Origin of the sequence: Enterobacter sp. 940_PEND (assembly GCF_001059415.1) — a bacterium.
Taxonomy (GTDB): Bacteria; Pseudomonadota; Gammaproteobacteria; order Enterobacterales; family Enterobacteriaceae; genus Enterobacter; species Enterobacter cloacae_M.
Window position 1 is genome coordinate 1 of record NZ_JUMS01000093.1, and the last position, 113,254, is coordinate 113,254.

Below are 113,254 nucleotides of genomic sequence, written 5' to 3' on the forward strand. Positions count from 1 at the left end.
CTTACGGAAACGCTTCGGCGATTTACAGCCGGACCAGGGCATCGCTGTAAGCCATTCACTTTCCTGAAACCACATGCATCACTTCAGGTGAAAAAATTACTGGGTAACCCTCCGCCCACGGGGAGAGGGAAAAAACGAACCGCACAAAATTCGCTATCCTTTCCCGCTTTTTATCTAAAAACGAATCGTTATGAGCGATTCATTTTTATTCCTTTATCAAAATTCCCGCGCCGGAAATACTGCCCTCATAACAACAAGGGGAGCAGGCACTATGGCAATTTCATCGCGAATCACACTTCTCGGCGCACTGGCGCTGTGGGCATTTCAGGCGCAGGCGGTGGACGTCACCGTCGCGTATCAAACCTCTGCGGAACCGGCGAAAGTCGCGCAGGCGGACAACACCTTTGCGAAAGAGAGCGGCGCGAAAGTCGACTGGCGCAAGTTCGACAGCGGCGCATCCGTGGTGCGTGCGTTAGCCTCCGGCGACGTGCAGATCGGCAATATCGGATCCAGCCCGCTGGCGGTGGCGGCCAGCCAGCAGGTGCCGATCGAGGTTTTCCTGCTCGCCTCGCAGCTCGGTAACTCAGAAGCGCTGGTAGTGAAGAAAAACATCACTAAACCGGAAGATCTGATCGGCAAACGCATCGCCGTGCCGTTTATCTCCACAACCCACTACAGCCTGCTGGCGGCGCTCAAACACTGGGGCATCAAGCCGGGTCAGGTACAAATCATCAACCTGCAGCCGCCGGCGATTATCGCGGCCTGGCAGCGCGGGGATATTGACGGGGCTTACGTCTGGGCACCGGCAGTGAACGAACTGGAAAAAGACGGCACCGTGCTGACCGACTCAGAAAAAGTGGGCCAGTGGGGCGCGCCAACCCTCGACGTGTGGGTCGTGCGCAAAGACTTCGCCGAGAAACATCCTGAGGTGGTGAAAGCCTTCGCCAAAAGCGCGATTGATGCCCAGCAGCCGTACATCTCTAACCCGGATGAATGGCTGAAGCAGCCCGCCAACCTGGAAAAACTCTCCCGCCTGAGCGGCGTGCCGGAAGCGGACGTGCCGGGGCTGGTGAAAGGCAATACCTATCTGACCCCCGCGCAGCAGGTGCAGCAGCTTACCGGGCCGGTAAACAAAGCGATTGTTGATACCGCCACCTTCCTGAAAGAGCAGGGCAAAGTGCCAGCGGTGGCGACGGATTACAGCCAGTACGTGACCGATCGTTTTGTGAAATAAGGAGTCCGCCATGCTGAATATTACGAACCTGTACGCCGATTACGGCGGTAAGCCCGCGCTGGAGGACATCAACCTGACGCTGGACAGCGGTGAGCTGCTGGTGGTGCTGGGCCCGTCCGGGTGCGGAAAAACCACGCTGCTGAATCTGATCGCCGGGTTTGTCCCTTATCAGCATGGCACCATCCAACTGGAAGGCAAAAAGGTGGAAGGCCCGGGCGCCGAGCGCGGCGTGGTCTTCCAGAACGAAGGATTGCTTCCCTGGCGCAACGTGCAGGAAAACGTGGCGTTTGGGCTACAGCTTGCGGGCGTCAATCGCGAACAGCGGCTGGAAACGGCACGGACGATGCTGAAAAAAGTGGGGCTGGAAGGGGCGGAAAAACGCTTTATCTGGCAGCTTTCCGGCGGCCAGCGGCAGCGCGTGGGTATTGCCCGCGCGCTGGCCGCGAATCCGCAGCTGTTGCTGCTGGACGAGCCGTTCGGGGCGCTGGATGCCTTCACCCGCGAGCAGATGCAAACCCTGCTGCTGCGCCTGTGGCACGAGACGGGCAAGCAGGTGCTGTTGATTACCCACGATATCGAAGAGGCGGTGTTTATGGCGACGGAGCTGGTGCTGCTCTCGCCGGGGCCGGGCCGCGTGCTGGAGCGCTTGCCGCTGGATTTCGCCCGCCGCTTCGTCGCGGGAGAACCCGTGCGCAGCATCAAATCCGATCCGCTGTTTATCGAACAGCGTGAATACGTCTTAAGCCGCGTGTTTGAACAACGGGAGGCTTTCTCATGAGCATCGTCTTCAGTGAAAAAACGCGCCGCACGCGTCTGGCGCTGCGCTGGCCTTTCTCGCGCCAAATCACGTTGAGCGTCGGTACGCTGCTGGTGCTGCTGGCGGTGTGGTGGGCGGTTGCTGCCCAGCAGTGGGTCAGCCCGCTGTTTCTGCCGCCGCCGGGCCAGGTGCTGGTCAAACTCATTACCATCGCCGGGCCGCAGGGCTTTATGGATGCCACGCTCTGGCAGCACTTAGGTGCAAGTCTGGCGCGTATTCTGGTGGCGCTTCTGGCAGCGGTAATTATCGGGATACCGGTCGGGATCGCGATGGGCTTAAGCCCGACGGTGCGCGGCATACTCGACCCGCTGATTGAGCTTTACCGTCCGGTGCCGCCGCTGGCCTGGCTGCCGCTGGTGGTTATCTGGTTCGGCATAGGTGAAACGCCCAAAGTTTTACTCATCTATCTGGCGATCTTTGCGCCGGTTGCAATGTCAACGCTGGAAGGCGTGAAGAGCGCCCAGCAGGTGCGGATCCGCGCGGCGCAGTCGCTGGGAGCCAGCCGCACGCAGGTGCTGCTGTTCGTGATTTTACCGGGCGCGCTGCCGGAAATTTTAACCGGGCTGCGCATCGGCCTCGGCGTGGGCTGGTCCACGCTGGTGGCGGCAGAGCTGATTGCGGCCACGCGCGGCCTTGGGTTTATGGTGCAGTCGGCGGGAGAGTTCCTGGCGACTGACGTGGTGCTGGCAGGGATCGCGGTGATCGCCGCGATCGCCTTCGGATTAGAACTGGGGCTGCGCGCGTTACAGCGCCGCCTGACGCCCTGGCATGGAGAAATACAATGAGTGAACGTCTGACCATTACCCCGCTGGGGCCGTACATTGGCGCGCAGGTGTCGGGCCTGGATGTGACCCGTCCGCTGAGCGATAACCAGTTCGAGCAGCTGTACCACGCGGTGCTGCGCCATCAGGTCGTTTTCCTGCGGGAACAGGCGATCACCCCGCAGCAGCAGCGCGCGCTGGCCCTGCGCTTTGGCGATCTGCATATCCACCCCGTCTATCCGCATGCGGAAGGCGTGGAGGAGATTATCGTTCTGGACACCCACAACGATAACCCGCCGGATAACGACAACTGGCACACCGACGTAACCTTTATCGAGACGCCTCCCGCCGGGGCGATTCTGGCGGCGAAGCTGCTGCCGGAAACCGGCGGCGATACGCTGTGGACCAGCGGGATTGCGGCGTATGAGGCGCTCTCCGCGCCGTTCCGGACGCTGCTGAGCGGGCTGCGGGCGGAGCACGACTTCAAAAAATCGTTCCAGGAATACAAGTACCGTAAAACGGAAGAGGAACATCAGCGCTGGCAGGAGGCGGTTGCGAAGCATCCTCCGCTGCTGCACCCGGTGGTGCGGACCCATCCTGTCACGGGCAAGCAGGCGCTGTTCGTGAATGAAGGGTTCACGACGCGCATCGTGGACGTGTCCGAGAAAGAGAGTGAGGCGCTGCTGGGATTCCTGTTCGCGCATATCACCAGGCCGGAGTTTCAGGTCCGCTGGCGCTGGCAGGAGAACGACCTGGCGATCTGGGATAACCGCGTAACGCAGCACTATGCCAATGCGGACTATCTGCCGCAGCGCCGGATTATGCAGCGGGCGACGATTTTGGGGGATAAGCCGTTTTATCGTGCGCCTTGATCCCCTCACCCTAACCCTCTCCCCAAAGGCGCGAGGGGACTGCCCGGTGCGGTTTTCACCCTCTCCCTTTTAGGGAGAGGGCTGGGGTGAGGGTATTAAATGCGCCTCAATATACCGCTGATAGCGGTTCGCCTTCAGGTAACACAAATCCACCAGCACCAGTCCGTCGACGCAGTCGTTAAACGCCGGGTCGCTGCCAAAATCAATAAACTGCACGCCGCCGGGTTCACACAGCTCGGAATACTGCTTGTAGAGCGGCGGAATGCCGCAGCCCAGATTGCCGAGCAGGGATTTCAGCTTTGTCAGGTCATCCACGTAATCCACGCCGCCAAACTGCGCGAGCACGTCCGGCAGCGATGCGGGATACGGCTGACGTGACGCGGCCAGCGGATGCGTTGCCGGGAACCACAGGCGGTAAAAGGCCACCAGCAGATCCCGTGCGGCAGGCGGTAAGCCACCGGAAATCGAGACCGGGCCAAACAGGTAGCGGTAGTTCGGATAACGCGCCAGGTAGGCTCCAATGCCGGACCATAAATAGTCCAGGCCGCGGCGTCCCCAGTAGCGCGGCTGAATAAAGCTGCGCCCCAGCTCAATGCCGTGCTCCAGTACGTCCTGCATTTTGTCGTCGTAGTGGAACAGGCTATAGCTGTACAACCCCTCAACGCCGCGCTTTTCGATCTGCATGGCCGTCGGCATAAAGCGATACGCCCCGACGATCTCCAGATCGTCCTCATCCCACAGGATCAGGTGCAGATAATCATCGTCGTAGCTGTCGGTGTCCCGACGTTTGCCGCTCCCTTCCTCGACCGCGCGAAAGGCAATCTCGCGCAGGCGGCCCAGCTCGCGCAGCAGCGGGGCGTCTTCCTGCCCGTTGCGCTGCCAAAGATAGATGGTTTTACCGTCGCTGGTATTGCCCAGACATTCGGCCTGCGCCAGCGCGCGTTTCAGGGTGGCGCGGTCTTCCGGGCGGGCAATGGCGCACTGGGTTTTAAAGACGCCAGGCAATCCCTTGCCAAGACGCATCACGTGCTGACGGCACTGTTCGGCCATCTCACGCGACGAAAGGGTGGCGCTGTGCCAGTGATGCCAGGCAATCTGCTGGCCGATCTTAATCGGCAGCTGGCTGTGGCGGCGGCGGAACATCTGCTGCATGAGTAACAGCATTGACAGCGTCGGGGAGACCAGCGTGCTGGCATAGAAGAGCAGGCTGTTATGCGCCTGAATATGTACCGGCAGCAGCGGAGCGCGCAGCTTGCTGGCGAGTTTGATAAAGCCAGAGTGCCACTTTTTGTCGCGAATGCCTTTGCGCGTGGGACGAGAAACTTCACCGGCCGGGAAGAAAATCAGTACCCCCGCGTTTTGCAGATGCTGTTCCATCTGCACAAGAGACGTTTTCGCCGTCCTGCCGCCCATATTATCCACCGGAATAAACAGCGAGCTGAGGGGCTCAAGGTGGGTCAGCATCCTGTTGGTGACGACTTTAACATCGCGTCGCACGCGAGAAACGGCGTACATCAGCGCCAGACCGTCCAGCGTACCCGTCGGGTGGTTGGCAATAATGACCAGAGGGCCATGTTCGGGGATTTGTTCAAGATCGCGGGCGGAAACGGTGCAGAGAATATCAAGGTGTTCCAGAACTTGCTCCACCATATCCAGCCCTTTCAGGTGGCGGTGTGCTGCGGCAAATTGCTGAAATTCGTCTTCGTAGAACAGTCTTTTTAACAGACTTTTTTGCCAGGGGGCAGGCCTCGCCTGAGGCCAAAGATCGTCGAGAACGCTATCGAGGCTAAACATGGTTACTCCTCCTGCCGTCTTGCGAAGACAGTAGAAGGCGCAGATGTCGGTTGTATTGCAGTTTGGTGAAGATTAGCGCAGAGAGCAGGCCGGGTAAGGCGAAGCCGCCACCCGGCGCTAAAGCGGATTAACGCAGAATTTTCTTCTCGGCCAGATCCAGCGCGAAGTAGCTGAAGATCAGATCCGCGCCTGCGCGTTTGATGGCGCCGAGGCTTTCGAGGACCACTTTCTCTTCGTCAATCGCACCGGCCAGCGCGGCGAATTTGATCATCGCGTACTCGCCGCTGACCTGGTAAGCGCCCAGCGGCAACTCGGTGCGCTCGCGGATGTCGCGCAGGATATCAAGGTACGCGCCCGCAGGTTTCACCATCAGGCAGTCTGCGCCCTGGGCTTCGTCGAGCAGGGATTCGCGAATCGCTTCCCGACGGTTAAGCGGGTTCATCTGATAGGTTTTACGATCGCCCTTCAGCGCCGTGCCCGCAGCTTCACGGAACGGGCCGTAGAAGGAGGAGGCAAATTTGGTGGAGTAAGACATGATGGCGGTGTCGGTAAAGCCCGCCGCGTCCAGCGCCTGACGGATCGCCTGAACCTGTCCGTCCATTGCGGCAGAGGGCGCGATGAAGTCCGCACCCGCAGCGGCAGCCACGACCGCCTGTTTGCCGAGGTTCAGCAGGGTGGAATCGTTATCCACGCCGTGATCGCACAGCACGCCGCAGTGGCCGTGAGAGGTATATTCGCAGAAGCAGGTGTCTGACATAACCACCATTTCCGGCACGGTCTCTTTGCAGATGCGGGACATGCGGGCGACGAGGCCATCTTCTTTCCACGCGTCGCTGCCGGTGGCATCGGTATGGTGAGAGATGCCGAAGGTCATCACCGAGCGGATCCCCGCGTTGGCGATGCGTTCAATCTCACGCGCCAGATATTTCTCCGGAATGCGCATTACGCCCGGCATGGCTTCGATGGCTTTGTAGTCATCGATCTCTTCTTCGACAAAAATCGGCAACACCAGATCGTTTAAGGTCAGGGTTGTCTCTTCAAACATAGCGCGCAGTGCAGGTGACTTGCGCAGGCGGCGGGGACGTGCAATTAAATCGGTCATGGTATGCCTGATGTTTGTGGAACAAAGAAGGCTAGTGTACCTCAAAGTGAAGACAGGTGTTTTGGTAAAAGTGGGCATTTTATTTTGTAAAATGCGATGAGTCTGGTTTTTTGGCATCAATATATAATGCAGGACAGTATAACGCCGAAATGGAGATAAGTTATTCATATTGTTTTTATATTAAATAGAAAACATCATTGAAAATTATTCATTATTTATTTTTATATGTACATTATTGTTTCGTCTCTATTTTAATGCTTTGTTTTTATAATATTTATCTGTAGTGACAGATGATTTCTAGGTTTTGATGTGTTATTAGTCTGGATACGGACTTAATGGAAACATTCATTGAACCTTTTCGAAATGAAAATGCATAATTCCCTCCGCAATTAAACTAAACATTGCAAAATCATTGATGGACAAACTTGCTTACGTCCCTGAGGAGGGATGACCCAATGCAAACATGGAAAAAGAAACTCGTTGTATCTCAACTTGCATTAGCCTGCACCCTGGCTATCGCTTCTCAGGCCAATGCGAAGGATATTTCCGGTACGACATATAATACATTCGGATACGATAATACCGCTTCCGCTCCCTGGTATTATGGCTATGCCGACTGGGATTACTCAGACGCGACCCACGACGGCGATATTTATCCGGTGATTAATAAAAGCACCGTGAATGGTGTTATTTCAACATACTATCTGGATGATGGCATCAATGGGCGGGCGAATGCGTTAAGCATTTCCAACAGCACCATTAATGGTATGATTACCTCTAAGTGTATGACCTCCTCGTGTGCTGACGGCCTGGATACCGATGGCACCAACCATTCTCAATACGATCGTTTTAACCTGACCGTAGATAATTCCACCATTAACGATACCTATGAGCATTATGCGTATGATGTCGTGAACGGGGAAAATACGGAAAGACACAATCTGGACACGTATAATCTGGGTAATGCGATTACCCTGGATGTGGAGTCCGATATTGTTATCCAGAATAATTCCCACATTGCCGGTATTACCCTGACGCAGGGTTATCAGGAGCCGGATAATACCCCTTACGACGGTGTGGAAGGCGTAGCCAACAGCAGCAAAGTATTTACCGACACGCTGGTGGTGAAAGACTCTGTTCTGACCTCAGGCGCGTACCGCGATCTGGGGACCAACGGGTTCTACGGTCAAACCGCGAAGCCGAGCGACTACGGTGAAACGAATGCCACGGCGGCGGATGATGCGGCGCTGATCGTTGCCGCTAGCGCGTCTGATAACGCGATGCAGACCACTGCCACGTTCGATCACTCCACCGTTACTGGCGATATTCTGTTCTCCAGCACCTTCGACAACAACTTCTATCCGAACGGCGATCCGGCTACGGATACCACTGCAGACGGTGTCTATAACCCAACCACCAACGGCTGGGATGGCACCGATAAGCTGGATGTCACCCTGACCAACGGCAGCAAATGGGTCGGTGCAGCACAGTCCAGCGTCGAGGCTATCGGCCCAGCGCAGATGTATGGCCTGGGCTACAGCAACGTAGACTGGAGTAGCTTATCCCCTAACAGCATTTGGCCGGATTCCGTTTATGACAGCAACGGACACGTTGCGGGTGAAGCGGTGTATCAGAGCGGGCTGTTTAACATCGCGCTGGATAACGGCTCTGAGTGGGATACCCGCAAGCTTTCTAATATCGACACGCTGACGGTAAACAACCAGTCTCAGGTTAACGTCGAAGACTCTGGCCTGCTGGCGGACTCCATCACCCTGACCAATGCTTCATCAATGAATATTGGAGACAGCGGTGCCGTGGCGACCGACCGTCTGTATCTGGACAGCTATAGCCGTGCGGCACTGACGGAAGAAACGGCCCAACTGTATGCCAACACCATCACCGTGGATAACGGTGCTGAGCTGGCGCTGGGGCTGGGTCAGGTTGATACGCACAATATGGAACTGACCGATGGCGGGGTGCTTAACGTTGCCAGCCGAGATTACGTCCTGAACAGCGATTTGAACAACGCACGCTATATCACTAACGATAAGTACAATGCCGATTACGACTACGGTGTTGTGGCGATTAACTCTAATGGCCATCTGTCAGTAAACGGTGACGTTGCAGGTAACTACCAGGTGCGCATCGACGATGCGACCGGTGCCGGTTCCGTTGCTGATTACAAAAACAAAGAGATTATTCGCGTCTATGACAATAATGCGGATACCACAGTCAGCTTTACTGCCGCAAACAAAGCCGATTTAGGCGCTTACACCTATCAGGCGCAGCAGCAGGGTGACGCCGTTGTCCTTCAGCAGAAAGAGCTGACCGACTCTGCCAATATGGCGCTGAGCATCCCATCTGCCAATACCAATATCTGGAATCTGCAGCAGGATACCGTTGGCACGCGTCTGACCAACAGCCGTCACGGCCTGGCGGATAACGGCGGGGCGTGGGTGAGCTACTTCGGTGGCAACTTCGACGGTGACAATGGCGTTATCAGCTACGATCAGGACGTGAGCGGCATTATGGTGGGTGTGGACACCCAGATTGACGGTAATAACGCGAAGTGGATCGTCGGTGGTGCGGCAGGTTTCGCGAAGGGTGATACCAGCGATCGTACCGGTCAGGTCGATCAGGATAGCCAGACTGCGATGATCTATGCGTCAGCGAAGTTCATGAACGATCTGTTCCTCGACAGCTCCCTGAGCTACACCCGCTTCAACAGCGATCTCTCCGCCAACATGAGCAACGGTCAGTACGTTGACGGCAATACCACGAATGATGCTGTTGGTTTTGGGCTGAAGCTGGGCTATGACTGGAAGCCAAACCTCTCTGGCTACGTTACGCCATATGCCGCCGTTTCTGGCCTGTTCCAGTCTGGCGATGATTATCGTCTGAGTAATGACATGCGCGTTGATGGGCAATCTTACGATAGCCTGCGTTATGAACTCGGCGTTGATACGGGTTACACCTTCAACTACGGCGGCGAACAGGCTCTGACGCCTTACTTCAAACTGGCCTACGTCTATGACGACGCCGATAACAATGCCGATATTAACGGTGACAGCATTGATAGCGGCGTGAAAGGCTCCGCTGTGCGGGTAGGGCTGGGCACCCAGTTCAGCTTCACGAAGAACTTCAGTGCGTACACCGATGCCACTTATCTGGGCGGCGGCGACGTTGATCAGAACTGGGGCGCAAATCTGGGCGTGAAATATACCTGGAAATGAATAAAAGCGGGGGGAGTGGTTATCTCCCCCGCTTTTTATATAAGTAATAAAAATAATATTGGACCGACAAATACGGATGACTTGAGGTCTGCATGAACGTTAATGCGAAACCGCTTTCTGAATTACGCCGGCTCGAACAGTATTTAACAGCGGCCAGTACTCCTTTTACATGTGCGCCCCAGCAATTAATTACGTCAGACGAATGGAATGAGCCTTGTACGATCGTATTACAAACCGGCGTTATTGAGGTTTATCGAACTTCTGATGAACTGCTGGTGGGGATTGCGACTGCCCCTTTTATATTCGGGCTGTCTACGGTGGTGATTAATCACTCTCACGAATACAGGGTAATTGCTAAAACGGCCTGTACCGGTTTTTATTTGCCCACGGAAACCACCCGTCAACTTATCCAGCAGTATTCACTCTGGAAAGAGGCCTTCTGCTGGTTATCCTGGATAACTTACATTCTTGAGAAACGCGATAAGCAGCTGGTGGGAAATAACTCCTATCACCAGATCCGCTCGATGCTGCTGAATATGGCGGAATGGGATGAAACGCTGCGTTCAAAAATCGGTGTGATGAATCATATTCAACAGAGCACAAGAATTTCACGCTCCGTTGTTGCCGAGGTGCTTGCCGCCCTGAGGCAGGGAAATTATATCAACATGAGCCGGGGCAAGCTGGTCAGCATCAACCGCTTGCCCACGGAATATTAAGATCAGTTTGACGCGGTGAGCACCTGGGCTTTATTGGCGCTCAGTTCAGCCACTAAGTTATTAATCCCGTCACTCATATTGACGAAACGCGTATGCGGGGAGCGGGTGACCACCACAAATGCGCCCACGTTTGACTGCGGGATCATGGCCATATAGGTGATGAATCCGCCGCCGCCGCCGGTTTTCTGAATAATACCCGGACGGCCATTTTTCGGTGCCATATAGACCCACCCCATGCCGAGCGCATCGGCTTTACCCGGCACGTCCATCCCGATGACGCGTTGCAGCTGAGTGCGCTGATAAATCAGGGTCTGCATGCGATCGGCCTGGCTGCTGCGGGCGTAGAAATCTGAGGAAAGGAACTGCTGCATCCAGCGCATCATGTCGCCAGGCGTGGAATAGACCCCGCCGCTGCCCACGGCCGCGAGCGTGTTATTACAGGGGCTAGCGCCTTTCTCCGCCACCATCAGGCGACGACACTGATCCGGGGACGGGGTAAAGGTGGTGTCTTTCATACCCAGCGGACGGGTTATCTGCTCTTCAAACAGCTGCGTGTAGGGTTTGCCAGCCGCCGTTGAAAGGGCGTCCGCCAGCAGGTCAAAGGCCAGGTTTGAATAAGAGGCCTGCGAACCCGGCGCCGCCTTCAGCGTGGCGGTGCTCAGGTAGCTCCAGCGCTGGTCGCGCGTTGGCCAGACAAATACGTCACGGTGCGCCGCCCCGCCTGGCTGCTCGCGGGGCAGGGCGCTGGTGTGGGTGGCAAGGTTCACAAGCCGGATTGGCGTCCCCTGATACGTGGGTACCCGGGCGCCTGGCGGCGCGTATTTGCTGAGCGGGTCGTCGAGCTTCACCACGCCCTGGTCGAGCAGTTTCACCAGCATTTCGCTGGTCATCAGCTTGGTTAAGGACGCGATGCGGATAACGGAATCCAGCTGCGGGTGAACGTTATTTCCTGGGCGCGTTTCGCCAAAGCTGCGGAACACACGCTGGTTGCCGTCGATGACGACCATCGCCATCCCGGTCGCGCCGCTGCCGTAATAGATAAGGTTCGCGTAGCGATCGGCAATATCTGAAGCTAAAACGGGCGCCGTCAGCGGTTGGGCTGCCTGGGCGGTAGAAAAGCTCACCGCACACAGCGCGGCAAAAGAGAGCAGACAACGTTTCAACGAAAAGCATCCATGAAGTGAATGAGGAAAGTAATGGGTATTTATACTACTAAACGGTACCGCGCAATGCCCCGAATTGCATAACGATAGCGAGAAAAACGTAACCATGGGTAAATATGAACAATTTACTGACAAGCCATCTCCCATTTTGTGACATCGGGCTTATGATAGGCACCAGTGTCACTCAATCTTACGGAGAACGGTATGTCTGAGAAGCGTGTGGTTATGGTTGTCGATATGCAGAACGGGGTATTTGAAACCCCTCGTCATCAGCGCGAAAAGTGTGTCTCTCTGATCAACCAGCTTACGCAGGCAGCCGACAAGGTGATTTTTATTCAACATACCGAGGCCGGGGGCCTGGAAGAGGGAAGCGAAGGGTTTGCGCTACTGCCTGAACTCCATCAGCCTGCTGACGCGCTTTACGTCACTAAAACCGCCTGTGATGCCTTCTATAACACCGCGCTAGAGGCGCTGCTGCGTGAGCAGGGCATTCGCGAGTTTGTCATCTGCGGCTGCGCCACCGACTACTGCGTCGATGCGACGATTAAGAACGGCGTCAGCCGGGGTTATCACATTACCGTGGCGGAAGATGCCCACACTACCGCCAATCGCCCGGCGGCAGATGCGCAGATCCTGATTAACCACCACAACGACGTCTGGCGTAACTTCATCGCGCCGGCGAATCCTCTCGCGGTGAAACGCACCGAAACAATTCTTGAAAACTGGAAAGCGAACTAATAATTAACGCTCGGGTCTGACCTTTTTGCCGGAGCCGGGAGGCTGGCTCGGGCAGGTTTTTCGTGTGGTAACGTGTTGTGCGCAGCAACAGCCATAACAACAAGAAGGAAGCATTATGTTTAAGTCTTTTTTCCCAAAGCCGGGGCCTTTTTTCCTGTCGGCATTTATTTGGGCACTCATCGCTGTCATTTTCTGGCAGGCGGGCGGCGGCGCATGGCTGACGCGTATCACGGGAGCAACGGGCGAGGTGCCGATTAGCGCGGCGCGCTTCTGGTCGCTGAGCTATCTGCTGTTTTACGCCTACTATATGGTGTGCGTTGGGCTGTTTGCGCTGTTCTGGTTTATGTATTCTCCGCACCGCTGGCAGTACTGGTCGATCCTCGGCACATCGCTGATTATCTTTGTCACCTGGTTTCTTGTCGAAGTGGGCGTGGCGGTTAACGCCTGGTATGCGCCGTTCTACGATTTGATCCAGACCGCGCTGAGCTCGCCGCACAAGGTGACCATCAACCAGTTCTACCATGAAGTCGGGATCTTCCTCGGTATCGCCCTGATTGCGGTTATCATCGGCGTGATGAACAACTTCTTCGTCAGCCACTACGTTTTCCGCTGGCGTACCGCGATGAATGAACATTACATGGCGCACTGGCAGCACCTGCGCCATATCGAAGGCGCCGCGCAGCGCGTGCAGGAAGACACCATGCGTTTTGCCTCCACCCTTGAAGACATGGGCGTCAGCTTTATCAACGCCATCATGACGCTGATCGCCTTCCTGCCCGTGCTGGTAACGCTCTCTGCGCACGTGCCGGATCTGCCTATTGTCGGTCATATTCCGTATGGTCTGGTGATTGCCGCGATCGTCTGGTCGCTGATGGGGACGGGCCTGCTGGCGGTAGTGGGGATCAAGCTGCCGGGTCTGGAGTTTAAAAATCAACGCGTGGAAGCCGCTTACCGTAAAGAGCTGGTTTACGGTGAAGATGATGCCAACCGCGCCTCGCCGCCGACCGTCCGCGAGCTGTTTGGCGCCGTGCGTCGTAACTACTTCCGACTCTACTTCCACTATATGTATTTCAACATCGCGCGTATTTTGTATCTGCAGGTGGATAACGTTTTCGGTTTGTTCCTGCTGTTCCCGTCGATTGTTGCGGGTACGATTACGCTCGGTCTGATGACGCAGATTACCAACGTTTTCGGTCAGGTTCGAGGCTCGTTCCAGTACCTGATCAGCTCCTGGACCACCCTGGTAGAACTGATGTCCATCTACAAACGTCTGCGCAGTTTTGAACGTGAGCTGGACGATCGTGACCTGCAGGAAGTCACCAACACATTTAGCTAATACAGGAAGTTGCTATGTCTTTTGCCGTACCGCGCGCGTTACCGTTGTCCTTGCTGGCCGCTCTTGTGCTGGCAGGCTGTGCCGAAAAAGGTGCCGCTCCGCTCAAAAAGGGGGAGAAGCCCGTCGATGTGGCGAGCGTTGTGCGGCAGAAAATGCCCGCCAGCGTGAAGGATCGCAATGCGTGGGCAGATGCGCTGGCAAAAACCTTTGAAAGCCAAAAGATCGCGCCGACCGAGGAGAATATCTGCTCGGTGCTGGCGGTGGCGCAGCAGGAGTCGATGTACCAGTCAGACCCGGTCGTGCCGGGCCTGAACAAAATTGCCTGGAAAGAGATCGACCGCCGCGCGGAGTCCATGCATATCCCGGTTTTCCTGGTGCATACCGCGCTTAAAATCACCTCGCCGAACGGCAAAAGCTACAGCGAACGGCTGGATGCGGTGAAAACCGAAAAACAGCTTAGCGCCATCTTTGATGATTTCATCAGTATGGTCCCGATGGGGCAGAAGCTGTTTGGCTCGCTGAACCCGGTACATACCGGTGGCCCGATGCAGGTGAGCATTGCGTTCGCGGAGAAGCATACCGACGGCTACCCGTGGAAAATCGACGGTACGGTACGTCAGGAGGTCTTCTCCCTGCGCGGTGGGCTGTGGTTCGGCACGTATCATCTGCTGAACTATCCGGCGAACTACAATGAGCCGCTGTACCGCTTTGCCGACTTTAACGCGGGCTGGTATGCCAGCCGTAATGCGGCGTTCCAGAGTGCGGTCAGCCGCGCAAGCGGCGTCAAGCTGGCGCTGGACGGCGATCTCATCGCTTACGGCAGCAGCGAGGCGGGAAGCACCGAGCTGGCAGTACGGAAATTATCGACAACGCTTGGCTTAAGCAACAGCGACATTCGCCGTCAGCTTGAGAAAGGCGATAGCCTGGCCTTTGAGAAAACGGATCTGTACAAGAAGGTGTTTGCGCTTGCGGAGCAGAAAAGTGGGAAAACGTTACCGAGGGCGATCCTGCCGGGGATCCAGCTGGAAAGCCCGAAGATCACGCGTAACCTGACAACCGCATGGTTCGCAAAACGCGTGGACGATCGCCGGGCGCGCTGTATGGGGCTTTAACGGCGACGGCGAAAGCGCAGAACTAACGCTACAACGCCCAGAATCATACATCCCGCGAGGAAGGGGATCAGGCCGAACAGGGTGCTTACGCCAAACCCAATCTCAACTCGCGGGCGTCCGTTATCCTGCACCTGCATCAGGTGTTCATAAACGCCGGGGGCATGGACCAGCATGTTGAGCAGCTGGGAGCCGGCCCAGAAGCAGAACAGGACAAACAGGGCATAAGCAATATTACCCGCCGTGGAGGTTTTTGGTTTGCCGCCAAAAATCGGTTTCGACAATGTAAAGTCAGCCATGTTGACCTCCCGTGGTATCACTCTGTTTTAATACGCGTCTTACGGGGTGAGTTTGACAGGTCATCGCATTTGTCAATATCAGAATCGTGGTAATTTGCGCTCAGGAATTCTCCTGGATTGTCGATTTCTGCAGCACATCACAATTTCATCACTTAAGTGAAATTGCGTCGCGTTTCAGAATTTCCGTATCTGCCACAGACCTGGCCGAAAAACTGTGAGAGGATGTCTTTTTTTCCTGCCGGAGTTGTTATGAAGCTCACGTCCAAACTACGCCGTGACTGGCACTACTACGCCTTTGCCATCGGGCTGATCTTTATTCTTAACGGTGTCGTGGGCCTGTTGGGGTTTGAAGCAAAAGGGTGGCAAACCTATGCCGTCGGGCTGGTGACCTGGGTGATAAGTTTCTGGCTGGCGGGGCTGATTATCCGCCGTCGTCCTGAAGAGACGACAGCGGATGAGGCGAAGAGCGCCGATTAACCGTTTACGGAACTTTTAAGCGCGCTGTCGGCGGCGTGACGCTCCAGCGCCAGTTCTATCAGGCGGGTGATCAGTTCCGGGTAGCTCAGGCCGCTGGCCTGCCACAGTTTTGGATACATGCTGATGTTAGTGAACCCCGGCAGCGTGTTGATTTCATTGATCACCACTTCGTTTTCCTGCGTCAGGAACACATCCACGCGCGCCATGCCGCAGCAGCCGAGCGTCTGATAAGCGCGAATGGCGATCGCCCGGATCTTATCGTTAATCGCCGGATCGATATCCGCAGGAACGACAACCTGCGCGCCTTTGTCATCAATGTATTTGGTGTCGTACGAGTAGAAGTCGCTGTTTAACACCACTTCGCCGCAGGTGCTCGCCTGTGGAAAATCGTTGCCCAGCACGGCGCACTCAATTTCACGGCCTTTGATGCCCTGCTCAACCACCACTTTATGGTCGAACTCAAACGCCAGACGGACGGCCTGCGTGAACTCTGCTTCGCTGGTGACTTTGCTGACGCCCACGGAGGAGCCCTGGTTTGCCGGCTTCACAAACAGCGGCAGACCCAGCTCTCCGCTGATTTGCGCGAAGCTGTGTTTGTCGCGGTTTGCGCGGGTGAGGGTCACGAATGGCGCAATATTCAGCCCGGCATCGCGCAGCAGGCGTTTGGTGACGTCTTTGTCCATGCACGCGGCAGAGCCGAGTACGTCCGAGCCGACGAACGGCAGGTTGGCCATGCGCAGCATCCCCTGCAGGGAACCATCTTCGCCCAAGGTGCCGTGAACAATAGGGAAGACAACGTCGATCTGGGCGAGAGCCTGAGCGTTGCCGGCGTCGATGAGCTGCCCCTTCACGACGCCGGGTACGGTGGCGACGCTTACTTCCGAAGGATTAAGGGCGATATGGGCCGGATCGTGAGCGTTCAGCAGATACTGGCTGGCATCGTTAACGTGCCACTGACCCTGTTTATCAATGCCCAGCAGCACCACGTCGAAACGGCTTTTATCGATCGCATCAACGATATTTTTGGCCGATTGCAATGACACTTCGTGCTCCGCTGATTTTCCCCCAAAGACAATACCTACGCGCTGCTTAGCCATCTCACTCTCTTCCAGTCTGACGAAAAGCCAATAACATACCACGATGCCCGGCGTGTTTCGCGGCCTTCTGCCATAATGTTTTGGGGAATGTTGAGGGGGGAGAGTGAGAGGAAAAACGCTGCTGACCGGATTTATCATTTTGACCATCGCAACGCTGGGTTACCGCTGGTTGCCGCCTTACTACAACCCTTTCACGCCGCTGACGCTTGACGATCCGCCAGGCCGAATCACTCAGTATAAGCTTCGGCGTTTAACTCCCGAGGCGTGCGCGAGCCTGCTGTTACAGGTTAACCAACGCGATCTCATCCGCACCCAGCCGGTAGCGGACAGCGGCGGCGCGTGTCCCCTTAACAACGTCGTGCGCGTGCGTGACTTCGGCCCTGTCGGCCTGAACAGCAGCTTTCTTGCCAGCTGCCCGCTGGCGCTCAGCTCAGCTCTCTTTATCAGCCAGCAGGCCCGGCCGCTGACAAAACGCTATACGGGCAGCGAGCTCGCGCGTATCGACCACCTTGGCAGCTTTGCCTGCCGCAATATTTATCACCGCCCTGACGCGCGCCGCAGTGAACATGCCACGGCGGAGGCGCTGGATATTGCCGCTTTTCGTCTGGCGAACGGTGAACGCGTCACGGTGCTGAACGGCTGGAAGGCGGCAACAACGCAGCCATGGCTAAAGGCCATGCTGGCGGCGAGCTGTGGCTACTACGGGAACGGCCTGGGACCGGAGTATAACGCGGCGCATGCTAACCATTTTCATCTGGGAATGCGCGGTTTTGGCCTCTGCCAGTAAAGCATAATATTCCGCCAGAAAATGGATGAATTGTGACTTGTTTCACAAATATGATGACTGGGAAGATAAAACACCAAAGTCAGTCGGGCCGCATCTCTGGTGCGACGTCAAAACGCGTAACTTGCTAATCTGTAGGCGAATTCGCCTAAAAATGAAGACTATTTCGTTATGGAATCCTGGAAAGTTAATCTTATCTCGGTCTGGTTTGGCTGCTTCTTTACCGGGCTGGCCATTAGCCAGATCCTGCCGTTCCTGCCGCTGTACGTCTCGCAGCTGGGGGTGACCTCGCATGAAGCGCTCTCCATGTGGTCCGGCCTGACGTTCAGCGTCACGTTTCTGGTGTCCGCCATTGTGTCACCGATGTGGGGCAGCCTGGCGGATCGGAAAGGCCGTAAACTGATGCTGCTGCGCGCCTCGCTCGGGATGGCGATCGCCATTCTGCTCCAGGCCTTCGCCACCAACGTCTGGCAGCTGTTTTTCCTGCGCGCGGTGATGGGGCTGACGTCCGGGTACATTCCAAACGCCATGGCGCTGGTCGCCTCTCAGGTGCCGCGCGAGCGTAGCGGCTGGGCGCTGAGCACGCTCTCAACGGCGCAGATCAGCGGCGTCATCGGCGGTCCGCTGCTGGGGGGCTTTCTGGCGGACCACGTCGGGCTGCGCGCGGTATTTATCATCACCGCGATCCTGCTGGTGGTCAGTTTTCTGGTCACGCTCTTTCTTATAAAAGAGGGGGGACGCCCGGTTATCAGTAAATCTGAACGCCTGAGCGGCAAGGCCGTCTTCGCCTCGCTGCCCTATCCGGGACTGATGATCAGCCTGTTTGTGACCACTATGGTTATCCAGCTCTGTAACGGTTCGGTCGGTCCGATTCTGGCGCTGTTTATCAAGTCGATGGAGCCGGATAGCACAAATATCGCTTTTCTGAGCGGCATGATTGCCGCCGTACCGGGCGTATCCGCCCTGATTTCCGCGCCGCGTCTGGGAAAACTGGGTGACAGGATCGGCACCGCGCGCATCCTGATGGCGACGCTGATCTTTGCGGTGGTGCTCTTCTTCGCGATGTCGTTTGTCACCTCTCCGCTTCAGCTTGGCGTATTGCGGTTTCTGCTCGGCTTTGCTGATGGCGCCATGTTGCCTGCGGTACAGACCCTGCTGGTTAAATATTCCAGCGACCAGGTGACGGGGCGTATCTTTGGATATAACCAGTCATTCATGTATCTGGGGAATGTTGCCGGTCCGCTTATTGGCGCATCCGTTTCCGCGATGGCCGGTTTTCGTTGGGTATTTGCCGCCACGGCGATTGTCGTTTTAATCAATATTATCCAGCTGGCTATTGCGCTGCGTCGCCGCAGACAAATGGCGGAAGCGAAATCGTCGAGATAATCGTTTCGTTGATGTATTATATATTCTTATGGTAGCCGCATTTTTATATAACAAAATGCGGCGTTTTTTTATAGAAAAACGTTTCGCTCACCGCGGCGGTTCTTTATTTTTATTCCTGCATCACTTTTGCATACCATAATAAATTTCTTCTCTTTGCATTATGGATTCAGAATGCTAACTTCAGACAAAACTGAAAAAGGAACTGGCACGATGAAAAATCTCATTGCTGAATTGCTGGTCAAACTGGCACAAAAGGAAGAGGAGTCAAAAGAGCTGATTGCTCAGGTCGAAGCGCTGGAAATTGTGGTCACCGCGCTGCTGCGACAAATGGCGAAAACCGATCAACAGGCGTTGATTGAGAGCGTGGAAGGCGCATTGGACAGCGTCAGGCCTGAATCGCAGGTTCCGGTTGAGGATGCCGAGATGCTCCACCAGTACGTAAAGAAGCTGTTAAGGCATCCGCGCACCTAAACCGTCACAGGACGTAACGACGTGTCATAGAATTGTCATGCAGGATGCCTATAGTCGCTCTGTTTTTATTTTTATGTATTTGTACATGGAGAAAATAAATTGAAACAGAGCGCACTTTTCATCGCATTACTTCCCCTGTTAATTACCCCTGCCATTTATGCCGATACTGCCCAAACCAGCGTGCTGGATAATCGCGCGGCAAAAGGGGATATCACCCAGCCTGGCGGCGCACGCCGTTTATCAGAAGATCAAACTGCCGCTATTCGCGCTTCGCTGAATGATAAGCCGGCGAAAAATATTATTCTGCTTATTGGCGATGGAATGGGGGATTCCGAAATTACGGCGGCGCGAAATTATGCCGAGGGTGCGGGCGGCTTTTTTAAAGGTATCGACGCATTACCGTTGACCGGACAATATACCCATTACGCGCTGGATAAAAAAACCGGTAAACCGGATTACGTCACGGACTCGGCGGCCTCTGCTACGGCGTGGTCCACCGGCGTGAAAACCTATAATGGCGCGCTGGGTGTGGATATTCACGAAAAAGATCACCAAACCCTTCTGGAGATGGCAAAAGCGGCGGGCCTTGCGACCGGCAACGTCTCCACCGCTGAACTTCAGGATGCAACGCCCGCGGCGCTGGTGGCGCATGTAACCTCGCGTAAATGCTACGGTCCGTCAGTGACCAGCGAAAAATGTCCGACGAACGCGCTGGAAAAAGGCGGCAAAGGCTCGATTACGGAACAGCTGCTGAACGCGCGTCCTGACGTGACCCTGGGCGGCGGCGCGAAAACCTTCGCAGAAACCGCGACGGCGGGCGAGTGGCAGGGCAAAACGCTGCGCGAGCAGGCGCAGGCCCGCGGCTATCAGCTGGTGAGTGACGCCAGTTCGCTGGCAGCCATCACCGAGGCGAACCAGGACAAGCCGCTGCTGGGGCTATTCTCTGACGGCAACATGCCCGTGCGCTGGGAAGGACCAAAAGCCTCTTATCACGGCAATATCGATAAACCTGCAGTAACCTGTACGCCTAACCCGAAACGCACGGACAGCGTACCGACGCTGGCGGCGATGACTGATAAAGCCATCTCTCTGCTGAGCAAGAGCGAAAAAGGGTTCTTCCTGCAGGTGGAAGGCGCGTCGATTGATAAGCAGGATCATGCAGCGAATCCGTGCGGCCAGATTGGCGAAACCGTCGATCTGGACGAAGCGGTGCAGAAGGCGCTTGAGTTCGCGAAAAAAGACGGTAACACCCTGGTGGTGGTCACCGCGGACCATGCGCACGCCAGCCAGATTATTCCGGCAGATACCAAGGCCCCGGGCCTGACGCAGGCGCTGAATACCAAAGATGGCGCCGTTATGGTGTTGAGCTACGGCAACTCTGAAGAAGAGTCCATGGAGCACACCGGCACCCAGCTGCGCATTGCAGCCTATGGGCCGCACGCGGCAAACGTGGTAGGCCTGACCGATCAAACGGATCTGTTCTACACCATGAAGGCGGCGCTGGGTCTTAAATGATAAAATCCCGGCGGAAATCACATCTGCCGGGTGGTTTTTTTCCTGTCACGAACCAGACTTACAGGGAATGTTCACAAAAGGATGGTGCAATGAAAACAACATTACTGGTTACTCTGCTCTCTGGCCTGTTCCTGATCGCATCGGCGAACGCGGAAGAGAAAACGTTAACGCCGCAACAGCAGCGTATGACCACCTGTAATCAACAGGCGACGTCTCAGAGTCTGAAGGGAGATGCTCGCAAGACATACATGAGCGACTGCCTTAAAAACGGCGCCGCGAAGCCGGCTGAAAAAAGCCTGACGCCGCAGCAGCAAAAAATGCGCGAGTGTAATGCGAAAGCAACCGAACAGTCCCTTAAAGGGGACGACCGCAGCAAGTTCATGAGCGCGTGCCTGAAGAAAAAAGTGTAGTTCAAACGGGTGAGCGGCTCCGGCGGCTCACCCGAAATTTCATACTTTCCCCGCAGACCCCCTCTCTATAATTTGGGAAAATGTTTCAGAATATTCCCAAAAATGATGAATGATGAAACGTATTACAACAAAAAGCGCATTCGGGAAGAGTGGAGTTTAACCCTTTCTCAGGATGACCCTCACCGCGCCGGCATTCAGTTTGCCCGGCGAGTCAGGCTGGCGCGCGCCGTCGGCCTGGCGGCAATGTTTTTCCCCGTTGCGGGGATGCTGGTCACCCATTTTTTACCCGGCGGCTGGTGGCTTTTACTGGTGGGGTGGTCGTTCGTCTGGCCCCATTTTGCCTGGCAACTGTCCTGCCGCGCCGCTTCACCCCATCAGCAGGAAATTTTCAATCTTAAAATCGATGCCATTATTGCCGGGCTCTGGATCGGCGTGATGGGGATGAATGCGTTACCCACGGCAGCGCTGGTGATGATGGTGGGGATGAATATGATGGGCTCCGGGGGCTGTCGCCTGTTTATCCCGGGGATCGCGTTGACCCTGCTCTCCGCGCTGGTGACGCTGCCACTCGTCGGGAAGGTGGCCGTCTTCAACCCCGACCTTGTGGAGTGGGGCTTAACGTTACCCGTACTCGTGCTGTATCCCATGCTGTTTGCCTGGCTTAGCCACCGAACCGCCGTCAGGCTTGCGGAACATAAGCAGCGGCTGGAAATGATGAGCACACGAGACGGGATGACCGGGGTCTTCAACCGCCGACACTGGGAAATGCTGCTGCGAAATGAATTTGAGCATTGTCGGCGCGACCACAGCACCGCCACGATATTGCTGATTGATATCGACCACTTTAAAAACATCAACGACACCTGGGGGCACGACGTGGGCGACGAGGCGATCGTTGCTATTACGCGTCAGCTCCAGCGGTCGGTACGGTCAGGCGATGCGATCGGCCGGTTTGGCGGGGATGAGTTTGCAGTGATCATGTCGCAGACCGCGGCGGAGAGCGCCATCGCCGTGATGTCGCGACTGCATGAGCGGCTGGAAAAGCTGACGTTACCGTGCGCGCCAAAAGAAGCGCTGCGCATCAGCGTCGGCGTTGCCCCCTGGGGACCGCAGTTTGGACACTATCGGGAATGGCTAAAGGCGGCTGACGTGGCGCTGTATAAGGCGAAAAATGCCGGGCGCGGCCGCACCGAAGTGGCCGCCTGACGCCCGGTCAGAAATCAGGATTTACTCAGCTTCTCTGATTTTTCCATGCATTTTGCCATCGCTTCAATGACGGCCGAGCGGAACCCGCGCTCTTCCAGCACCCGCACCGCTTCGATGGTGGTACCGCCCGGAGAGCAGACCATATCTTTCAGTTCACCCGGATGTTTGCCGGTTTCCAGCACCATTTTGGCGGAGCCCATGACGGCCTGCGCGGCGAACTTATACGCCTGCGCGCGCGGCATTCCGCCAAGCACGGCGGCGTCGGCCATCGCTTCTAAAAACATGAACACATAGGCAGGGGCTGAGCCACTCACGCCAACCACCGGATGGATCATCGATTCGGCAATCACTTCTGCTTCACCGAAGCAGCGGAAAATATTCAGCACGTCGGCCACTTCTTCCGTGGTCACCAGCGCGTTAGGCGTGACGGAGGTCATGCCGGCATTGACCAGCGAGGGGGTGTTAGGCATCGCGCGGACGATTTTACGATCGTGACCCAGCGCGCGCGCCAGCTGATCGAGCGTGACGCCCGCGGCAATCGACACGACTAGCGTCTCTTTATTCAGGCTGGAGGTGATATCGCTTAGCACTTTGATCATGATGTTTGGCTTGACGGCGCCAAAGACGATATCGGCGACCTGGGCGACTTCCTGCGCGCTTTCGGCGGCGTTGATCCCGTATTGATCGCGCAACTCGGCGACTTTGTCCGGTGACGGGGTATAGACCCAAATCTGACCCGGCAGCACCTGCCCGCTGGCGATCAGACCGCCCAGGATGGCTTTGCCCATGTTACCGCAGCCGATAAACCCGATTTTCTTGTCCATCACGATTCTCCGTCATTATGCGTTGTTTTCTCTGATTGATAGCTTAACAACGAAATGCAGGCGACAATAGTCGGCAGAGTCATTATGGGGAGACAATATGGCGATTTGGGTTGATGCGGACGCGTGTCCGAATGTGATTAAAGAGATTTTATTTCGTGCCGCCGAGCGCGTTCAGATGCCGCTGACGCTGGTGGCTAACCAGAATATTCGCGTACCGCCTTCGCGGTTTATCCGCTCCTTGCGCGTGCCGGCCGGGTTCGACGTGGCGGATAACGAAATTGTTCGCCTGTGCAGCGCGGAGGATCTGGTTATCACGGCGGATATTCCGCTGGCTGCCGAAGTGCTGGAGAAAGGGGCGGCGGCGCTCAATCCGCGCGGGGAGCGTTACTCGCCTTCGACCATTCGGGAAAAGCTCACCATGCGCGATTTTATGGATACGATGCGGGCCAGCGGCGTGCAGACCGGTGGACCGGACAGCCTGTCCCAGCGCGACCGTCAGCAGTTCGCTGCCGAGCTGGATAAATGGCTGCTGGAAGTGAAGCGCCGCACAGCGTAATGATAATTATTGTCAATTTGTGGTACAGTGTGACCTCCACAGGGTTGTCATCCCGTACCGCTTTGCAGTAAAGTAATCGCAACATCTTCTGCAATTATTTCTTTACACTCTTCAGCCATTCGGCATCAAGGGGAACACCTGGCATGACCCAACCCATCTTTTTAGTTGGCCCCCGCGGCTGTGGGAAAACCACCGTTGGCCTGGAGCTGGCACGCGTGTGTCATCGCCAGTTTGTTGATACCGACCACTGGCTGCAAACCGAGGCCGGAAAAACCATCGCTGAGATCGTTGAGCAAGAGGGATGGGAGAGCTTTCGCGCGCGCGAAACGGCCGCGCTGAAAGCGGTCACCACCCCGTCTGCCGTGATCGCGACCGGCGGCGGCATCGTTCTGGCGGAGTGCAATCGTCACTTTATGCGCGAAAAGGGGATTGTGATTTATCTCAGCGCGCCGGTGTCGGCTCTGGTAGGGCGGCTGGAAGCCTTTCCGGAAGAGGGGCAACGCCCCGCGCTGACCTCCAGGCCGCTCAGCGAAGAGGTGAGCGAAGTGCTGGCCGAACGCGATGCGCTATACCGCGAAGCGGCTCACCACGTGGTGGATGCGTCAGCCTCTCCCGAAGAGGTTGTGATTCAGATTATTACCGCCCTGCGTTTGGCTTGTGCCAGCTAACCGGCGTCTATACTTATAGCTCAGACATAAAAAAAGGATGAGCTATGCCAACCAGACCTCCCTATCCGCGTGAAGCGCGCGTTGTTACCGTTGAAAAAGGCCAGACGGGTCATACCGTGACCTGGTACCAACTGCGTGCCGATCACCCCAAGCCGGACTCGCTGATCAGTGAACACGAGACTGAACAGGAAGCGCTGGATGCGAAACGGCGCTATGAAGATCCCGACATAACCTGAATGTTTTCCTAAACGTTCCAGTATCGTGCCTGAATCACACTTTTTACTCATCGGGAAAGTTAAGCAGGAGTTAATATTTAGTTATTACAAGTAACTCCGGTATCGGCAGGCGATCTTTACATTTCGATGTCGGGATCACCTGCTACGCTTGGTGCTGTTTTGTTGAAAAAATGAACTGTGCAGCGTAGTGAGCCTGTACCTGTGTGCACGATGTTGGAGTAATGGAAGGCGATCAAGATGAAGGCAACGTTGGCGATCCTCACCATTGGTGTGGTCCCTGTAAGCGAAGTGTTACCGCTCTTAACCGAGCATGTATCTGAACAACAGATAACGCATCTTAGCCTGCTGGGGAAGATGAGTCGGGAAGAGGTCATGGAAGACTACGCTGTCGAGGCGGGGGAGGATCCCCTGGCGACGTTATTAAGCGACGGTAAACTGGCGCATGTTTCACGCCAGAAAATCGAGCGCTCGCTGCAGGGCGTAATAGAAGTGCTCGATAATCAAGGTTATGACGTTATTTTGCTGATGAGCACGGCCCCCATTAAGGGGCTCATGGCGCGCAATGCGATTCTGCTGGAACCGATGCGCATCATTCCGCCGCTGGTGGCCTCCATCGTGGATGGTCATCAGGTGGGGGTGATTGTACCTATTGAGGAGCTCATGGATAACCAGGAGGCAAAGTGGCACGTGCTGGAAAAAGTGCCCTTGTATGCGCTGGCAAATCCGTTCTGGGACAGTGAGGCCAGGCTCATTGCTGCCGGGAAGGAACTGCTTGAGAGAGGGGCAGATGTCTTGATCCTGGACTGCCTCGGTTTCCATCAGCATCATCGTGATCTGCTGCAAAAAGCGCTGGATGTTCCCGTGCTGTTATCCAACGTTCTGATGGCTCGCCTGGCCTCGGAACTCCTTATGTAATGATTTTGCGTGACAGGTGATGAGCGTGGCCCCTATAGTGAATTTTTATCTAAAAATATAAGGGCCAGTTCATGCTTCAAAGTAACGAATACTTTTCCGGTAAAGTGAAATCCATTGGTTTTACCAGCAGCAGCACTGGCCGCGCCAGTGTCGGCGTTATGGCGGAAGGGGAATACACCTTTGGCACGGCGGAAGCTGAAGAAATGACGGTCGTCAGCGGGGCGCTGAACGTCTTACTGCCTGGTGAAACGGAATGGAAAGTTTACGCTGCCGGGCAAGTTTTCAACGTCCCTGGCCACAGCGAGTTCCATTTGCAGGTCGCTGAACCTACCTCTTATCTGTGCCGCTACCTGAAATAAAAAATAAGCCGGGTGGCGCTAACGCTTACCCGGCCTGCGTTTTGCCTGTTATCTCTGCGCTTCGCCGCCGAGACCTTCCACCAGATTCTGAATCAACGCGGCCAGCTCGCCGGTCATCAGGATAAAGTCCGCGTCAAAGCGCTGGGCGTAATCTTCCCTGTCGATATCTTCGTTCTGATCGCGCAGCTCGTCGCAGAACTTCAGACGTTTCACGGAGCCGTCGTCGCACATCACGAACTGGATGCGCTGCTGCCAGTCGAGCGCCAGTTTAGTGACCACTTTACCCGCTTCGATGTGTACAGCGATCTCGTCGCTCACCAGATCCTGCTTCTTCGCGCGGATCACGCCGCCATCTTCCAGCAGGGCTTTCAGCTCGGCTTCATCAAGGATCTGGAAACCCTGAGCCGCAGCGCCGCTGCGTACCCATTCGGTCAACGTAAGCTCGATCGGCGTTTCCAGCGCCAGCGGAACGACCGGTAAAGATCCGATGCTTTTACGCAGCAGGGCCAGCGTATCTTCTGCTTTCTTGGCGCTGGCGCAGTCCACCATGATCAGCCCGTTGACGGTGTCGATCCACATCATGGTCTGGCTGAAGCGGCTGAAGGCGCGCGGCAGCAGGGAGTGCAGCACTTCGTCTTTTAGCGAATCTTTTTCGGTCTTTTTCAGCTTGCGGCCCTGTTCGGCTTCCAGCTTGAAAATTTTCGCTTCGAGCGCCTGCTTAACCACCGGCGTCGGCAGGATTTTCTCTTCTTTACGGGCGCAGACGATGATTTGACCCGTGCTGCTGGCGTGGGTCAGTGCATCGCTTTGTGAACCCATTGGCGGAACCCAGCCGGTTTTCGCCATATCCTGGCTACCGCAAGGGGAAAAGGTATAAGCGGCTAACTGTTTTTCCATCTCTTCTGCACGCAGCGAAACGTCGCGGCTGAGACGGTAAACCATCAAATTTTTGAACCACAGCATGATAATTTCCACGGCCTTGTCGTTAAATCAGCGGGCATGATAACGAATTGTCGCATCGCTTGCATTGCTAATCGGGAAGCGTGCTTCTACTCTGTTGATAATCAAAATAATGAGGAGAGTCTTGTGCGTATTGGGATCGATTTGGGCGGCACCAAAACAGAAGTCATCGCACTGAGCGAGCAGGGGGAGCAGCTGTTCCGCCACCGTTTACCGACACCGCGCGATGATTATCACCAGACTATCGAGACGATTGCCAGCCTGGTTGAGATGGCAGAGCAGGCGACAGGGCAAACCGGCAGCGTCGGGATGGGGATCCCGGGGTCGATCTCGCCGTATACCGGGGTGGTTAAAAATGCCAACTCCACCTGGCTCAACGGTCAGCCGTTTGACAAAGATTTGAGCCAACGTCTGAACCGGGAAGTGCGTCTGGCCAACGACGCCAACTGTCTGGCGGTCTCTGAGGCCATCGACGGCGCGGCGGCCGGTGCTCAGACCGTTTTTGCCGTGATCGTTGGTACCGGCTGCGGAGCGGGCGTGGCGTTCGGCGGGCGTGCCCATATCGGCGGCAACGGCACGGCAGGCGAGTGGGGACACAACCCGCTGCCGTGGATGGATGAAGACGAGCTTAAATACCGCGCTGAAGTGCCGTGCTACTGCGGAAAGCAGGGCTGTATTGAGACGTTTATCTCCGGCACCGGTTTTGCGACCGATTACCACCGCTTAAGCGGCCAGCCGTTAAAGGGCAACGAAATCATGCGTCTGGTCGAAGAACAGGATCCGGTCGCCGAGCTGGCCCTTAGCCGCTACGAAATGCGGCTGGCGAAATCCCTGGCGCACGTGGTGAATATTCTCGATCCGGACGTGATTGTGCTCGGCGGCGGCATGAGCAACGTTGACCGGCTGTACGCCACGGTTCCGAACCTTGTCAAACAGTGGGTCTTCGGCGGCGAGTGTGAAACCCCGATCCGCAAAGCTGTCCACGGTGACTCCAGCGGCGTGCGCGGCGCGGCGTGGCTGTGGCCGGAATAAAAGCAAATAATGTTTATTCCCTCTCCCTGTGGGAGAGGGCCAGGGTGAGGCAAGGTAAAAGCTAAACAGCAACGAAAGTTGCTGTTTTTGATGTTTGTACCCTCTCCCCGTGGGAGAGGGCCAGGGTGAGGGCACCAGACCGCACCGATCCCCATTTATTCCACCGCAAACACCTTATCCAGCCTGCTGTATCCCAGCCCGTTGATCTTCTTCACCTTGATCTGCACCGGAATGCGCTCTTTCATCGCCTCAACGTGGCTGATCACGCCGATGGTTTTCCCGGTGGCGTTCAGCGCGTCGAGCGCATCCAGCGCGGTATCCAGCGTTTCACTGTCGAGCGTGCCGAACCCTTCATCCAGGAACAGGGAATCGATCCGCGTCTTATGGCTCACCAGATCGGAAAGGGCCAGCGCCAGCGCCAGGCTGACCAGGAAGCTCTCGCCGCCCGAGAGCGTGCGGGTATCGCGAACCGCATCCGCCTGCCAGGTATCGACCACTTCCAGCTCCAGCGCGTCGCTGGCCTTGCGCTGCAGCAGATAACGCCCGTGCAGACGGTTAAGCTGCTGGTTAGCAAGCCAGACGAGATTATCCAGCGTCAGCCCTTGCGCGAATTTACGGAACTTGTCGCCGGTGCTGGAGCCGATCAGCGCGTTCAGATAACCCCAGTCGTCCGCCTCGCGCGCGGCCTCTTCAATTTGCTGCATCAACGCCAGCTGGTGCTGACGGTTATCGCTGTCCTGCTTAAGCTGCTGGCGGATCTCGCCCTGATGCGTCGTGTTCTCGCGAAGCCGTTGCGCCAGCTGCTGCAGCTGGCTTTGCAGCGTGGGGGCATCGGCGTTGAGCCCTTCCGGCCGCATCGCCAGATGAGAATGCAGCTGCTGGTTAGCCTGGCTGGAAAGGGCCGCGGCCTGCTGTATCTGGCTTTCCAGCGACTGCTTCAGCTGTTCGAGGCGACGAATAGCGTCGTCATCCAGCAGGGCGGCAAGGAACGCGTCCCGATCGGCAAAGCAGCTCGCTGAGAGCGCCGCGGTGAACTGTGCCTGCGACTGAAGCAGGCGCTCTTGCTCCAGCTTTTCCTGCTGCTGATGTGCGGTGAGCTGGCTTTGTAGCGACACGCATTCGTCGTGAACGTCTCGCCAGCCGTCCGGAATGGTCGGTTCGGCCTCTTCGCCGTTCGTTTCCGGAAGCGCGTCGAGCAGCGGCTTCAGCGCGTTTATGCGTTCCAGAAGCGCGCCGTGCTGCGTTTGTTTCTCCTGCCACTGCGCGAATTCCGCTTCGCGGGCGTGCAGCCAGGCGGCTTCATTACCGTCTTCAGGTACGTTAAGCGATAGCGAAAGCAGGGTGTTTTCCAGCGCCTGGCGCGCGGCCGTCAGCTGCTGCTGATGCTGTCGCTCCTGCACTTCCTGCTCGTTTAACTGGTTTTGCAGGGTCAGACGCTGGCTGAGCTGATAGAGCTGGCGCTCGTACTGTTCCTGCTCGTTCATCCATGGCGAGATATCTTCCTGAATATTCAACGCGATGTTCAGGGAAGTGCAGGCTTCCATCCACTCTTTAGTGAGTGCTTGCTCTTCCTGAGAGAGCATCTGCGCTTCGTCTGTCTCGCGCTGGATCTGCTGCGTCAGGGCATTTACCTGCCCCAGCACCAGCAGCCCTTCCTCTTTAAGGGCGGCGACCTCTTTTTCCAGGTCATCACGGCGGCGCTGGTTATCCGTCAGCTCAAGCGACTGGTATTGCGCAACGGCGGGATGCTCGCTGGAGCCGCACAGCGGACAGGGTTTGCCGGCCTCAAGCTGCGAACGATAATGTTCCAGCTTTTTGATCGTCGCTTCGGTTTCGCAGAGGGCCTTGAGGTCCAGATAGTGCTGGTGTTTCTCTTTGTACTGCTGGCGACGCAGCGTCAGCGTTTCATTGAGTTTGTTTTGTTCGGCCTGGGCCTTCAGCACGCTTTCACCGCTCTGGCGCAGGCGCTTTTGCAGCGGCTGATAGCGGGCATGCAGCGACGTCAGCCGCTGACGCAGCGTGCGTGACCGGGACTGCTGCTCCATAGCCGCACTGACCTCATCTGCCGTCAGCGTCAGCGAATTTTCCGGCATCTCAGCCAGCCTGTTGCGTAATTCCCCCATCCGCGCAGCAAGCGAGGCTAACTGCGTTTTGTCGCGGTTAAGCTGAGAGAACTGGGCACGCCAGCCGGCAATCTCCTGCCCCAGCAGGCGATAGCGTTCGTGCTCCGCCAGCCACTGCGCCAGCGCCGTCTGCTCGGTTTGAAGCTGCTCATGATTCCGCTGGGCGGTATGACGGATCCGCGCGCGCAGCGCGGTTTTGGCTTGTAAGCGAGTATTTACTTCAATAATTCGCTGCTGGGTTTGCCTCAGGCGCGCGGTTTGCTCCTGCTGGTGCTCCCAAAGCGGTCGAAGCTGGGCGGCGGGCAGAGCAAGCTGGAGCTTTGCCAGCTCTGGCGCAGCGTTCGTCAGCGCCTGTTGCGCCTGCTGCTGCATCGCGGTGACGCGCTGTTGCTCAAGCACGAGCTCATCATGGCGCGTAAGCCACTGAAAATCTTTCTGTTGGCTTTGCTGCTGAACCAGCAGGGTTTTCTCTTCGTCAGTAAGCGCCTGCAAACTTTGCTGCAACTGCTGCTGTTGCTCTTCGCTCAACAGCACGACGCCCGCCGCCTGCGCCTCGCACTTTTCAAGCACGCTGCGGGCGGCTTTGTGTTTCTCAAACACCATGGCGGAAATCTGGCCGTAGATCTCGGTGCCGGTCAGTTCTTCCAGCAGCTCGGCGCGATCGCTCGGCTTGGCATTAAGGAAGGCGGCAAACTGCCCCTGTGAGAGCAGCATGGAGCGGGTGAAGCGGCCATAGTCCAGCCCGGTGAGCGCGGCGGTTTGCTCCAGTTTATCCGTCACTTTGTCGGCCAGGATTTTGCCATCTTCGCAGCGCGCCAGCTCCACGCGCGGCGCCTGCAGGTTTCCGTCCGGCTGGTTGCGCGCGCGGTTCTGGCTCCAGAATGCGCGATAGGCGGTGCCTTTTACCTCGAACTCCACTTCCGCCAGGCACTCGGCGGTGTCGCGCGTCATCAGGTCGTTTTGCGCCTGAGAAACCTTCTGCAGGCGTGGCGTTTCGTGATAAAGCGCCAGACAGATGGCGTCAAGCAGGGTGGTTTTACCTGCCCCGGTTGCGCCGGTGATGGCAAACAGACCGTTGCTGGCAAACGGCTCCGCGGTAAAGTCAATTTTCCACTCGCCCTTGAGGGAGTTGAGATTTTTCAGACGCAGGCTCAAAATTTTCATGCGTTTTCTTCCTCATCATTGAGCGCATGCAGGGTATGGCTGAACAGTTCGCTGAGTCTTGCGCGCTTCGCGTCGTCAATTTCCTCCTGCGAGAGCCTGCGTTCAAACACCTCTTCAACCCGCAGTTCACTGAGCGTTTCGCGTTGAGCGCTTAACAGAATTTTCTCGCGCTGCTCGCGGCTGCGGCGTACCAGTAAGACTTCGACGGGTAAATCTTCCGTCAGCGCCTGAATTTTTCGCTGCATATCGTGCAGGTAGTCGTCGGTGGTGATTTCGATATCCAGCCAGACGGGCGGGTTAAGCGCTGTTCCGCGCCACTGCTCAAGCTGGGCGGTAATGGCGTCAAGATCGCCCTTCAGCACCGCCAGCGGCTGGGTGACGGGCACCTCCAGCGTCTCGACGGCGTGAAGTTTTCCTTCGGAGAAGCTCACCAGATGGACGGATTTGGCCTTGCCCGTTTCGTCAAAGCTGAGCGAAATTGGCGAGCCGCAGTAGCGGATGTGCTCGCTGCCGCCGACGATCTGAGCCCGGTGTATGTGCCCGAGCGCAATGTAGTCGGCTGGAGGGAAGTTCTGCGCCGGAAAGGCATCCAGCGTGCCGATATAGATGTCACGTACCGCGTCACTTTTACTGGCCCCGACGGTGGTGAGATGCCCCGTCGCAATTACCGGAATCGGCTGGTCGCCGCGCAGGGCGCAGGCATCGGCGTGCTGCTGGTGATAATAGTCGGTGATGGCCTGTAATAGATGCTGCTGCTTTTCCGCACCCGACAGCCCCGCCTGGCTTTGCACGATGTCGCGCGGACGCAAAAACGGAATGGGGCACAGCACCGCCCCCGGCGTGCCGTCGCGTTTTTTCAGGATCTGCGGGGCGTGCCCGGCGCTGGCGACGACGGTGGTATTGAGAAATGCCAGGATGTCGCGGGATTCATTGAGCGTCGCGACGGAATCATGGTTGCCGGCGACAATCACCAGATGACAGCCGGTTTGCTGCAAATTCACCACGAAGCGGTTGTACAGTTCACGCGCATAGCTGGGGGGCGAGCCGGTATCAAAGATGTCACCCGCCACAATAATCGCGTCCACCTCGTGCGTCCGGGCCGTTTCCAGCAGCCAGTTCAGGAAGGCTTCATGTTCAGCCGCACGGCTTTTGCTGTAAAAATTTTGACCCAGATGCCAGTCCGAGGTGTGAAGTATGCGCATAGCTGATCCGTGGCAAAAAAGAGAAAGCAGGATTATAAACGTTCAGAGACGGGAAAATAACCGCTGTAATAAAACAACGGTTTGCCCCTTATCGTGGTACTGTTTTTCATAAATCTGTCATAAATCTGACGCATAATGGCGCCGAATTACAAACTTGTAACTTAAATAAGATAAGACAGGGCAAAGTATGGCGAGACGTATTCTGGTCGTAGAAGATGAAGCTCCAATTCGTGAAATGGTGTGCTTCGTGCTCGAGCAAAACGGCTTCCAGCCGGTTGAAGCGGAAGATTATGACAGCGCAGTGAACCAGCTGAATGAACCCTGGCCCGATCTGATTCTGCTGGACTGGATGTTGCCCGGCGGCTCCGGACTGCAGTTTATCAAACACCTGAAGCGTGAAGCGCTGACCCGCGACATCCCGGTTGTGATGCTCACGGCGCGCGGAGAAGAAGAGGATCGCGTGCGCGGTCTGGAGACCGGCGCGGACGATTACATTACAAAACCGTTCTCCCCAAAAGAGCTGGTTGCCCGCATTAAAGCGGTGATGCGCCGTATTTCGCCGATGGCGGTGGAAGAGGTGATCGAGATGCAGGGGCTGAGCCTTGACCCCACCTCACACCGCGTAATGACCGGTGAAAATCCCCTCGACATGGGGCCTACCGAATTTAAACTCCTGCACTTCTTTATGACCCATCCGGAACGCGTTTACAGCCGCGAGCAGTTGCTGAATAACGTCTGGGGAACTAACGTGTATGTCGAAGACCGGACGGTTGACGTACATATTCGCCGCCTGCGAAAAGCACTGGAACTGAGCGGCCACGATCGCATGGTGCAGACGGTCCGCGGCACGGGTTATCGTTTTTCTACCCGTTTCTGAACAATGACAGGAGTGTGACGCGTGCTGGAACGTCTGTCATGGAAAAGGCTCGTCTTTGAACTGATCTTATGCTGTATTCCGGCCTTCCTTCTGGGGGCCTTTCTTGGACACCTGCCGTGGTTTCTGCTGGCGTCGGTCACCGGGCTGCTGATCTGGCATTTCTGGAACCTGCTGCGCCTCTCCTGGTGGCTGTGGGTTGACCGAAGTATGACGCCGCCGCCGGGAAGCGGCAGCTGGGAGCCGCTGCTGTACGGTCTGCATCAGATGCAGATGCGTAATAAAAAGCGTCGCCGCGAGCTGGGAAGCCTGATTAAGCGTTTTCGCAGCGGTGCAGAGTCGCTGCCGGATGCTGTTATTCTGACGACTGAAGAAGGGACGATCTTCTGGTGTAACGGCCTTGCGCAACAGCTGCTGGGCCTGCGCTGGCCCGACGACAATGGCCAGAATATCCTCAACCTTCTGCGCTATCCCGAGTTCACGCTGTATCTGAAAAAACGTGATTTTACCCGCCCGCACAATCTGAAGCTCAATAATGGTCGCCATCTGGAAATCCGCGTGATGCCCTACAGCGATAAGCAGTGGCTAATGGTGGCGCGCGATGTCACCCAGATGCACCAGCTGGAAGGGGCGCGTCGCAACTTCTTCGCCAACGTCAGTCACGAACTGCGTACCCCGCTGACCGTGCTTCAGGGATACCTGGAGATGATGCAGGAGCAAACGCTGGAAGGCGCGCCGCGTGAAAAAGCGCTGCACACCATGCGCGAGCAAACGCACCGGATGGAAGGGCTGGTGAAGCAGCTGCTGACGCTCTCGAAGATTGAAGCGGCGCCGACGCTCGCGCTAAATGACACGATTGATGTGCCGATGATGCTGCGGGTCGTTGAGCGTGAAGCGCAGACGCTAAGCCACAAAAAGCATCACCTGACCTTTGAGGTCGACAATACGCTGAAGGTGCTGGGCAGCGAAGATGAACTGCGTAGCGCCATTTCCAACCTGGTGTATAACGCGGTGAATCATACGCCGGAGGGGACGAATATCGTGGTGCGCTGGCATCATGCCCCAACGGGGGCTGAGTTTAGCGTGGAAGACAACGGGCCGGGAATTGCGCCTGAGCATATTCCGCGCCTGACCGAGCGCTTTTACCGTGTGGATAAAGCGCGATCCCGGCAGACTGGCGGAAGCGGTCTGGGGCTGGCAATTGTGAAACACGCGGTGAATCACCATGAAAGCCGTCTCGATATTCAGAGTACGCTGGGTAAAGGAACCCGCTTCAGTTTCGTTATTCCGGAACGATTAATTGCCAAAAAGATCGCCTGACGGCAGGCGTGTCATTTTACCTTTCCACGGGTCAGCGTCTGCTGGCCCGTTTGCTTTGCAGTCAAGCGAAACGCGGGTGAATTTTATACGGCTGACTGTTTTTTGTTCGCATGATTAGCCATGGGTTTTTCTTATAAATAGCGTATTGTTCTGAGGTGTATTTTCATGCTGGCATATTGTTCTGGTTTTGCGATCCCGCCTTGCCTTTAAACGTTATAAGCGTTTAAATTGCGCCCCAGATACTGTCAGACCGACTGTATTTGCGTGGTAAATCGAAAAACTATTCTTCTCCACGCCAGGACGGGAGCATTTCCCGCTGAAATTGAGCAAATTTTCGGCTGTATCGTCCCGTCAGGGAAATCGAAAATCTCAATGTTTTCAACACCACATCCACAGGCAGTAAGGTTTTATGACCCATCACTTAAAATCGCGTGACATCATCGCGCTGGGCTTTATGACATTTGCGCTGTTCGTTGGCGCAGGCAACATCATTTTCCCTCCAATGGTTGGCTTACAGGCGGGTGAACACGTCTGGACCGCCGCGTTTGGTTTCCTGATTACTGCCGTGGGTCTGCCGGTTCTGACCGTCGTTGCGCTGGCGAAAGTCGGCGGCGGTGTGGATAGCCTCAGCACCCCGATTGGCAAAGTGGCGGGCGTTCTGCTGGCAACCGTCTGCTATCTCGCCGTTGGCCCGCTGTTTGCGACCCCGCGTACGGCAACCGTTTCCTTCGAAGTGGGTATTGCTCCCCTGACCGGTGACGGCGCGATGCCGCTGTTTATCTACAGCCTGATCTACTTCGCGATCGTGATTCTGGTTTCCCTCTATCCGGGAAAACTGCTGGATACCGTGGGTAACTTCCTGGCTCCGCTGAAAATTGTGGCGCTGATTGTTCTGGCGGTAGCGGCCATAGTCTGGCCAGCGGGCCCGATTAGCGACGCGATGGACGCCTATAAAAACGCCGCGTTCTCTAACGGCTTTGTGAACGGCTACCTGACGATGGATACGCTGGGCGCCATGGTGTTTGGTATCGTTATTGTTAACGCCGCGCGTTCCCGCGGTGTGACCGAAGCGCGTCTGCTGACCCGCTATACCATCTGGGCTGGCCTGATGGCCGGCGTGGGGCTGACGCTGCTCTATCTGGCGCTGTTCCGTCTGGGCTCCGACAGCGCCATGCTGGTTGAGCAGAACGCCAACGGTGCGGCTATCCTGCACGCCTACGTTCAGCACACCTTTGGCGGTGCGGGCAGTATGCTGCTGGCAGCGCTGATTTTCCTGGCGTGTCTGGTGACGGCGGTTGGCCTGACCTGCGCCTGCGCAGAGTTCTTTGCACAGTATCTGCCGCTCTCTTACCGCACCCTGGTGTTTATCCTCGGCATCTTCTCTATGGCGGTGTCCAACCTCGGTCTGAGCCACCTGATTCAGGTCTCGATTCCGGTGCTGACGGCGATTTATCCGCCGTGTATCGTGCTGGTCGTGCTGAGCTTTACTCGCCCGTGGTGGAACAACTCTTCACGAATTATTGCGCCAGCCATGTTTATCAGCCTGATTTTTGGTATCCTTGACGGGATTAAAGCATCAGCTTTCGCGCACATACTGCCGGCATGGACACAGCGTCTGCCGCTGTCCGAGCAGGGGCTGGCCTGGCTGATGCCTACCGTTGTTGCACTGGTTCTGGCGATTATCTGGGACCGTGCTGCAGGGCGTCAGGTCGCATCGAACGCTCATTAATCAACGGCAACAAACTGTTTAACCACGGGGCTTAAGGCCCCGTGGTTTTTTGTTTTTTTCGTGTTGAATGGCAAGATTTAAATGGAAAGCACTAACAAACTTAAACGTGGATTGAGCACGCGCCACATCCGCTTTATGGCGCTGGGCTCTGCTATCGGCACCGGTCTTTTTTATGGCTCGGCAGATGCCATCAAAATGGCCGGTCCCAGCGTTCTGCTGGCGTACATTATCGGCGGCGTGGCGGCGTATATCATCATGCGCGCCCTCGGCGAAATGTCGGTTCACAACCCGTCCGCCAGCTCCTTCTCCCGCTACGCGCAGGAAAACCTCGGCCCGCTGGCCGGGTTTATCACCGGCTGGACCTACTGCTTTGAAATCCTGATTGTGGCGATTGCCGACGTGACGGCGTTTGGCATCTATATGGGCGTCTGGTTCCCGGCGGTGCCGCACTGGATTTGGGTGCTGAGCGTGGTGCTGATCATTTGCGCCGTCAACCTGATGAGCGTGAAGGTGTTCGGCGAGCTGGAGTTCTGGTTCTCCTTCTTCAAGGTCGCTACCATCATCATCATGATTGTGGCCGGTTTCGGCATCATTATCTGGGGAATCGGCAACGGCGGGCAGCCGACCGGTATTCACAACCTCTGGAGCAACGGCGGCTTCTTCAGCAACGGCTGGCTCGGAATGGTGATGTCGCTGCAGATGGTGATGTTTGCCTACGGCGGTATCGAGATTATCGGTATTACCGCCGGGGAAGCGAAAGATCCGGAGAAGTCCATTCCGCGCGCCATCAACTCGGTGCCGATGCGTATTCTGGTGTTCTACGTGGGTACGCTGTTCGTGATTATGTCCATCTACCCGTGGAATCAGGTAGGCACCAACGGTAGCCCGTTTGTTCTGACCTTCCAGCATATGGGGATTGCCTTTGCGGCCAGCATTCTGAACTTTGTGGTGCTCACCGCGTCGCTCTCCGCGATTAACAGTGACGTCTTTGGCGTGGGCCGTATGCTGCACGGCATGGCGGAGCAGGGCAGTGCGCCGAAGGTGTTCGCCAAAACCTCACGCCGCGGCACGCCGTGGGTGACCGTCGTGGTGATGACCGTGGCGCTGCTGTTCTCGGTTTACCTGAACTACATCATGCCGGAGAACGTCTTCCTGGTGATTGCGTCCCTGGCAACCTTCGCGACGGTGTGGGTGTGGATCATGATCCTGCTGTCGCAGATTGCCTTCCGCCGTCGCCTGTCACCGGATGAGGCGAAAGCGCTGAAGTTCAAAGTACCGGGCGGCGTTGCGACCACCGTCGTCGGGCTGATTTTCCTGGTGTTTATCATTGGCCTGATTGGCTACCATCCGGACACCCGCATTTCGCTCTACGTGGGCTGCGCGTGGATCGTGCTGCTGCTGGTGGGCTGGGTGTTTAAATGCCGCCGCGACCGTCAGTTGGCGGAAGCGCAGTAAGGTAAAAATGCCGGGTGGCGCTGCGCTTACCCGGCCTACACTCCCTTTTACCCCCAAAAAACTCCTCCCCCGTCCTCCTCCCCCAATAAATCCCATCATGGTGAGCTATCCTTAACCACCCTGTGGCAAGGTGACGTCAATTTCATCAAAGGGGATTCGTGATGTTAAACGCCTGGCACCTTCCGGTTGCCCCATTTGTTAAGCAAAACAGAGACAACCTTGTGATTACGCTCTGGCTGGCGGGGGAAAATCAGCCTGAACGCGTGACGCTCCGCGCCGAAATAGATAACGAAGAGACCGGGTTGAAAATGCACAAGCTGCGCAGCCAGCCGCAGCCGGGCATAACGGCGTGGCGAGCAAATATCGACCTGAGCAGCGGGCAGCCGCGTCGCCGCTACAGCTTCAAACTGCTGTGGAATAACCGCCAGCTGTGGTTTACCCCGCAGGGGTTTAGCCGTTTCCCGCCCGCACGGCTGGAGCAGTTCGCGGTCGATTACCCGGATAACGGCCCGCAGTGGGTTAACGATCAGGTGTTTTACCAGATTTTCCCGGACCGTTTTGCGCGCAGCGAAAAATGCACTGCCGACCAGGATAAGATCTATCACCACCATGCGGCGGGCCACGACATTATCCTGAAAGCGTGGGATGAGCCCTTAACCGCGCAGGCGGGCGGATCCACTTTTTACGGCGGCGATCTCGACGGCATCAGCGAAAAGCTGCCGTATCTGAAAAAGCTCGGCGTGACGGCGCTGTATCTCAACCCGGTGTTTAAAGCCCCGAGCGTGCACAAATACGATACCGAAGATTATCGCCACGTTGACGCGCAGTTTGGCGGTGACGAGGCGCTGCTGCGCCTGCGTAAGAACACTCAAAACGAAGGCATGCGCCTGATTCTGGACGGCGTGTTCAACCACAGCGGAGATTCGCACGCCTGGTTTGACCGTCATAACCAGTCGATGGGCGGGGCATGTCATAACCCGGAGTCGCCGCAGCGCGACTGGTACAGCTTTAACGAGGAGGGCCGCGCGCTGGACTGGCTGGGTTACGCCAGCCTGCCGAAGCTGGATTTCCAGTCGCCAACGCTCGTGAATGAAATCTACGGCGGTGAAGACAGCATCGTCCGTCACTGGCTGAAGGCGCCGTGGAATATGGACGGCTGGCGTCTGGACGTAGTGCATATGCTCGGCGAAGCGGGCGGGGCGCGGAATAACCTTCAGCACGTCGCCGGGATTACGCGCTCGGCAAAAGCGGCCCAGCCAGAGGCGTTCGTCTTTGGCGAGCACTTTGGCGACGCGCGCCAGTGGCTGCAGAACGATGCGGAAGATGCGGCGATGAACTATCGCGGCTTTACCTTCCCGCTGTGGGGATTCCTCGCTAACACCGACATCTCCTACGATCCGAATCATATCGACGCTGAAACCTGCATGGCGTGGATGGAGAACTATCGCGCCGGTCTGTCTCATCAGCAGCAGTTGCGGATGTTCAACCAGCTCGATAGCCACGATACCGCCCGCTTTAAATCCCTGCTCGGCAAGGATGTGGCGCGTCTGCCGCTGGCGGTGACCTGGCTCTTCACCTGGCCGGGCGTGCCGTGCATCTATTATGGAGACGAAGTGGGGCTGGACGGCAACAACGATCCGTTCTGCCGGAAAACCTTCCCGTGGGAGCCAGAGAAGCAGGACAAGGTGCTGTTCAGCCTGTATCAGCGGCTGGCGAAGCTGCGTAAGCAGAGTCTCGCCCTTCGCTACGGCGGCTGTCAGGTGGTGTATGCCCACGATAACGTGGTGGTGTTTGCTCGCGTCTACAATCAGCAGCGCGTGCTGGTGGCCATTAACCGGGGCGAAGCCTGCGAAGTGGTGCTGGATGATTCACCGCTGCTGAAGGTGGCGGCGTGGAAGAATAAAGAGGGCAAGGCAACGATACAGGACGGCGTGCTGGTGCTGCCTGCGGTATCCGCGACAATCTGGTTTGGCAGCTAAGACCTGCTAATGTTTCCACCTTTTAAGATGGCGCAAATGCAACTATTTGTGTCAATCTTAACGGATCGTTTACGGTGAAGGTGGAAACATGGACGAGCTTTACATCCTTGGCTGTTTGTTCCTGGTATTTGCGCTGGTGGTGGCACCCGTGCTTGCGGTTATCGGCTTTAACCGAAGTACGGCGGCTCGACAGGAGATCGCCCGGCTACGCCAGCGCATTGAGGCGCTTGAGCAGCGCGGCGCGAATGAGATAGCGCCAGAGCCGGTGCAGTCTGCCGCTCCGGCGGTCGTGACCGCGCCGGTGGTTGAAGATGCTCCCGCGTCTGTCGACCCCTGGCGTTCCGATACTCCCGCTGCCGTGGCAGAACCCGCTCCGGCCCCGACGCCTGCGGCAAAACAGCCTTCTGCCTTTGGCGGCATCCTGACGTCGCTGGTGCGCTGGTTTATGCAGGGTAACCCGCTGGCGAAGCTTGGGATCCTGCTGCTCTTCCTCGGTCTTTCATTCCTGCTGCGCTATACCGTGGAACATTCCCTGTTCCCGCTTGAGCTGCGCCTCGTGGCAACGGCGCTGTTTGCCATCGTCCTGCTGGCGGTCGGGTGGCGGCTGCGGCACAGGCAGCGTGTCTATGCGCTGATCCTCCAGGGCGGGGCGACCGGCGTGCTCTACCTGACGGTGTTTGGTGCCTTTCGGCTCTGGCAAATGCTGCCGATGACGCTGGCCTTTGCGCTTCTGGTGGTGATTTGCGCGGCGAGCGTCGGGCTGGCGGTGCTGCAGAAGGCGCTGAGCCTGGCCATGCTGGCGAGCCTCGGCGGGTATCTTGCGCCGCTGCTCTTATCTACCGGGGGCGGCAGCTTTGTGGCGCTGTTCTCTTTCTATCTCCTGCTTTCCATCGGCATTCTCGCTATCAGCATCTGGCAGCACTGGCGCGAGCTGAATCTGCTCGGGCTACTGTTTACGTTCGGCGTGGGCGGCCTGTGGGGGCTGAATGACTACCAGCCTGAAGACTATTGGGTCTGCCAGCTGTTCCTGATTGCCAATACGCTGATATTCGGCGTCCTGAGCGTGGTGCTGTCGCTGCGGGCGCAGGAGAAAGGGAAGCAAATTATTGACGGCGTGCTGCTGTTTGCTCCGCCGCTGATCGGTTTCGGGATGCAGTACGGCATGACCCGGCACTGGGAATATGGACCGGCCCTGAGCGCGCTGGGCTACGGTGCATTTTATCTTACCCTCGCGTTCCTTGCGCTGCGGCGCTATCCCTCTATCGGGCGACCTCTGGTCATGGCGGCGCTGGCAGTCGGCGGCGGATTTGCCACGCTCGCCATTCCGCTGGCGCTGTCGGCGCGCTGGACGGCGATGGCCTGGGCGCTGGAAGGGCTGGGTATCCTCTGGCTGGGCGTACAGCAGAACCAGCGTCGCATGAGCTATAGCGGGACGGCGCTGCTGGTGCTGGCGCTCGGCAGCGCGCTGTGGGCGCAGACGAACGGCGTTACGTCCCTGAGCCTGCTGCTGATCTTCACCATCCTCAGTCTTTGCTGGCTGGCTGCGGCCTGGCTGTGGCGGACTCTCTTTCTGCCGGTCAGCTGGGCGCTGCTGGCAGGCGGGCTGCTGTTCTGGCTCGTGGCGCTATTAGGTGCATCGCGGCTGGCACTGACGAAGGAATTACCGATTCTGGCGGGCGTGCTGGCGCTGACGGCGGCATCGGTCTGGGGCTGGCGGCAGGCGGCTGCTCGCCTGGCGTGGCGGGAGCTGGATGCCAGCAAATGGCTGCTGTGGCCGGTTATGCTGCTGATGGTGGGTTATCAGCTCTGGCACCAGCAGATCGTTGCCGCCGGCTGGTCAAATCTCGCCTGGTGCGTTGCGCTTCCTGCCGCGCTGATGCTGCTGCGGCGCGACGGTGAAAGACTCCTGCCGCGCATCGCGATGGGGCTGCATCTGTCGCTGTTCTGGATGATTTTGCTGGCGCTGGCCGCGGAGCTTTACTGGTTTGCCCGGTCGTTGCCGTGGGGCATGGCGGCCTGGGGCAGCGGATTAGCGATGGCCGCAGGCGGCGGGGTGATTATGGCGCTTTCTGCAGCCGTACGGCGTCGCGTGTGGCCGTTCCGGGAGTGGCCTGCACTCTACGCCTGCCTGGCGCCGATCCCCGCGGTCGTGGCGCTGCTGGTACTGCTGGTGGTGACCAATTTCCAGGACGGCGTGATCTATCGTCAGACCTGGCTGCCGCTGATAAACCCGCTTGAGGAAGGCGCGGCGTTCGCGCTGCTGGGGCTGGTCGTCTTTTATCGGGCGGTGGATCGCTACTACCCGGCGTGGCTCTCGCAGGCCCGCCCGTGGCCTGCCGTTGCGCTGATGGCGTTTGGCTTCTGGTGGCTGAACGGCGCGCTGATGCGCGCCCTGGCCTGGTACGGCGACGTGGCCTGGAATATGGCATCGCTGTGGGATTCGCGGCTTATCCAGACCAGTTTTGCCCTGTTCTGGATGCTGAGCGCGCTGGTGGTCATGATCCATGCCACCCGTCGGGCTTCCCGGCAGGAGTGGCTCTGCGGTGCCGCGCTGCTGGGCATGGTGATGGTTAAACTGATGCTGGTGGACAGCGCGGGCGGAGGCGGTTTGTCGCGCGCGGTGGCGTTTATCGGCGTGGCGATACTGGTTCTGATCGTGGGGTATTTCTCACCGCTACCGCCCAAAACAGGAGATGAAAAATGAAATGGATGAAAGCGGTAGCCTGTACCGCGCTGCTGGCGCTTTCCGGCCCGGCGTTCTGCGATGAGGGACAAACGGAATCGCCCCGGGACTATGCCTTTGGTCTTTCACTGGATACGTCTGTTCCCTCCCAGTGGTATCGGGTGCTGCTGCCGCTCGCCGTCTATGAGCAAAGTACGTCGCCGGATCTGCATGATGTCCGCGTCTTTAACCAGTCGGGCGAGCCGGTTCCCTTCAGCCTGGTCAGCGCGACGCGTCCGCAGACGCCAGCGCAATCCACTGCGCTGCGCCTCTTCCCGCTGGACGCCTCGCCGCTTGCGGCTTCGCAAGGATCCGGTGACAGCGATAAGATCCTGCTCCGTTCCGGAAACGGCGTTGAGATTGTGCTGGAGGGGCAAAAAGCCGCCGCAGCCGGGCAACATTATCTGCTGACCCTGCCGGAGCAGGCGACGGGGGAGCTCGCCATATCCCAGCTGCAGCTGCTCTGGAATACTCCGCAGACGCCGTGGCAGGGGACGGCGTCGGTCTATCACAGCGAGGATCTTAAGCGCTGGTATACCCTGCGTGAGGATATGCCATTGCTGGACGTCGTCAGCGGCCAGGACCGTCTTAAGCTCGATCGGATCGATACCGATACGGTTTTATCTCCCGATGCGAATCGCTATCTCATGGTGGTGCTGAATGCGCAGAGCCAGAGGATAACCTTGACCGGCGTAAACGCAATCAGCGCACCTGCCCAGGCATCCCCGGAAGCTATCGACCTTGAGGGGGAAGGGGAGCAGCTATCGACAAGCGAAGCGCAGTGGCACTGGGCGCGCCCGCAGCCGCTGAGTGCTGTCAGCATCTCACTGAATGGCGATGGCGTCCTTCCCGTTGAGATCGCGTGGCGGAGTACGGAAAAAGACGCATGGCATCCTCTGAAGAAAGAGGTCCTTTACCGTCTTGAGGGAAAAACGTCGCCACCGGTTTCGCTTAACGGGGGGCTGGTGCAGGCCGTGAAAATCACGACGCTGAATGCGCGTCTGCCAGAATACCTGCCGAGCGTCACGGGACATCGCGACCGCTATGACCTGGTGTTCAACGCGCAGGGGAAAGCGCCGTACGTGCTCGCCTGGGGCAACGGCGCCGCGAAGCCTGCCAGCGTGGAGCCCGGCATGCTGATCCCGGCCGACCTGCGCAAGACCTATGACATGGCGAACCTGCCGCAGGCCGACATTCTGGATGATGTCGCGTTAGGCGGCCAGGAGCGTCTGACCGCTACCTCTGCGGCCGAGCGGGAGAGCAGGATGAACACGCTTCTGGTATGGGGCGTGCTGATTGCGGGGGTGATTCTGCTGGCGGGCATGGCCTGGCGCATCTGGCGAGAGACGCAGCGTAAGGCATAAAAAAAGGCCCGCATAAGCGGGCCTTTTTCGTAAACCGTGCCGATTACAGGCTGGATACGTTCTCAGACAGGTATTTAGCCACGCCGTCTGGAGACGCGTTCATGCCTTCTTTACCTTTTTCCCACTGAGCCGGGCACACTTCGCCGTGTTCTTCGTGGAACTGCAGCGCGTCAACCATGCGCAGCATTTCGTCGATGTTACGACCCAGCGGCAGATCGTTCACAACCTGGTGACGAACGATGCCGTTAGCGTCGATCAGGAAGGAACCGCGCAGCGCAACGCCAGCGTCCGGATGTTCGATACCGTAAGCCTGCTGGATTTCGCGTTTGATGTCCGCAACCATTGCGTATTTCACCGCACCGATGCCGCCTTTGTCGACAGGGGTGTTACGCCATGCGTTGTGTACAAATTCAGAGTCGAAGGAGACGCCAACAACTTCCACGCCACGCTTCTGGAATTCTTCATAACGTTTGTCGAATGCGATCAGCTCAGACGGGCAAACGAAAGTGAAGTCCATTGGCCAGAAGAACAGAACGGTCGCTTTACCGTTGGTGTGCTGTTTGAAGTTGAAGTTTTCAACGATTTCACCGTTGCCCAGAACTGCTGCAGCTGTAAAATCCGGAGCCGGACGAGTTACCAGAACCATATGATTCTCCTGTAGATACTAAGGTTATTTGGAACGCAACGCGAGCCAGTATAGAGAGTGTTCATGGATAAGACAAAGAGGTGGTGACAATCGTTCCGCCAGCTTTTACCTATCAATGTGAATTCTGTCAGAGCTGTTTGTTTTTCGCCTGCGCCATCATGCGCGGGTAAAACTGCCAGAAACGCGCTTCCAGCGCATCGTAATGTTCATCCAGGTCATACCAGGAATCCCGCAGCGCATCCAGTCGCGGTCGGCGGCTCGCCATCCCGTTCAGCACGTTCTGAATGAAGTCCATCTCCCGATAGCGCTCCAGCCAGCGTTCCGACCATAAATAGTTATTCAGATTCACAAAGCGCGGCGGCGAGTCGGGCAGAATGATCGACACCTGCTGGTGGGCATAGCGCACAAACGCCGGCAAGGGCATCTCCGGCGACAGCTGTTCCCAGTGGCGCGACAGAAAGTGGTCCCACATCACGTCGAGCGTGATCGGCGCAACGCGGCGCGTTTCAGGGCGAAACCACGCTTTAGCTTCCGTCACTTCCGGCAGCTTATCCGTCAGCACGTCGATGCGGCGGTGCATAAAAATCCCGTCGACAACCTCAGGGGAATAGTCCTCAGCGGGGTTGCCGCGTACGAAATCGGCCAGCAAATTGCCGGACAGGGAGCTGTCAGCGAGGTGAGCGAGATGCAGGTGAGCGAGAAAATTCATGCGTTTTATTTGTCCGGGGGCGGCTAGTTGTTGCAGCAAAAGGGTGTGAGCACTAGACTATGCCGCCTGTTTTTAAGTCACGAGTATACGTCATGCGCGTCGCCGATTTCTCCTTTGAACTACCTGAATCCCTGATTGCTCACTATCCCATGCCTGAGCGCAGCAGCTGTCGCTTACTGTCACTGGATGGGCCAACGGGCGAGCTGACGCACGGTACTTTCACCGATTTGCTCGACAAGCTCAACCCTGGCGATCTGCTGGTCTTTAACAATACCCGCGTGATCCCGGCGCGCCTGTTTGGCCGTAAAGCCAGCGGCGGCAAGATTGAAGTGCTGGTCGAACGTATGCTCGATGATAAACGTATTCTGGCACATATTCGCGCGTCTAAGGCGCCGAAGCCGGGCGCTGAACTGCTGCTGGGTGATGACGAGAGCATCAAAGCGACCATGACCGCGCGCCACGATGCGCTGTTTGAGGTGGCGTTCGATGACGAACGCACGGTGCTCGATATCCTGAACGCCATCGGCCACATGCCGCTGCCGCCTTATATTGAGCGTCCGGACGAAGAGGCCGACCGCGAGCTGTACCAGACCGTCTACAGCCAGAAGCCTGGCGCCGTCGCTGCGCCGACCGCGGGCCTGCATTTTGATGAGCCGCTGCTGGAGAAACTGCGCGCGAAGGGCGTGGAGATGGCGTTCGTGACGCTGCATGTCGGCGCGGGAACCTTCCAGCCGGTGCGCGTGGACAGCATTGAAGATCACATCATGCACTCTGAGTATGCCGAAGTGCCTCAGGATGTGGTGGACGCGGTCCTGGCGGCGAAAGCGCGCGGCAGCCGCGTCGTGGCGGTCGGTACAACGTCCGTGCGCTCACTCGAGAGCGCCGCGCAGGCCGCAAAAAGCGATCTTATCGAGCCGTTCTTTGGCGATACGCAGATCTTTATCTACCCGGGCTATCAGTACAAAGTGATTGACGCGCTGGTGACCAACTTCCATCTGCCTGAATCAACGCTGATTATGCTGGTGTCGGCATTTGCCGGTTATCAGCATACGATGGCGGCCTACAAGTCTGCGGTAGAACAAAAATATCGCTTTTTTAGCTACGGGGACGCGATGTTTATCACGTACAATCCGCTGGCTTTGAATGAGCGTGTCGGGGAATAAGTCCGCGGCACCGTTTTACAACGTTGGACTGTTTTTCTGACGTCGGAGAAAAAATGAAATTTGAACTCGATACCACCGATGGCCGCGCGCGTCGCGGTCGCCTGGTGTTTGATCGCGGCGTGGTGGAAACCCCCGCGTTTATGCCTGTGGGCACGTACGGCACCGTAAAAGGGATGACGCCGGAAGAAGTAGAAGCCACTGGCGCACAGATTATCCTCGGCAACACCTTCCACCTGTGGCTGCGTCCGGGTCAGGAGATCATGAAGCTCCACGGCGACCTGCACGATTTCATGCAGTGGAAAGGACCAATCCTGACCGACTCCGGCGGCTTCCAGGTCTTCAGCCTGGGCGATATCCGCAAGATCACCGAGCAGGGCGTACACTTCCGTAACCCGATCAACGGCGATCCGATTTTCCTCGATCCCGAAAAATCGATGGAGATTCAGTACGATCTCGGCTCTGACATCGTGATGATCTTCGACGAATGTACGCCGTATCCTGCTGACTGGGACTACGCAAAACGCTCCATGGAGATGTCTCTGCGCTGGGCGAAGCGTAGCCGTGATCGTTTTGACTCCCTGCAGAACAAAAATGCGCTGTTCGGCATTATCCAGGGCAGCGTTTACGAAGATTTACGCGATATCTCTGTTAAAGGTCTGGTAGAGATAGGTTTTGATGGCTACGCTGTCGGCGGTTTGGCTGTGGGTGAGCCGAAGGAAGACATGCACCGCATTCTGGAGCATGTCTGCCCGCAAATCCCGGCGGATAAACCACGATACCTGATGGGCGTGGGTAAACCAGAAGATCTGGTTGAAGGCGTACGCCGCGGCATTGATATGTTCGACTGCGTCATGCCAACCCGCAACGCGCGTAACGGCCATTTGTTCGTTACCGATGGCGTGGTGAAAATCCGTAACGCGAAGCATAAGAGTGACACCAGCCCGCTCGATTCCGAGTGCGATTGCTATACCTGTCGCAATTATTCTCGCGCGTATCTGCATCATCTCGATCGTTGCAACGAGATTTTGGGCGCGCGTCTCAATACCATTCACAATCTTCGTTATTATCAGCGCTTAATGGCTGGTTTACGTAAGGCTATCGAAGAGGGTAAATTAGAGAGCTTCGTGACCGATTTCTACCAACGTCAGGGGCGGGATGTTCCACCGTTGAACGTTGATTAATTTTAATAATGAGGGAATTTGAATGAGCTTTTTTATTTCTGATGCGGTAGCGGCAACAGGTGCTCCAGCGCAGGGCAGCCCGATGTCTCTGATTCTGATGCTGGTTGTGTTCGGTCTGATCTTCTACTTCATGATCCTGCGTCCACAGCAGAAGCGCACCAAAGAGCATAAAAACCTGATGAACTCCATTGCGAAAGGCGATGAAGTACTGACTAACGGTGGTCTGGTGGGTCGCGTAACCAAAGTGGCTGAAAATGGCTACATTGCTATCGCCCTGAACGACACCACTGAAGTGGTCATCAAACGTGACTTCGTAGCTGCCGTTCTGCCGAAAGGCACCATGAAGGCGCTGTAATCCCAACTTTTCCCAAAGGGAACTGCCGTGTTAAACCGTTATCCTTTGTGGAAGTACATCATGCTGGTCGTCGTGATTCTCGTCGGCCTGCTGTACGCGCTTCCCAACCTGTATGGTGAGGATCCGGCTGTTCAAATCACTGGCGCGCGCGGTGTCGCCGCCAGTGAGCAAACGCTGATCCAGGTCCAGAAAACGTTACAAGAAGAAAAAATTACCGCTAAGTCTGTGGCTCTGGAAGAGGGTGCAATTCTTGCTCGCTTCGACACCACCGACACGCAGCTCCGCGCACGTGAAGCGCTGATGGGCGTGCTGGGTGATAAATACGTCGTGGCGCTTAACCTTGCCCCTGCAACCCCGCGTTGGCTGGCTGCGATGAATGCAGAGCCAATGAAACTCGGTCTTGACCTGCGTGGCGGCGTTCACTTCCTGATGGAAGTGGATATGGATACCGCGCTCGGCAAGCTGCAGGAACAGAATATTGACAGCCTGCGCAGCGATCTGCGTGATAAAGGCATCGCTTACACCACCGTGCGTAAAGAAGATAACTACGGCATGAGCATCACGTTCCGCGACAGCGCGGCGCGCGATCAGGCTGTAGATTACCTGACCCAACGTCACCGTGACCTGGTGATCTCCTCGCAGGGCAGCAACCAGCTGCGCGCGGTGATGACCGATGCGCGTCTGAAAGAAGCGCGTGAATATGCCGTTCAGCAGAACATCAACATTCTGCGTAACCGTGTAAACCAGCTGGGTGTGGCTGAGCCGCTGGTGCAGCGCCAGGGTGCTGACCGTATCGTGGTTGAACTGCCGGGTATCCAGGATACCGCGCGTGCGAAAGAGATTCTGGGGGCGACCGCCACGCTGGAATTCCGTCTGGTCAATTCCAATGTCGATCAGTCCGCTGCCGCAGCAGGCCGTATTCCGGGTGATTCCGAAGTGAAACAGACTCGCGAAGGTCAGCCTGTTGTGCTGTACAAACGCGTGATTCTGACCGGTGACCATATCACCGACTCCACCTCGAGCCAGGACGAATACAACCAGCCGCAGGTTAACATCTCGCTGGATAGCGCGGGTGGTAACATCATGTCTAACTTCACCAAGGACAACATCGGCAAACCGATGGCGACCCTGTTTGTGGAGTACAAAGACAGCGGTAAGAAAGATGCAAACGGTCGTGCGGTGCTGGTGAAAGAGGAAGAGGTGATTAACATCGCCAATATCCAGTCTCGTCTGGGTAACAGCTTCCGTATCACCGGTATCAACAACCCGAACGAAGCGCGTCAGCTCTCCCTGCTGCTGCGTGCCGGTGCGCTGATTGCGCCAATTCAGATTGTTGAAGAACGTACCATTGGTCCAACTCTGGGTATGCAAAACATTCAGCAGGGTCTGGAAGCGTGTCTGGCCGGTCTGGTGGTCTCTATCCTCTTCATGATCTTCTTCTATAAGAAGTTTGGTCTGATTGCGACCTCCGCGCTGATTGCCAACCTGGTGCTGATCATCGGCATTATGTCACTGCTGCCGGGGGCGACGCTGACCATGCCTGGGATTGCGGGTATCGTTCTTACTCTTGCGGTGGCGGTCGACGCCAACGTACTGATTAACGAACGTATCAAAGAAGAGTTGAGCAACGGCCGCTCTATTCAGCAGGCGATTGATGAAGGCTATAAAGGCGCGTTCAGCTCCATCTTCGATGCGAACGTAACAACACTGATTAAGGTTCTTATCCTGTATGCAGTGGGTACTGGCGCGATCAAAGGCTTTGCGATCACAACCGGTATCGGTGTCGCAACGTCAATGTTTACCGCTATTGTCGGCACCCGTGCCATCGTGAACCTGCTGTACGGCGGCAAGCGCGTCAAAAAGCTGTCTATCTGAGGAGTGCGTTGTGGCACAGGAATATACTGTTGAACAATTGAACCACGGTCGTAAAGTCTGGGACTTTATGCGCTGGGACTACTGGGCCTTCGGCATTTCAGGTTTCCTGCTGATTCTGTCCATCGGCATTATGAGCGTGAAAGGCTTTAACTGGGGTCTGGATTTCACCGGCGGTACGGTCATCGAGATCTCCCTGGAAAAACCGGTCGATATGGACCAGATGCGTCTGTCTCTGCAGAAAGCGGGCTTTGAAGAGCCGCTGCTGCAGAACTTCGGCAGCAGCCGCGACATCATGGTGCGTATGCCACCGGTGCACGATGCCAACGGCAGCCAGGAGCTGGGCAGCAAGGTTGTTAGCGTGATTAACGAAACAACCAGCCAGAACGCGGCGGTCAAGCGTATTGAGTTCGTCGGCCCAAGCGTGGGTGCTGACCTGGCGCAGACCGGCGCGATGGCGCTGCTGGTGGCGCTGATTTCCATCCTGGTGTACGTCGGTTTCCGCTTTGAGTGGCGACTGGCGGCCGGTGTGGTTATCGCTCTGGCGCACGACGTGGTGATCACCATGGGCATACTGTCGCTGTTCCACATTGAGATTGACCTGACGATTGTGGCATCCCTGATGTCCGTTATCGGTTACTCACTGAACGACAGTATCGTGGTATCTGACCGTATCCGTGAAAACTTCCGTAAGATCCGTCGCGGTACGCCGTACGAAATCTTTAACGTGTCGTTGACCCAGACGCTGCACCGTACCCTGATCACATCCGGTACCACCCTGATGGTGATCCTGATGCTGTTCCTCTTCGGTGGTCCGGTACTGGAAGGCTTCTCGCTGACCATGCTGATCGGTGTCACCATCGGTACGGCGTCGTCTATCTACGTCGCGTCCGCTCTGGCACTGAAACTCGGCATGAAGCGCGAGCACCTGCTCCAGCAGAAAGTCGAGAAAGAAGGGGCGGATCAGCCGTCCATTCTGCCGTAAGGCGACGTTTAGCGCGTTATCGAAATCCCGGTCGGTTGACCGGGATTTTTTTTATCTGCTCCTGACAAACACTCCTGACAGTATGCTGTCAGGAGCCCTGTCGTAGACTCCTTCTGAACCCAAACAACAGTCAGGAGGATGTATGAAAAGCGTCATTAACTGGTTTGAAATTCCGGTCGCGGATATGGATCGCGCCATCAAATTTTATGAGCCGGTGATGCAGCTCGCGCTGCGTCGCGAGAAAATGGACTGCGCGGAGCTGGCCGTTTTCCCGCATGAGGATCCGGGTACAGGAGGGGCGCTGGCAAAATTTGACGGCGTTACACCGTCTTTGCAGGGCGCTATTATTTACCTGCATACTGACAATCTGGCGGCCACGCTCGATCGCATCGCCTCCGCGGGCGGCGAGTGCGTGTTTGGCCCGCTGGAACTGCCGCATGGCATTGGCACTATCGCATTGTTTACCGACAGCGAGGGTAACCGCGTCGGCCTCCATCAACCTGCCTGAGAGCGGAATAAGATATGACCCGACGCGCTGACCGTTTGTTTCAGATTGTGCAGATCCTGCGGGGCAGGCGTCTGACAACGGCAGCGCATCTGGCGGACCGGCTTGGCGTGTCCGAGCGCACGGTCTACCGCGATATCCGCGACCTGTCGCTTTCCGGCGTGCCGGTGGAAGGTGAGGCGGGGAGCGGATATCGGCTGATGTCGGGATTTGACCTGCCGCCGCTGATGCTGACAAATAAGGAGTCAGAGGCGCTGATCGTCGCGATTCGCCTGCTCAAAACCTGGGGAGGGGAATCGCTGTCGCGCGAGCTGGAGTCGGCTCAGGAGAAGGTGCTGGCTATCCTGCCCGAGGAGAGTCGTCGAAAGGCGGAGCAGACGCGGATCTACGCCCCGGATTTTTGCATGCAAAGCCACTCCCGTAGCGATTTTGACATGATTCATCAGGCAATTTCCGCTCAGCGCGTGCTGGCGCTGCATTACCGCGACGAAGTTGGGCAACTCTCACAGCGTGAGGTTCAGCCGTTAGGATTGTTCTTCTGGGGTGAGCGCTGGCTGCTGGCGGCGTGGTGTGAGCGGCGCGGTGACTATCGCTGTTTCCGGCTCGACCGATGTCTCAATATTGTGCAGACGGAGAGGCGGTTTAGCGAGAGTGCGGACAGGTCTCTGGCCGATTTTTTGCGGAAGGTTAAGCAGTAAAAAGCCTGGCGGCGAGGTAAAAGCAAAACGGCAACGTATATTGCCGTTCTTAGTATTTGTTCCCTCTCCCTGTGGGAGAGGGTCAGGGTGAGGGCATCAGCCCGCCCAGTCCAGCGCTGATTAGAAGTTATAACCCACAACCAGGTAACCACCCCAGCCGGTAGAGCGAACGCTGAAGTCGCCGTTGCCGAAGTTCAGGCTCGCGTCGTCGTTCCACTGACCACCGTTGTGCCAGTAACGCGCAACAACAGAGTAGTGCCAGTGATCGTAGTTCAGAGCCAGGATGTGGCTGGAAGCGATGGAGTCGTTGGTGCGCGCTTTCTTACCGTTCAGGTCGCGGAAGTCGTTGTCGCCCAGATCTGAACCCCAGTCAAAGTTGGTGAAGCCGATATAGCTCAGGTTACCGCCCCACAGCTGGGTAATTGGCACAAAGTATTTCACTTTGAAACGGTAGCCATCCCACTCGTTTTCGTTCGCGGCGCCGTAGTTCTGCCACTGGTACTTAGCATACACGTTCAGAGACAGGCTCATTGGCAGGCCGGTATCGATGTCCGTACCCAGACCCATGTACCAGGTGCTCTGGCGACCAGACTTATTGCGGCCCATGTCGTAGATGTAGTTGTTCGCGAAGTACCACTCTTTGAACGGACCAAACGCCAGGCTGGTACCGGTCAGTTTATCAATAGAGAAGCGTGGTTCAATTTCCATGAACAGTGGGGAACCGTGGTTCCAGATACCTTTCGCGTCGGTGTTACCGCCGAAGAATACCGGTGCATCCATATAGCCGTAGAAATCAAACCAGTCTTTCTTGGCGAACGCTTCGTACTCCAGGTAGGTATCGTTGCGGATCTGTGGTCCGAAACGGGTGTGGTAGCTGCCCACGACGTTAACGCTCTGGTGCCACCAGTCGGAGAGATATTGTGGTTTATCGTTTTCCGCTGCGTTAACAGTGAAAGAGGAGGAAAGTGCCAGCACAGCGCCGGCTGCAAGTAATGTTTTTTTCATAATCATGCCACTGATTGAAATTCCCTTCCGGGAGTGAAAAATGCGCGAATTGCGTTTCTAAATATTTCGTGTTTCTGCGGTGCCTATTATAGGAATCCCTGCTCACAAAAATATGTGTTGTTTCACATATCTCTCACACGCGTAATCGATTGCGTTCACGTTTGCGTACTTTAAACGGCCGGGATTGTAGCGGCAATCATTTATGTTGCCAATCCATACGAAATGTAAATGTTAGCGGAGTGACATTGCACTCCGCTGAAGGAGGGGTTACTGCGCGGCGGGCTGGATATCGTGGATGCGGATAAAACCTAACTGATCTGGCGTGAGTCCACTCAGCTGAAGCGGGATATCAACATCGCTGGGCGCCAGTATACTCGCGGGAGCAGTGAACAACTGGTTCTTCACATTCACTTCCTGATAGCTCTCGGTTGTGCCCTGGATCTGGCCCCACTCGACGGTGCCACTGAAGGCCGGAAGTGGATCGTTGGATTCTCCCTGGATGCGTAATGTTGCGCGAGTACCATCTGCATTCGCCGCAACGTTCACCAGTGACATTTTAAGCGTGCCAATCTGGCTGTTGAGCCGCGCAGGCGTATTGGCACCAGGCAGCAGATACACCCCGCTGCTGGATTTTGCGTTCAGCGCGTTTTGTTGGGTGATCTTCACCGTTTCTTTATTCAGTTTGTCCATCGCCGTATTGAGCGTGTTGACGCTTTGTTTCATCTGGCGAACTTCGGTTTGCTGTGCACAGGCGCTAAGGGTGAAGAGGCTCCCCACCAGCAAAATCTTCAGGTAACGTCTTGTCATTGCGTTTATTTCCTTGGAATAACGGATCGCCTTAATGGTAGCCAGCCTCAACGTGTCAGACATAGATCCTTTGTCTCAAAAAGCTCTTCCTTTGTTGTCAGGCCAGATCAGGGTAAAATGAAAATTAGTTAACCACATAACAGGGATACCGTATGCATTGCCCATTCTGCTCCGCTGTGGATACCAAAGTCATCGACTCTCGTCTTGTGGGCGAAGGGTCATCCGTACGCCGTCGTCGGCAGTGTCTGGTGTGTAACGAGCGTTTCACGACCTTTGAGGTTGCAGAGCTGGTAATGCCGCGCGTGGTAAAAAGCAACGACGTGCGTGAGCCGTTTAACGAAGAGAAACTGCGCAGCGGGATGCTGAAGGCCCTGGAAAAACGCCCTGTCAGCGCGGATGACGTTGAGATGGCGTTAAACCACATAAAATCTTACCTTCGTGGTTTGGGTGAGCGCGAAGTGCCGAGCAAAATGATCGGCAACCTTGTGATGGAGCAGCTGAAAAAGCTCGATAAGGTCGCCTATATCCGCTTCGCCTCGGTCTACCGCAGCTTCGAAGACATCAAAGAGTTTGGCGAAGAGATCGCCCGCTTACAGGATTAAGCTCATGCACGATGAGATGTACATGGCGCGAGCCATGAAGCTGGCGCAGCGCGGTCGTTTTACCACCCATCCCAACCCGAACGTCGGGTGCGTTATCGTTAAAGATGGCGAGATCGTGGGGGAGGGGTTTCACTATCGCGCCGGCGAGCCGCATGCCGAGGTTCATGCCCTGCGCATGGCCGGCGAGAAGGCGCGCGGTGCCACCGCCTACGTCACGCTGGAGCCCTGCAGCCATCACGGGCGGACGCCGCCGTGCTGCGAAGCGCTGATCGCGGCAGGGGTTTCTCGCGTGGTCGCATCGATGCAGGATCCGAATCCGCAGGTGGCGGGGCGTGGTCTGTATCGTCTGCAGCAGGAAGGCATTGACGTCAGCCACGGCCTGATGATGCAGGACGCGGAAGCGCTCAACAAAGGTTTCCTGAAGCGCATGCGTACCGGGTTCCCGTATATCCAGCTTAAGCTGGGCGCCTCGCTGGACGGTCGTACGGCGATGGCAAACGGCGAGAGCCAGTGGATCACGTCGCCGCAGGCAAGGCGCGATGTGCAACGTCTGCGCGCGCAAAGTCATGCTATTCTCACCAGCAGTGAAACCGTTCTGGCTGACGATCCGGCCATGACCGTGCGCTGGGACGAGCTGAATGCCGATACCCGGGCCCTTTATCCGCAGGAGAACCTGCGTCAGCCGCTGCGAATTGTCATCGATAGCCAGAACCGCGTGACGCCAGAGCACCGCATCGTCCAGCAGCCGGGGGAAACCTGGATTGCCCGCACGAAAGACGATACGCGCGCATGGCCGGAAGGCGTCCGCAGCATCACGGTGCCGGAGCATAATGGCCATCTGGATCTCGTCGTGCTGATGATGCTGCTCGGCAAGCAACAGGTGAACAGTATCTGGGTTGAAGCGGGGCCAACGCTCGCCGGTGCGCTCTTACAGGCCGGGCTGGTGGATGAACTGCTTGTTTACGTTGCGCCTAAACTGTTAGGCCACGACGCGCGCGGCCTGTTTGTGCTGCCTGGCCTTGAAAAGCTGGCCGATGTACCACAACTCAAATTTAGCGAGATTCGTCCGGTGGGTCCGGATGTCTGCCTCCACTTAACGACAGCGTAATTGCTCCCGAAATAGGGAAGCAGTACGTAAAGTATTATGATAAAATCCGCCCCCCTGCGGGGCCAAATGAACCCGTAAAGGAAGAGTATGAACATTATTGAAGCTGCTGTAGCTACCCCGGACGCTCGCGTCGCCATCACCATTGCGCGTTTCAACAACTTCATCAACGACAGCCTGCTGGAAGGTGCCATTGACGCCCTGAAACGCATCGGCCAGGTTAAAGATGACAACATTACCGTTGTTTGGGTCCCAGGCGCTTACGAACTGCCACTGGCGGCGGGCGCGCTGGCGAAAAGCGGTAAATATGACGCGGTGATTGCGCTGGGTACCGTTATCCGTGGCGGCACTGCGCACTTCGAATACGTTGCGGGCGGTGCAAGCAACGGTCTGGCACACGTTGCGCAGGATGCTGAAATTCCTGTCGCGTTCGGCGTGCTGACTACCGAAAGTATTGAACAAGCCATCGAACGTGCTGGCACCAAAGCCGGTAACAAAGGTGCAGAAGCTGCACTGACCGCGCTTGAAATGATCAATGTATTGAAAGCCATCAAGGCCTGATTTTTTTGTAAGGGGAATTCCGTGAAACCTGCTGCTCGTCGCCGCGCCCGTGAATGTGCCGTCCAGGCACTTTACTCCTGGCAGTTGTCCCAGAACGACATCGCTGATGTTGAATACCAGTTCCTGTCAGAACAGGACGTGAAAGACGTCGACGTTCTGTACTTCCGTGAACTGCTGTCGGGAGTGGCGACTAATAGCGCGTATCTCGATGGCCTGATGAAGCCATACCTGTCCCGTCTGCTCGAAGAGCTGGGTCAGGTAGAAAAAGCAGTGTTGCGTATCGCGCTGTTTGAGCTGTCTAAACGTGATGATGTGCCGTACAAAGTGGCCATTAACGAAGCGATCGAACTGGCGAAAACCTTCGGTGCGGAAGACAGCCACAAGTTTGTAAACGGCGTACTTGATAAAGCAGCACCTGCGATCCGTCCCCACAAAAAGTGATCCGCAAACCGGAGTCCTGCATTGCCTGACGGGCAGTGCGGCTCCGGTTTTTTCTTTTATTTGCTGAGGCATAACGTATGGCATGCGGCGAATTTTCCCTGATTGCCCGTTATTTCGACCGTGTCAGAACCTCTCGTCTTGATGTTGAAACCGGCATCGGCGATGACTGTGCACTTCTCAATATTCCCGAAAAACAGACGCTGGCAATCAGCACCGACACTCTGGTGTGCGGCCGTCATTTCTTACCGGATATCGATCCTGCCGATCTGGCTTATAAAGCTCTTGCGGTTAACGTCAGCGATCTGGCGGCGATGGGGGCCGATCCCGCGTGGCTAACGCTGGCTCTGACGCTGCCAGAGGTAGATGAAGCCTGGCTGGAAGCCTTTAGCGATGCGCTTTTTGAGCAGCTTAGCTATTACGATATGCAGCTGATTGGCGGCGACACGACTGCCGGTCCGCTGTCGATGACGCTGGCGATCCACGGCTACGTGCCGCTCGGCCGCGCGCTGAAGCGCTCGGGTGCAAAACCCGGCGACTGGATCTACGTGACCGGTACGCCGGGCGACAGCGCGGCCGGGCTGGCGATCCTGCAGAACCGTTTAACGGTTGGAGACGCTGACGATGCGGCGTATCTGGTGAAGCGCCACCTGCGGCCAACGCCGCGTATTTTGCACGGCCAGGCGCTGCGCGAACGGGCAAGCTCGGCTATCGATCTCTCTGACGGGCTGATCTCCGATCTCGGCCATATCCTGAAGGCCAGCGGCGTCGGCGCGCGCGTTGACCTGGATCTCTTCCCTCTGTCTGAGCAGCTGCTTCGCCATGTGGAGCCTGAGCAGGCCCTGCGCTGGGCGCTCTCCGGTGGTGAAGACTACGAACTGTGCTTCACGGTGCCTGAGCTCAACCGTGGAACGCTGGACGTGGCGTTAGCGCATCTCGGCGCGAAGTTTACCTGCATCGGTCAGATCATGCCGGAGAGCGAAGGGCTGAAGTTTGTGAAAGACGGCGCGCCCGTTACGCTGGACTGGAAAGGGTACGATCACTTCGCGTAAGCTTTTGCCGGGTGGCGGCTTCGCCTTACCCGGCCTATGTGTTTTGTTCCCTTTCTCTGTGGCAGGGCTTACTTAAACCCCACCACCGGATGCGGCTGATACGGCGTCTCCAGCTCGGCAATCTGCTCTGGCGACAGCGTGATATCCACCGCATTCAGCAGCTCATCCAGCTGTTCTTCCCGCGACGTTCCAATAATCGGTGCCGCGACCCCGCGCTTGCCCAGCAGCCAAGCCAGCGCTACCTGGGCGCGAGTGGCACCGGTATCGTCGGCAATTCCGGCTAAACGTTCGGCAATCAGCGCATCGCTGGCTTCTGTACCGGAATAAAGATTTTTTCCCACTTCATCCGATACCAGGCGAGCCGTGGTTTCCCCCCATGGACGGGTCAGGCGGCCGCGCGCCAGCGGACTCCACGGGATCACCGCCACGCCTTCCCGATCGCACAGCGGCAGCATCTCGCGTTCTTCTTCCCGGTAGATTAGGTTGTAGTGATCCTGCATGGTGACAAAGCGCGCCCATCCGTGCTGCGCCTGGAGATCCAGCGCCTGGGCAAACTGCGACGCGTGCATAGACGACGCGCCGATGTAGCGAGCTTTCCCGGCTTTGACCACGTCGTTGAGCGCCTCAAGCGTCTCCTCGACTGGCGTGTTGTAATCCCAGCGGTGAATTTGCAGCAGATCGACGTAATCCATGTTCAGGCGTCTGAGGCTGTCATCAATGGAGCGCAGGATCTGGGCGCGAGAAAGGCCCTCAGCCAGATCGCCCACCGGGTAGTAGACCTTGGTGGCGACGACGATATCATCCCGACGGGCAAAATCGCGCAGGGCGCGGCCGACAATCTCCTCGCTGCTGCCGTCGGAGTAGCTGTTGGCGGTATCAAAGAAGTTAATGCCGCCCTCGATGGCGCGTTTGATTATCGGGCGGCTGCTCTCTTCCGGCAGCGTCCAGGCGTGGTTTCCCCGATCGGGCTCGCCAAAGGTCATGCATCCCAGACAAAGTCGGGAAACCTTAAGGTCCGTTTTTCCTAATGTTGTGTATTGCACGGTTCCGCTCCTGCTATTTGAACACCAGGTTTAAGCATAGCAGGAGCGGAAAAGGGGGAGGGGTCAGTCCAGCCAGGTTCGGATTTTGGCTTCGATACCGGCGGCGTCCAGGCCTATCGCCGCACGGGCTTCGTCCTGAGTACCTTGCGGAATGAAGTGATCCGGCAGGCCGAGGTTCAGCACCGGCACGGCTTTACGGTTCGCCATCAGTACCTCGTTCACGCCGCTGCCCGCGCCGCCCATGATGGCGTTTTCTTCCAGCGTGACCAGCACGTCATGCGTCTCAGCCATACTCAGGATCAGAGAGTCGTCGAGCGGCTTCACAAAGCGCATGTCCACCAGGGTGGCATTCAACGCTTCAGCCGCTTTAGCCGCCTCTGGCATCAGCGTGCCGAAGTTCAGGATCGCCACTTTTTCACCGCGACGCTTCACCAGACCTTTACCGATCGGCAGTTTTTCCAGCGGCTGAAGCTCAACGCCCACCGCATTGCCGCGCGGGTAGCGAACGGCGCTTGGGCCATCCTGATAGTGGTAACCGGTAAACAGCATCTGACGACATTCGTTCTCGTCGCTTGGCGTCATGACAACCATATCCGGAATACAGCGCAGGAACGACAGATCAAACGCGCCCTGGTGCGTCTGGCCGTCGGCACCGACGATGCCCGCACGATCGATAGCAAACAGTACCGGCAGCTTTTGAATGGCTACGTCATGGATCACCTGATCGTAGGCGCGCTGCAGGAAGGTGGAATAGATAGCGACAACCGGTTTGTAGCCGCCAATGGCGAGGCCCGCTGCAAACGTCACCGCATGCTGCTCGGCAATGGCGACGTCGAAATACTGGTCAGGGTATTTTCTGGAGAACTCCACCATGCCGGAGCCTTCACGCATGGCAGGCGTCACAGCCATCAGCTTGTTGTCTTTGGCTGCGGTTTCGCATAGCCAGTCGCCGAAGATTTTTGAATAGCTCGGCATGCCGTCGCTGCTTTTTGGCAGACAGCCGCTCGACGGGTCAAATTTCGGTACCGCGTGGAAGGTGATCGGATCTTTTTCCGCCGGTTCGTAACCGCGACCTTTTTTGGTCATGATGTGCAGGAACTGCGGGCCTTTCAGGTCGCGCATGTTCTTGAGCGTGGTCACCAGGCCCAGCACGTCGTGACCGTCAACCGGGCCAATATAGTTAAAGCCCAGCTCTTCAAACAGGGTGCCCGGCACGACCATGCCTTTGATGTGTTCTTCGGTACGCTTGAGCAGCTCTTTAATCGGCGGTACGCCGGAGAAGACTTTCTTGCCGCCTTCGCGCAGCGAGGAGTAAAGCTTGCCGGAGAGCAGCTGGGCCAGATGGTTGTTCAGCGCGCCGACGTTCTCGGAAATCGACATTTCGTTATCGTTAAGGATAACCAGCATGTCCGGCTTGATGTCGCCCGCGTGGTTCATGGCTTCGAAGGCCATCCCTGCGGTGATGGCGCCGTCGCCAATCACGCAGACGGTGCGGCGCTGCTTGTTCTCTTTCTCGGCGGCAACGGCAATCCCGATGCCCGCAGAAATGGAGGTGGAAGAGTGGCCGACGCTCAGCACGTCGTACTCGCTCTCACCGCGCCACGGGAACGGGTGCAGGCCGCCTTTCTGACGAATGGTGCCAATTTTATCGCGACGTCCGGTCAGAATTTTGTGCGGATAAGCCTGGTGGCCCACGTCCCAGATGAGCTGATCGAAAGGCGTGTTATAGACGTAGTGCAGCGCCACGGTCAGCTCAACCGTGCCAAGCCCGGAGGCGAAATGGCCGCTGGAGCGGCTTACGCTGTCGAGCAGGTAGCGACGCAGCTCGTCGCACAGCTTCGGCAGGCTCTCTTTCGGCAACAGGCGTAGCTCCTGGGTGGAGTCAACTAACGCCAGTGTCGGGTATTTGGCAATATCAAAACTCATCAAAGGCTCATCGAGATATATAGTTTATTTATCACGCTGGATTATATAGTCCGCTAGCGCTTCCAGTGCCGAGGTATCCAGCGATTGCGCGGCCAGTTCATTTAGCGACTGGCGGGCGTCGTCAATCAGATCCCGGGCTTTACGTTGGGCTTGCTCAAGGCCCAGCAGGGCGGGGTAGGTACTTTTGCCAAGCTGCTGGTCCGCACCCTGACGTTTACCCAATGTTGCAGTATCGCCCACCACATCCAGAATGTCATCCTGAACCTGGAATGCCAGACCGATACTTTCTGCGTATCTGTCCAGAATCGGCAGGGCTTTGCGCCCTTGTTCACCCGCGCTCAGCGCGCCCAGGCGAACGGCGGAACGAATCAACGCCCCGGTTTTATGGCGGTGAATACGCTCCAGCTGTTCCAGATTAACCTGACGTCCTTCCGCTTCCAGATCCAGTGCCTGTCCGCCGCACATGCCGGCCACGCCGCTGGCCATTGCCAGCTCGGAGATCATCGCCAGGCGGTCGCGGTCGGCCACTTCCGCCATCGGCGCATCGCTCAAAATCGAGAATGCCAGCGTTTGCAGGGCATCACCCGCCAGAATGGCATTCGCCTCGCCAAACTTGATATGGCAGGTGGGTTGACCCCGACGCAAATCGTCGTCGTCCATGGCCGGGAGATCGTCGTGGATCAGCGAGTAGGCGTGGATGCACTCAACGGCGGCTGCCGGGGCGTCCAGCGTGCTATCGCTGATGCCGAACATATTGCCTGTGGCGTACACCAGGAACGGGCGCAGGCGCTTTCCACCCAAGAGTGCGCCATAGTGCATGGCTTCAACCAGTGGAGTGTTCTGAAAAGGCTGTGGCGCAATAAAACGGCGCAGGGCGTCGTTGGCGCGTACGACACGCGCCTGAAGCTCGTTGGCAAAATCCATTTACTCGGCGTCCGGTGTGAAAGGCGTGGTTTTCGCGTCTTCGCTGTCGGAAAGCAGGATCTGCACGCGCTGCTCGGCCTGCTGCAGTTTGACCTGCCCCTGGCGCGCCAGCTGCACGCCACGCTCGAATTCATTGAGCGCCTCTTCCAGCGGGAGATCGCCGCTCTCAAGACGGGTAACGATTTGCTCCAGTTCACTCAGCGCAGTTTCGAAACTGGCCGGTGCGTCGTTCTTCTTCGGCATAGTGAATTGACTCTTATATTCTCAGCCCCGACATGGTAACGGACTCAGGGCAATTATCAAATAACGCGCAATGTGCACAGGAGCGGCGCGATGGTGGTATACTTGCGCGCCTGGATGCAGCCACGGGTGTGGGCTGCTGTACTCTTTTCCATTACAAGCCTTAATACGCTTGCCTAAGAAACATTGCCGCCATGAAGTTTATCATTAAATTGTTCCCTGAAATCACCATCAAAAGCCAATCTGTGCGTTTGCGCTTTATTAAAATTCTCACCGGGAACATTCGTAACGTATTAAAGCACTACGACGAAACCCTCGCCGTAGTGCGCCACTGGGACCACGTTGAAGTGCGCGCCAAAGACGAAAATAAACGTCAGGATATTCGCGACGCGCTGACCCGTATTCCGGGGATCCACCATATCCTGGAAGTGGAAGATGTTCCGTTCAGCGATATGCACGACATCTTCGAGAAAGCGCTGGTCCAGTACCGCGATCAGATCGAAGGCAAAACCTTCTGCGTGCGCGTGAAGCGTCGCGGCAAGCACGAGTTCAGCTCTATTGAAGTGGAACGTTACGTCGGCGGCGGTTTGAACCAGCACGTTGAAACGGCGCGCGTTCGTCTGACCAACCCGGACGTGACCGTGAACCTGGAGATCGAAAACGATCGCCTGCTGCTGGTGAAAGGGCGCTATGAAGGTATCGGCGGCTTCCCGATTGGCACCCAGGAAGACGTATTGTCCCTGATCTCCGGCGGCTTCGACTCCGGCGTTTCCAGCTATATGCTGATGCGTCGCGGCTGCCGCGTGCACTACTGCTTCTTTAACCTGGGCGGCGCGGCGCACGAAATCGGCGTTCGTCAGGTCGCGCATTACCTGTGGAACCGCTTCGGCAGCTCCCACCGCGTGCGTTTCGTGGCGATCAACTTCGAACCTGTGGTCGGCGAAATCCTCGAAAAAGTGGACGACGGCCAGATGGGCGTGGTGCTGAAGCGCATGATGGTGCGTGCGGCGTCCAAAGTGGCCGAGCGCTATGGCGTGCAGGCGCTGGTCACCGGTGAAGCGCTGGGCCAGGTATCCAGCCAGACGCTGACCAACCTGCGTCTTATCGACAACGTGTCTGATACGCTGATCCTGCGTCCGCTGATCTCCCACGACAAAGAGCACATCATCGACCTGGCGCGCGAAATCGGTACCGAAGATTTTGCCCGTACCATGCCGGAATACTGCGGCGTGATCTCAAAAAGCCCAACGGTGAAGGCGGTGAAGGCGAAGATCGAAGCGGAAGAAGAAAACTTCGATTTCAGCATTCTGGAAAAAGTGGTGGAGGAAGCCTCCAACATCGACATCCGCGAGATTGCCCAGCAGACCGAGCAGGAAGTCGTAGAAGTTGAAACCGTGAGCGGTTTCGGCGCTAACGATGCAATTCTGGATATTCGCTCCATTGATGAGCAGGATGACAAGCCGCTGCAGGTTGAAGGCGTCGAAGTGGTTTCTCTGCCGTTCTACAAGCTGAGCACCAAATTTGGCGACCTCGACCAGAGCAAAACCTATCTGCTGTGGTGTGAGCGTGGGGTGATGAGCCGTCTGCAGGCGCTGTATCTGCGCGAGCAGGGCTTTGCGAATGTGAAGGTGTATCGCCCGTAGTTTATTGCAGGGCGGGGGCGACCTGTTGCCTCCGCCCCTCTCCCACAGGGTGAGGGAGAACACCTATTCGTAATAATTATAAATCCCCGCAGGCATCACCAGCGATGACGCTACTTCGTACGCTTTCTCGCGCCCGACCAGCAGGTCAATAATCTTTAAGCCAAAATCAATCGCGGTGCCTGGCCCCTGGCTGGTCAGCAGGTTGACGCGCGGATCCCAGACGACGCGTTTATCAACCCAGTGCTCTTCCGGGATCGTATCCTTGAGCCCCGGGAAACCGGTCATGTTGCCGATGGGGAAGATATCGTGCGGAATCAGAACCGTTCCGGCGGCGGCACAGATTGCCGCGACGATGCGGCCGGATAAATGAAACTGACGCACGGTCTCGACCAGCAGCGGACTGTCGCGAAAACATTCCGCGCCTTTTAAGCCGCCGGGCAGAACGATGATGTCGTAATCGCCGTCAGCCACCTGAACAAGGGGGGCATCCGCAAGGATTTTCACCCCGCGCGAGCAGGTGATTGCCAGATTACCGTCGCTGGCGACGCTGGCGGTGGTGACCTTAATGCCGCCGCGCACCATCAAATCAATGGTGGTGACCGCTTCCATCTCTTCGCTACCAGGGGCGAGGCAGATCAGTGCTGACGCGCTCATATTCACTCTCCTTACGTTTAACCAGGTCATACAGACGGGCGTTTTCCGGCACGGCGATACCGTGCGCGCGGGCGCGTTTTAACAGATAGCCGGTGATGTAGTCGATCTCCGTGTGGCGTAATGCCCGAACATCCTGCAGCATCGAGGAGATGTTTTCTGCCGTGCTCTCAATGACCTGCTCGACATAGCAGCGCAAATCGTCGGCCGAGGTATGCAGGCCTTCCCGCTCAACGACCGCCGCGACTTCCGCACACAGCATGGCAACGTCCTGCGGATGATTTTTCAGCTCTCCGTTCGGGCAGTTCCACAGCGCCGTCAGCGGATTGATTACGCAGTTTACCGCCAGCTTGCGCCACAGCTGAGGGCGGATGTTGTTGTGCCAGGCGACGTCCGGCAGCACCTTCTGCAGCACATCGGCAAGATAGCTGTAATCTCCATCCTGAGTTCTGGCGGGCCCGATGTGCGTCACGCCGCTGGCGACATGCACGATGATGTTGCCGTCGCGACGTGCAGCGTGCGTGGTCGTCGCCATCAGCAGGGGCTGCGGGACGTTTTTCAGCTCATCAAGCGTCCCCATGCCGTTATGCAGCAGCAGTATGGGGGAAGTGGAGGGGAGCTGCGCGGCCAGCGTTTTTACCGCGTCTGAGACCTGCCACGCTTTGAGCGTCACCAGTAAAAGGTCGCTTTGCGCCAGGAAGTCAGGATCGTTCGCGGTGAGGGATTCGTTAAAGATGCTTCCGTCTTCACCAATCAGGTTTACACTGCAATAGGGCTGGGGCACGCGCAGCCAGCCCTGAACCTCATGTCCGTGCTTGCACAGCGCGGTCAGCCACAGCTGACCAAGCGCTCCGCATCCGAGCACCGTAATTTTCATTGTTCCTCCTCACCTGCAACTGCGCCAGGTGTTACAGCTTAATTATACAGCTAAGCTTCTGTTGAGTTATGCCTCGTAGCGGGTATTATGCAACGCAACAAAAGTGAAGGGAGAAGAAAAGATGCCATCTTTCGATATTGTTTCCGAAGTTGATATCCAGGAAGTTCGCAACGGCGTTGAGAACGCAACCCGCGAAGTTGAGTCACGTTTCGATTTTCGCGGCGTTGAGGCGTCGTTTGAGCTGAACGACGCAAATAAGACCATTAAGGTGCTGAGCGAGTCTGACTTCCAGGTGAATCAGTTGCTCGACATTCTGCGCGCCAAGCTGTTAAAGCGCGGCATCGAAGGGACGTCCCTGGATGTGTCGGAAGAGTTTGTGCACAGCGGTAAGAACTGGTTTGTGGAAGCTAAGCTGAAGCAGGGCATTGAGAGCGCTGTGCAGAAGAAGATCGTTAAGCTCATTAAAGACAGCAAGCTGAAGGTGCAGGCGCAGATCCAGGGCGAAGAAATTCGCGTGACCGGTAAGTCCCGCGACGATCTCCAGTCCGTAATGGCGCTGGTGCGCGGCGGCGATCTGGGGCAACCGTTCCAGTTTAAAAACTTCCGCGATTAATATAAAAAAGCCCGGTTTAACCGGGCTTTTTTTCACGCTTTGAGCGCCTGCTCGACTTCGAAGCGGTTGGTCATTTTACTGTCTATTTTGACGTAAGCGCTGCGTTCTTCCGGGACGATGAGCACTTCTGTCACACCCTCTTTGGCTTCCAGACGCTGCTTCAGCATATCGCTGATTTCCACATCATCCGGGATTTCCACGCGCAGGCTGCTCACGTAGCGCGGCTCTTTCATGGTGCTGGCGACCAGCAGCCAGACCGTCGCCAGTAGCGCACCGGCGAGAAACACGGTTTGTGAATCAAACAGGCCGTCCACCCAGCCGCCGAGCGAGCCGCCAATCGCCACGCCGAGGAACTGGCTGGTGGAGTAAATGCCCATTGCCGTACCTTTGTAACCGGCGGGGGACTCTTTGCTGATCAGCGACGGCAGCAGCGCTTCCATCAGGTTAAAGGCCAGGAAAAACAGCTGTACGCCGGCAATCAGTTCCCAGAAGTGCGGACCGGCACCCCAGAGCACAATTTCGGCAATCAGCAGGACCGCCACGCAGCCCACGAAGACGCGCTTCATTTTGCGCTTCACTTCGGCGTAGATGATGAACGGCACGACGGAGACAAACGAAATCAGCATCGTGACCAGATAGATTTTCCAGTGCTCAGCCGCCGGGAAACCCGCTGCGGCAAGCTGGCCGGGCAGAGCGACAAAGGTCGACATCAGCAGGATGTGCAGGCACATAATGCCAAAATTCAGCTTAAGCAGGCGCGGCTCAACAATCACTTTGCTGAAGCAGCCTTTTACCATGCCGGATTCACGGTTCAGAACGTGGTTCTTGCTGTCCGGCACGACCCACAGGGTTAAGGCAATACCGATGGTTGCCAGCACGGCAATCATCCAGAACAGGGCGTGCAGACCCAACGTGTGCGTAATGATGGGGCCCAGTACCATGGCAATCGCAAACGTCACGCCAAAGCTCACGCCGATGAACGCCATCGCTTTGGTGCGGTTCTGCTCGCGGGTTAAGTCGGACAGCAGCGCCATCACCGCGGCGGCAATCGCGCCGGAGCCCTGCAGGGCGCGGCCGAGAATAATCCCCCAGATGGAGTGGGAGAGGGCGGCAATCACGCTTCCGAGCACAAAGACCAGCAGCCCACCGACGATTAGCGGCTTTCGCCCCACACGATCGGAGAGCAGGCCAAAGGGGATCTGGAAGACCGCCTGCGCCAGGCCGTAGATGCCGATCGCGAGCCCAATCAGCGCCTCGCTGGCCCCCTGCAGCGCCATACCGTACGTGGTCAGAACAGGCAGGACCATAAACATGCCAAGCATCCGTAGCGAGAAGACAGTCCCTAAGCCCCAGGTCGCGCGTAGCTCGCCTGGCGTCATTTTATAATCGTTCATTACCACCTCAGTTCAAAAGCAGGCCATAGTGTAGTGCGGGGAAGGGGCGGGGTAAATAAAGGGTTATTTAACAAATATTACATGCGTTATTAGTAGATTCAGTGAATAAAAAAGGGTGCCGAAGCACCCTTTTATTGACCTGTTTGGCTTACCAGACGTAAGTCAGCAGGTTGTGTGAATCTGGCACCATGAAGTCCACGGACATCATCACGGACAGCGAGGTGATGGCCACAATCGAGAACACAAACAGCTTGCGCGCCCAGACTTTGTCATCTTCCACTTTGTAACCGCGCAGCGCCATACCGAGCCACCAGACGCTCACCGCGGCCGCTACTGCCAGATATTTGTACCCAGCGTAACCGCCCAGAGAGAGCATCAGCGTTGCCACGGCAAAAGCGATGATGTACAGCGTGATGTGGTTCTTGGCAACTGAAATGCCCTTCACGACCGGCAGAACCGGGATGTTCGCTGCCTGATAATCCTTAAAGCGGAAAATCGCGATGGCATAGGAGTGCGGCATCTGCCACAGGCTAAAGATAGCCAGCAGGATCAGCGCACCGCTGTCGAACTCGTTCGTGACCGCGCAGTAGCCAATCACCGGCGGCGCAGCGCCGGAGAGAGAACCAATCAGCGTGCCGTAGACGGAGTGGCGTTTCATATACAGGCTGTAGACGCCCACATACACCACGAACCCCATCACCCCCAGCCAGCAGGCCAGCGGGTTAGCACCAAACCACAGCAGCATAAAGCCAGCAATACCCAGCAAGGTGGCGTACACCAGCGAGACGGAAGGGGCGATCAGGCCTTTCACCAGCACCCGATTTTTGGTCCTTTCCATCTTCTTGTCGATATCCATGTCGATGTAGTTGTTAAATACACAACCGGACGCAACAACCAGTGACACACCGACCAGCGTGTAGATAAAGAGGGTGTAATCAATGCTGCCCTTAGAGGCCAGTAGGAACCCTCCGATCACGGAGATCAGGTTGCCAAAGATGATGCCTGGTTTCGTTACTTGCAGGTATTGCTTAAACATACTCGCCGCTCTTAGTGAACCATCATGTTGTAGTTGAGGTTCCACATAATCCAGATGGAACCGACTACCAGGATAGCGATGATAATCACGGTAAAGATAAAGGCGGTCATATTCCAGCCTTCATCGGACTTGGTGTTCATGTGCAGGAAGCAAACCAGATGCACCAGAATCTGAATCACCGCGGTCACCAGGATTGCACCCAGAATAACCGGCTTAGACGCAGAACCGCTCATCACCATCCAGAACGGGATCACCGTCAGGATGATCGACAGGATGAAACCTGTCATGTAGGTTTTTACGCTACCGTGGGAAGCGCCATGATCGTTTGAATGACTCATTACATCGCCCCCATCAGATATACAACAGAGAACACACAGATCCACACCACGTCCAGGAAGTGCCAGAACAGGCTCAGGCACAGGATACGGGTACGGTTAGTACTGGTCAGGCCGCGACGGGAAATCTGGAACATCAGTACTGCCATCCAGATCAGACCGGAGGTCACGTGCAGACCGTGGGTACCAACCAGCGCGAAGAACGCGGACAGGAAGCCACTACGATCCGGGCCGAAGCCTTCCATGATCAGGTGATGGAATTCATAGATTTCCATCCCGATAAATCCAGCACCAAACAACCAGGTCAACGCCAGCCAGGACACAACCTGACTCTTGTTGTTTTTGTACATGGCGATAGCCGCCATGCCGTAGGTGATGGAGCTGAATAACAGCAGTGCGGTTTCAACCAGAACGAACGGCAGTTCAAAGATGTCCTTGCCAGCCGGGCCGCCCGCCGTGCCGTTCACCAGAACGGCATAGGTCGCGAACAGACAGCAGAACAGAATGCAGTCGCTCATCAGGTAGATCCAGAAACCGAAGACTTTAGTCGGTCCTGTATCGTGGTGCGCATGCTCATGCGCGTGGGCAGTTGAGTGCGCCAGAGTATCAGTTGCCATTTTTCAGCCCCGCTTTAGAAATCTCGTCGAAATGCTGGTTTTCCAGCTTCTCAACTTCACGGACTGGTACGTAGTAGTCCACGTCCTCGTCAAAGCTCTTCACAATCCAGCTGATTACGATGCCGGCGAAGCCAACAATCGCCATCCACCAGATGTGCCAGATCATTGCGAAACCAAATACCGTTGCGAAGGCGGCAATCACAATGCCCGCACCGCTGTTTTTCGGCATGTGGATCTCTTCGTAATGAGCAGGTTGCTTGTACGCTTCACCTTTTTCTTTCATTTCCCAGAATGCGTCGCGTTCATGAACCTGCGGCACGATGGCAAAGTTATAGAAAGGAGGTGGAGAAGAGGTTGCCCACTCCAGCGTACGGCCACCCCATGGGTCACCGGTCAGGTCACGGTTCTGGTCGCGGTCGCGAATAGACACGTAGAACTGAATCAGCTGAGACGCGATACCACAGGCAATCAGCACGGCGCCGCCCGCTGCAACCATCAGCATTGGGTGGAACTGCGGATCGATCTGCTGGCTCAGACGACGGGTCATACCCATGAAGCCCAGCACGTACAGCGGCATAAATGCTACGAAGAAGCCGATGATCCAGAACCAGAACGCGCGTTTACCCCATTTTTCGTTCAGCGTGAAGCCGAACGCTTTTGGCCACCAGTAGGTTACGCCAGCGAAGCAGCCGAAGACCACGCCACCGATGATAACGTTATGGAAGTGCGCAATCAGGAACAGGCTGTTGTGCAGAACGAAGTCAGCACCTGGTACCGCCAGCAGTACGCCGGTCATCCCACCTACGGAGAAGGTCACGATGAAGCCGATAGTCCACAGCATCGCTGAGTGGAACACGATGCGGCCCTGGTACATGGTGAACAGCCAGTTGAAGATCTTCACCCCGGTAGGGATTGCGATAATCATGGTGGTAATACCGAAGAAGGCGTTTACGTTCGCGCCCGCACCCATGGTGAAGAAGTGGTGCAGCCAAACGATGAACGACAGAACGGTAATACACACGGTTGCCCACACCAGAGAGGTGTAACCAAACAGACGTTTACGCGAGAAGGTTGCCGCGATTTCGGAGAACACTCCGAACACAGGCAGAACCAGAATGTACACTTCCGGGTGACCCCAGGCCCAAATCAGGTTGATGTACATCATCATGTTGCCACCCATATCATTCGTGAAGAAATGGGTGCCCAGGTAGCGGTCCAGGGTCAGCAGCGCGATGGTGACGGTCAGAATTGGGAAGGAGGCAATAATCAGGATGTTGGCGCACAGAGATGCCCAGGTAAATACCGGCATCTTGAACATGGTCATGCCAGGGGCACGCATCTTGATAATGGTCACGAAGAAGTTGATACCGGTCAGGGTAGTACCGACACCGGAGAGCTGAAGCGCCCAAATCCAGTAGTCGACGCCAACGCCTGGACTGTACTCAATTCCTGACAGCGGCGGGTAAGCCAGCCAGCCGGTCTGCGCGAATTCGCCCACACCCAGTGACAGGTTAACCAGGATAACGCCGACAACCGTGAACCAGAAGCTCAGGTTGTTCAGGAACGGGAACGCCACGTCGCGCGCGCCGATTTGCAGCGGAACGACAACGTTCATCAGACCGATAACCAGCGGCATCGCCACGAAGAAGATCATGATAACGCCGTGGGCGGTAAAGATCTGATCGTAGTGGTGCGGTGGCAGGAAGCCGGCTTCACCCGCAGAAGCGAGTGCCTGCTGGCTACGCATCATGATCGCATCCGCAAAGCCACGAATTAACATGACGATACCGACGATGCAGTACATGATACCGAGTTTTTTGTGGTCAACCGAAGTCAGCCACTCGTTCCACAGGTAGCTCCACTTACCGAAGTAAGTGATCAGGGCCAGTAAGGCCGCGCCACCAATGATAATTGCAGCCACCGTAACCACGATAATCGGTTCATGGTAGGGCACTGCATCCAGTGTCAATTTTCCGAACATTTTCTTCCTCGGCCCCTTAGTGAGCGGTTTCCGCGTGGCTCATGTCCATGCCTTCCATACCTTCGTGCGCGCTGTGCTCGCCTTCAGGCTGGGTCATGTCCATGCTCTTGCCGTGATCCATAAATTTGCCAATAACGTCTTTGAACAAATCTGGTTTCACATTAGAGAAGTACTCCACCTTGTTGTATTCGCTTGGTGCAGCCACTTTTTCGAACGCCGCCATGTCAGACATGGTGTTTGGAGACTGCTTCGCTTTTTCAACCCACTGGTCGAAAGCGGCACGGTCTGGCGTCGCAATAGCTTTGAACTTCATACCTGAGAAGCCCGGGCCGCTATAGCTGGCGGAGATACCATCATAGGTGCCTGCTTCATTCGCGATCAGGTGCAGGTTGGTCTGCATACCGGCCATCGCGTAAATCTGGCTACCCAGACGTGGGATGAAGAAGGAGTTCATTACGGAGTTGGAGGTCACTTTGAACTGAACCGGAGTGTTCGCCGGGAAGGCGATTTCATTCACGGTAGCAATGCCCTGCTCTGGATAGATGAAGAACCATTTCCAGTCCATGGAGACCACTTCAATGGTAATAGGTTTCTCATCGTGAACCAGCGGTTTGCTTGGCTCAAGTGCGTGAGTGGTTTTCCAGGTCAGTACGGCAAGGAACAGGATGATCAGAATAGGAACCGTCCAGACCACAGCTTCCACTTTATTGGAGTGTGACCAGTTAGGGCTATACTTCGCATCTTTATTGCTCGCACGATACTTCCAGGCGAAACCAACAGCCATCAAAATGGCAGGAATAACCACAATCAACATCAGGCCAAAAGCCGTCAATATCAGTGAACGTTGTTCCAGTCCAATCTGTCCTTTGGGGTCTAGTAGTGCAGAATCGCAGCCACTGAGTAATACAGTGCCCGCGAATAATGACAACCATCCCAAACTTTTATTGTATTTCCCGAGTCTCATTTAACGACCTCAATTCCACGGAGTCTGGTGGCGTTTAAAGTGTGCGGGCATTTTACGGGAAGGTTACATTACTGTAAACATCATTAGGCCTGTGTCAGGAAGGTGTTACCGGGTTCTGCCGCACGTGTCACAAGTGTTGCAAATTATGTCGGTTTTTATGACCGAAGCCGCACGGCATGGGCTTTATAACGAAAGGACCCCCAAGCATACCTTAAAAGGGGCAATTGGTATAACCATTGTTGAAAATAAACAAAAAATTAACAATTAATTATCAATAAAAAGACATCTAAAAAACGAAAAATCAAACTCTCGTATGCTGAATCGTTTAATGAAAAATAGCGTTTTGGAATGGGAGCCAATAATTTCCAAATCCTATCCCGCACAAATCAACAAATATTTTTTTTGCGGTTGGCGGCTATTTCACCGTTATAATTTCAGTTTGTGATTACAACGGGAAATAACCTTTCGCATTTTTCTTCAGGTCATCTGCGTTTTACGCAACGCCATGAAATCAAGCAGACCTCCGATCAGGATCCCGGCGATAGCCAGCAGGGCGCCTGCGTCCAGCAGAAGGGCTTCGAAAGGGAGTACCAGAGAGGTGCTGGCATTGATAATAAGTACCACAAGCCAGAGCGCCAGAGCGATACAGCCCGCCATTAACAGACGTAGCGCAAAACGATAGGCGCGGCGATATTCGGTGCGCGGCATAAAATGTTCTGTCCGCTGGGTATATTCCAGCGTCTGACGGCAGACCAGCAGCAATAAAATTCCCGGCACGGCAGCCACGACCGAGAAGAGATAAAATGTTGGCCAGCCGTGGGCTTCCACGAACCAGCCGGCAATCGGGCCAACGTACACCCGGCCAACGGCGGAGAGCGCCGAGAGCAGCGCGAACTGGGTAGCGGAAAACGACTTGTTGCACAGGGTCATCAGCAGGGCGACAAACGCCGCGGTTCCCATGCCGCCGCAGAGGTTTTCGAAGAACACCGCCGCGGCCATGCTGATCGTATGTTTGTCGGTAATCGACAGCAGCCAGTAGCCTGCGTTAGAGGCACCCTGAAGGATGCCGAAAATCAGCAGCGCGCGAAACAGCGTCAGGCGCTGCATCAATACGCCGCCATAAAGCGCGCCGACGATGGTCGCAAACAGCCCCAGCGTTTTATTCACCACGCCGACTTCACCGGCGTCAAAACCGACGCCCCGGATCAGGAAGGTGGTGGTGAGGCTCATGGCAAAGGCATCGCCCAGCTTATAAAGGACGATAAGCAGCAGGATCAGCCAGGCGTTGTTGCGGCCAAAGAAGTCTCGGAGCGGTTCGGCGACGGCCTGCTCCAGCGAGCGGGGAACCGGGATGACGTCACTCGGTTCGGGCGCGAACAGCGTCGCGATAATGCAGGGGATCAGCAGGGCGGCCATCAGCCAGTACATGCCCTGCCAGCCGAGGTAACGGTCGGCGAGCCACAGCGCCAGCCCGCCGGAGACCAGCATCCCGAGGCGATAGCCCAGCACGCTGATTGCCGCACCGGCGCCGCGCTCTTCCGCAGGTAACACGTCCGTCTTCCAGGCGTCGAACACGATATCCTGAGAGGCGGAACAGAAGGCAATCACCACCGCAAGCGCGGCCATCCAGCGAAGCTGGGTGGTGGGTTCAAGAAATCCCATCGCCGCAATAGCCAGCAGCAGCAGGATCTGCGTCATCACTAACCAGCCGCGTCGACGCCCGAGGAAAGGCGGCGTATAGCGATCCATGACCGGAGACCACAGGAACTTAAAGACATAGGCCTGGCCGACAAGCGAGAAGAAACCGATGGTTTTAAGATCGATGTTCTCAACCGTCATCCACGCCTGAAGCGTGCCGGAAGTGAGTGCGAGGGGTAAACCCGAGGCGAAGCCGAGGATCAGCAGGATAGCTGATTTCGGTTGCTGGAAAATGCGTAAGTAGTGGCTGGACATGTTCTTATAAAACTGACCCGGTGATGCACCGGGTCAGAGAGCGGGATTAACGCGCGTTCTGCTTGATAAAGTCGTGAATACTGGTGTCCTGCGCCATATCGGCGATGGTGTCGGTCAGCACGCTGTTCACGGCGTTAGCAATGTTCTGGTTAGAAGCCTGGAAGGCACCTTCAACAGAGTAGCTGGCGCGGTAGTTTTTGGTCATCTTGTTGCCATTCTTCGCGGTGGCAATGATGGCGATATCCGCTTTGGTCGCGATGTTGTAGCGCACGTTGCCCTGAGACACGTCAGCGTACAGGTTGTTCACGATGATCTGCAGATCGACCGCGCCGCTTGGGCCAATCATGTAGCCGCGAGCGGTCATCTGTTTCTCCAGCACTTCCTGGAGCAGGAAGCGCAGGTCGCGGGACGCGGTGAGGGTAACCTGCTGGTTATCGCGGGTCACTTTTGCCAGCGCCTGATCCTGACGCTGATCGGCACCGTTAATGCTCACGGTGACGCCCATCAGGCTTGGGTCCTGCTGAGGCAGGGTGATTTTTGGTGAGACATCAATGGTGGTAGGCGGAGTAGCGCAGCCTGCCAGCATAAAAAGGGCTACCAACGGAAAGAAGAGTTTTTTTAACATTTTCGGGTTCTCAACGAATCGTAAGCATATAAAGAGAAAAATTGCCGCCATCATAACATCGCCAACGGCGAGGGGAAGTGGTCAACGCATGTAAATTCATCGCCTTGTCCGAAAACTGACCAGATCACCCTTTTTCCCAATCCGTGTATGACAAAACGTATGAGTCTCACAGTGAACTTCATTCGTTTGAATGAGAAAATCAGACGAAAGCTAAATATTTGTTGTCAAGGTGTAATGGAAACGGTAAAAGCGGCTAACATTTAAAGGGATGGGTGACATCCTGGCGTTGTCGGAGGAGTAATTTCATGATGATACGTGAGCATATAGAAGATAAATTAAGGGCAGCGTTCAACCCTGTGTTCCTCGAAGTCGTCGACGAAAGCTATCGTCATAACGTGCCGGCAGGTTCTGAAAGCCACTTTAAAGTGGTTCTGGTTAGCGATCGCTTCACGGGAGAACGTTTCCTGAATCGACACCGCTTGATCTACAGCACCTTGACGGAAGAACTCTCCACGACCGTGCATGCGCTGGCACTGCACACCTACACCATTAAGGAATGGGAAGGCCTGCAGGATACGGTTTTCGCATCGCCGCCCTGTCGCGGTGCAGGCACTATCGCCTGATAAATCGGATTTGCAACGGCTGGAGCTTTTCCAGTATGTTGCTTACAGATTTCCTCAAAACGGCCTCCGGGCCGTTTTGTTTTGTTTGAGTTTTGAGCGGATGGTGCGATTTTAAGGCTAAAAATAGCCTTAAAGTGTGAAAAAAGCCGCAGCAACATGCCCCAACCGTTCTCGACTCACCTAAGTGATGCCGCTATAATGCCGCGTCTTATTGAATGTCTTCGGGATGATTCTGGCGACAGGGAATGTGAATCTGCAGTAAGAGAGCATCCCGGTATAACAGACAGATTCAGAGTTGACCGAGCACTGTGATTTTTTTGAGGTAACAAGATGCAAGTTTCAGTTGAAACCACTCAAGGCCTTGGCCGCCGTGTAACGATTACTATCGCTGCTGACAGCATCGAAACTGCTGTGAAAAGCGAGCTGGTCAACGTAGCAAAAAAAGTACGTATTGACGGCTTCCGCAAGGGCAAAGTACCAATGAATGTTGTTGCTCAGCGTTATGGCGCTTCCGTGCGTCAGGATGTGCTGGGTGAACTGATGAGCCGTAACTTTATTGATGCGATCATCAAAGAAAAAATCAATCCGGCCGGTGCGCCGAACTACGTTCCAGGCGAATACAAACTGGGCGAAGACTTCACCTACTCCGTAGAGTTCGAAGTGTACCCGGAAGTTGAGCTGAAAGGTCTGGAATCTATCGAAGTTGAAAAACCAGTTGTTTCCGTGACTGACGAAGACGTTGACGGCATGCTGGATACCCTGCGCAAGCAGCAGGCGAACTGGAAAGAGAAAGAAGGCGCTGTTGACGCTGAAGACCGTGTCACCATCGACTTCACCGGTTCTGTAGACGGCGAAGAGTTCGAAGGCGGTAAAGCGTCTGACTTCGTACTGGCTATGGGCCAGGGTCGTATGATCCCAGGCTTCGAAGACGGTATCAAAGGCCACAAGGCTGGCGAAGAGTTCACTATCGACGTGACCTTCCCGGAAGAGTACCACGCTGAAAACCTGAAAGGGAAAGCAGCGAAGTTCGCTATCAACCTGAAGAAAGTTGAAGAGCGCGAACTGCCAGAACTGACTGAAGAATTCATCAAGCGTTTCGGCGTGGAAGATGGTTCCGTAGCGGGTCTGCGTACCGAAGTGCGTAAGAACATGGAACGCGAACTGAACGGCGCTGTACGTAACCGTGTGAAATCTCAGGCGATCGAAGGTCTGGTGAAAGCCAACGAAATCGACGTTCCAGCTGCCCTGATCGACAGCGAAATCGACGTTCTGCGCCGTCAGGCTGCACAGCGTTTCGGTGGCAACCAGCAGCAAGCGATGGAACTGCCACGCGAGCTGTTCGAAGAGCAAGCGAAACGCCGCGTTGTTGTTGGCCTGCTGCTGGGCGAAGTGATTCGTACCCACGAGCTGAAAGCTGACGAAGAGCGCGTGAAAGGCCTGATCGAAGAGATGGCTTCTGCATACGAAGATCCATCAGAAGTGATCGAGTTCTACGGTAAGAACAAAGAGCTGATGGACAACATGCGCAACGTTGCCCTGGAAGAGCAGGCTGTTGAAGCGGTACTGGCGAAAGCGAAAGTGACCGAAAAAGCGACCTCTTTCAACGAACTGATGAACCAGCAGGCGTAATTTCGCCCCAACGGTTTAAAGTTTGAACAGAAAACCCGTTGCCTTGCGGCAGCGGGTTTTTTTTATCGCAGCGATAGCCCAGGAAGAGTGCTAAAACGCCCTTTCGGTGTTAGCGTAACAACAAAAGGTTGTTATGCTTGAAATAGGGCACTGTGAACCCCATAAGTACGTAATCATGATGAATGAGACTGGCTGATAATCCGTCCGTAAGGTTACAATCAGTACAGCAGGTGTTTTCAATTTTGATCCAGGAGACGGAAATGTCATACAGTGGCGAACGAGATAACTTTGCACCCCATATGGCTCTGGTGCCAATGGTTATTGAACAGACCTCACGTGGTGAGCGTTCTTTTGATATCTATTCCCGTCTGCTCAAGGAACGCGTTATCTTTCTGACCGGCCAGGTGGAAGACCACATGGCTAACCTGATCGTGGCGCAGATGCTGTTTCTGGAAGCGGAAAACCCGGAAAAAGACATTTACCTGTACATTAACTCCCCGGGTGGCGTGATTACAGCAGGAATGTCCATTTATGACACCATGCAATTCATCAAGCCTGATGTAAGCACTATCTGTATGGGTCAGGCTGCATCTATGGGCGCGTTCCTGTTAACAGCAGGGGCGAAAGGTAAGCGTTTCTGCTTGCCAAATTCCCGCGTGATGATTCACCAGCCACTGGGCGGTTACCAGGGGCAGGCGACGGATATCGAAATCCACGCCCGTGAAATTCTGAAAGTAAAAGCGCGCATGAATGAACTTATGGCGCAGCATACGGGTCAACCACTCGAGCAGATCGAGCGCGATACCGAGCGCGATCGCTTCCTCTCTGCTCCAGAGGCAGTTGAGTACGGCTTAGTCGACTCCGTGTTGACCCATCGTAATTGATGCCCGCGACGCGAGTGTGCCGCTATACTAAGGTAGGGCGGCACGCTGCTGATTGCAGCTTGCGTCTTAGAATGGCATTTGCGTCGTCATGTGCGGCACAAAGAACTTAAAAAGAGGTTTGGACTCATGACAGATAAACGCAAAGATGGTTCGGGCAAACTGCTGTACTGCTCTTTTTGCGGCAAAAGCCAGCATGAAGTGCGTAAACTGATTGCCGGGCCGTCCGTGTATATCTGCGACGAATGTGTCGATTTATGTAACGACATCATTCGCGAAGAGATTAAAGAAGTCGCACCGCACCGTGAGCGCAGCGCGCTGCCAACGCCGCATGAAATTCGTCATCACCTTGACGACTACGTGATCGGACAGGAGCAGGCCAAGAAAGTGCTGGCGGTAGCGGTCTATAACCACTACAAACGTCTGCGTAACGGCGACACCAGCAATGGCGTAGAACTGGGTAAAAGTAACATTCTGCTGATCGGCCCAACCGGTTCCGGTAAAACGCTGCTGGCTGAAACCCTGGCGCGCCTGCTTGATGTTCCGTTCACGATGGCGGATGCCACCACCCTGACCGAGGCCGGTTATGTGGGTGAGGACGTCGAAAACATCATTCAGAAACTGCTGCAGAAGTGCGATTACGATGTACAGAAAGCCCAGCGCGGGATTGTTTACATCGATGAGATCGACAAGATCTCCCGTAAATCAGACAACCCGTCCATTACCCGTGACGTATCGGGTGAAGGCGTACAGCAGGCACTGCTGAAGCTGATCGAAGGTACGGTTGCCGCCGTTCCGCCGCAGGGTGGTCGTAAACATCCGCAGCAGGAGTTCCTGCAGGTTGATACCTCCAAGATCCTGTTCATCTGTGGTGGCGCGTTTGCTGGTCTGGACAAAGTCATCTCCCACCGTGTTGAAACCGGCTCCGGCATTGGTTTTGGCGCTACGGTGAAATCGACATCCGAAAAACCGAACGAAGGCGAACTGCTGTCTCAGGTTGAACCGGAAGATCTGATCAAATTCGGTCTGATCCCTGAATTTATCGGCCGTCTGCCGGTTGTGGCAACGCTGAATGAGCTGAGCGAGGACGCGCTGATCCAGATCCTGAAAGAGCCGAAAAATGCGCTGACCAAGCAGTATCAGGCGCTGTTCAATCTGGAAGGCGTTGATCTGGAATTCCGTGACGAAGCGCTGGATGCTATTGCCAAGAAAGCGATGGTCCGTAAAACCGGTGCGCGTGGTCTGCGTTCAATTGTTGAAGCGGCACTGCTCGACACCATGTACGATCTGCCGTCGATGGAAGATGTTGAGAAAGTGGTGATTGACGAGTCCGTGATTAGCGGCCAAACCAAGCCGCTGCTGATTTACGGCAAACCGGAAGCGCAGCAGGCATCTGGCGAATAATTAACCAAATCATACAAGCAGTTAATCAAAAAGGGGGGATTTTATCTCCCCTTTACTTTTTCCGTATTCATAGCGTTGAATGTGTGGGAAACATCCCCATATACTGGATACATGTTAATGGTTATGTGAAGCACAGTGACATGACCAGCTTACCTGGCGGACACTAACTAAGAGAGAGCTCTATGAATCCTGAGCGTTCTGAACGCATTGAAATCCCCGTATTGCCGTTGCGCGATGTGGTGGTTTATCCGCACATGGTCATACCCTTATTTGTAGGGCGGGAAAAATCTATCCGTTGCCTCGAAGCCGCCATGGATCATGATAAAAAAATCATGCTGGTGGCGCAGAAAGAAGCATCAACGGATGAGCCGGGTGTAAACGATCTTTTCACCGTCGGGACCGTGGCCTCTATTTTGCAGATGCTGAAGCTGCCTGACGGCACCGTGAAGGTGCTGGTAGAAGGCCTGCAGCGTGCGCGTATTACCACTCTGTCAGATGACGGCGAGCACTTCTCTGCAAAGGCAGAGTACCTTGATTCGCCTGAGCTTGATGAGCGCGAACAGGAAGTGCTGGTTCGCACCGCGATTAGCCAGTTTGAAGGCTATATCAAGCTGAACAAGAAAATTCCACCAGAAGTGCTGACGTCGCTGAACAGCATCGACGATCCTGCGCGTCTGGCGGACACCATCGCTGCACACATGCCGCTGAAGCTGGCTGACAAACAGTCCGTGCTGGAAATGTCCGACGTCAACGAACGTCTGGAATACCTGATGGCGATGATGGAGTCTGAAATCGATCTGCTGCAGGTTGAGAAGCGCATTCGCAACCGCGTCAAAAAGCAGATGGAGAAATCTCAGCGCGAGTACTATCTGAATGAGCAAATGAAGGCCATTCAGAAAGAACTGGGCGAGATGGACGACGCGCCGGACGAAAACGAAGCGCTGAAGCGTAAGATCGACGCGGCGAAGATGCCGAAAGAGGCGAAAGAGAAGGCCGAAGCAGAACTGCAGAAGCTGAAAATGATGTCTCCAATGTCGGCTGAAGCGACCGTTGTACGCGGCTACATTGAGTGGATGGTGCAGGTTCCGTGGAACGCCCGCAGCAAGGTCAAAAAAGACCTGCGTCAGGCGCAGGAAATCCTGGATACCGACCACTACGGCCTGGAACGCGTGAAAGACCGCATTCTTGAGTACCTCGCGGTACAAAGCCGTGTAAACAAAATCAAAGGCCCAATTCTGTGCCTGGTAGGACCGCCGGGGGTGGGTAAAACCTCTCTGGGTCAGTCCATCGCCAAAGCGACCGGACGCAAGTATATCCGTATGGCGCTGGGTGGCGTACGCGATGAAGCGGAAATCCGCGGTCACCGCCGTACCTACATCGGTTCTATGCCGGGTAAACTGATCCAGAAGATGGCGAAAGTGGGCGTTAAAAACCCGCTGTTCCTGCTCGACGAGATCGACAAAATGTCTTCTGACATGCGCGGTGACCCTGCGTCTGCACTGCTGGAAGTGCTTGATCCAGAACAGAACGTGGCGTTCAGCGATCACTACCTGGAAGTGGACTACGACCTGAGCGACGTGATGTTCGTGGCGACCTCCAACTCCATGAACATTCCGGCCCCGCTGCTGGACCGTATGGAAGTGATTCGTCTCTCCGGTTATACCGAAGATGAGAAGCTGAACATCGCTAAGCAGCACCTGCTGCCGAAACAGATTGAGCGTAACGCGCTGAAATCCAACGAGCTGACCGTCGAGGACAGCGCGATTATCGGCATTATTCGCTACTACACCCGTGAAGCGGGGGTGCGTAGCCTTGAGCGTGAAATCTCTAAACTGTGTCGTAAAGCGGTGAAACAGCTGCTGCTGGATAAGAGCCTGAAACACATTGTGATTAACGGCGACAATCTGCATGCCTATCTCGGCGTCCAGCGCTTCGACTACGGTCGCGCGGACAACGAAAACCGCGTTGGTCAGGTAACTGGCCTGGCATGGACGGAAGTGGGCGGCGATCTGCTGACCATCGAAACCGCCTGTGTACCGGGTAAAGGCAAACTTACCTACACCGGCTCGCTGGGTGAAGTGATGCAGGAATCCATCCAGGCGGCGCTGACCGTGGTGCGCGCGCGCGCGGAGAAACTGGGTATCAACGCGGATTTCTACGAAAAACGCGACATCCACGTGCACGTTCCGGAAGGGGCAACGCCGAAAGACGGTCCAAGCGCGGGTATTGCCATGTGTACCGCTCTGGTTTCCTGCCTGACAGGGAACCCGGTGCGTGCCGATGTGGCAATGACCGGTGAAATCACGCTGCGTGGTCAGGTTCTGCCGATTGGTGGTTTAAAAGAAAAACTGCTGGCGGCACACCGCGGTGGGATCAAAACCGTATTGATCCCTTACGAAAACAAACGCGATCTGGAAGAGATTCCGGACAACGTGATTGCCGATCTGCAGATCCATCCTGTGAAGCGAATTGAGGAAGTTCTCAGTCTCGCATTGCAGAATGAACCCTCCGGAATGCAGGTTGTAACCGCAAAATAGTGACCTCGCGCAAAGAGCGTCAATAAAAACAAGGCTGGTAAGTCATTTCGCACTTGCCAGCCTTTTTTTGTATAGCTAATTTAGATTGCTGATTAGGTCAGCCATCAACAACGGGTGTTGTAAGGTCATGGCAGGCCTGATATAACTGCTGCGCGGTCGCGTTGTGAAGGATTCAGGCGCGATATAAATTATAAAGAGAGGAAGAGAACAGTGAATAAATCTCAACTGATTGACAAAATTGCTGCGGGTGCTGATATTTCTAAAGCTGCAGCTGGACGTGCGTTAGATGCTTTAATTGCTTCTGTTACTGAATCTCTGCAGGCTGGGGACGACGTTGCACTGGTAGGTTTCGGTACTTTTGCTGTTAAAGAGCGTGCTGCCCGTACTGGCCGCAACCCTCAGACCGGTAAAGAGATCACCATTGCTGCTGCTAAAGTGCCGGGTTTCCGTGCAGGTAAAGCGCTGAAAGACGCAGTAAACTGATTGCTTTCCCGTTTCAGGGAAGCCGGAAAGTACAAGGGCGCATCATTTGATGTGCCTTTTTTGTTTGTCCAGACCTGATTTGTGCGAGTTTATGCGAGTTGTGGGCTGACAATCGCCCCGTTTTCTTGTCACAATACGCCTTCACGCGCGACGGGCAGGATTTTCCGTCAGCGTCAGGTAACCAGTCACCTACAGCGGAGTGTTGTTACACCATGATGGACAGCTTACGCACGGCTGCTAACAGTCTCGTGCTCAAGATTATTTTCGGTATCATTATCGTGTCGTTCATATTGACCGGCGTGAGCAGTTACCTTATTGGCGGTGGCGCAAACTACGCCGCAAAAGTGAATGGCCAGGAAATCAGCCGTGGTCAGTTCGAGAATGCTTTTGCCGGTGAACGTAACCGTATGCAGCAACAGCTGGGCGACCAATTCTCTGAACTGGCGGCGAACGAAGGGTACATGAAGACCCTGCGCCAACAGACGCTGAACCGTCTTATCGACGAAGCGCTGCTTGATCAGTATGCCAAAAAACTGGGCCTTGGCATCAGCGATGAGCAGGTGAAAAAAGCCATCTTCTCCACGCAAGCCTTCCAGTCTAACGGTAAATTCGACAACGCGCGTTACAACAGCATCGTCAATCAGATGGGGATGACGGCCGACCAGTACGCTCAGGCGCTGCGTAACCAGCTGACCACCCAGCAGCTTATCAATGCCGTTGTGGGCACCGATTTCATGCTCAAAGGTGAAACGGACGAACTGGCCGCGCTGGTGGCGCAGCAGCGCGTTGTACGTGAAGCGACCATTGATGTGAACGCCCTTGCCGCGAAACAGCAGGTGAGCGATGCTGACGTTAACGCTTACTACGAGCAGAATAAGAACTCCTTTGTTTCTCCAGAGCAGTTCCGCGTGAGCTATATCAAGCTGGATGCGGCCGCGCTGCAGGAAACCGCGTCTGATGCTGAAATCCAGTCTTACTACGATCAGCATCAGGATCAGTTCACTCAGCCGCAGCGTAACCGCTACAGCGTGATTCAGACGAAAACTGAGGCCGATGCTAAAGCGGCGTTGGATGAGCTGAACAAAGGCGCTGATTTCGCGACCGTTGCGAAAGCGAAATCCACCGACATTATCTCTGCGAAAAACGGCGGTGATATGGGCTGGCTGGAAGACGCGACCACCCCAGACGAGCTGAAAAATGCCGGTCTGAAAGAGAAAGGTCAGCTTTCAGGCGTTATTAAGTCTTCCGTTGGTTTCCTGGTCGTGCGTCTGGACGACATCACTGCGGCGAAAACCAAGCCGCTGGCTGACGTTCGCGATGATATCGCAGCGAAAGTGAAACAGGAAAAAGCGCTGGATGCCTATTACGCGCTGCAGCAGAAGGTGAGCGATGCTGCCAGCAACGACAACGAATCTCTGGCAGGTGCAGAGCAGGCGGCGGGCGTGAAGGCGGTTGAAACGGGCTGGTTTGGACGTGACAACCTGCCGGAAGAGCTGAACTTCAAACCGGTTTCTGATGCTATCTTCAACGGTGGTCTGGTGGGTGAGAACGGCACGCCGGGCAGTAACTCTGACATAATTACCGTCGACGGCGATCGTGCGTTTGTGTTGCGCGTCAGCGAACACAAGCCAGAAGCGGTCAAACCGCTGGCGGAAGTGAAGGATCAGGTTATCGCTCAGGTTAAGCACAACAAAGCGGAACAGCAGGCGAAACTGGATGCTGAGAAGATTCTGTCCGATCTGAAAGCGGGTAAAGAAGATGCGCTGAAAGCGGCTGGCCTGAGCTTCGGTGAAGCGAAAACGCTGAGCCGTACCGGCCAGGACCCAATCAGCCAGGCTGCGTTTGGTCTGACGCTGCCTGCCAAGGACAAGCCAAGCTTCGGCACCACCACCGATGCACAGGGTAACGTCGTTCTGCTGGCGCTGGATGAAGTGAAAGCCGGTACCCTGCCAGAAGCGCAGAAGAAAGCGATGGTTCAGTGGATTACCCAGAACAATGCTCAGATTGCCTTCGAAGCCATGATGAGCAACCTGCGTAAAGAAGCCAAAATCAAGCTGGGTGATGTGATGACTCAGCAGCAGTAATTACGTGTCTGCTCGCAGATTTTCGTAACGCTCTGCAAAAACTAAAGGCCGCTTTCGCGGCCTTTTCCATTTCTGCAATCTGCTGTTTGTGCCGGTTTTAACTGGCGGCTATCGTGACGTGGCTGTCAACAAACAAGGAGATAACAGCATGAAATGTGGAATCAAAGCACTGTTAATTACGCTGGCTATTGCCACCACCGGGATGAGTGCGGGTGCGATGGCGTCGGCCCCCGCCGCCAAAACACAAGCTACCCAGAGCAAGTCCGACGCGGCAGCGCCGGTGCAAGGGCAAACCAAAGCGACAGACGCCGGTAAAAGTGCGGATGATGACGGTACGCGGGTCAGTATCAATTCGGCCTCAGCGGAAGATCTCGCCCGTGCGATGAATGGCGTGGGCCTGAAAAAAGCGCAGGCCATCGTCAGCTACCGCGAAGAGTATGGTCCTTTCAAAACGATCGACGATCTCAGGCAGGTGCCGGGCATGGGCAGCGCGCTGGTTGAGCGCAACCTCTCACACCTGACGTTGTAATTACGCAATTTCTTGCACTGCGGCAAAATTTTGCCAGGATAAAGAGGTCATACCAGTTATGACCTCTCTTCCTACAATAACAGTAAAGGCTATTGCGCTATGCAGACAAAAATCAAAGTACGCGGTTTTCATCTCGACGTTTATCAGCATGTGAACAATGCCCGCTATCTTGAGTTTCTTGAAGAAGCGCGCTGGGACGGGCTGGAAAATAGCGAAAGCTTTCAGTGGCTGACCGCGCACAACATCGCGTTTGTGGTCGTCAATATCAACATCAACTACCGCCGTCCGGCCGTGCTGGGTGACGTGCTCACGGTCACCAGCCAGGTGCAGCAGATCAATGGCAAAAGCGGGGTCTTAAGCCAGGTGGTGACGCTCGATCCAGAAGGGCAGATGGTCGCAGATGCGTTGATCACGTTCGTCTGTATCGATCTGAAAACGCAGAAAGCGCTACCGCTGGAAGGGGAATTGCGGGAAAAGCTGGAGTTGATGATCGCTTAGAAAGTTTGTCTTTTATAAAAGACAAAAGGATTTTTCAAGGATAGAATAATGGACAGGGACTATGTCGTTGAACGCTACCGGACCCGTGACGGAAAAGTACCGTTTGAGGAGTGGGTAACGAAGATGAAGCGAAAGGATCCGGAGTTAGCGTTTCGGATCCTTCTGCGAATTGACCGTGCTGAGAAAGGGAATTTCGGCGATTACCGATATCTCAGAGAGGGTATCTGGGAATTGGAAATTGATTGTGGTCCCGGCTATCGAATCTATTTTGCGGTACAACATCGGAAGATCCTGTTGTTGCTGATCGGCGGTGACAAAAAGAGTCAAAAGACTGATGTGAAACTGGCAATAGATTACTGGAAAGATCATCAAAAGGATAAACCGGATGAGCAAGACCCAACGAAAATTTTCTAGTTCCATCAGCCATGATGACGCCGTCGTAAAAATGCTTCGTGAAGACCCTTCCTGTGCCCAGCTATATCTGCAGGTTGCGTTGGATGAGATTTACGAAGAGCAGGGGATCCCTGCATATTTAATCGCGTTAAGACGTGTTATCGAATCCCGCGGCGGCATAGGTGAAATCGCTGCCAAAGCAGGTCTGTCCCGTCAGCAGCTATACCGAACCCTATCAGTCAACGGAAACCCAACGCTGACAACGCTGATGAAAGTCACCCGTGCTGCCGGTGTGAAACTGTTCGACAGCACGGTGAAGTAGCCCTATTTAAGTCCGGTTTTTTTCTGCATCGCGGCCATCACGCCGGATTTATCGGCAAGATAGTGGTTCAGCCCGTTAGCGCGCAGATTACAGGCCGCACACTGGCCGCAACCGTCGCCTTTGATACCGTTATAGCAGGTGAGCGTTTCGCTGCGAACAAGGTCCAGCTTGCCCCAGTAGTCCGCCAGCGCCCAGGTTTCGGCTTTATCCAGCCACATGAGCGGAGTTTCAAAGCGCGTCTCTTTCGCCATCCCCAGATTAACGGCGTGGTTTAACGCTTTCACGAACTCATCACGGCAGTCCGGGTAGCCGGAGAAGTCGGTCTCGCACACGCCTGTGATCACCGCTTCGGCCTTTACCTGATAGGCGTAGATCGCCGTCAGGGTCAGGAAGAGGATATTACGGCCCGGCACGAAGGTATTCGGAATGCCGCTGGCATCGGGTTCATAGTCTGGCACAGGAATACTGTCGCGGGTGAGGCTGCTCACGGCCAGTTCATTTAACAGCGTAACGTCCAGCACCTTGTGCGCGCGTGCGCCCAGTTTCAGGGCTAGTTCACGAGCAACGTCGATTTCAGCGCGATGACGCTGACCATAATCGAAAGTGACACAGTGAACTTCATCGTACTGATGAAGGGCCTGGACCAGGCAGGTAGTAGAGTCTTGTCCTCCGCTGAACACGACGACGGCACGTTTCATAAATCATCTCGACTGTTACGGTAAAAACGTTATGTTACCGTCTGACCACGACGGCGACCAGCTTCTTCACGATTTGGGAGCGGGCAGCCAGGCTTCGGTAAAGTCAAACCAGCCGCGGGTGTTGAGGCGTATACCATTCACGCCAGGCGGAGCACTGATTTGGTATTGATAATTAAAGAGTGGCGTAAGCACCGCACTCTCCATTAGCCGGTTGAAGATGGCTTGCAGCCCCGCGTGTCTATCCCGAGCCTCGGCCTGTGTCTGTACCGCATCCAGCGTGGCTTGCAGATGAGCGTAAGCCGGAGCGCTAAGAACGTGCGGCCAGAGGGCATCGCAGCGCAGCCACTGTTCAAGCGTATATTCCGGCGCTTCGCCAATCAGCCTGTCCCCCATCATGATGTCTGCATCGGCAAGCTCCAGGCATCCGTCCCACGTCTTGGCGTCGTGAAAGATCACGGTCAGTTCACACCCCTGTAGCGCCAGGTATGCCTTCAACTGGCTGGCCATGGTGTGAAGCTCAACAGGGAGATGGTAAACCAGCGTCAACGCTTCAGGGAGGGGTACGTCCGATAAATCAGGCCATTCGGGGATGGTCCACCCGGGAAGCAGCTCCTGGGTGGGCGTGATGAGCCCTTCGTTTAGCGGAAGTGTGTGAAGAAGCCTGGAGAGATGAATGATATTGATAAGCCGCTTTGCCTGGATCTCACTCAGGCGCGCGCTCTGTTTTAGCGTGAGGTAGCAGAACCCCAGGCTGGTGCTGCTGCTTACCAGCCGCAGACTTTCGAGCTCGTCGGCCTCGCCGATCGCGATTTGCACCGGGTGACGACAGCTGGTGCCCAGGCTGTAATCAAAAAGCTGGGGAGTGATCCAGTATTCGATGGCTTTGAGCAGCGGATGGCTCAGGTGATACTGCTCATGGCTTTCCAGACGAACCAGGTCGGGCTCAAAAGCGGCCAGCCGAAAGGGGCCACTGCCAACCGCAGGATGGTCGGGATGCGCCAGGCGGCTACAGTAGGTTGCCAGCCTGTGCGGCAGCCAGTAGTCCGGTTGATGCAGCGTAAACGTCAGACACTGAGGATGCGTTGTTTCAATACATAAGACGCTCTGAAACAGAGTGCGCAGGGCAGGAAGCGTCAACAGCGCTGTCAGACTTCGCTGGAGTTGCGCCGTTTCTATTTTATCGCCGTTATGCCAGTGCAGGGTGGAGCGAATGTAGAAATGCCAGCGCAGGCCGTCAGCAGAGACATCCCAGTGATGCGCCATATCGCCCGCGGGTTCACTGCTGTTACCGTTAAAACGCGTCAGGCCTGAAAACACCTGTCCCGCCAGATGCTGCTCTGCCCGGCCCGGTAAAAACCCCGGCTGAAGCGGCTCCAGAGAGCGATAGTAGGGGATGCGCAGCGTCGGCGTGTCGTTTTGCCACTGCCCGCCCAAAAAAGGATGAAGTAATGACCGCAGCGCTTCAGGGGCCAGCTGGGCCAGTTCCAGCGCGTTATGCTGCTGCCCGCTTTTCAGCGCCTCTTCCATCATCGCATTGCGCAGTGACTCCGGGGCGACATGGAACGTTAGCTCACCGCGCTTACCGCGGCCAGACTGCGCTCGCCAGCTCAGCCAGCCCGCCTCCTGGGCCTGACGCAGCAGGGTTCGGACATGCCGCTCGCTACAAAAACAGCGGGCGGCCAGCTCGCTGATGGTGACCTGTTGTGTTGCCCCCAGGGAAGGCTGCCACAGGCGGTGATACTGATTAAGTCGATTGAGCTGGCGCATAAGAAACCCGGAACAATAATTTTCATCTATTCACTATTACTTCCGTATATCTCACACGATACTGTTGCACAAGTTAACCGCATCACATTTCGGGAGTAATCATGGCTCGGCTCGCTGCATTTGATATGGACGGTACGCTGTTAATGCCGGATCACCGTTTAGGGGAAAAAACCCTGAACACGCTGAAGCGCCTGCGCGAGCGTGATGTCACCCTGACGTTTGCCACCGGGCGTCATGTGCTGGAGATGCGCCATTTGCTGGGGGCGTTCTCCCTCGACGCCTTTCTGATCACCGGCAACGGGACGCGAATTCACTCCGTAGAAGGGGATGTGCTGCACCGGCAGGATCTCAACCCGGAAGTCGCGGATATCGTGCTGCACAGCACCTGGGACACGCAGGCCAGCGTCCACGTCTTTAACGATCGCGGCTGGTTCACCGGAAGCGAAATCCCGGAATTATTGCACGCGCATGTTTACAGCGGTTTCAAATACCAGCTTATCGATCTGCGTCGGATCCCCGCCCATGCGGTAACCAAGATCTGCTTCTGCGGCGATCATGACGATCTGTGCCGCTTAAGGATTCAGCTGAATGAGGCGCTGGGCGACCGGGCGCACCTGACCTTCTCGGCGGTGGATTGTCTGGAAGTGCTGCCGGTGGGCTGTAACAAAGGCTCCGCTCTGGCGGTGCTGAGCGACCACCTTGGCTTAACGCTGCAGGAGTGTATGGCGTTTGGTGACGCCATGAACGACCGCGAAATGCTGAGTAGCGTAGGTCGCGGTCTGATCATGGGGAATGCGATGGCGCAGCTGAAAGCAGAACTTCCCCATCTGCCGGTTATTGGCCACTGCCGCAATGAAGCAGTGTCCCATTTTTTGACGCATTGGCTGGACAACAACAATCTCCCGTATTCCCCCGAATAGTGAGACCCTTCCAGCAAGCCAGACTTCGGTCTGGCTTTTTTTATTTCACCAGGTCTGCAATCTGCGCTTTCCACGGGGCGATATCGCCGATGTTGGCCTGCACCCACTCCGCATTGTAGTAGGTCTCGAGATAACGCTCGCCGCTGTCGCACAACAGCGTGACGATGGAACCGGTGCGGCCCTCTTCGCGCATACGTGCGGCAAGCTGCAGTGCGCCCCACATATTGGTGCCCGTCGATGCGCCCACTTTGCGGCCCAGCTGCGTTTCCAGCCAGTGCGCCGTTGCCACGCTTGCGGCATCCGGCACGCGCATCATCTCATCCACGACGTCGGGGATGAAAGAGGGCTCCACGCGCGGGCGGCCAATACCTTCAATTTTACTGCCCACCGGGCTGCGCAGACCGGCATCGCGGTTTTGCCAGTAGTCGAGGAACACGGAGTTCTGCGGGTCAACCACCATCAGTTGGGTATCGTAGCCCTGGCAGCGGATGTAGCGCCCAATCGTGGCTGACGTGCCGCCGGTACCGGCGCTCATGACGATGTACGACGGAACCGGATGCGGTTCGTGGGTCATCTGGCGGAAAATGCTGTCGGCAATGTTGTTATTGCCGCGCCAGTCCGTCGCGCGCTCGGCGAAGGTGAACTGGTCCATATAGTGGCCGTTCAGCTCGCGGGCCAGCATTTCGGAGGCGGCGTAGATTTCGCAGGCGCTTTCCACAAAGTGGCAGCGTCCGCCGTAAAATTCGATCTGTTCGATTTTGCGTTTTGCGGTGCAGGACGGCATCACCGCGATAAACGGCAGGCCCAGCAGGCGGGCGAAATAGGCTTCGGACACCGCCGTTGAACCGGACGAAGATTCAATAATAGTGGTGCCTTCTTTGATCCAGCCGTTACATAAACCGTATAAAAACAGCGAACGCGCCAGGCGATGCTTCAGGCTGCCGGTGGGATGAGTGCTTTCATCTTTCAGATAGAGCTGAATGCCGTCAAATCCCGGCAGGGAAAGGCGAATCAGATGCGTATCCGCCGAGCGCTGATAGTCGGCATTGATTTCGCTGATCGCATGTTTAACCCAGGTGCTATTCATCATCGTTATCCGTTTGTCATTTTGTGCCTAGGATAGCGAAAAGCACAGAAAAAATTGTTGCTATCTGGCCTTTAAAATAGAATGAAGAGAGAAAAATTTTCTCTGTGAGGTGGGTATGCTAGATAAAATTGACCGCAAGCTCCTTTCATTGCTGCAAAATGACTGTACCCTCTCTTTGCAGGCGCTGGCAGATGCCGTTAATCTGACCACCACTCCGTGCTGGAAGCGCCTTAAGAAGCTGGAAGATGACGGCATTCTTCTGGGGCGCGTCGCGTTGTTAGATCCCGAAAAACTGGGGCTTGGGCTGACGGCATTTGTGCTGATAAAAACCCAGCATCACAGCAGCGAGTGGTATTGCCGCTTCGTTACTCAGGTGTCTGAGATGCCCGAGGTGCTCGGTTTCTGGCGTATGGCCGGAGAGTATGATTACCTGATGCGCGTCCAGGTGGCCGACATGAAGCGCTATGATGATTTCTACAAGCGGCTGGTGAACAGCGTCCCGGGTTTGTCGGACGTCACCTCAAGCTTCGCCATGGAACAGATTAAATACACCACAGCATTACCCATTGAATAACTTCGTAAAATACCTTCAGGAACAAACCGCGTGCGATTATTTGCCCAATTAAGCTGGTACTTTCGTCGGGAGTGGCAACGCTACCTCGGTGCAGTCGCCCTGCTTATTATTATTGCCATCCTGCAGCTGATCCCGCCGAAAGTGGTGGGATACGTCGTGGATGGCGTCACCGAACAGCATTACACCACCGCACGGGTGTTGATGTGGGTCGGCACGCTGGTGCTGACGGCGGTCATTGTTTATCTGCTGCGCTACGTCTGGCGCGTGCTGCTGTTTGGTGCGTCCTATCAGCTGGCCGTTGAGCTGCGTGAAGATTTTTACCGCCAGCTGAGCCGACAGCATCCCGAATTTTATCTGCGTCATCGCACCGGGGATCTCATCGCCCGCGCGACGAACGACGTCGATCGCGTGGTCTTTGCCGCCGGGGAAGGGGTGCTGACGCTGGTGGACTCGCTGGTGATGGGCTGCGCGGTGCTGATCGTGATGTCCACACAGATCAGCTGGCAGCTGACCCTGCTTGCCCTGCTGCCGATGCCGATCATGGCGCTGGCGATCAATCGCTATGGCGAACAGCTGCACGAGCGCTTCAAGCTGGCGCAGGCGGCGTTTTCGTCGCTGAACGATCGCACCCAGGAGAGCATGACCAGCATCCGCATGATCAAAGCGTTTGGTCTGGAAGACCGTCAGTCTGCGCTGTTTGCCGCCGATGCGGCAGACACGGGGGCGAAAAACATGCGCGTCGCGCGTATCGACGCCCGTTTTGACCCGACGATTTATATCGCAATCGGCATGGCAAATATGCTGGCCATTGGCGGCGGAAGCTGGATGGTGGTGCAGGGCACGCTTACCCTGGGGCAATTGACCAGCTTTGCGATGTATCTGGGACTCATGATCTGGCCGATGCTGGCGCTGGCCTGGATGTTTAACATCGTGGAGCGCGGCAGCGCCGCCTACAGCCGCATTCGCGCCATGCTGGCCGAAGCGCCGGTGGTCATCGACGGTAGCGAAGCCCTACCGGAAGGGCGCGGCGTCATGACCGTCGATGTCCGCAAGTTTGTCTATCCGCATACGGAGCATTCGGTGCTGGAGAACGTCAGCTTTACTCTGCAGCCAGGGCAAATGCTGGGCATCTGCGGCCCGACGGGATCCGGCAAAAGTACCGTGCTCTCTCTGCTTCAGCGCCACTTTGACGTCACCGAAGGCGATATCCGCTTCCACGATATTCCCCTGACCAGACTGCTGCTGGACGAGTGGCGCGGTCGCCTGGCGGTCGTCAGCCAGACGCCGTTTTTATTTTCGGACACCGTGGCGAACAACATTGCCCTGGGACGCCCCGGAGCGACGCAGGACGAGATTGAACATGTGGCGCGTCTGGCCAGCGTACATGATGATATTTTGCGTCTGCCGCAGGGGTACGAAACGGAAGTCGGGGAACGCGGCGTTATGCTGTCCGGTGGGCAAAAGCAGCGTATCTCGATTGCCCGCGCGCTGCTGCTGAATGCTGAAATTCTGATCCTGGATGATGCGCTTTCCGCCGTGGACGGCCGTACCGAGCATCAGATCCTGCATAACCTTCGCCAGTGGGGTGACGGACGCACGGTGATTATCAGCGCCCACCGTTTGTCGGCGCTCACCGAAGCCAGCGAAATTGTGGTCTTACAGCACGGGCACATTGCCCAGCGCGGGCAGCATGAAACGCTTGCCGAGCAGCCGGGCTGGTATCGCGATATGTACCGCTATCAACAGCTTGAGGCGGCGCTGGACGATGCGCCGGAGCAGGATGAGGAGGCCGCCAATGCGTAAGCTCGGAACGATGTGGCCGACGCTCAAACGTCTGCTGGCCTACGGCTCGCCGTGGCGTAAACCGCTCTCCGTGGCCGTGCTTTTACTCTGGATTGCGGCGATTGCTGAGGTGAGCGGTCCGCTGCTCATCAGCTATTTTATCGACAACATGGTCGCCAAAAGCTACCTTCCGCTGGGGCTGGTGGCGGGCTTAGGCGTGGCCTACGTTGGCCTGCAGCTGGCGGCGGCAGGGCTGCACTATGCTCAGTCGCTGCTGTTTAACCGCGCAGCCGTGGGCGTTGTTCAGCAGCTGCGTACGGATGTGATGGACGCGGCGCTTCGCCAGCCGCTCAGCGAGTTTGATATCCAGCCGGTCGGGCAGGTGATTTCGCGCGTGACCAACGATACCGAGGTGATCCGCGATCTGTACGTTACCGTGGTCGCGACGGTGTTACGCAGCGCGGCGCTGATTGGCGCGATGCTGGTGGCGATGTTCAGCCTTGACTGGCGCATGGCGCTGGTGGCGATCACCATCTTCCCGGCGGTGCTGATTGTCATGGTCATTTACCAGCGCTACAGCACGCCAATCGTGCGTCGGGTGCGCGCGTATCTGGCCGACATCAACGATGGCTTCAACGAAGTGATCAACGGCATGAGCGTCATCCAGCAGTTCCGCCAGCAGGCCCGCTTTGGCGAACGCATGGGGGAAGCCAGCCGTTCGCACTACATGGCGCGTATGCAGACGCTGCGGCTTGATGGTTTCCTGCTGCGTCCGCTGCTGAGCCTTTTCTCGGCGCTGGTGCTTTGCGGGCTGCTGATGCTCTTTGGGCTGAGCTCAAACGGTACGATTGAAGTGGGCGTGCTGTACGCCTTTATCAGCTATCTCGGACGCCTTAACGAGCCGTTGATAGAGCTTACCACCCAGCAATCGATGCTGCAGCAGGCGGTGGTCGCCGGTGAGCGCGTGTTTGAGCTGATGGACAGGCCGCGCCAGGCCTACGGCAATGACGAGCGTCCTCTGCAAAGCGGGACTATCGCCTTTGATAACGTATCGTTTGCCTATCGCGAAGACCGGCTGGTGCTGCAGGACATCACGCTTGACGTTCCGTCGCGCGGTTTCGTGGCGCTGGTGGGGCATACCGGCAGCGGTAAGAGCACGCTTGCCAGCCTGTTGATGGGCTATTACCCGGTCACGCACGGCGAAATCCGCCTCGACGGGCGCCCGCTCGCGTCTCTCAGCCACACCGTGTTGCGTAAAGGCGTCGCGATGGTGCAGCAGGATCCGGTCGTGCTGGCCGATACTTTCTACGCGAACGTGACCCTTGGCCGAGACTACTCCCTGGAGCAGGTCTGGGACGTGCTGGAAAAAGTGCAGCTGGCAGAGCTGGCGCGCGGGTTTAGCGATGGGATCAATACCAAACTGGGCGAGCAAGGGAACAATCTCTCCGTCGGTCAAAAGCAGCTTCTGGCGCTGGCGCGGGTGCTGATTGAAACCCCGCAGATCCTGATTCTGGATGAAGCCACTGCCAGTATTGACTCCGGCACCGAGCAGGCCATCCAGCAGGCGCTGGCCGCGGTACGCGACCATACGACGCTGGTGGTGATTGCCCACCGTCTTTCCACCATCGTCGATGCCGATACCATTCTGGTGCTGCATCGCGGACAGGCCGTTGAACGCGGTACCCACCGTGAACTGCTGGAAGCAAAAGGGCGCTACTGGCAGATGTACCAGCTGCAGCTGGCGGGCGAAGAGCTGGCGGCCAGCGTGCGCGATGAAGAGTCGCTTATCGCCTGATGCACCAAAATGAGGCGACGCGCTAACAGTCATTCCTGTTGGTGCAAAACGGAAACGCACCCTGCACCAGCATGGTGCGTTTTTTTTCACCGGTTCGTTAACCAGAACCGTGCAACGCTCGTTATGCCGCTTTTCCCCCTGGTTTTCATTTCTGGCACACCCCTTGCAATACCTTCTGCGTAAGCTGCGGCCATTACCGAATTCTGACTGGAGGGGATCTATGAAGCTGGTTACGGTTGTAATCAAACCATTCAAACTCGAAGACGTGCGTGAAGCGTTGTCTTCAATGGGTATTCAGGGACTGACTGTCACCGAAGTGAAAGGCTTTGGTCGTCAGAAGGGGCATGCCGAGCTTTATCGCGGGGCGGAATACAGCGTTAACTTTCTGCCAAAAGTAAAAATTGATGTCGCGATTGCTGACGATCAGCTTGATGAAGTCATTGATGTCATTAGCAAAGCGGCCTATACCGGAAAAATTGGCGACGGCAAAATTTTCGTTGCCGAACTGCAGCGCGTCATTCGCATCCGTACCGGCGAATCTGACGAAGCGGCATTGTAAATAACGCCTGGCACACAGTGATAGGGATCGAGAAAATGAAGATAGCAACACTCAAAACGGGTCTGGGTTCGCTGGCGCTGCTGCCGGGCCTGGCGCTGGCTGCTACCCCTGCGGTGGTCGACAAAGCCGATAACGCCTTTATGATGATCAGCACCGCGCTGGTTCTGTTCATGTCAATTCCGGGCATTGCGCTGTTCTACGGCGGCCTGATCCGTGGCAAAAACGTTCTCTCCATGCTGACGCAGGTAGCCGTGACGTTCGCACTGGTCTGCGTGCTGTGGGTGGTTTACGGTTACTCGCTGGCGTTCGGCACGGGCAACGCGTTCTTTGGTAACTTCGACTGGGTGATGCTGAAAAATATTGAGCTGACCGCGCTGATGGGCAGCTTCTATCAGTATATCCACGTTGCGTTCCAGGGCTCCTTCGCCTGTATTACCGTCGGGCTGATTGTGGGCGCGCTCGCCGAGCGTATTCGTTTCTCTGCCGTGCTGATCTTCGTGGTGGTCTGGATGACGCTCTCCTATGTGCCGATTGCGCACATGGTCTGGGGTGGCGGTCTGCTGGCAACGCACGGCGCGCTGGACTTCGCGGGCGGTACCGTTGTACACATCAACGCCGCGGTAGCGGGCCTGGTGGGCGCCTACCTGATTGGCAAACGCGTGGGCTTCGGTAAAGAAGCGTTCAAACCGCACAACCTGCCGATGGTGTTTACCGGTACGGCTATCCTCTACTTTGGCTGGTTTGGCTTCAACGCCGGCTCGGCAAGTGCAGCAAACGAAATCGCCGCGCTGGCCTTCGTGAACACCGTTGTGGCCACGGCCGGTGCAATCCTCTCCTGGGTGTTTGGCGAGTGGGCTGTACGCGGTAAACCGTCTCTGCTGGGTGCCTGTTCGGGTGCCATTGCCGGTCTGGTTGGCATTACGCCAGCGTGTGGTTATGTCGGCGTGGGTGGCGCGCTGCTGGTCGGCCTGGTGTCCGGTCTGGCGGGTCTGTGGGGCGTGACCGCACTGAAACGTGTGCTGCGCGTTGACGACCCATGCGATGTGTTTGGTGTTCACGGCGTGTGCGGTATCGTGGGTTGTATCATGACCGGTATCTTCGCCGCGAAATCGCTCGGTGGCGTGGGCTACGCAGAAGGCGTGACCATGGTTCATCAGGTGCTGGTGCAGCTGGAAAGTATTGCAATCACCGTTGTCTGGTCTGCCGTTGTCGCTTTCATTGGCTATAAGCTGGCGGATATGACGGTGGGTCTGCGCGTACCGGAAGAGCAGGAACGCGAAGGTCTGGACGTCAACAGCCACGGCGAGAATGCGTATAACGCCTGATAAACAGCAAAACGGCAACTTCGGTTGCCGTTTTTAATGTTTATTCCCTCTCCCCATGGGAGAGGGGAAGGGTGAGGGCATCAGGCCGCACAAGGCAAAAGCAAAACGGCAACTTCGGTTGCCGTTTTTAATGTCTATTCCCTCTCCCGGTGGGAGAGGGTCAGGGTGAGGGCATCAGGCTGTACACAATCACCCGCGATTACGCATTACCCCTTCCTGCACCGTAGACGCGACCAGCACGCCGTCCTGAGTATAAAACTCCCCACGCACAAACCCACGCGCGCTCGACGCTGACGTACTCTCCACGCTGTAAAGCAGCCACTCATTCATGTTGAACGGACGGTGGAACCACATGGAGTGATCGATCGTCGCAACCTGCATCCCTTTTTCCAGGAAACCAACGCCGTGCGGCTGCAGCGCCACCGGCAGGAAGTTGAAATCTGACGCATAGCCCAGCAGATACTGATGCACGCGGAAATCTTCCGGCACGGTCCCGTTAGCCCGGATCCAGACCTGGCGCTTCGGCTCGGCGGTATGGCCTTTCATCGGGTTGTGGAACTCAACCGGGCGGATCTCCAGCGGCTTATCGCAGAGAAACTTCTCTTTGACCTGCGGCGGAAGCAGATGCGCCAGCGCGCGGGCGATATCCGTCTCTGATTTTAAAGAGTCGGGTGACGGAGCCGGGGGCATCACTTTTTGATGTTCGTAGCCGGGTTCCGGCGCCTGGAAAGAGGCGGTCATGTAAAAGATCGGCTTGCCGCTCTGAATGGCCGCTACGCGGCGTGCGCTGAAGCTGTTGCCGTCTCGCAGGACTTCAACGTCATACACAATCGGTTTTGCGCTATCGCCAGGGCGTAAGAAGTAGCTGTGGAATGAATGCACCAGACGGTCTGCCGGGACAGTCTCCTTTGCTGCGTACAGTGCCTGTCCGACGACTTGCCCCCCGAAAACCTGGCGTAAGCCGAGATCTTCGCTCTGTCCGCGAAAGAGTCCTTCCTCAATTTTTTCCAGATTCAGTAATGTCAGCAGATTGTTCAGTGCCTGACTCATAGTTGTCCTCAATAAACGCCGTAGCGAAAGATAGGCAGAGTATAACGCAGAAATGAAAGTGGTCCGATGGGTAGAATAATCTGAATATCGGCACGTTTTCAGGCATAAATCGGTGATCTGTGCCACACTTAGATACGTTATGTGATTGAAACGACATCGGATGGGATCGATCCCGCTGGTGCATTGATAAGGAGACTTCAATGAAACTCGTGCCCATGCTAAGTGGTGTAGCTATTGCGGTGGCGTTGTCCGCCTGTGCCGGTAAGAGTGCCCAGGTGCCGGTACCAGCAGCCGACCCGAACGGGATTAATACCCTTTCACAGCAATCCATTCAGCAGCCTAATGTTTCCGGTACCATCTGGATTAAACAGAAAGTTGCGCTGCCGCCGGATGCGGTATTAACCGTAACGCTGTCTGATGCTTCTCTGGCCGACGCACCGTCGAAAGTGGTGGCCCAGCGTGCCGTTCGTACTGAAGGCAAGCAGGCGCCGTTTAGCTTCGTGTTGCCGTATAACCCGTCGGACGTGCAGCCTAACGCCCGTATCCTGCTGAGCGCAGCGGTAACCATCAACGGCAAGCTGGTGTTTATCACCGATACGGTCCAGGAAGCGATCAACAACGGTGGGACAAAAATCGACCTGAACCTGGTGCCGGTACAGCAGACCGAAGTGCCGGTCGCACCGCAGACCAATCAGCCGTCCCTGCCAACCCCACCGACTCAGATGTAATTTCTGCATTTCCCCTCTCCTCCGGGAGAGGGGTCAATACACCCAGCGAAACTTCTGCAAATCGATCTGACCCGACCCTGACACCTGCACCCCTTCTGAAAGTAACGCCTGACGCTGACGCTGAAGATCCGGCCCGGTGAGCGAAATGGCGCCATGACGATTCACCACTCGATGCCAGGGCAGCGTACTGCCTTCCGGCAGCCGTTTCAGGACGCCTCCAACCTGTCGCGCCGCGCGCGGGGAACCGGCCAGACGCGCGACATCACCATAGGTGGTGACGTAGCCTTCCGGGATTGAGGCCACGATTTGCCATACGCGCTGTGGAAAGGAGTCGTTTTCGTCCATACCTTTACCTGTAGGGAGTGTCTGGAAAGCTATGGTAAACGAAGATCTTCATGATTGCTGCGCCTGTTTGCGCAAGAAACCAGCATCCGGTTTCTGGTCGCTTGCAATTGGGTCTTAGCACAGGGATAATGCGCCAGCGCGTTGGTTATCAACGCTCTCAATGGGGGCTCTGTTGGTTCTCCCGCAACGCTACTCTGTTCACCAGGTCAGGTCCGGAAGGAAGCAGCCAGGGCAGACGACGTGTGTGCCGGGATGTAGCTGGCAGGGCCCCCACCCATTTGTGGCCTCATAAGATTCTTCTGCTTCACCTCTCCCTTACATCATTTCTCCACAATAAAACTACGTCTATATTGTGTAATATATATTTCATTGCAATGAAATATTATTGTCATAAACCTGTAATAATAGACTGTCATTTTATAATCGGACGGTTATTTTCTTCCATAACTCAAAAAAATATATATCTGGATAACATTGTTAAGTTCGTGTATTAAATAAAGTACTTATTCCGAAGGGAAGTGACAAACATGGCTACAGCGGTATTAAACGTTAAGATTGATGACGCGCTAAAAGAAAGACTTCGCCACTATGCGGAAGTCAATAACGAGAATTTAAGCGTGACGACAGAGAAACTGCTGCTGCTGGCGTTCGAAGCAGTAGAAGAGGCGGGAGTATCGGAAGAGGATATTGATAATCAGCATACGGAAGAAGAGAGTGTTTCTCCTTTTACTCCTAAAGAAATCAAGGCTCTACGTAAACTTCTGAAGAAGAGAAAATGAAACAACAACTGTCAACCGCCAGTGACTACAACGAGGCCTGCGATCTGTTGCGTTCAGGCTACGTGAAGCATGTACGTCTTGGCTGGAATGTTGGAAGCGATGAGTTCTTTCGTATTGCGTCTGACTGGTGTGATACCGGTGCAAAAATAAAGAAAGACGGTGATAACTTCGTTATTTCACTAAAAGGCTTTCCTATTCCACCTCAGCATTAAACCTTGACCAGTGAAAACTGCTGACTGCATATGTTACAGTCAGCAGTTTTTATTTTATGATCTGCTTCAAATATTTTAATATTAGATCACGCTGCGTTTTAACGATGGCACGTTTTTATTCAGGGCGAGCCATAACGGTTTGATCCTCAGTAACGCCTGCTCAAGCTCTGTCGATTCCAGCGAGAAGGGCATACGTAAATAGCGGTCAAACGCCCCTGATAAACCAAATCGCGTCCCGGTTCCCAGGTTAATCCCGATTATTTCTGCCCGTGCGGCAAGCTGTGTCGCCAGCATGCCCGGGAGCTCTATCCAGTAAGAGAGCCCGCCTTCCGCCTCGTGGAATTTCCACTCCGGGAAATGTTCGCGCAGCAGGTCACCACAGCGATCGCGCCGTTCTGCCAGCATCTTCCGACGGGCGGGCAGAAACGTCTCGCTGTTGTTAATGAGCCACTGCATTGCCAGCTGTTCCAGCAGCGGCGAGCCTAAATCCAGAGTATCCCGCGTCTGGGCAAGGGTAGCGATGATGCGCGATGAGGCACGGATCCAGCCGAGACGCAGCCCGCCCCAGAAGCTTTTACCGGCAGAGCCTAAGGTGATGACGGTGGCCTGCGGGTTAAAGGCGGCCAGCGGCGGCGGGGGAGGCGCATCAAACCAGAGATCCACCATCGTTTCATCCACCACCAGCGCCGTGCGGGTTTGGGCTGCAATATCCGTGATGGCCTGACGGGTGGCGATATCCATACAGCGCCCGGTCGGATTATGAAAATCTGGCATCAGGTAGGCCAGGCGCGGCGCCGTCTGGGCAAGCGTTGCGGCAAAGCCATCCGTATCCCAGCCGGTTTCCGGCAGCGACACCCCGACTGGCCGACATTGCGCCCCCTGAATGGCGGCAATCGCCAGCGGATAGGTGGGATGATCGACCACGACGCGGTCCCCCGGCCCGGTCATCATCCGCAGTACCAGCGCAAAGCCGCTGACGGCACCATTGACCACCATCACTTCATCTGCGCGGGTGGGAAGACCCCGCGCGGTGTAGCGCGCAGCGATGGCCTCCCGCAGCGTCGGCAGCCCAAGCTGATCGTAGCCCGTCAGCGAGAGATGCGGGGTAATGGCCGTGAGCGCATGGGTATAAGCCTGATGGATCTCCGGCCCGGCATTCAGGGCGGCAGTGGAGAGATCCAGTGCGGCGCTCGCCGCTGAAAGGGTAGGAACGGCGCGCGTGTCAGGGAGAATGACCCGTGACCCGCTGCCGTGGCGGCTTTCAAGGTACCCTTCTTCACGCAGGTGGGCGAGGGCGCTGCTGACGGTGGTTCGGCTCACGTCCAGCGCGGAGGCCAGCTCACGCTCGCCCGGTAGACGCGTATTCAAAGCCAGACGTCCATCGAGGATTAACAAACGCAGCGCGTCGGCCAGCTGTCGCCAGAGCGGGGTGCGGGATGAGGTTTGCTGCCAGTGGCCTAAAAGGCGTACCAGAGACTGACTTCCGAAACGACGTGATGACATATGCAGTCCACTATTTGAAAACTGGACATTAATCATAGTGCCATTTTAGGTCAGGATGAAAGCCCGGTTCACTGGAGAAGATAAAAATGGTACGTCGTCTGCTACAACTCTATGTCGGTTTAGGACTGTATGGCCTTTCCACCGCGATGTTTATTCGTTCCGATTTGGGTGTCGATCCCTGGGATGTGTTTCACCTCGGGGTGGGGATGCAGCTGGGGATGACTATCGGGACGGTAATCATTGTGACCGGCGCTGCGGTGCTGCTGCTGTGGATCCCGCTGCGCCAGATGCCGGGCCTTGGCACGATCAGCAACGTGATTTGTATCGGTCTGGCGGCGGACGCCAGTATGGCGCTTATCCCGGAACTGGATTCGTTACCCGTTAGAATCGCTTTCCTGGTGTCGGGCATCGTGATGAACGCGATTGCGACCAGCATGTACATCGGGGCCGGTTTCGGGCCTGGCCCGCGCGACGGCCTGATGACAGGCATTCACGCCCGGCTGGGGTGGTCCATTCGCAGCGTGCGTACCTCAATTGAAGTGTCCGTTCTGCTGATTGGGTGCGTGCTTGGCGGCACGTTTGGGGTGGGAACCGTACTGTATGCTCTGACCATTGGCCCGCTTATCCAGCTCTGTCTGCCCTGGTTCCGCCAGAAGCCACGCATTGCGGAAATACCCCAGCCGGAGCGGGTTGTTTAATTTTGCGAAGCGCTCACATGTTTTAACGGCGTCGCTGTGCCAGAATAGACGCTTCGAAAATCGCGATGCCAGAAAGCATGAAAGCAATCACTCTCTATGATGTCGCCCTCCTTGCAGGGGTTTCTTATCAGACCGTTTCCCGCGTCATTAACGACGCGGAACATGTGTCTGCCCGCACGCGAGAAAAGGTGCAGCAGGCGATGGCGGAGCTGCACTACGTTCCTAACCTTCGGGCGCAGCAGCTGGCGGGGAAACGCACCCGTACGCTGGGCCTCATCACCACCGACCTGGCCCTGCACGCGCCTTCGCAAATTGTGTCGGCGGTCAAATCGCGTGCGGCGGAACAGGGGGCGAGCGTCCTGATTTCCATGGTGGAGCAACCCCGGCAGTGTCAGGCCGCGCTTCAGACGCTGCTGGCACAGCGGGTAGACGCGCTGCTGGTGAATGTGCCGCTTGACGATCCACTCGCCGAAGAGCTCGGGGCGCTGGCGTCACCCGTCCCGGTGCTGTTCCTCGATGTGGCGCCCTCAGCGCGGGTAAACAGCCTCGTGTTTAACGCGGAGCAGGGGGCGCGTCTGGGCGTTGAGCATCTGCTTTCGCTGGGGCACCAGCGCATTGCCCTGCTGAGCGGGCCGGAAAGCTCGGTCTCTGCGCGGGCGCGCCTGGCGGGCTGGAAAGCGACGCTGGCGCAGGCGGGTCTTAACGCGGCGGCTGTGGCCTACGGTGACTGGAGCGCGGCCAGCGGTTATGAGAAGGGACACGTGCTGCTGTCGGGGGCGGCATTACCGGACGCGATTCTGGTGGCGAACGATCAGATGGCGCTCGGGGTGATGCGCGCCTGCGCGGAAAAAGGTATCGCGATCCCTGGCCAGCTTTCGGTGGTTGGGTTTGACGATACGGCCGACAGCGCCTGGTTCTCCCCGCCGCTGACGACCATTCGTCAGGCGTTTCGCGAGGCGGGCGAACGCAGCGTGGAGTGGCTGCTGGCACCTTCCGGGGGCGAAGCGTGCCGGCAGGTTCAGCTGCCGGTGACGCTGGTTACTCGTCATTCCAGCGCGCGGCGCAACCCTAAGCAGGCCGAACGCGAGGATCTGGCGCAGCAGCTCAGAAGCCTGGCACTGCTTGCCGAGCAGATTGCCCGCAAATAAAACTTTGTGATCGGACTCGCTACCCCGCGATTGAACGCTTTACCGTTGCCTGGTGCCAGGGCATGTTAACCAAAATTGTGAGCGCTTCGCAAAGAGGTTACTATGTCCACCACTTCACCGCTGACCCTCAGCGCCATTCTGGCCCGTCGGGACTGGGAAAATCCTGGCGTCACCCAGTGGAATCGTCTGGCCGCACACGCGCCGTTGCACAGCTGGCGCAATGAGCCCTCTGCCAGAGAGGACGCTGGATCCGCCAGCAGGCACTCTCTCAACGGGCTATGGCGGTTTAGCTATTTTTCTGCGCCGGAGCGGGTTCCTCAGGCATGGGTAACCGAAGATTGCGCAGATGCCGTTGCGATGCCCGTGCCGTCTAACTGGCAGATGCAGGGGTTCGACACGCCCATCTATACCAATGTCACCTATCCCATTCCCGTTAACCCGCCTTTCGTGCCGCAGGAAAACCCGACCGGTTGTTACTCGCTCACATTTGAGGTGGATGATGCCTGGCTTCAGAGCGGGCAGACCCGCATCATCTTCGACGGCGTGAACTCGGCGTTCCATCTCTGGTGCAACGGTCAGTGGATGGGCTATTCCCAGGACAGCCGATTGCCCGCTGAATTTGACCTCTCGGCGGCATTACGCCCCGGGCAGAACCGCCTGGCGGTCATGGTATTGCGCTGGTGCGACGGCAGCTATCTGGAAGATCAGGACATGTGGCGCATGAGCGGCATCTTCCGCGATGTGACCTTGCTGCATAAACCCGATACGCAGATTGCCGATTATCACGTGGTGACGGACCTGAATGCGGAGCTGGACCGTGCGGTGCTGAAGGTGGATGTCGCGCTGGCAGGCGCTGGCTTTGCAGACGGCGAGGTGGTCATGACCCTGTGGCGCACGGGTGAAAAATGCGCCAGCGTTTCCCGGCGTCCAGGATCGGCCATCGTCGACGAGCGCGGCAGCTGGGCAGAGCGCTTAACGGCGGCGATCCCCGTTGACCAGCCCGCGCTCTGGAGCGCTGAAACGCCAGAACTGTATCGCCTGACGATTGCGCTTCTTAACCCGCAGGGTGAGGTGCTGGAGGTTGAGGCGTGCGACGTGGGCTTCCGCCGCGTTGAGATTAGCAATGGCCTGCTGAAGCTTAACGGTAAACCGCTGCTGATCCGCGGGGTTAACCGGCACGAGCATCACCCGGAAAATGGCCAGGTGATGGACGAAGCGACCATGCGCCGCGATATCGAAATCATGAAGCAGCACAACTTCAACGCCGTGCGCTGCTCGCACTACCCGAACCATCCCATGTGGTACCGGCTTTGCGACCGCTACGGGCTGTACGTCGTTGACGAAGCCAATATCGAAACGCACGGCATGGTGCCGATGAGCCGCCTTGCTGACGATCCGCGCTGGCTGCCCGCCATGAGCGAGCGCGTGACCCGCATGGTGCAGCGCGATCGTAATCATCCCGCGATTATCATCTGGTCCCTGGGCAATGAGTCGGGCCACGGCGCGAATCACGATGCGCTGTACCGCTGGCTGAAAACCACCGATCCTACGCGTCCGGTGCAGTATGAAGGCGGCGGCGCGAACACGGCGGCGACCGATATTGTCTGTCCGATGTACGCCCGGGTCGATCGGGATCAGCCCTTCCCGGCTGTGCCTAAATGGTCAATCAAGAAATGGATCGGCATGCCGGACGAAACGCGCCCGCTGATCCTCTGTGAATACGCTCACGCGATGGGAAATAGCTTTGGCGGATTCGCGAAATACTGGGAAGCGTTTCGCAGCCATCCTCGCCTGCAGGGCGGGTTTGTCTGGGACTGGGTCGATCAGGCCCTGACGAAACGGGACGAAAGAGGCAACGCGTTCTGGGCCTACGGCGGAGACTTCGGCGATAAGCCGAACGATCGGCAGTTCTGTCTTAACGGGCTGGTGTTCCCCGATCGCACGCCGCACCCGGCGCTGTACGAGGCGCAGCGCGCCCAGCAGTTCTTTACCTTTACGCGGGTCAGCACCTCTCCGCTGGTGATTGAGGTGCAAAGTGGCTATCTGTTCCGCCACACCGATAACGAAGTGCTGAACTGGACGATTGCCCGGGACGGGGACGTGCTGGCCGCGGGCGAGGTGACGCTCTCGATGGCGCCTGAAGGCGCCCAGCGTCTGGAGATTGACCTGCCAGAGCTGAACGCCGGGCCGGGTGAGGTCTGGCTGAACGTTGAGGTACGCCAGCCGCGGGCAACGCCGTGGTCGCCGGCAGACCATCGCTGCGCGTGGGAGCAGTGGCCGCTTCCGGCTCCGCTCTTTCTTGCTCCGCCAGTCCCGGCGGGCGAGCCTCCAGTGTTAACGCAAACCGATCGCATCCTGGAGATCGCCCATCGTCAACAGCGCTGGCAGTTCGATTGCGCAACCGGAAACCTGTCCCAGTGGTGGCGAAACGGCGTTGAAACGCTCCTTTCACCTCTGACGGACAACGTCAGCCGCGCGCCGCTGGATAACGACATTGGCGTGAGTGAAGCGACGCAGATCGATCCGAACGCCTGGGTTGAACGCTGGAAAGCGGCGGGCATGTACGATCTCACCTCGCGCGTTCTGCACTGTGAGGCGCAGCAGCACGCAGGCGACGTGGTGGTCACAACCCAGCACGCGCTTGAGTATCGCGGCAAAGCCTTGTTCATGAGCCGTAAAGTCTGGCGGGTGGACGATCGGGGCGTTCTGCATGGCGATATTCAGGTCGATATGGCATCTGATATCCCTGAACCCGCGCGCGTTGGCCTGAGCGTTCATCTTGCCGAAACGCCGGAAAACGTTCACTGGCTGGGGCTGGGGCCGCATGAAAACTACCCGGACAGAAAGCTGGCGGCGCAGCAGGGTCGCTGGACATTACCTCTCGCAGACATGCACACGCCGTATATCTTCCCGACGGAAAATGGTTTGCGCTGCGATACCCGGGAGCTTGTGGTGGGAACGCATCAGCTGAACGGCCGGTTCCATTTCTCGGTGAGCCGCTACGGCCAGCAGCAGCTGCGTGAGACCACCCATCATCACCTGCTGCGGGAAGAGCCGGGATGCTGGTTCAATCTCGATGCGTTCCATATGGGCGTGGGCGGCGACGACTCCTGGAGCCCCAGCGTCTCGCCGGAATTCCTCCTGCAGACACGCCAGCTTCGCTATACCTTCAGCTGGCAGCAGAACCCTTAACTGACCATGAAGATGCGGCCACAGAGCGTGGCCGCAGTCTTACGCCAGAATGCCGCTCAGGCCATGCAGGCTCATGTAAATCCCTACTACGGTAATCAGCGCAGCGGAGATCCACGGCGCTTTACGGGAGAATTCGCTAAACCCGGGCCAGCGTTTGGTCGCGTGCTTGAGGCTTAAGGCGGCAATCGCGCCGGAAGCGACCAACGTTAACGCCAGACCAATACTGAAGCTGAACACCAGCGTCGCGCCGAGGGCGAAATGCTTCAGCTGAAGGCAGATCAGCAGCACGGTGATGGACGCCGGACAGGGGATAAGCCCGCCGGTCAGGCCAAACATCACGATCTGTCCTGTGGTGACATTTTGACCGCTGAAGCGCCGGTTAATATCCTGCGCGTGAGCGCGCTGGTGGGCGTCCTGCCACTCTTCTTCAACCAGCGAGTGTTCGTGGTGATGATGATGATCATGATGGTGGTCATGGTCATGGTCATGGTCATGGTGGTGGTGATCGTGGTCGTGATGATGATCGTGCGGCTGGCTCTCTTTCCAGGTTCGCCACGCCATCCACAGGGCGATCGCAACGATCAGCACTCCGGAGATCAGCTGGAACCAGGGTTCGGACGTGTGCGCATCCCAGCCACGACCAAACCATAATCCCGCCATCGCAACGAGCCAGACCACCGCCGTATGGGAGAGCGTGGCCGCCAGGCCGAGCAACACCGCCTGTTTCAGCGTGCCGCGGATGGCAACAATAAAGGCGGCCATCATTGTTTTTGAATGGCCCGGTTCCAGGCCATGTAGCGCACCGAGCAGGATAGCGCTGGGAACAAACAGCCAGGCATTGCCCTGCTGAAGAAGTGAAGCAAAATCGGTCATGGGAAATTCCGGAGTGGAAAGCGTGCGGAGATACTACTCCCCCCCAGTAGCTTAATACTACCCCCCAGTAGAAAAATACTCAGGGGGAGTAGAGCGTGATATGCTTTAAAAGCCAAAAAATAAGGAATACAGAGATGTCACATACCGTTCGCGACAAGAAGATGTTACTGACTCGCCTGAAGAAAATTCAGGGGCAGAGCACCGCGCTGGAAAAAATGCTCAACAGCGATCACGAATGCGCCGAGGTGTTACAGCAGCTGGCGGCGATCCGCGGGGCGGTCAATGGCATGATGATGCAGGTGATCGAAGGGCATTTAACCGATCATGTGGTGAAAGAGCCTGAAGAAGCGCAGCGTGAAGCCGATCTTGGCGTGGTGTTGCGGGTGATGAAATCCTATCTTAAGTAGAATGCATGCCGAGGTTATTTTCTGCCCAAAGAATAAATTCCGTCTTCGGCAGCGCTTTACTGTAAAACCATCCCTGACCGTACTGCACGCCGTGGCGGTGAAGCCAGGCGAGCTGTCCTGCGGTTTCGACGCCCTCCGCTACCATCGCCAGCTTCAGCGACTTCGCTATTTCAATGATGTGCGGCGTCACGTTTTTATACTCCAATGCATCCACGAACGATTTATCAATTTTTAGCGTGTCGACGTCCAGATCCTGCAGATAGCTCAGGCTGGAATAGCCCGTGCCAAAATCATCAATATAGACAGGGTGGCCCGAACGACGGAATGCGGCGATAGCCGGTGCGCTAATTTTGGGATCGGCAAAGCCGCGCTCGGTGAGCTCAAGGGCGATTTGTCGGGGATGGATTTGCCACTTGTTCAGGAGCTGACTCAGCAGAGGCGGCAGGATGCCGGAGGTTAAATCGGCAGGGGCGAGGTTAATGGAGATATGCTGATCCGGATAGCGTTGTAGCCAGTGGCCCATATCTTCAAACACCTTTTCGATGACGAGCTGCGTCAGCTGCGAAATAAGCCCCGTTTGCTCGGCAAGGGGGACAAAAATATCCGGCGAGAGGCTACTTCCGTCCGACTGGGGCCAGCGCGTCAGCGCTTCTGCGCCCACGATTTTTCCGCTACAGAGCGCCACGATGGGCTGATAGTGGACTACAAAATCCCTGCTGTGAATGGCATCCAGCAGGCGATTGCGCGGCGACTGGATACGCCGCAGGATCCGCAGGACAAACAGTGCGGCGAGCAGGCTTATCAACATGCCGAACGGTAACCAGAAAAGAAGCTGCCGGTGCCAGGTTTCAGCGATCGGTTTGAGCGTTGCCCATGCGACGACGGTAAATCCAAGCTCAGGTACAGACTTCATGACGTACATTGAACCGTTGTACTGCACGCTTTTCACACCGTGCTCCTGAACCATGTCGCGGATGTGAGAATCAAGCTTACTGCTGCTGGCGAATATGCGGTGCGTTGTGCTTCCTACCAGGGCGGCATCAATCGCTATCTCGCCGAAAGGGATCACGTCCACCAGCGAGGCAGGATCGATCATGACAAGGTAGTGGCCTTTTCCCAGCACCGTCATGTAGCGGTTAAACCCAAGATCGTTTTGCGTGGTCAGCCACGCGCTGTAACCATCTTCGGTAATACGCATCGGAGGGGGGAAAGGGGCCGCATGGCTGGTTTGCTCCAGGGAGGAGCAGAGCGGTCGAAGGTTGTCGATATAAATCACTTCCTGGACATATCGCCACGAGAAAGCGACCCGGCGCATTTCCCGCAATTGCAAGGGGCTACACGGCACTCCCTCAAAGGCCTGCAGGTGATCGAGTGCTTCTTTTGCCTGATCCACAACCCTGTCGGTACGTACCAGCACGCGTGAGGCATAGTTATCCAGCGCATCGGCGAATTTATCTTCCGCCTGGCGATGGGCCAGCCAGATGCTCAGGCAGATGGGGACCAGCACAGAAAAGATAAGTACGCCAGTCACCAGACTGACCAGATGTCGGGTTTTCATGCTGTCGTGTCCTTCCTCGTATACCCGTTCCTGGGCATTGAGTTCCCTGCCTGAAGAGAAAGATTTTACCGCGAAATGATATAGTTATAGCACGAGGTTGACATGGTTTTCATTTTATCTCGGGCAAACGAGAAATTATCGTCAGAAGAGAGGGGTTGTTTTTTCAACCTCGCCTGGATATTATTTTGTTATGTTATAACAAAACATAAAGGATTTACGATGAAACCCGATATCCACCCAGCCTATCGCACCGTGGTATTCCACGACACTAGCGCTAATGAATACTTTAAAGTCGGCTCAACCATTAAAACCGACCGCGAAATTGAACTCGACGGTGAAACGTATCCGTACATCACCATCGAGGTTTCTTCAAAATCGCACCCGTTTTATACCGGTAAGCAGAAAACGTTCTCCACGGACGGCAGCGCAGCGCGCTTCCGCAAGCGTTTTGGCGGTTTTCTCAATGCGAAGCGGGGCTAACCATGCAGGTACTTAACTCATTACGCAGTGCAAAGCAGCGTCACCCGGATTGCCAGATAGTCAAACGCAAGGGACGCTTATACGTGATTTGCAAATCTAATCCGCGCTTTAAGGCGGTTCAGGGACGTAAAAAAAGACGCTAAACGCGCGTTTCTCGCCAGCTTTCCAGGGATCTTTTCTGTTTGCCATCGGCAGTAAAATTGTCGGTGGCAAGCCAGCTTTCAAAGGCGTTAGCCAGCGCCGGCCACTCTTTGTCGAGAATCGAAAACCAGTCGGTATCCCGGTTACGGCCTTTTATGACCAGTGCCTGACGAAAGCGTCCCTCAAACTGAAAGCCCAGACGCAGCGCCGCTTTGCGGGAAGGCTCGTTCAGGCTATTGCACTTCCACTCATAGCGCCGGTACCCCAGGGTATCGAACACGTACCGCATCAGCAGATACTGCGCTTCTGTCGACCCTGGCGTGCGGCTTAACAGAGGAGAGAAGTGAACGTGCCCCACTTCCACGACGCCGTTTTTAGGATCGATCCGCATCAGGGACAGCGTACCGACAGGAGACTGGGTCCGGTTATCCATAACGGTAAAGTGGATGGGATCGGATAACTCACTTACGCTCGCCACCCATTCGGCAAACTCCTCTGCGGTGGCATCGGGTTCACGCAGCAGCCATGTCCAGCTGCGGGTATCTTCGGCCAGGGAATAGGCGGAGAACAACGCGTGGGCATGCTCCACGCGCAGCGGCTCAAGCCGACAATAGTGACCCTGAAGGACCACCCGGGACGGGTGCTGACGAGGCTGCCAGTCGATAAGGGCTTCACCTACGGGCTGCCCAAACGCATTGAATGTATTCATCTTTATTTCCGTGACGTTGATAAGATCTCCAGATTAGTGAATTGCTGGTTCCTTAAAAAGAACCACCAGGCTATGTTTTTCTGGTACCACAAGGAGGGAAGATGAATATACCGGGTGATGAGCTTTACGCTTTGCTCCATGCTGCGCTGAAAAAGCGTGGGCAAGAGACGCTCCAGCGCGCGCTCTATCTCGCTTTGCGGGAGGCCATACTGGGCGGAAGGCTTCGGTCCGGCAGCCAGCTGCCCGGTTCGCGAACGCTGGCGCAGCAGATCTCGGTTTCCCGAAACACCGTCAATGCGGCGCTGGACCAGCTCACGCTCGAAGGCTATTTGCTGCGTAACCGTCAGGGTACGCGGGTGGGGCAATTCGCTCATCGTACGATTGCCCGGGCATTGCCGGATCCTGACGTCAGGCTGACAAAACGGGTCGCCCTGCTGTCCGCGCCCGTGCCGCGCGACACCCCGGTGATGGCGTTTACGCCGGGAACGCCTGCTATTAACTATTTCCCCTTGCCGCTGTGGCGGCGATTGTACGATCGCGTCCTGCGCGAGGAGGGGAGTGCCCTGTTAGGCTATGGCGACCCGGCCGGCGAGCCGTCGCTGCGGGCCGCGATTGCCCGGCATCTCGCCCTGTCTCGCGGTATCGACTGCGACGCCAGCCAGATAGTGATAACCGAAGGAGCGCTTGAGGGCGTCAACCTCTGCACAATGCTGTTAAGCGAGCCTGGCGATGTCGCCTGGGTAGAAAACCCCGGCTATAGCGGGGCAAAGAGTGCGTTTGTTAAAACCGGCCTGGCAATGACGGGAATACCGGTAGATGACGAGGGAATGTGCTGGGAAGGGCTGGATGCGCCCGCTCCTTCACTGATTTTTACCTCACCTTCGCATCAGTTCCCTTACGGTAGCGTGCTCAGCGCGCGGCGGCGGCTGGCGCTGCTGGAGATGGCCCGGCAGCACAACGCGTGGATCATTGAAGACGATTACGACAGCGAGTTCCGCTATGCCGGTGAGCCCGTACCGGCGATGCTGGGAATGGTCAATAATGCGCCCGTTGTGTATCTGGGTACGTTCAGTAAAACGCTTTTTCCATCGCTCAGAATGGGGTTCATGGTGTTACCGCCAGCGCTGGCGAAAGCGGCTCGCCCGGCCATCGGCTCGCTGTTGCGCGGGGGGCATCGTGCAGAGCAGCGTACCCTGGCGCTGTTTATTGAAGAAGGTCATTACGCCCGTCATCTTGCCGCCATGCGTAGGCTCTACCGTAAGCGCTACCGCCAGCTGCGTGAGGTGCTGTGCGCAGAGCTTTATTCTCCGCACCGCATTCTGGCAGGCGAAGGGGGAATGCATCTGGCGCTGGCGATAGACAGTATTGACGACCAGAGGCTGGTGGAGCAGGCGAGGGCGTTTCAGCTGGCACCCGCTGCGCTGAGCGGGTACTACCTGGAGGTGAAGCAGGGGCAAACCGGTCTGGTTTTAGGTTACGGCAATACCTCTGCTTCTCAGTTTGCGCCGGGGATCCGACGCCTGCAGGCGTTAATTACGCAGCAGCAGGGCGGGAAAGGGTAAAAACATCATAGAAAGAGAGCTGGCCTTTGGTGGAGACCATTTTCTGCAGCTTCTCTTTTTGCCCGGCTTCAACCGCCGGAGAGTGCATAATGTTTTCGATCAGCTCTTCTGGCACGTAACGCGTGTTGTACCATTCGCCGTTATAGCAGACCCGAAAATCGAGCACGTCGATATCTTCGTAACGGTAGCGCGGATTCACGTCGAAAAAGAAAAAGGCGTTAAAGACGACAAACAGTACAACCAGCAGCCAGACGGAGTCCACCAGCGTTTCGGACTTCAGCATCACAATCAGCGTCGCCAGCCACGCGGCATACATGGCGACAAACAGTCCAGGATGTTTGCGAATAAAGCTAATGCTAAAGCGCGGGCGATTGTCGCGCTTTTCGCGGAGGTTGAGATCGTCGATGGTGGCGGTAAGCAGGCGCTGTATCTCGGTCATTTTTTGCCTTCATGAGAGTTGACAATACAGGGTGTCTGCCAATTTTAGGGGAGCCATCAGGCTGAAAAAAGTAACAGTCTGGCGCTAAAAGACTATAACAGTTGACTCCCCGCAACCTCACAGCGTTTTGATGATTTTTGCCGGGTTGCCGCCAACGACGACGTTAGCCGGGACGTCTTTCGTCACGACGGCGCCGGAGGCCACGACCACATTATCACCAATGGTGACGCCAGGGTTAATGACCGCCCGGCCACCAATCCAGACGTTATTGCCAATATTGACAGGTTTTCCAAATTCCACGCCGCTGTTTCGTTCTTCCGCGTCCAGGGGATGGGTAGCCGTATAAATATGAACACCCGGCGCGAGCATGCAGTTATCGCCAATATGAACAGGGCAGACATCCAGCATCACGCAGTCGAAGTTTGCATAAAAGTTTTTGCCCAGATAAATGTTATATCCGTAGTCGCAGCGGAAGCTCGGCTCAATATAAGCTCCTGCGCTTTGTCCCAGAAGTTCCGCCAGAATGTTCTGTCGTTCTGTTTTTTCATCAGGCGCGGTGTGGTTATAGCGGTAAACCAGATGGCGGGCCCGCAGTCGGTCAGCCCGTAACGTCTCATCGCCGGGGCGGTAATGTTCACCGGCAATCATTTTTTGTTTTTCTAAGCTCATTGGAAACCTCTCTGGATGTTATTACCGCAGGGTAATCGGAACAGGCCAGAAGGGGAACGTTCCCGAAAAGCCGTTGTGACTGTCGTCACAACATTGCTGCTGATGAACACGTTTTATACGGAGACCTGGCTTACGCACAGGGAGCATAACGGGACAGGTAAATACTCAGAACGAGGCGTAGAACTCTACAGACACCCTTCAAAGATTAACGGACAAATTTCCACACAGAAGTAGGGATTTTGTCATACAGCTTATTCATTGTCAGTTCAGCAAGACGATGGTCAGCGGCTGAATAAAATACCGCCAGTTCATTATCAGAAAGCTCGTATTTATTCTTTTCAATGACGCGCTCGAGCGTGTCAA

The 113,254-nt window shown here is 56.3% G+C and carries 109 protein-coding genes and 1 other RNA gene (1 of these 110 cut by a window edge); 71 read left to right on the top strand and 39 right to left on the bottom strand.

The genetic code is table 11. The annotated features are described in order from the left end of the window. Window positions 1-271: 271 nt before the first annotated feature. From tauA to tauD, 4 genes are read left to right on the top strand one after another with little or no spacing between them, the layout of a single operon-like run. Window positions 272-1,234 carry a taurine ABC transporter substrate-binding protein gene (gene tauA, locus ADJ24_RS12625; RefSeq protein WP_001018397.1) on the top strand — a complete coding sequence of 321 codons (963 nt, stop codon included), beginning with the start codon at window positions 272-274 and terminating at the stop codon, window positions 1,232-1,234. A 10-nt stretch (window positions 1,235-1,244) separates the two neighbouring features. After that, complete coding sequence (gene tauB / locus ADJ24_RS12630; RefSeq protein WP_023310519.1) at window positions 1,245-2,012, top strand: taurine ABC transporter ATP-binding subunit; 768 nt, start codon at window positions 1,245-1,247, stop codon at window positions 2,010-2,012. Beyond that, on the top strand, window positions 2,009-2,836 hold the full coding sequence (gene tauC / locus ADJ24_RS12635; protein WP_023310520.1) for a taurine ABC transporter permease TauC: 828 nt from the start codon (window positions 2,009-2,011) through the stop codon (window positions 2,834-2,836). Before tauB ends, tauC begins: the two co-directional genes overlap by 4 nt. After that, complete coding sequence (gene tauD / locus ADJ24_RS12640; RefSeq protein WP_001547743.1) at window positions 2,833-3,684, top strand: taurine dioxygenase; 852 nt, start codon at window positions 2,833-2,835, stop codon at window positions 3,682-3,684. The genes tauC and tauD overlap by 4 nt, the downstream gene beginning before the upstream one ends. Before the next feature lie 69 nt (window positions 3,685-3,753). Here the strand turns inward: tauD and ADJ24_RS12645 are convergent, their stop codons facing one another. Beyond that, window positions 3,754-5,478 (bottom strand): lysophospholipid acyltransferase family protein, encoded by a 1,725-nt coding sequence (locus ADJ24_RS12645; protein WP_023310521.1) that lies wholly within the window; start codon window positions 5,476-5,478, stop codon window positions 3,754-3,756. 127 nt (window positions 5,479-5,605) lie between these two features. Then, window positions 5,606-6,580 (bottom strand): porphobilinogen synthase, encoded by a 975-nt coding sequence (gene hemB / locus ADJ24_RS12650; protein ID WP_000130706.1) that lies wholly within the window; start codon window positions 6,578-6,580, stop codon window positions 5,606-5,608. Window positions 6,581-7,035: 455 nt separating this feature from the next. On the opposite strand from hemB, the gene ADJ24_RS12655 reads away from it, so the two are divergent. After that, window positions 7,036-9,813: an autotransporter outer membrane beta-barrel domain-containing protein gene (locus tag ADJ24_RS12655; protein ID WP_023310522.1), complete on the top strand. Its 2,778-nt coding sequence runs from the start codon at window positions 7,036-7,038 to the stop codon at window positions 9,811-9,813. 92 nt (window positions 9,814-9,905) lie between these two features. Further along, on the top strand, window positions 9,906-10,529 hold the full coding sequence (locus tag ADJ24_RS12660; RefSeq protein ID WP_023310523.1) for a helix-turn-helix domain-containing protein: 624 nt from the start codon (window positions 9,906-9,908) through the stop codon (window positions 10,527-10,529). Window positions 10,530-10,531: 2 nt separating this feature from the next. Here ADJ24_RS12660 and ampH read toward each other — a convergent pair whose 3' ends face one another. Next, window positions 10,532-11,692, bottom strand: a complete 1,161-nt coding sequence (ampH, locus tag ADJ24_RS12665; RefSeq protein WP_023310524.1) for a D-alanyl-D-alanine-carboxypeptidase/endopeptidase AmpH — start codon at window positions 11,690-11,692, stop codon at window positions 10,532-10,534. Between the two features lie 204 nt (window positions 11,693-11,896). Between ampH and ADJ24_RS12670 the strand changes: the two genes are divergently transcribed. The 3 genes from ADJ24_RS12670 to ADJ24_RS12680 all read left to right on the top strand — a co-directional run bounded on the left by ADJ24_RS12670 (window position 11,897) and on the right by ADJ24_RS12680 (window position 14,878). Continuing rightward, window positions 11,897-12,430, top strand: a complete 534-nt coding sequence (locus ADJ24_RS12670; RefSeq protein ID WP_023310525.1) for an isochorismatase family protein — start codon at window positions 11,897-11,899, stop codon at window positions 12,428-12,430. A gap of 115 nt (window positions 12,431-12,545) precedes the next feature. Next, a complete protein-coding gene (sbmA, locus tag ADJ24_RS12675; RefSeq protein WP_023310526.1) occupies window positions 12,546-13,766 on the top strand; it encodes a peptide antibiotic transporter SbmA in 1,221 nt (406 codons plus the stop codon). Between the two features lie 14 nt (window positions 13,767-13,780). Then, the gene (locus ADJ24_RS12680; protein WP_023310527.1) at window positions 13,781-14,878 is read left to right on the top strand and encodes a DUF1615 domain-containing protein; all 1,098 of its coding nucleotides are present in this window, start codon (window positions 13,781-13,783) and stop codon (window positions 14,876-14,878) included. Here ADJ24_RS12680 and ADJ24_RS12685 read toward each other — a convergent pair. Next, entirely contained in the window at window positions 14,875-15,174 is a 300-nt protein-coding gene (locus ADJ24_RS12685) for a DUF2755 family protein (RefSeq protein ID WP_008503287.1), read from the bottom strand. The genes ADJ24_RS12680 and ADJ24_RS12685 overlap by 4 nt on opposite strands. A 249-nt stretch (window positions 15,175-15,423) precedes the next feature. Here ADJ24_RS12685 and ADJ24_RS12690 point away from each other — a divergent pair, with 249 nt between their 5' ends. Next, on the top strand, window positions 15,424-15,651 hold the full coding sequence (locus ADJ24_RS12690) for a DUF2754 domain-containing protein (RefSeq protein ID WP_023310528.1): 228 nt from the start codon (window positions 15,424-15,426) through the stop codon (window positions 15,649-15,651). Here the strand turns inward: ADJ24_RS12690 and ddlA are convergent. Then, window positions 15,648-16,748: a D-alanine--D-alanine ligase gene (gene ddlA / locus ADJ24_RS12695; protein ID WP_023310529.1), complete on the bottom strand. Its 1,101-nt coding sequence runs from the start codon at window positions 16,746-16,748 to the stop codon at window positions 15,648-15,650. The two genes, ADJ24_RS12690 and ddlA, sit on opposite strands and share 4 nt — an antisense overlap. A gap of 103 nt (window positions 16,749-16,851) precedes the next feature. Between ddlA and ADJ24_RS12700 the strand changes: the two genes are divergently transcribed. The 6 genes from ADJ24_RS12700 to adrA all read left to right on the top strand — a co-directional run bounded on the left by ADJ24_RS12700 (window position 16,852) and on the right by adrA (window position 22,520). Then, window positions 16,852-17,535 carry an extensin family protein gene (locus ADJ24_RS12700; RefSeq protein WP_023310530.1) on the top strand — a complete coding sequence of 228 codons (684 nt, stop codon included), beginning with the start codon at window positions 16,852-16,854 and terminating at the stop codon, window positions 17,533-17,535. Between the two features lie 168 nt (window positions 17,536-17,703). Continuing rightward, window positions 17,704-18,918, top strand: a complete 1,215-nt coding sequence (locus tag ADJ24_RS12705; protein ID WP_023310531.1) for a multidrug efflux MFS transporter — start codon at window positions 17,704-17,706, stop codon at window positions 18,916-18,918. 210 nt (window positions 18,919-19,128) lie between these two features. Further along, window positions 19,129-19,389 carry an anti-adapter protein IraP gene (gene iraP / locus ADJ24_RS12710; protein WP_048702593.1) on the top strand — a complete coding sequence of 87 codons (261 nt, stop codon included), beginning with the start codon at window positions 19,129-19,131 and terminating at the stop codon, window positions 19,387-19,389. 99 nt (window positions 19,390-19,488) lie between these two features. Continuing rightward, on the top strand, window positions 19,489-20,904 hold the full coding sequence (gene phoA, locus ADJ24_RS12715; RefSeq protein ID WP_023310533.1) for an alkaline phosphatase: 1,416 nt from the start codon (window positions 19,489-19,491) through the stop codon (window positions 20,902-20,904). 89 nt (window positions 20,905-20,993) lie between these two features. Next, complete coding sequence (gene psiF / locus ADJ24_RS12720; RefSeq protein ID WP_023310534.1) at window positions 20,994-21,314, top strand: phosphate starvation-inducible protein PsiF; 321 nt, start codon at window positions 20,994-20,996, stop codon at window positions 21,312-21,314. 102 nt (window positions 21,315-21,416) lie between these two features. Next, window positions 21,417-22,520 carry a diguanylate cyclase AdrA gene (gene adrA, locus ADJ24_RS12725; RefSeq protein ID WP_023310535.1) on the top strand — a complete coding sequence of 368 codons (1,104 nt, stop codon included), beginning with the start codon at window positions 21,417-21,419 and terminating at the stop codon, window positions 22,518-22,520. A 14-nt stretch (window positions 22,521-22,534) separates the two neighbouring features. Here the strand turns inward: adrA and proC are convergent, their stop codons facing one another. Continuing rightward, window positions 22,535-23,344 carry a pyrroline-5-carboxylate reductase gene (gene proC / locus ADJ24_RS12730; RefSeq protein ID WP_023310536.1) on the bottom strand — a complete coding sequence of 270 codons (810 nt, stop codon included), beginning with the start codon at window positions 23,342-23,344 and terminating at the stop codon, window positions 22,535-22,537. Between the two features lie 97 nt (window positions 23,345-23,441). On the opposite strand from proC, the gene ADJ24_RS12735 reads away from it, so the two are divergent. The 5 genes from ADJ24_RS12735 (at window position 23,442) to ppnP (ending at window position 26,078) form a co-directional block, all read left to right on the top strand. Further along, window positions 23,442-23,900, top strand: coding sequence for a YaiI/YqxD family protein (locus tag ADJ24_RS12735; RefSeq protein ID WP_010428006.1), 459 nt, complete (start codon window positions 23,442-23,444; stop codon window positions 23,898-23,900). Between the two features lie 143 nt (window positions 23,901-24,043). After that, on the top strand, window positions 24,044-24,568 hold the full coding sequence (aroL, locus tag ADJ24_RS12740; protein ID WP_023310537.1) for a shikimate kinase AroL: 525 nt from the start codon (window positions 24,044-24,046) through the stop codon (window positions 24,566-24,568). Between the two features lie 44 nt (window positions 24,569-24,612). Then, window positions 24,613-24,804, top strand: coding sequence for a protein YaiA (yaiA, locus tag ADJ24_RS12745; RefSeq protein WP_023310538.1), 192 nt, complete (start codon window positions 24,613-24,615; stop codon window positions 24,802-24,804). A 237-nt stretch (window positions 24,805-25,041) separates the two neighbouring features. After that, window positions 25,042-25,719, top strand: a complete 678-nt coding sequence (locus ADJ24_RS12750; protein ID WP_023310539.1) for an AroM family protein — start codon at window positions 25,042-25,044, stop codon at window positions 25,717-25,719. 71 nt (window positions 25,720-25,790) lie between these two features. Then, window positions 25,791-26,078 (top strand): pyrimidine/purine nucleoside phosphorylase, encoded by a 288-nt coding sequence (gene ppnP, locus ADJ24_RS12755; protein WP_008503270.1) that lies wholly within the window; start codon window positions 25,791-25,793, stop codon window positions 26,076-26,078. Between the two features lie 48 nt (window positions 26,079-26,126). On the opposite strand, the gene rdgC is transcribed toward ppnP, so the two are convergent. Further along, on the bottom strand, window positions 26,127-27,041 hold the full coding sequence (rdgC, locus tag ADJ24_RS12760) for a recombination-associated protein RdgC (RefSeq protein WP_023310540.1): 915 nt from the start codon (window positions 27,039-27,041) through the stop codon (window positions 26,127-26,129). Window positions 27,042-27,164: 123 nt separating this feature from the next. On the opposite strand from rdgC, the gene mak reads away from it, so the two are divergent. After that, on the top strand, window positions 27,165-28,070 hold the full coding sequence (mak, locus tag ADJ24_RS12765) for a fructokinase (RefSeq protein WP_023310541.1): 906 nt from the start codon (window positions 27,165-27,167) through the stop codon (window positions 28,068-28,070). Window positions 28,071-28,225: 155 nt separating this feature from the next. Here mak and sbcC read toward each other — a convergent pair whose 3' ends face one another. Both sbcC and sbcD read right to left on the bottom strand, forming a co-directional pair. Further along, window positions 28,226-31,357: an exonuclease subunit SbcC gene (sbcC, locus tag ADJ24_RS12770; RefSeq protein ID WP_023310542.1), complete on the bottom strand. Its 3,132-nt coding sequence runs from the start codon at window positions 31,355-31,357 to the stop codon at window positions 28,226-28,228. After that, window positions 31,354-32,559, bottom strand: coding sequence for an exonuclease subunit SbcD (sbcD, locus tag ADJ24_RS12775; protein WP_023310543.1), 1,206 nt, complete (start codon window positions 32,557-32,559; stop codon window positions 31,354-31,356). The genes sbcC and sbcD overlap by 4 nt, the downstream gene beginning before the upstream one ends. Before the next feature lie 187 nt (window positions 32,560-32,746). On the opposite strand from sbcD, the gene phoB reads away from it, so the two are divergent. The 7 genes from phoB to ADJ24_RS12810 all read left to right on the top strand — a co-directional run bounded on the left by phoB (window position 32,747) and on the right by ADJ24_RS12810 (window position 44,002). Beyond that, entirely contained in the window at window positions 32,747-33,436 is a 690-nt protein-coding gene (gene phoB, locus ADJ24_RS12780) for a phosphate response regulator transcription factor PhoB (RefSeq protein WP_008503265.1), read from the top strand. Window positions 33,437-33,457: 21 nt separating this feature from the next. Beyond that, complete coding sequence (gene phoR / locus ADJ24_RS12785; RefSeq protein ID WP_023310544.1) at window positions 33,458-34,753, top strand: phosphate regulon sensor histidine kinase PhoR; 1,296 nt, start codon at window positions 33,458-33,460, stop codon at window positions 34,751-34,753. Between the two features lie 409 nt (window positions 34,754-35,162). After that, on the top strand, window positions 35,163-36,482 hold the full coding sequence (gene brnQ, locus ADJ24_RS12790; RefSeq protein WP_023310545.1) for a branched-chain amino acid transporter carrier protein BrnQ: 1,320 nt from the start codon (window positions 35,163-35,165) through the stop codon (window positions 36,480-36,482). A gap of 81 nt (window positions 36,483-36,563) precedes the next feature. Next, window positions 36,564-37,937, top strand: coding sequence for a proline-specific permease ProY (gene proY / locus ADJ24_RS12795; protein ID WP_008503261.1), 1,374 nt, complete (start codon window positions 36,564-36,566; stop codon window positions 37,935-37,937). Between the two features lie 161 nt (window positions 37,938-38,098). After that, entirely contained in the window at window positions 38,099-39,916 is a 1,818-nt protein-coding gene (gene malZ / locus ADJ24_RS12800; protein WP_023310546.1) for a maltodextrin glucosidase, read from the top strand. Window positions 39,917-40,004: 88 nt separating this feature from the next. After that, window positions 40,005-42,620: a DUF2339 domain-containing protein gene (locus tag ADJ24_RS12805; RefSeq protein ID WP_023310547.1), complete on the top strand. Its 2,616-nt coding sequence runs from the start codon at window positions 40,005-40,007 to the stop codon at window positions 42,618-42,620. Further along, complete coding sequence (locus ADJ24_RS12810; protein WP_023310548.1) at window positions 42,617-44,002, top strand: DUF3999 domain-containing protein; 1,386 nt, start codon at window positions 42,617-42,619, stop codon at window positions 44,000-44,002. The genes ADJ24_RS12805 and ADJ24_RS12810 overlap by 4 nt, the downstream gene beginning before the upstream one ends. A 43-nt stretch (window positions 44,003-44,045) precedes the next feature. Here the strand turns inward: ADJ24_RS12810 and ADJ24_RS12815 are convergent, their stop codons facing one another. Both ADJ24_RS12815 and acpH read right to left on the bottom strand, forming a co-directional pair. Then, a complete protein-coding gene (locus ADJ24_RS12815; RefSeq protein ID WP_014168840.1) occupies window positions 44,046-44,648 on the bottom strand; it encodes a peroxiredoxin in 603 nt (200 codons plus the stop codon). A 127-nt stretch (window positions 44,649-44,775) separates the two neighbouring features. Continuing rightward, complete coding sequence (gene acpH, locus ADJ24_RS12820; protein ID WP_023310549.1) at window positions 44,776-45,357, bottom strand: ACP phosphodiesterase; 582 nt, start codon at window positions 45,355-45,357, stop codon at window positions 44,776-44,778. A gap of 92 nt (window positions 45,358-45,449) precedes the next feature. Here acpH and queA point away from each other — a divergent pair, with 92 nt between their 5' ends. From queA to ADJ24_RS12855, 7 genes are all read left to right on the top strand, one after another. Beyond that, window positions 45,450-46,520, top strand: coding sequence for a tRNA preQ1(34) S-adenosylmethionine ribosyltransferase-isomerase QueA (gene queA / locus ADJ24_RS12825; RefSeq protein ID WP_023310550.1), 1,071 nt, complete (start codon window positions 45,450-45,452; stop codon window positions 46,518-46,520). A 53-nt stretch (window positions 46,521-46,573) separates the two neighbouring features. After that, window positions 46,574-47,701 carry a tRNA guanosine(34) transglycosylase Tgt gene (gene tgt, locus ADJ24_RS12830; RefSeq protein ID WP_003859110.1) on the top strand — a complete coding sequence of 376 codons (1,128 nt, stop codon included), beginning with the start codon at window positions 46,574-46,576 and terminating at the stop codon, window positions 47,699-47,701. A 22-nt stretch (window positions 47,702-47,723) separates the two neighbouring features. Then, window positions 47,724-48,056 carry a preprotein translocase subunit YajC gene (gene yajC / locus ADJ24_RS12835; protein WP_003859109.1) on the top strand — a complete coding sequence of 111 codons (333 nt, stop codon included), beginning with the start codon at window positions 47,724-47,726 and terminating at the stop codon, window positions 48,054-48,056. Window positions 48,057-48,083: 27 nt separating this feature from the next. Beyond that, the gene (gene secD, locus ADJ24_RS12840) at window positions 48,084-49,931 is read left to right on the top strand and encodes a protein translocase subunit SecD (protein ID WP_071786499.1); all 1,848 of its coding nucleotides are present in this window, start codon (window positions 48,084-48,086) and stop codon (window positions 49,929-49,931) included. A gap of 10 nt (window positions 49,932-49,941) precedes the next feature. Next, entirely contained in the window at window positions 49,942-50,913 is a 972-nt protein-coding gene (secF, locus tag ADJ24_RS12845) for a protein translocase subunit SecF (protein ID WP_023310552.1), read from the top strand. Window positions 50,914-51,055: 142 nt separating this feature from the next. Continuing rightward, window positions 51,056-51,421 (top strand): VOC family protein, encoded by a 366-nt coding sequence (locus ADJ24_RS12850; RefSeq protein WP_023310553.1) that lies wholly within the window; start codon window positions 51,056-51,058, stop codon window positions 51,419-51,421. A 14-nt stretch (window positions 51,422-51,435) separates the two neighbouring features. Continuing rightward, window positions 51,436-52,116, top strand: a complete 681-nt coding sequence (locus ADJ24_RS12855; protein WP_023310554.1) for a helix-turn-helix transcriptional regulator — start codon at window positions 51,436-51,438, stop codon at window positions 52,114-52,116. A 120-nt stretch (window positions 52,117-52,236) separates the two neighbouring features. Here the strand turns inward: ADJ24_RS12855 and ADJ24_RS12860 are convergent, their stop codons facing one another. Further along, window positions 52,237-53,121, bottom strand: a complete 885-nt coding sequence (locus tag ADJ24_RS12860) for a nucleoside-specific channel-forming protein Tsx (protein WP_025756198.1) — start codon at window positions 53,119-53,121, stop codon at window positions 52,237-52,239. A 267-nt stretch (window positions 53,122-53,388) separates the two neighbouring features. After that, a complete protein-coding gene (locus ADJ24_RS12865; protein ID WP_023310555.1) occupies window positions 53,389-53,928 on the bottom strand; it encodes a DUF3251 domain-containing protein in 540 nt (179 codons plus the stop codon). Between the two features lie 152 nt (window positions 53,929-54,080). On the opposite strand from ADJ24_RS12865, the gene nrdR reads away from it, so the two are divergent. From nrdR to thiL, 5 genes are all read left to right on the top strand, one after another. After that, a complete protein-coding gene (gene nrdR, locus ADJ24_RS12870; RefSeq protein ID WP_008503337.1) occupies window positions 54,081-54,530 on the top strand; it encodes a transcriptional regulator NrdR in 450 nt (149 codons plus the stop codon). A gap of 4 nt (window positions 54,531-54,534) precedes the next feature. After that, complete coding sequence (gene ribD / locus ADJ24_RS12875; RefSeq protein WP_023310556.1) at window positions 54,535-55,638, top strand: bifunctional diaminohydroxyphosphoribosylaminopyrimidine deaminase/5-amino-6-(5-phosphoribosylamino)uracil reductase RibD; 1,104 nt, start codon at window positions 54,535-54,537, stop codon at window positions 55,636-55,638. A gap of 87 nt (window positions 55,639-55,725) precedes the next feature. Then, window positions 55,726-56,196 carry a 6,7-dimethyl-8-ribityllumazine synthase gene (gene ribE, locus ADJ24_RS12880; protein WP_023310557.1) on the top strand — a complete coding sequence of 157 codons (471 nt, stop codon included), beginning with the start codon at window positions 55,726-55,728 and terminating at the stop codon, window positions 56,194-56,196. A gap of 21 nt (window positions 56,197-56,217) precedes the next feature. Further along, on the top strand, window positions 56,218-56,637 hold the full coding sequence (nusB, locus tag ADJ24_RS12885) for a transcription antitermination factor NusB (RefSeq protein ID WP_006809908.1): 420 nt from the start codon (window positions 56,218-56,220) through the stop codon (window positions 56,635-56,637). 77 nt (window positions 56,638-56,714) lie between these two features. After that, window positions 56,715-57,686 carry a thiamine-phosphate kinase gene (thiL, locus tag ADJ24_RS12890; protein WP_023310558.1) on the top strand — a complete coding sequence of 324 codons (972 nt, stop codon included), beginning with the start codon at window positions 56,715-56,717 and terminating at the stop codon, window positions 57,684-57,686. Between the two features lie 68 nt (window positions 57,687-57,754). Here thiL and ADJ24_RS12895 read toward each other — a convergent pair whose 3' ends face one another. The 4 genes from ADJ24_RS12895 to xseB all read right to left on the bottom strand — a co-directional run bounded on the left by ADJ24_RS12895 (window position 57,755) and on the right by xseB (window position 61,822). Beyond that, window positions 57,755-58,729, bottom strand: coding sequence for an aldo/keto reductase (locus tag ADJ24_RS12895; protein WP_023310559.1), 975 nt, complete (start codon window positions 58,727-58,729; stop codon window positions 57,755-57,757). A gap of 63 nt (window positions 58,730-58,792) precedes the next feature. After that, window positions 58,793-60,655 carry a 1-deoxy-D-xylulose-5-phosphate synthase gene (gene dxs / locus ADJ24_RS12900; RefSeq protein WP_023310560.1) on the bottom strand — a complete coding sequence of 621 codons (1,863 nt, stop codon included), beginning with the start codon at window positions 60,653-60,655 and terminating at the stop codon, window positions 58,793-58,795. A gap of 24 nt (window positions 60,656-60,679) precedes the next feature. Continuing rightward, window positions 60,680-61,579, bottom strand: a complete 900-nt coding sequence (gene ispA, locus ADJ24_RS12905) for a (2E,6E)-farnesyl diphosphate synthase (protein WP_023310561.1) — start codon at window positions 61,577-61,579, stop codon at window positions 60,680-60,682. Further along, a complete protein-coding gene (gene xseB, locus ADJ24_RS12910; protein ID WP_008503331.1) occupies window positions 61,580-61,822 on the bottom strand; it encodes an exodeoxyribonuclease VII small subunit in 243 nt (80 codons plus the stop codon). 191 nt (window positions 61,823-62,013) lie between these two features. On the opposite strand from xseB, the gene thiI reads away from it, so the two are divergent. After that, a complete protein-coding gene (gene thiI / locus ADJ24_RS12915) occupies window positions 62,014-63,462 on the top strand; it encodes a tRNA uracil 4-sulfurtransferase ThiI (protein WP_023310562.1) in 1,449 nt (482 codons plus the stop codon). Window positions 63,463-63,525: 63 nt separating this feature from the next. Here the strand turns inward: thiI and yajL are convergent, their stop codons facing one another. Further along, window positions 63,526-64,116 carry a protein deglycase YajL gene (gene yajL, locus ADJ24_RS12920; protein ID WP_023310563.1) on the bottom strand — a complete coding sequence of 197 codons (591 nt, stop codon included), beginning with the start codon at window positions 64,114-64,116 and terminating at the stop codon, window positions 63,526-63,528. Continuing rightward, complete coding sequence (gene panE / locus ADJ24_RS12925) at window positions 64,079-64,990, bottom strand: 2-dehydropantoate 2-reductase (protein WP_023310564.1); 912 nt, start codon at window positions 64,988-64,990, stop codon at window positions 64,079-64,081. Before panE ends, yajL begins: the two co-directional genes overlap by 38 nt. A 121-nt stretch (window positions 64,991-65,111) precedes the next feature. On the opposite strand from panE, the gene ADJ24_RS12930 reads away from it, so the two are divergent. Beyond that, complete coding sequence (locus ADJ24_RS12930) at window positions 65,112-65,603, top strand: YajQ family cyclic di-GMP-binding protein (protein ID WP_023310565.1); 492 nt, start codon at window positions 65,112-65,114, stop codon at window positions 65,601-65,603. 32 nt (window positions 65,604-65,635) lie between these two features. On the opposite strand, the gene ADJ24_RS12935 is transcribed toward ADJ24_RS12930, so the two are convergent. The 8 genes from ADJ24_RS12935 to ADJ24_RS12970 form a co-directional block, all read right to left on the bottom strand. After that, complete coding sequence (locus ADJ24_RS12935; protein ID WP_023310566.1) at window positions 65,636-66,997, bottom strand: MFS transporter; 1,362 nt, start codon at window positions 66,995-66,997, stop codon at window positions 65,636-65,638. Between the two features lie 148 nt (window positions 66,998-67,145). Then, window positions 67,146-68,033: a heme o synthase gene (gene cyoE, locus ADJ24_RS12940; RefSeq protein WP_013095848.1), complete on the bottom strand. Its 888-nt coding sequence runs from the start codon at window positions 68,031-68,033 to the stop codon at window positions 67,146-67,148. 11 nt (window positions 68,034-68,044) lie between these two features. Further along, window positions 68,045-68,371, bottom strand: a complete 327-nt coding sequence (locus tag ADJ24_RS12945) for a cytochrome o ubiquinol oxidase subunit IV (RefSeq protein ID WP_006176899.1) — start codon at window positions 68,369-68,371, stop codon at window positions 68,045-68,047. Continuing rightward, window positions 68,371-68,985: a cytochrome o ubiquinol oxidase subunit III gene (locus ADJ24_RS12950; RefSeq protein ID WP_014168863.1), complete on the bottom strand. Its 615-nt coding sequence runs from the start codon at window positions 68,983-68,985 to the stop codon at window positions 68,371-68,373. Before ADJ24_RS12950 ends, ADJ24_RS12945 begins: the two co-directional genes overlap by 1 nt. After that, window positions 68,975-70,966: a cytochrome o ubiquinol oxidase subunit I gene (cyoB, locus tag ADJ24_RS12955; RefSeq protein WP_014168864.1), complete on the bottom strand. Its 1,992-nt coding sequence runs from the start codon at window positions 70,964-70,966 to the stop codon at window positions 68,975-68,977. The genes ADJ24_RS12950 and cyoB overlap by 11 nt, the downstream gene beginning before the upstream one ends. A gap of 16 nt (window positions 70,967-70,982) precedes the next feature. Further along, window positions 70,983-71,930, bottom strand: coding sequence for a cytochrome o ubiquinol oxidase subunit II (gene cyoA / locus ADJ24_RS12960; RefSeq protein WP_014882770.1), 948 nt, complete (start codon window positions 71,928-71,930; stop codon window positions 70,983-70,985). A 477-nt stretch (window positions 71,931-72,407) separates the two neighbouring features. Further along, complete coding sequence (gene ampG, locus ADJ24_RS12965) at window positions 72,408-73,883, bottom strand: muropeptide MFS transporter AmpG (RefSeq protein ID WP_023310567.1); 1,476 nt, start codon at window positions 73,881-73,883, stop codon at window positions 72,408-72,410. Between the two features lie 46 nt (window positions 73,884-73,929). Then, the gene (locus ADJ24_RS12970) at window positions 73,930-74,508 is read right to left on the bottom strand and encodes a lipoprotein (protein WP_023310568.1); all 579 of its coding nucleotides are present in this window, start codon (window positions 74,506-74,508) and stop codon (window positions 73,930-73,932) included. A 305-nt stretch (window positions 74,509-74,813) separates the two neighbouring features. Between ADJ24_RS12970 and bolA the strand changes: the two genes are divergently transcribed. The 11 genes from bolA (at window position 74,814) to ADJ24_RS13025 (ending at window position 85,891) form a co-directional block, all read left to right on the top strand. Then, the gene (gene bolA / locus ADJ24_RS12975) at window positions 74,814-75,131 is read left to right on the top strand and encodes a transcriptional regulator BolA (RefSeq protein WP_021241655.1); all 318 of its coding nucleotides are present in this window, start codon (window positions 74,814-74,816) and stop codon (window positions 75,129-75,131) included. A gap of 330 nt (window positions 75,132-75,461) precedes the next feature. Continuing rightward, entirely contained in the window at window positions 75,462-76,760 is a 1,299-nt protein-coding gene (tig, locus tag ADJ24_RS12980; RefSeq protein WP_023310569.1) for a trigger factor, read from the top strand. Between the two features lie 260 nt (window positions 76,761-77,020). Beyond that, the gene (clpP, locus tag ADJ24_RS12985; protein ID WP_010428105.1) at window positions 77,021-77,644 is read left to right on the top strand and encodes an ATP-dependent Clp endopeptidase proteolytic subunit ClpP; all 624 of its coding nucleotides are present in this window, start codon (window positions 77,021-77,023) and stop codon (window positions 77,642-77,644) included. A gap of 126 nt (window positions 77,645-77,770) precedes the next feature. Further along, on the top strand, window positions 77,771-79,045 hold the full coding sequence (clpX, locus tag ADJ24_RS12990; protein ID WP_023310570.1) for an ATP-dependent protease ATP-binding subunit ClpX: 1,275 nt from the start codon (window positions 77,771-77,773) through the stop codon (window positions 79,043-79,045). Between the two features lie 182 nt (window positions 79,046-79,227). After that, complete coding sequence (lon, locus tag ADJ24_RS12995) at window positions 79,228-81,582, top strand: endopeptidase La (protein WP_023310571.1); 2,355 nt, start codon at window positions 79,228-79,230, stop codon at window positions 81,580-81,582. Between the two features lie 210 nt (window positions 81,583-81,792). Further along, a complete protein-coding gene (gene hupB / locus ADJ24_RS13000) occupies window positions 81,793-82,065 on the top strand; it encodes a nucleoid-associated protein HU-beta (RefSeq protein ID WP_002444653.1) in 273 nt (90 codons plus the stop codon). 212 nt (window positions 82,066-82,277) lie between these two features. Further along, window positions 82,278-84,149 (top strand): peptidylprolyl isomerase, encoded by a 1,872-nt coding sequence (ppiD, locus tag ADJ24_RS13005; RefSeq protein ID WP_048702609.1) that lies wholly within the window; start codon window positions 82,278-82,280, stop codon window positions 84,147-84,149. Between the two features lie 148 nt (window positions 84,150-84,297). Further along, the gene (locus ADJ24_RS13010; RefSeq protein WP_023310573.1) at window positions 84,298-84,678 is read left to right on the top strand and encodes a helix-hairpin-helix domain-containing protein; all 381 of its coding nucleotides are present in this window, start codon (window positions 84,298-84,300) and stop codon (window positions 84,676-84,678) included. 99 nt (window positions 84,679-84,777) lie between these two features. Then, complete coding sequence (locus ADJ24_RS13015) at window positions 84,778-85,176, top strand: YbgC/FadM family acyl-CoA thioesterase (RefSeq protein ID WP_023310574.1); 399 nt, start codon at window positions 84,778-84,780, stop codon at window positions 85,174-85,176. A gap of 48 nt (window positions 85,177-85,224) precedes the next feature. Then, entirely contained in the window at window positions 85,225-85,590 is a 366-nt protein-coding gene (locus ADJ24_RS13020; protein WP_023310575.1) for a type II toxin-antitoxin system RelE/ParE family toxin, read from the top strand. Continuing rightward, entirely contained in the window at window positions 85,562-85,891 is a 330-nt protein-coding gene (locus tag ADJ24_RS13025; protein WP_023310576.1) for a DNA-binding protein, read from the top strand. Before ADJ24_RS13020 ends, ADJ24_RS13025 begins: the two co-directional genes overlap by 29 nt. 2 nt (window positions 85,892-85,893) lie before the next feature. Here ADJ24_RS13025 and queC read toward each other — a convergent pair whose 3' ends face one another. Both queC and ADJ24_RS13035 read right to left on the bottom strand, forming a co-directional pair. Next, window positions 85,894-86,589, bottom strand: a complete 696-nt coding sequence (gene queC, locus ADJ24_RS13030; protein WP_023310577.1) for a 7-cyano-7-deazaguanine synthase QueC — start codon at window positions 86,587-86,589, stop codon at window positions 85,894-85,896. Window positions 86,590-86,655: 66 nt separating this feature from the next. Then, window positions 86,656-88,356 (bottom strand): SgrR family transcriptional regulator, encoded by a 1,701-nt coding sequence (locus ADJ24_RS13035; RefSeq protein WP_023310578.1) that lies wholly within the window; start codon window positions 88,354-88,356, stop codon window positions 86,656-86,658. A 101-nt stretch (window positions 88,357-88,457) separates the two neighbouring features. Here ADJ24_RS13035 and cof point away from each other — a divergent pair, with 101 nt between their 5' ends. Then, window positions 88,458-89,276 carry an HMP-PP phosphatase gene (gene cof / locus ADJ24_RS13040; RefSeq protein ID WP_023310579.1) on the top strand — a complete coding sequence of 273 codons (819 nt, stop codon included), beginning with the start codon at window positions 88,458-88,460 and terminating at the stop codon, window positions 89,274-89,276. Between the two features lie 40 nt (window positions 89,277-89,316). On the opposite strand, the gene ADJ24_RS13045 is transcribed toward cof, so the two are convergent. Next, window positions 89,317-90,366 carry a PLP-dependent cysteine synthase family protein gene (locus ADJ24_RS13045; RefSeq protein ID WP_023310580.1) on the bottom strand — a complete coding sequence of 350 codons (1,050 nt, stop codon included), beginning with the start codon at window positions 90,364-90,366 and terminating at the stop codon, window positions 89,317-89,319. A gap of 112 nt (window positions 90,367-90,478) precedes the next feature. Here ADJ24_RS13045 and ADJ24_RS13050 point away from each other — a divergent pair, with 112 nt between their 5' ends. The 5 genes from ADJ24_RS13050 to amtB all read left to right on the top strand — a co-directional run bounded on the left by ADJ24_RS13050 (window position 90,479) and on the right by amtB (window position 96,398). Beyond that, on the top strand, window positions 90,479-90,937 hold the full coding sequence (locus tag ADJ24_RS13050) for an Lrp/AsnC family transcriptional regulator (protein WP_023310581.1): 459 nt from the start codon (window positions 90,479-90,481) through the stop codon (window positions 90,935-90,937). Window positions 90,938-90,967: 30 nt separating this feature from the next. After that, window positions 90,968-92,740 (top strand): SmdA family multidrug ABC transporter permease/ATP-binding protein, encoded by a 1,773-nt coding sequence (locus ADJ24_RS13055; RefSeq protein ID WP_023310582.1) that lies wholly within the window; start codon window positions 90,968-90,970, stop codon window positions 92,738-92,740. Then, window positions 92,733-94,514 (top strand): SmdB family multidrug efflux ABC transporter permease/ATP-binding protein, encoded by a 1,782-nt coding sequence (locus ADJ24_RS13060; RefSeq protein ID WP_023310583.1) that lies wholly within the window; start codon window positions 92,733-92,735, stop codon window positions 94,512-94,514. Before ADJ24_RS13055 ends, ADJ24_RS13060 begins: the two co-directional genes overlap by 8 nt. A 220-nt stretch (window positions 94,515-94,734) precedes the next feature. Continuing rightward, entirely contained in the window at window positions 94,735-95,073 is a 339-nt protein-coding gene (gene glnK, locus ADJ24_RS13065; protein ID WP_008503304.1) for a P-II family nitrogen regulator, read from the top strand. A 35-nt stretch (window positions 95,074-95,108) separates the two neighbouring features. Beyond that, window positions 95,109-96,398, top strand: coding sequence for an ammonium transporter AmtB (gene amtB / locus ADJ24_RS13070; RefSeq protein WP_023310584.1), 1,290 nt, complete (start codon window positions 95,109-95,111; stop codon window positions 96,396-96,398). Window positions 96,399-96,587: 189 nt separating this feature from the next. Here amtB and tesB read toward each other — a convergent pair whose 3' ends face one another. After that, window positions 96,588-97,448 carry an acyl-CoA thioesterase II gene (gene tesB, locus ADJ24_RS13075; RefSeq protein ID WP_023310585.1) on the bottom strand — a complete coding sequence of 287 codons (861 nt, stop codon included), beginning with the start codon at window positions 97,446-97,448 and terminating at the stop codon, window positions 96,588-96,590. Window positions 97,449-97,648: 200 nt separating this feature from the next. Between tesB and ADJ24_RS13080 the strand changes: the two genes are divergently transcribed. Then, complete coding sequence (locus ADJ24_RS13080; protein WP_008503301.1) at window positions 97,649-98,176, top strand: YbaY family lipoprotein; 528 nt, start codon at window positions 97,649-97,651, stop codon at window positions 98,174-98,176. A 33-nt stretch (window positions 98,177-98,209) separates the two neighbouring features. Here the strand turns inward: ADJ24_RS13080 and ADJ24_RS13085 are convergent, their stop codons facing one another. Then, window positions 98,210-98,521, bottom strand: a complete 312-nt coding sequence (locus ADJ24_RS13085; protein WP_023310586.1) for an MGMT family protein — start codon at window positions 98,519-98,521, stop codon at window positions 98,210-98,212. A 170-nt stretch (window positions 98,522-98,691) separates the two neighbouring features. Here ADJ24_RS13085 and ffs point away from each other — a divergent pair. The 3 genes from ffs (at window position 98,692) to ADJ24_RS13095 (ending at window position 99,512) form a co-directional block, all read left to right on the top strand. After that, window positions 98,692-98,788, top strand: an RNA gene (ffs, locus tag ADJ24_RS23745) — signal recognition particle sRNA small type. 260 nt (window positions 98,789-99,048) lie between these two features. Then, window positions 99,049-99,300 carry a hypothetical protein gene (locus tag ADJ24_RS13090; RefSeq protein ID WP_023310587.1) on the top strand — a complete coding sequence of 84 codons (252 nt, stop codon included), beginning with the start codon at window positions 99,049-99,051 and terminating at the stop codon, window positions 99,298-99,300. Continuing rightward, the gene (locus ADJ24_RS13095) at window positions 99,297-99,512 is read left to right on the top strand and encodes a hypothetical protein (RefSeq protein WP_023310588.1); all 216 of its coding nucleotides are present in this window, start codon (window positions 99,297-99,299) and stop codon (window positions 99,510-99,512) included. Before ADJ24_RS13090 ends, ADJ24_RS13095 begins: the two co-directional genes overlap by 4 nt. Before the next feature lie 81 nt (window positions 99,513-99,593). On the opposite strand, the gene ADJ24_RS13100 is transcribed toward ADJ24_RS13095, so the two are convergent. After that, window positions 99,594-101,015, bottom strand: coding sequence for a PLP-dependent aminotransferase family protein (locus ADJ24_RS13100; protein ID WP_023310589.1), 1,422 nt, complete (start codon window positions 101,013-101,015; stop codon window positions 99,594-99,596). Between the two features lie 86 nt (window positions 101,016-101,101). On the opposite strand from ADJ24_RS13100, the gene ADJ24_RS13105 reads away from it, so the two are divergent. The 3 genes from ADJ24_RS13105 to ADJ24_RS13115 all read left to right on the top strand — a co-directional run bounded on the left by ADJ24_RS13105 (window position 101,102) and on the right by ADJ24_RS13115 (window position 106,053). Beyond that, the gene (locus ADJ24_RS13105; RefSeq protein ID WP_023310590.1) at window positions 101,102-101,713 is read left to right on the top strand and encodes a YczE/YyaS/YitT family protein; all 612 of its coding nucleotides are present in this window, start codon (window positions 101,102-101,104) and stop codon (window positions 101,711-101,713) included. 77 nt (window positions 101,714-101,790) lie between these two features. Beyond that, window positions 101,791-102,861, top strand: coding sequence for a LacI family DNA-binding transcriptional regulator (locus ADJ24_RS13110; RefSeq protein WP_023310591.1), 1,071 nt, complete (start codon window positions 101,791-101,793; stop codon window positions 102,859-102,861). A 102-nt stretch (window positions 102,862-102,963) separates the two neighbouring features. After that, window positions 102,964-106,053, top strand: coding sequence for a beta-galactosidase (locus tag ADJ24_RS13115; RefSeq protein WP_023310592.1), 3,090 nt, complete (start codon window positions 102,964-102,966; stop codon window positions 106,051-106,053). A gap of 39 nt (window positions 106,054-106,092) precedes the next feature. On the opposite strand, the gene ADJ24_RS13120 is transcribed toward ADJ24_RS13115, so the two are convergent. Further along, the gene (locus ADJ24_RS13120) at window positions 106,093-106,926 is read right to left on the bottom strand and encodes a nickel/cobalt efflux protein RcnA (RefSeq protein WP_023310593.1); all 834 of its coding nucleotides are present in this window, start codon (window positions 106,924-106,926) and stop codon (window positions 106,093-106,095) included. 134 nt (window positions 106,927-107,060) lie between these two features. Between ADJ24_RS13120 and ADJ24_RS13125 the strand changes: the two genes are divergently transcribed. Continuing rightward, window positions 107,061-107,333 (top strand): metal-sensing transcriptional repressor, encoded by a 273-nt coding sequence (locus ADJ24_RS13125; protein WP_023310594.1) that lies wholly within the window; start codon window positions 107,061-107,063, stop codon window positions 107,331-107,333. Here the strand turns inward: ADJ24_RS13125 and ADJ24_RS13130 are convergent. Beyond that, entirely contained in the window at window positions 107,326-108,891 is a 1,566-nt protein-coding gene (locus tag ADJ24_RS13130; RefSeq protein ID WP_023310595.1) for an EAL domain-containing protein, read from the bottom strand. The two genes, ADJ24_RS13125 and ADJ24_RS13130, sit on opposite strands and share 8 nt — an antisense overlap. A 219-nt stretch (window positions 108,892-109,110) precedes the next feature. Here ADJ24_RS13130 and ADJ24_RS13135 point away from each other — a divergent pair, with 219 nt between their 5' ends. Both ADJ24_RS13135 and ykgO read left to right on the top strand, forming a co-directional pair. Further along, on the top strand, window positions 109,111-109,371 hold the full coding sequence (locus ADJ24_RS13135) for a type B 50S ribosomal protein L31 (protein ID WP_010428154.1): 261 nt from the start codon (window positions 109,111-109,113) through the stop codon (window positions 109,369-109,371). A 2-nt stretch (window positions 109,372-109,373) separates the two neighbouring features. After that, a complete protein-coding gene (gene ykgO, locus ADJ24_RS23565; RefSeq protein ID WP_003859006.1) occupies window positions 109,374-109,514 on the top strand; it encodes a type B 50S ribosomal protein L36 in 141 nt (46 codons plus the stop codon). Here the strand turns inward: ykgO and ADJ24_RS13140 are convergent. Beyond that, complete coding sequence (locus tag ADJ24_RS13140; protein ID WP_023310596.1) at window positions 109,511-110,221, bottom strand: GNAT family N-acetyltransferase; 711 nt, start codon at window positions 110,219-110,221, stop codon at window positions 109,511-109,513. The two genes, ykgO and ADJ24_RS13140, sit on opposite strands and share 4 nt — an antisense overlap. A gap of 101 nt (window positions 110,222-110,322) precedes the next feature. Between ADJ24_RS13140 and ADJ24_RS13145 the strand changes: the two genes are divergently transcribed. Continuing rightward, the gene (locus tag ADJ24_RS13145) at window positions 110,323-111,783 is read left to right on the top strand and encodes a PLP-dependent aminotransferase family protein (protein ID WP_023310597.1); all 1,461 of its coding nucleotides are present in this window, start codon (window positions 110,323-110,325) and stop codon (window positions 111,781-111,783) included. Here ADJ24_RS13145 and ADJ24_RS13150 read toward each other — a convergent pair. The 3 genes from ADJ24_RS13150 to ADJ24_RS13160 all read right to left on the bottom strand — a co-directional run. After that, on the bottom strand, window positions 111,755-112,222 hold the full coding sequence (locus ADJ24_RS13150) for a YlaC family protein (protein ID WP_023310598.1): 468 nt from the start codon (window positions 112,220-112,222) through the stop codon (window positions 111,755-111,757). The genes ADJ24_RS13145 and ADJ24_RS13150 overlap by 29 nt on opposite strands. A gap of 117 nt (window positions 112,223-112,339) precedes the next feature. Beyond that, window positions 112,340-112,891, bottom strand: coding sequence for a maltose O-acetyltransferase (maa, locus tag ADJ24_RS13155; RefSeq protein ID WP_023310599.1), 552 nt, complete (start codon window positions 112,889-112,891; stop codon window positions 112,340-112,342). A gap of 205 nt (window positions 112,892-113,096) precedes the next feature. Beyond that, window positions 113,097-113,254 carry the 3' portion of an HHA domain-containing protein gene (locus tag ADJ24_RS13160; protein WP_008499287.1) on the bottom strand. The gene runs 61 nt beyond the window's last position, so the window shows 158 of its 219 coding nt (coding positions 62-219); its start codon lies off the right edge, out of view; its stop codon occupies window positions 113,097-113,099.

Coding starts and splice junctions, on each gene's coding strand:
- ampG (WP_023310567.1), bottom strand. CDS start 73,883: ATGTCCAGCCACTACTTACGCATTTTCCAGCAACCGAAATCAGCTATC.
- ADJ24_RS13145 (WP_023310597.1), top strand. CDS start 110,323: ATGAATATACCGGGTGATGAGCTTTACGCTTTGCTCCATGCTGCGCTG.
- ADJ24_RS13100 (WP_023310589.1), bottom strand. CDS start 101,015: ATGTCATCACGTCGTTTCGGAAGTCAGTCTCTGGTACGCCTTTTAGGC.
- ADJ24_RS12810 (WP_023310548.1), top strand. CDS start 42,617: ATGAAATGGATGAAAGCGGTAGCCTGTACCGCGCTGCTGGCGCTTTCC.
- ADJ24_RS13025 (WP_023310576.1), top strand. CDS start 85,562: ATGAGCAAGACCCAACGAAAATTTTCTAGTTCCATCAGCCATGATGAC.
- ADJ24_RS12645 (WP_023310521.1), bottom strand. CDS start 5,478: ATGTTTAGCCTCGATAGCGTTCTCGACGATCTTTGGCCTCAGGCGAGG.
- ADJ24_RS12855 (WP_023310554.1), top strand. CDS start 51,436: ATGACCCGACGCGCTGACCGTTTGTTTCAGATTGTGCAGATCCTGCGG.
- rdgC (WP_023310540.1), bottom strand. CDS start 27,041: ATGCTGTGGTTCAAAAATTTGATGGTTTACCGTCTCAGCCGCGACGTT.
- ADJ24_RS12705 (WP_023310531.1), top strand. CDS start 17,704: ATGGAATCCTGGAAAGTTAATCTTATCTCGGTCTGGTTTGGCTGCTTC.
- ADJ24_RS13020 (WP_023310575.1), top strand. CDS start 85,225: ATGGACAGGGACTATGTCGTTGAACGCTACCGGACCCGTGACGGAAAA.
- xseB (WP_008503331.1), bottom strand. CDS start 61,822: ATGCCGAAGAAGAACGACGCACCGGCCAGTTTCGAAACTGCGCTGAGT.
- ADJ24_RS12935 (WP_023310566.1), bottom strand. CDS start 66,997: ATGAACGATTATAAAATGACGCCAGGCGAGCTACGCGCGACCTGGGGC.
- yajC (WP_003859109.1), top strand. CDS start 47,724: ATGAGCTTTTTTATTTCTGATGCGGTAGCGGCAACAGGTGCTCCAGCG.
- acpH (WP_023310549.1), bottom strand. CDS start 45,357: ATGAATTTTCTCGCTCACCTGCATCTCGCTCACCTCGCTGACAGCTCC.
- cof (WP_023310579.1), top strand. CDS start 88,458: ATGGCTCGGCTCGCTGCATTTGATATGGACGGTACGCTGTTAATGCCG.
- malZ (WP_023310546.1), top strand. CDS start 38,099: ATGTTAAACGCCTGGCACCTTCCGGTTGCCCCATTTGTTAAGCAAAAC.
- ADJ24_RS12735 (WP_010428006.1), top strand. CDS start 23,442: ATGGCGATTTGGGTTGATGCGGACGCGTGTCCGAATGTGATTAAAGAG.
- sbcD (WP_023310543.1), bottom strand. CDS start 32,559: ATGCGCATACTTCACACCTCGGACTGGCATCTGGGTCAAAATTTTTAC.
- tgt (WP_003859110.1), top strand. CDS start 46,574: ATGAAATTTGAACTCGATACCACCGATGGCCGCGCGCGTCGCGGTCGC.
- ADJ24_RS12860 (WP_025756198.1), bottom strand. CDS start 53,121: ATGAAAAAAACATTACTTGCAGCCGGCGCTGTGCTGGCACTTTCCTCC.
- ispA (WP_023310561.1), bottom strand. CDS start 61,579: ATGGATTTTGCCAACGAGCTTCAGGCGCGTGTCGTACGCGCCAACGAC.
- sbcC (WP_023310542.1), bottom strand. CDS start 31,357: ATGAAAATTTTGAGCCTGCGTCTGAAAAATCTCAACTCCCTCAAGGGC.
- ADJ24_RS13120 (WP_023310593.1), bottom strand. CDS start 106,926: ATGACCGATTTTGCTTCACTTCTTCAGCAGGGCAATGCCTGGCTGTTT.
- tauC (WP_023310520.1), top strand. CDS start 2,009: ATGAGCATCGTCTTCAGTGAAAAAACGCGCCGCACGCGTCTGGCGCTG.
- bolA (WP_021241655.1), top strand. CDS start 74,814: ATGATGATACGTGAGCATATAGAAGATAAATTAAGGGCAGCGTTCAAC.
- tauB (WP_023310519.1), top strand. CDS start 1,245: ATGCTGAATATTACGAACCTGTACGCCGATTACGGCGGTAAGCCCGCG.
- adrA (WP_023310535.1), top strand. CDS start 21,417: ATGATGAATGATGAAACGTATTACAACAAAAAGCGCATTCGGGAAGAG.
- ADJ24_RS13085 (WP_023310586.1), bottom strand. CDS start 98,521: ATGGACGAAAACGACTCCTTTCCACAGCGCGTATGGCAAATCGTGGCC.
- maa (WP_023310599.1), bottom strand. CDS start 112,891: ATGAGCTTAGAAAAACAAAAAATGATTGCCGGTGAACATTACCGCCCC.
- panE (WP_023310564.1), bottom strand. CDS start 64,990: ATGAAAATTACGGTGCTCGGATGCGGAGCGCTTGGTCAGCTGTGGCTG.
- ADJ24_RS12670 (WP_023310525.1), top strand. CDS start 11,897: ATGTCTGAGAAGCGTGTGGTTATGGTTGTCGATATGCAGAACGGGGTA.
- thiL (WP_023310558.1), top strand. CDS start 56,715: ATGGCATGCGGCGAATTTTCCCTGATTGCCCGTTATTTCGACCGTGTC.
- ADJ24_RS12680 (WP_023310527.1), top strand. CDS start 13,781: ATGTCTTTTGCCGTACCGCGCGCGTTACCGTTGTCCTTGCTGGCCGCT.
- ADJ24_RS13090 (WP_023310587.1), top strand. CDS start 99,049: ATGGCTACAGCGGTATTAAACGTTAAGATTGATGACGCGCTAAAAGAA.
- ribD (WP_023310556.1), top strand. CDS start 54,535: ATGCACGATGAGATGTACATGGCGCGAGCCATGAAGCTGGCGCAGCGC.
- nrdR (WP_008503337.1), top strand. CDS start 54,081: ATGCATTGCCCATTCTGCTCCGCTGTGGATACCAAAGTCATCGACTCT.
- tig (WP_023310569.1), top strand. CDS start 75,462: ATGCAAGTTTCAGTTGAAACCACTCAAGGCCTTGGCCGCCGTGTAACG.
- ADJ24_RS12750 (WP_023310539.1), top strand. CDS start 25,042: ATGAAGGCAACGTTGGCGATCCTCACCATTGGTGTGGTCCCTGTAAGC.
- queA (WP_023310550.1), top strand. CDS start 45,450: ATGCGCGTCGCCGATTTCTCCTTTGAACTACCTGAATCCCTGATTGCT.
- ADJ24_RS12865 (WP_023310555.1), bottom strand. CDS start 53,928: ATGACAAGACGTTACCTGAAGATTTTGCTGGTGGGGAGCCTCTTCACC.
- ddlA (WP_023310529.1), bottom strand. CDS start 16,748: ATGGCTAAGCAGCGCGTAGGTATTGTCTTTGGGGGAAAATCAGCGGAG.
- ADJ24_RS13110 (WP_023310591.1), top strand. CDS start 101,791: ATGAAAGCAATCACTCTCTATGATGTCGCCCTCCTTGCAGGGGTTTCT.
- ADJ24_RS12850 (WP_023310553.1), top strand. CDS start 51,056: ATGAAAAGCGTCATTAACTGGTTTGAAATTCCGGTCGCGGATATGGAT.
- ADJ24_RS12945 (WP_006176899.1), bottom strand. CDS start 68,371: ATGAGTCATTCAAACGATCATGGCGCTTCCCACGGTAGCGTAAAAACC.
- ykgO (WP_003859006.1), top strand. CDS start 109,374: ATGCAGGTACTTAACTCATTACGCAGTGCAAAGCAGCGTCACCCGGAT.
- ADJ24_RS13150 (WP_023310598.1), bottom strand. CDS start 112,222: ATGACCGAGATACAGCGCCTGCTTACCGCCACCATCGACGATCTCAAC.
- ADJ24_RS12690 (WP_023310528.1), top strand. CDS start 15,424: ATGAAGCTCACGTCCAAACTACGCCGTGACTGGCACTACTACGCCTTT.
- ADJ24_RS13095 (WP_023310588.1), top strand. CDS start 99,297: ATGAAACAACAACTGTCAACCGCCAGTGACTACAACGAGGCCTGCGAT.
- ADJ24_RS12805 (WP_023310547.1), top strand. CDS start 40,005: ATGGACGAGCTTTACATCCTTGGCTGTTTGTTCCTGGTATTTGCGCTG.
- iraP (WP_048702593.1), top strand. CDS start 19,129: ATGAAAAATCTCATTGCTGAATTGCTGGTCAAACTGGCACAAAAGGAA.
- hemB (WP_000130706.1), bottom strand. CDS start 6,580: ATGACCGATTTAATTGCACGTCCCCGCCGCCTGCGCAAGTCACCTGCA.
- ADJ24_RS12950 (WP_014168863.1), bottom strand. CDS start 68,985: ATGGCAACTGATACTCTGGCGCACTCAACTGCCCACGCGCATGAGCAT.
- psiF (WP_023310534.1), top strand. CDS start 20,994: ATGAAAACAACATTACTGGTTACTCTGCTCTCTGGCCTGTTCCTGATC.
- ppnP (WP_008503270.1), top strand. CDS start 25,791: ATGCTTCAAAGTAACGAATACTTTTCCGGTAAAGTGAAATCCATTGGT.
- aroL (WP_023310537.1), top strand. CDS start 24,044: ATGACCCAACCCATCTTTTTAGTTGGCCCCCGCGGCTGTGGGAAAACC.
- cyoA (WP_014882770.1), bottom strand. CDS start 71,930: ATGAGACTCGGGAAATACAATAAAAGTTTGGGATGGTTGTCATTATTC.
- ADJ24_RS13045 (WP_023310580.1), bottom strand. CDS start 90,366: ATGATGAATAGCACCTGGGTTAAACATGCGATCAGCGAAATCAATGCC.
- ADJ24_RS13135 (WP_010428154.1), top strand. CDS start 109,111: ATGAAACCCGATATCCACCCAGCCTATCGCACCGTGGTATTCCACGAC.
- ADJ24_RS13115 (WP_023310592.1), top strand. CDS start 102,964: ATGTCCACCACTTCACCGCTGACCCTCAGCGCCATTCTGGCCCGTCGG.
- ADJ24_RS13050 (WP_023310581.1), top strand. CDS start 90,479: ATGCTAGATAAAATTGACCGCAAGCTCCTTTCATTGCTGCAAAATGAC.
- glnK (WP_008503304.1), top strand. CDS start 94,735: ATGAAGCTGGTTACGGTTGTAATCAAACCATTCAAACTCGAAGACGTG.
- ADJ24_RS12685 (WP_008503287.1), bottom strand. CDS start 15,174: ATGGCTGACTTTACATTGTCGAAACCGATTTTTGGCGGCAAACCAAAA.
- dxs (WP_023310560.1), bottom strand. CDS start 60,655: ATGAGTTTTGATATTGCCAAATACCCGACACTGGCGTTAGTTGACTCC.
- thiI (WP_023310562.1), top strand. CDS start 62,014: ATGAAGTTTATCATTAAATTGTTCCCTGAAATCACCATCAAAAGCCAA.
- clpX (WP_023310570.1), top strand. CDS start 77,771: ATGACAGATAAACGCAAAGATGGTTCGGGCAAACTGCTGTACTGCTCT.
- amtB (WP_023310584.1), top strand. CDS start 95,109: ATGAAGATAGCAACACTCAAAACGGGTCTGGGTTCGCTGGCGCTGCTG.
- ADJ24_RS13130 (WP_023310595.1), bottom strand. CDS start 108,891: ATGAAAACCCGACATCTGGTCAGTCTGGTGACTGGCGTACTTATCTTT.
- ribE (WP_023310557.1), top strand. CDS start 55,726: ATGAACATTATTGAAGCTGCTGTAGCTACCCCGGACGCTCGCGTCGCC.
- proC (WP_023310536.1), bottom strand. CDS start 23,344: ATGGACAAGAAAATCGGGTTTATCGGCTGCGGTAACATGGGCAAAGCC.
- tesB (WP_023310585.1), bottom strand. CDS start 97,448: ATGAGTCAGGCACTGAACAATCTGCTGACATTACTGAATCTGGAAAAA.
- sbmA (WP_023310526.1), top strand. CDS start 12,546: ATGTTTAAGTCTTTTTTCCCAAAGCCGGGGCCTTTTTTCCTGTCGGCA.
- lon (WP_023310571.1), top strand. CDS start 79,228: ATGAATCCTGAGCGTTCTGAACGCATTGAAATCCCCGTATTGCCGTTG.
- proY (WP_008503261.1), top strand. CDS start 36,564: ATGGAAAGCACTAACAAACTTAAACGTGGATTGAGCACGCGCCACATC.
- ppiD (WP_048702609.1), top strand. CDS start 82,278: ATGATGGACAGCTTACGCACGGCTGCTAACAGTCTCGTGCTCAAGATT.
- brnQ (WP_023310545.1), top strand. CDS start 35,163: ATGACCCATCACTTAAAATCGCGTGACATCATCGCGCTGGGCTTTATG.
- phoB (WP_008503265.1), top strand. CDS start 32,747: ATGGCGAGACGTATTCTGGTCGTAGAAGATGAAGCTCCAATTCGTGAA.
- tauD (WP_001547743.1), top strand. CDS start 2,833: ATGAGTGAACGTCTGACCATTACCCCGCTGGGGCCGTACATTGGCGCG.
- ADJ24_RS13125 (WP_023310594.1), top strand. CDS start 107,061: ATGTCACATACCGTTCGCGACAAGAAGATGTTACTGACTCGCCTGAAG.
- ADJ24_RS13140 (WP_023310596.1), bottom strand. CDS start 110,221: ATGAATACATTCAATGCGTTTGGGCAGCCCGTAGGTGAAGCCCTTATC.
- cyoB (WP_014168864.1), bottom strand. CDS start 70,966: ATGTTCGGAAAATTGACACTGGATGCAGTGCCCTACCATGAACCGATT.
- clpP (WP_010428105.1), top strand. CDS start 77,021: ATGTCATACAGTGGCGAACGAGATAACTTTGCACCCCATATGGCTCTG.
- cyoE (WP_013095848.1), bottom strand. CDS start 68,033: ATGTTTAAGCAATACCTGCAAGTAACGAAACCAGGCATCATCTTTGGC.
- ADJ24_RS12970 (WP_023310568.1), bottom strand. CDS start 74,508: ATGTTAAAAAAACTCTTCTTTCCGTTGGTAGCCCTTTTTATGCTGGCA.
- ADJ24_RS13010 (WP_023310573.1), top strand. CDS start 84,298: ATGAAATGTGGAATCAAAGCACTGTTAATTACGCTGGCTATTGCCACC.
- ADJ24_RS13105 (WP_023310590.1), top strand. CDS start 101,102: ATGGTACGTCGTCTGCTACAACTCTATGTCGGTTTAGGACTGTATGGC.
- ADJ24_RS12660 (WP_023310523.1), top strand. CDS start 9,906: ATGAACGTTAATGCGAAACCGCTTTCTGAATTACGCCGGCTCGAACAG.
- ADJ24_RS12815 (WP_014168840.1), bottom strand. CDS start 44,648: ATGGTTCTGGTAACTCGTCCGGCTCCGGATTTTACAGCTGCAGCAGTT.
- ADJ24_RS13080 (WP_008503301.1), top strand. CDS start 97,649: ATGAAACTCGTGCCCATGCTAAGTGGTGTAGCTATTGCGGTGGCGTTG.
- yaiA (WP_023310538.1), top strand. CDS start 24,613: ATGCCAACCAGACCTCCCTATCCGCGTGAAGCGCGCGTTGTTACCGTT.
- ADJ24_RS13015 (WP_023310574.1), top strand. CDS start 84,778: ATGCAGACAAAAATCAAAGTACGCGGTTTTCATCTCGACGTTTATCAG.
- ADJ24_RS13060 (WP_023310583.1), top strand. CDS start 92,733: ATGCGTAAGCTCGGAACGATGTGGCCGACGCTCAAACGTCTGCTGGCC.
- tauA (WP_001018397.1), top strand. CDS start 272: ATGGCAATTTCATCGCGAATCACACTTCTCGGCGCACTGGCGCTGTGG.
- ADJ24_RS13035 (WP_023310578.1), bottom strand. CDS start 88,356: ATGCGCCAGCTCAATCGACTTAATCAGTATCACCGCCTGTGGCAGCCT.
- yajL (WP_023310563.1), bottom strand. CDS start 64,116: ATGAGCGCGTCAGCACTGATCTGCCTCGCCCCTGGTAGCGAAGAGATG.
- ADJ24_RS12930 (WP_023310565.1), top strand. CDS start 65,112: ATGCCATCTTTCGATATTGTTTCCGAAGTTGATATCCAGGAAGTTCGC.
- queC (WP_023310577.1), bottom strand. CDS start 86,589: ATGAAACGTGCCGTCGTCGTGTTCAGCGGAGGACAAGACTCTACTACC.
- ADJ24_RS12655 (WP_023310522.1), top strand. CDS start 7,036: ATGCAAACATGGAAAAAGAAACTCGTTGTATCTCAACTTGCATTAGCC.